This is a genomic window from Streptomyces sp. 549 (assembly GCF_030124175.1).
Taxonomy (GTDB): Bacteria; Actinomycetota; Actinomycetes; order Streptomycetales; family Streptomycetaceae; genus Streptomyces.
In genome coordinates this window covers 1-100,585 of sequence record NZ_JASKMT010000020.1, presented here as the reverse complement: position 1 = coordinate 100,585, position 100,585 = coordinate 1, and the positions used below count along the sequence as shown (strand labels likewise).

The window sequence follows — 100,585 nt, the reverse complement described above, 5'->3', positions numbered from 1 at the left end:
GGGGGGGGGGGGGGGGGGGGGGGGGGGGGGGGGGGGGGGGGGGGGGGGGGGGGGGGGGGGGGCCGGGGGGGTGCGTCGGGGCGGCGCCGGGAGGTTGAACGGGTGAGGCATCACACATCCGCGGGCGGCTGCCGCGATGAGCAGCCGGCATCGCCGGGGCGTTCTGGAGGGTGGCGGATGATGCCGGAGGTGCCCCGGGAGGGTGCTGGGAACAGTTGCCGCGCATACCCGCAGTCCGGCAGAAGTGTGATGATCCTCATCCAATACGGTCGGCGCGTCACCATTCCGGACAGGCTGCCCGGCCGGACGACCTGCGAAGACACACCTTTTGATCCGTCAAGTCGCCCCCATCGGCGGTATCCGACGGTTCTTGAACCGTGCCTCGCCGTGTGCTTAACGTCGATCCCGTTCGCCAATGCGGACACCGACGACCGTCACGCCGAATCCTGCCGGCGGCCGTCGGAAAACCGTCGCGTCAGCGCCGTAGGCAGGAGCGGGGGACCCAGGTAAGTGCCGCCTCGGCGGCTTGGGGTGAAGTCCGGCGCCACACCGGTGCCGGGCCGGGCGTCTCACCGCCCGAACCCGACAGCTCACCTCGCAGGCGTCGGTGAGGAAGAATGAAATGCTCTTCTCCAGCAAGGGTCGTCGTAGTCGTTCCACCAGCTTCGTCCAGGCAGCGGCGCTGGCCGGTGCAGCGGCTGTCGCCGTCCCGCTGATGGGTGCCACCGGCGCCCAGGCGGCGTCCGTCGACACCTGGGACCGCGTGGCCCAGTGCGAGTCCGGCGGTAACTGGTCCATCAACACCGGCAACGGCTACTACGGCGGCCTGCAGTTCTCGCAGTCCAGCTGGGAGGCCGCGGGCGGCACCAAGTACGCGTCCCGCGCCGACCTCGCCTCCAAGGGCCAGCAGATCGCCACCGCCGAGCAGCTGCTCGCCATACAGGGCCCGGGTGCCTGGGGCTGCGCCGGAGCCGGCAACCTGACCTCCGGTGGCGCCAAGCCCAACGTCGACACGGGCGCGCAGAGCAACCAGGGCAACCAGCAGAGCCAGCAGAACAACCAGCAGAGCCAGCCCGCCCAGCCGGCGCAGCCGCAGCAGTCGCAGCCGCAGCAGCCGCGCGAGGCCCAGCCGCAGCAGCCGTCCCGCTCCGGCAGCGACCGCGGCGGCAACTACACCGTCCGCTCCGGCGACACGCTCGGCACGATCGCCGCCGCGCACGGCACCCAGTGGGACAAGGTCTACGCCGAGAACAAGGACGTCGTCGGCGGCGACCCGAACCTGATCTTCCCCGGTCAGAAGCTCAACGTCTGACCTCCGCCACAGGCGGCGCAGCAGCGGCACCCGGCTTGACCCGGGTGCCCGGCGCGGTTCCGGCGGGAACCGTCCACGCCCGGCCCCACGGTCCTGCCGACCGTCGGGGCCGGGCGTGCGCCGTCTCGCCGCCGTCCCGTCGGCCGCCCCCTCGGGAGAGAGCGGCCCGCCGCTTTTTCTTCAACACCGGAACAAAAGTTTCTCCTGCCGGTGATCACCTCTGAGCTGCGGATTCATCGGTCGTTCGGGTCCACGACACGGACCGGAGCCCCCGTCCGGGCCGCGAGACCGTTAGGCTCTCGCATCAGTAGTCGGACACACCCCAAGGAGATGCTCGTGCCGTCCATCGACGTCGTCGTAGCTCGCGAGATCCTCGACTCGCGAGGCAACCCCACGGTCGAGGTCGAGGTCGGCCTCGACGACAGCAGCACCGGCCGTGCCGCTGTCCCCTCCGGCGCCTCCACCGGCGCCTTCGAAGCCATCGAGCTGCGTGACGGCGACAAGAGCCGCTACGGCGGCAAGGGCGTCGAGAAGGCCGTGCTCGCCGTCATCGAGCAGATCGGCCCTGAGCTGGTCGGCTACGACGCCACCGAGCAGCGGCTGATCGACCAGGCGATGTTCGACCTGGACGCCACCGCCGACAAGTCCTCGCTCGGCGCCAACGCCATCCTCGGCGTCTCCCTCGCCGTCGCGCACGCCGCCTCCGAGGCGTCCGACCTGCCGCTGTTCCGCTACCTGGGCGGCCCCAACGCGCACCTGCTGCCGGTGCCGATGATGAACATCCTCAACGGCGGCTCGCACGCCGACTCCAACGTGGACATCCAGGAGTTCATGATCGCGCCGATCGGCGCCGAGTCGTTCTCCGAGGCGCTGCGCTGGGGCACCGAGACCTACCACGCGCTGAAGGCGGTGCTCAAGGAGCGCGGCCTCGCCACCGGTCTCGGCGACGAGGGCGGCTTCGCCCCGAACCTCGGCTCCAACCGCGAGGCGCTCGACCTCATCCTGGAGGCCATCCAGAAGGCCGGCTACACCCCGGGCCGCGACATCGCGCTCGCCCTGGACGTCGCCGCGTCGGAGTTCTACAAGGACGGCTCCTACGAGTTCGAGGGCCAGACCCGCACCGCCGCGGAGATGACCGACTACTACGCCGAGCTGGTCGCGGCGTACCCGCTGGTCTCCATCGAGGACCCGCTGTACGAGGACGACTGGGACGGCTGGAAGACCATCACCTCCCGCCTGGGCGACGCCGTGCAGCTCGTCGGCGACGACCTGTTCGTCACCAACCCCGAGCGCCTCCAGCGCGGCATCGACGAGCAGTCCGCCAACGCGCTGCTGGTCAAGGTCAACCAGATCGGCTCGCTGACCGAGACCCTCGACGCCGTCGAGCTGGCCCAGCGCAGCGGCTTCAAGTGCATGATGTCCCACCGCTCCGGCGAGACCGAGGACGTCACCATCGCCGACCTGGCCGTCGCCACCAACTGCGGCCAGATCAAGACCGGCGCCCCGGCCCGCTCCGAGCGCGTCGCCAAGTACAACCAGCTGCTGCGCATCGAGGAGATCCTCGACGACGCCGCCGTGTACGCCGGCCGCAGCGCCTTCCCGCGCTTCAAGGGCTGACCCGCCCGAGGACGGATATCGGCGGTACTACCGCCCGTCGCCCCCGCGTCCCGGTTCACGGTCCCGTACCGTGAGCCGGGACGTAGACGTAGCGACTCCTGGAGGCGATGTGGCCGCGGACCGGGACCGGTTCTCCACCGCGACCAGACTCAAGGCACTCGGCGAGGAGGCCGCGGCCAAGGTCTACCGCGCCCAGGACCGCCGCCTCACGGCCCCCAGGCGCAGCCGCCTCACCGGCCGTGCCGCGCTGCTGGCCCTGGTGATCTGCTCGATGGTGGTGGCCCTGGCCTACCCGATGCGGCAGTACGTCTCCCAGCGCTCGGAGATCGCCGACCAGCGCCGGCAGGCGGCGGAGGCCCGCAGCGAGGTGGAGCGGCTGCGCAAGGAGCGGGCCCGCTGGGAGGACCCGGCCTACGTCGAGCAGCAGGCGCGCCGCCACCTGCACTACCTGCGCCCCGGCGAGACCGGCTTCATCGTCGAGGACGGCAGCGCCGACCCCCGGCGGCCCACCGACCGCCGGGCCGCCGACCGGGCCTGGTACAACAACCTGTGGGACGGCGTGGACACGGCGGACAGCCGCCGCTGACCCGGCGCGTCCCTGCCGCCCGCCCGGCTGGGCGACAATGAACGGCGAACCGCCGCACGGCCGCCGGTCCCGTGCCGCGCGCCGCTCACCCGGGCGCCGCCCGGGGGGACCGCGCCCTCGGGCCGCGCCCCGACCAGCCGACCACCCGACACAGCACAGAGAGCGAAGAGAAGCCACCCCGCATGGACACTCCGCCGCCCCCGACCCCCTCCACGCCGCCCACCGACGCGGACGTGGCCGCCTTCCGCGAGCAGCTCGGCCGCCCGCCGCGCGGCCTGCGCGCCATCGCGCACCGCTGCCCGTGCGGCCGGCCCGACGTCGTGGAGACGGCACCCCGGTTGGAGGACGGCACGCCCTTCCCCACCACGTACTACCTGAGCTGCCCGCGCGCCGCGTCGGCCATCGGCACGCTGGAGGCCGACGGGGTGATGAAGGAGATGACCGCCCGGCTCGCCGAGGACCCGGACCTCGCCGCCGCCTACCGCGCGGCCCACGAGGACTACCTCGCCCGCCGGGACGCCATCGAGGTGCTGGAGGGCTTCCCGAGCGCCGGCGGCATGCCGGACCGGGTGAAGTGCCTGCACGTGCTCGTCGCGCACTCCCTCGCCGCCGGGCCGGGCGTGAACCCGCTCGGGGACGAGGCCCTGCTGATGCTGCCCGAGTGGTGGCGCAAGGGCTCCTGCGTGACGGGCGGTCAGGACGGCTGCGCGCAGCCGCCGTCCGGGACGCCGGACGGCGGCGAGTCGGCTTCGGGGCGGCCGGACGCCGGGCAGCCGGGGGCCGTCGGATGAGCGCCGCGGCAGGCAGCGGGACGGGCGCCGGAGCGGGCGCCGGGGCGTCCGCAGCGGGCGGGCTGACGCGGGTGGCCGCGATCGACTGCGGCACCAACTCCATCCGCCTGCTGGTCGCCGACCTCGACCCGGCCACCGGCCGGTTCGAGGAGCTGGACCGTCGGATGGAGGTCGTCCGCCTGGGGCAGGGCGTGGACCGGACCGGCCGCCTGGCGCCCGAGGCGCTGGAGCGGACGTTCGCCGCGTGCCGCACCTACGCCGAGGTGATCCGCTCCCTCGGTGCGACCCGGCTCCGCTTCGTCGCGACCTCCGCGTCCCGGGACGCGGACAACCGCGACGAGTTCGTGCGGGGCGTCAAGGAGATCCTGGGCGTGGAACCGGAGGTGGTGACCGGCGACCAGGAGGCGGCCTTCTCGTTCACCGGCGCCACCCGCGAACTCGCCGGGTCCGCGCACGCCGGGCCGTGGCTGGTCGTGGACATCGGCGGCGGCTCCACCGAACTGGTCACCGGCGACAGCGCGGTCCGGGCGGCCCGCAGCGTCGACATCGGCTGCGTCCGCCTGACCGAACGTCACCTCGTCCGCGACGGCGCGGTCACCGACCCGCCCACTCCCGAGCAGGCCGCGGCCATCCGCGCGGACATCGAGGCCGCGCTCGACGAGGCCGCGGAGGCGGTGCCGCTCGGCGAAGCCGCCACCCTGGTGGGCCTGGCCGGCTCGGTGACCACTGTCGCCGCCGTCGCGCTCGGCCTGGGCACCTACGACCCGGCGGCCATCCACCACGCGCGGGTCCCGCTGGACCGGGTCCGCGAGATCAGCGACCGCCTGCTGCGGTCCACGCACGAGGAGCGCGCCGCGATCCCCGTCATGCACCCGGGCCGGGTCGACGTGATCGCTGCGGGAGCCCTCATCCTGCTCGCCGTCATGGAGCGGACCGGCGCCCGCGAGGTCGTCGTCAGCGAACACGACATCCTCGACGGCATCGCCTTCTCCGCCGCCGACCCCACCGGCTGACCGCCACCGCCCCCGCGGCCCGCCCGGAGCGGGGGTCGCAGGGGACGGCGTCAGAGTCCGCGACAGAGGTCGCGCCGGTCACCGACCTTGACCACGAGCACGACGAGTGCATCGTCCTCGATGCGGTACGCCACCCGGTGGCTGCCCACACGGAGTCGGTACAGACCGGATGGGCCGGCAAGCTTCCGGATGTCGGCGCCCTCGCGGTAGGGGTCGTCGCCGAGTGAGGTGAGAGCCGTCAGGATGCGCATGGCCACTGGGCGTTCCAACGCGCGGAGTTGCCGCTGGGGGGCGGCGGTGAACCGGAAGGCGTACTTCACGCCGCACCCCGGTCGGGCTCGGCGAACAGATCCGCCAGCAGCTCCGCCATCGTCACCGTGCCGCCGCCCTCCGCCAGCACCGCCTCGGCTTCTCTGGCCAGCAGCACATCGGCTGCCTCCTCCAGCGCCTCGTACTCCGCGATGGGCACGACGGCCGCCACCGGGAGGCCGTTCCGGGTGATCACTGTGGGCATGCCCTGCTCGGCCCGGTTGATGTGGTCGGCCAGCTGGGCACGGGCTTCTCGAACCGTCACGCTGTTCTCCGTCATGACTCCAGTGTACGCGGATCCGTGTACACAGGGGCCTGGTCAGGTAGGCGAAGGGGGCCCTGGAGGGGGTTGGACGACCCGCCTCGGAGAAAGTTCGTGAAGTTCTTCACAAGAGAAAGTGCCCTGGTGGGCCCGATTTCGACCGTTGAACCGTTGCGAGCCGCCCTCGTAGCGCGCGGCGCGCTGCGGTCACGTGTGGACCAGGTGTCGATCGGAAGTCGCGCCTGAGCCTTCGGTGGTGATTCGTGTGGCAATCAGTGCAGCTCACAACGGGTTACCCAACGGTTGGAGGTTGCCCCTGGTTCCCCGATCGCATGTGGCGCCGCTCACGGGGCGGGGGAGTGTAACAGAGGTGGGGAAGGTGCTTGTGAAGGGGCTCACGAGCGACCCCCCAGGAGGTGCTGGATACTCGAATCATGAGCACCACGGAGCGTCCTCGAATCCTCGTAGTGGGTGGCGGGTACGTCGGTCTGTACGCAGCGCGCCGCATCCTGAAGAAGATGCGCTACGGCGAGGCGACGGTCACCGTCGTCGACCCGCGGTCGTACATGACGTACCAGCCCTTCCTGCCCGAAGCCGCAGCCGGTTCCATCTCGCCTCGCCACGTCGTCGTCCCCCTGCGTCGTGTGCTGCCCAAGGCGGAGGTCCTCACCGGCCGCGTCTCGACCATCGACCAGGACCGCAAGGTCGCCACGATCACGCCGCTCGTCGGCGAGTCGTACGAGCTGCCTTTCGACTACCTGGTGATCGCGCTGGGGGCGGTCTCCCGCACCTTCCCGATCCCCGGCCTGGCCGAGCAGGGCATCGGCATGAAGGGCGTCGAGGAGGCCATCGGCCTGCGCAACCACGTGCTGGAGCAGCTGGACAAGGCCGACTCCACCACCGACGAGGAGGTCCGCCGCAAGGCGCTCACCTTCGTCTTCGTGGGCGGCGGTTTCGCCGGTGCCGAGACCATCGGTGAGGTCGAGGACCTGGCCAGGGACGCCTGCAAGTACTACCAGTCGATCAAGCGCGAGGACATGCGCTTCATCCTGGTGGACGCCGCGGACAAGATCCTCCCCGAGGTCGGCCCGCAGCTCGGCAAGTGGGGCCTGGAGCACCTCCAGAACCGCGGTGTCGAGGTGTACCTCGAGACCTCCATGGACTCCTGCGTGGACGGCCACGTGGTGCTGAAGAACGGCCTGGAGGTCGACTCCAGCACCCTCGTGTGGACGGCCGGTGTGAAGCCGAACCCGGCGCTGGCCCGCTTCGGCCTGCCGCTCGGCCCGCGCGGCCACGTCGACGTCGAGCCCACGCTCCAGGTCAAGGGCACGGACTACATCTGGGCCGCCGGCGACAACGCCCAGGTGCCGGACCTCGCCAGCCGCAACGCGGGTGTCGAGAACGCCTGGTGCCCGCCGAACGCGCAGCACGCGCTGCGCCAGGCCAAGGCGCTCGGCGACAACGTCATCTCCGGCATGCGGGGCTTCCCGCAGGGCGACTACAAGCACGCCAACAAGGGTGCGGTGGCCGGTCTGGGCCTGCACAAGGGCGTCGCGATGATCGTCCTGGGCAAGACCAAGATCAAGCTCAAGGGCCGCCTCGCCTGGTACATGCACCGCGGCTACCACGGCATGGCCGTGCCGACGTGGAACCGCAAGATCCGCGTCTTCGCCGACTGGACGCTCGGCATGTTCCTCAAGCGTGAGGTCGTCTCCCTCGGTGCGATGGAGAACCCCCGCGAGGAGTTCTACGAGGCCGCCAAGCCGGCCCCCGCCCCGGCTGCCGCCGGTGTCGGGGCGAAGTCCAAGGCCAAGGCCTCCTAGGGCCGGGCAGCCGAGCAGTACCGACGCCGAAGGGGCGTGAGCCATCCGTGGGGCTCACGCCCCTTCGGCATGCCCGTTCGCTCCTTCACCTGCCGCTGCCCGGGCGGGGGGCCGCTGCCGGGCAGCGCCCACGGGCGCGTGCGGGGGGCGCGTGAGGTGCGTGGGAGGCGGGCGTGCCGAGGGTGCGTCAGAGGGCTGCGGAGGTCGGCGCGTCGAGGTGGAATCACCCGGCGCGGGGACACGCCCGGTGCCTACTCTGACTTCGGAACCCACCGAGCGGAGGTGCGCCCCCATGACCGCAGCCGATCGCGTCCGCGCGCTCGCCGAGACGGCGCTGGGCAGTGCTCTGCCCCTGCGCGTCCGCGCCTGGGACGGAAGTGAGGCGGGACCACCTGAAGGCCCGGTGCTGGTGATCCGTCACCGCAGGGCGCTGCGGCGGCTGCTGTGGCGGCCCGGCGAGCTGGGCGCCGCCCGTGCGTGGGTGGCCGGCGACCTGGACGTGGAGGGCGACCTCTACGAGGCGCTGGAACGGGCCACCGGCCTGCTGTGGCTGGTCCCCGAAGAGCACGCGCCCCGAGGTTCCCGGCTTGCCGCCACCGCGCGGGAGATGCTGGCCCTGGCCGGCCCGATGCCGCCCCCGCCGCCGCCCCCGGAGGAGGTGCGCGGCCACTTCGGAGCCCGCCACAGCAAGCTCCGCGACCGGCGCACCATCCGCCACCACTACGACGTCGGCAACGACTTCTACCGCTGCGTCCTGGGCCCGAGCATGGTCTACTCGTGCGCCTACTGGACGGACGGCGGCACTCTGGAGCAGGCGCAGCACGACAAGCTCGACCTGGTCTGCCGCAAGCTGGCGCTGCAACCCGGCGACCGCCTGCTCGACGTCGGCTGCGGCTGGGGCTCGCTGCTGCTGCACGCCGCCGGGACCTACGGCGTGCGGGCCACCGGCGTCACGTTGTCCCGCGAGCAGGCCGCCATGGCCCGCAAGCGTGTCGCCGAGGCCGGTCTCGCCGACAAGGTGGAGATCAGGGTCCAGGACTACCGCGACGTGGACGACGGCCCCTACGACGCCATCGCCTCGCTGGGCATGGCCGAACACGTCGGCTCCGACCAGTACCGGCTCTACGCGGACCAGCTGCACGCCCTGCTGCGGCCCGGCGGCCGACTGCTCAACCACCAGATCGCCCGCCGCCCCCACGCCCGCGAGCGCGCCTACCGGCTGAACGGCTTCATCGACCGCTACGTCTTCCCCGACGGTGAACTGTCGCCCGTCGGCCACACCGTGAGCATGCTGGAGCAGGCCGGGTTCGAGGTCCGCGACCTTGAGTCCCTGCGGGAGCACTACGCGCTGACGCTCCGCGCCTGGGTGGGCAACCTGGAGGCGGCCCTGGCCCGCCCGGCCGCCCCCGGCGCGCCGGGGGCGGTCCGCCTGACGAACCCCGGCCGGGCCCGCGTCTGGCGGCTCTACATGGCGGCGTCGGCGCTGTCGTTCGAACGCAACCGGATCGGCGTCAACCAGGTGCTCGCCGTGCGCACCCCGTCCTCAGGCAGCTCCGGCCTCCCGCTGCGCACCCGCGACTGGCGGTCCTGAGCCGCCGGGGGGAGGGGCGCAAGCGGGCGCGGGCCGCCCGCTGCCACACCCGTTGTCAGGTCTGCCAGAGGAACACGGCCCGCAGGCAGGCCCGGCACACGAAGCCGTAGCCGCAACCACCGCCGCCGAAGTTCACCGCCGTCTTGTGGTCGTGGCCTTCCTCCCACTGCGCGGCGAACTCCATCGGCGCCGAGCAGCCGGGGCAGTCCGGTGTCTCGTCGCCCTGCAGCCACGACGGCTCGCCGCCGACCTTGCCGAGCGCGTCCCGCAGGCCCCGCCCCGGCGCGTCCGCCCACTGCCTGGACGCGTCGGAGTAGGTGGGCGCGTCGACCGGCGTGCGGTCCATGCCGCTGACCTCGGCCAGCAGGGTCGGCCCGCCCTCGGGGACCTCGGCGGGCCGCAGCCCGTCCCTGCCGTACAGCAGTGCCCGGTTGCCGCCCGCCCACGGGTCCCACTCCTCGCAGGCGCCCGGGTCGGACTGGCACATCCACACCGCGAGCAGCAGCTCGTCGCCCACCAGCAGGTGGGCGACGAACTGCATCGGCCCGTTGCAGGTGGCGCACTCGGGCCAGTCCACCCCGGACGGGACGAGCGGGAGACCGCCGGTCCGGTCGGCGAGCGACCGTTCGTCGGCGGGTCCGGCATAGGTCAGCAGCGTCTGCATGTCGGCACAACCTTCGCGGTTCGAGGAGGGTTCGAGGGCGGCTCTGGTTCGAGGACAGCTGTGCATGTACCGTGCCGAGCCCGGAACATGCCTCTTCTCCAGTCTTCCAACGTAGCAGCGGCGATCCGGGACCCCGCCCGATCCGGGCCCGCCCGTCCCGGCGCCTCGCGGCTCTCTCCGGCCACCGCTTCACCCACCCGGGGAACGCGTGTGCCGGTCCCGGGTTGACGGTGCCCGGACGGGTGAACGCGAGGAGGCTTCCGGGCGCTCCTAGGCGTCGTGGATGACCAGCTTCAGTTCGGCGAGCACGAGCTTCCTGGGTCCGGGGTGGTTGTGCGCGACCCGCAGGGCGAGGGGCGTTCTCGGCGAGACGAACATGGCCCACGCCTTCGTGAAGCACTGGATGCCGATCGATCTTGGCCTGTGGTCGGTGGCGGTCGTGTCCACCGGGTTGGGCCCGAAACCGAGGGGATCGCGTACGAACTGGTCGCGCAGCTCCGTGTACCTGCCGTCCTCCCAGTGCACCATCGCGTACAGCGAGCCCCACCCCTTGTGGCTGGGCCATATCAGCCCGGACCTGTCGTCCTTGTCCCATGAGCGGATGGTGTGTCCGTTCGGCTGCCGCAACTGGTGCATGCCGTGAGCGTCGTGCGGCTCCGGGCTGCCGAACGGGAAGCGCACGATCGTGTAGGACCCGCTCGGGACGATCTGCGCCGACGCGCGCTTGAGCGAGCACACCTTGACCTTGCCGGCTGTCTCTGTCACGTGGTGCCTGCCTTCTCTGGCTTCGGGGCGGGCCAGGTCGCCTCCCGCGCCGGGTCGGCGCGGGAAGCCCCGGGCGGTGAGCGAGGCCAAGGCGGTCGGCCACCGGGAAGTGGCGAAGAAACGTCAGCCGTCCGGGTGTCCGGCGCCTCGGCCCAGTTACTCAGGCTCGTACATCACCTGGTCGACGAGCTTGCTCGCCCCTTGTTTCGCGCCGGCTGGGCGCTGTCGGCCCACGTGCGACGCCGAACGGCCGAGTCCGCCGTCGACCACCGTTTGGCCGACCGCGCGCTGCTGGGCTCCGGCGCCATGCGCTCCATGGCCTCATCGCAGCCTAGGACCCCGCACGTCCTGCAGAGCCACGTGGAGACCACCGGTCCGTCCTCCCGGGCCGCCTGGGCGGTCAGGTGCAGGCCGAGCTGCGGCGTGTTGCAACCGGAGCAGCACGCGGGCGGTTCCTCCTCCGCCTCCAGGCAGGGCAGGCACACCTCGCGGTTGTAGCCGGGCCGGTGAAAGCGGGAGTTGTCTCGACGAACACGTCCCGGGTGCCCCCGCAGGAACAGCACTACATCGGCGTGCTCACTGGTCTCGGTCCTCAGCAGCCCGGACGGCGAGTAGCCCCGCGCGCACCAGGGCCGCTACGTCTCTTGGCGCACAGAGCTGAGCGGCCGAGTAGCGGCCCGGACCTGAAGGCGCTGCTCGACCTCGGCGAAGGGGGTACTCCCTGCTCGAACGCAGCGAAGCGGAGTTGAGAGCTTGGGGGCGGGGCAGCCTCGGGTCGCTGCTGTACCGGCGGGCGCTGGGCGAGGCCGTCGCCACGGCGCTGGCGGTACGCGACGGCGCGCCGTCGACCGGCCCCGCACCCACGTACGCGCAGGTGCAGGCCCTCGTCGACGGGCCCGGCGTCACGTGCCGGTGAGCTTGTCGAGGTCGGGGGCGTAGACGGTCATCCAGTGCGGGTTCAGCCGGTAGTAGACGACTTCGCGGTTCCAGTCGAAGGCGTCGTCGTCGCCGTAGAAGTCCTTCAAGTAGGCGAGGAGTTCCTGCCAGTCGGCCGTGGTCTCGGCGTCCTCGGGGTTCATCTCCTCCACCGTGCCGTGGGTGAACACGCCGAGGTCCTCGCCGCGCATGTGCGCGACGCTGGCGGCCGGACGGGCCGCGAGATGACGGGCCTTGGCGGCGTTGCGCGCCGTGCCGAAGTGCCACCGGCCGTGCAGGAAGTGCCCGTCGGCGCCGCTGATCCGCGGTTCGCCCTTTGCGGTCACCGTGGAGAGGGCGAGCGTGCACATGCCGGTGAGGGCCCCGGTGAGCTGCGCCGCCGTGATGGTGCGGCCCTCGACGATCGAGCGGAGGTGTGCGGTCGAGCCGGAGAGGGAGGAGTCGAGGAGGGACTGGAGCTTGTCGAGTTCTTCTGGGGTTTCGCGCATACGTCCATCGTCAGCCGTAAACCCGACACCCTCTGTCGTCATTGACGAAGCAGCGGTGAGGTTGCTCCGCGCGGGTTGCGCTCGGTGCTGCGTGGATGGCGACAGGTGGGGGACGAACGCCGGGACATGTTCATGTATTCGCGGTTGATTGACGAGCTGTGATGCCGTTGGTCCTGCTGTCAGGCCGCACGACGCGGTGTTCCCTTGAACTGATTGAGCAGCCATGATGTGCCGCCGTGACGGATTTCGTGGTTCCTCTCGCCATCGCAGTGATCGGGTTAGTGGCAACCGGCTTGGGAGCGGTTGTCGGGGCGCGGGCAGCTAAGTCAGGGAGCACGCGGTGACAGCGGATGCACGCCCCGGGCAGACACCCGCGCGTTCGACCCCCGACCCGCTACACCACTCGGCGGGACACCATCCCGAGTAGAGCGGCACGCACCAGTGGGAGCGAGCGGTCCCCGGCTCGGTACAGTCCACGGCCGGGACGCCGAGATAGGTCCGCGCGTCCAGGCACTCCGTGCCGGGGAAGTCCGTCGCCCTCCACCGCGTCGCGGAGGTAGGCGTTCAGGGCATTCGGCTCGTCGGTGCCGGCGGCGGCGTGGACCAGACCGGCCGTAATACGTACGGCGGTCATGATGCCGCCGCACGCGAGTAGCGTGATGCCGTGTTCCGACCATTCACGGCGGGCCTGCCGCCTGTCCGACGCGGCGGTGAGCAGCCACGAGGCTGCTGCGGCCTCCCGATCCACCCGGCGCACGACGTGAGCCACGGAGTCGCTGATCCCGGTCACTGGGACACCTCCCGAGACAGCGGGTGGGTGGGCACTTGGTCTCGGCGGCCCAGCGCGTCCGGTTCGTGCTCCCACGGTGTTCCAAGGCCACGAACCAGTGGGTTGGAGTTCGGTCTTTTCCCCAGCTCAGAGCCACAGTGAAGAGTGGTGCCCGGAGCCGGACTCGAACCGGCACGGCCACGTAGGCCAACGAGGTTTAAGCTCGTCGTGTCTGCATTCCACCATCCGGGCACCGGCTTCGGGACCGTGAGCGTGTGCGTTCGGTCCGTTACGGGGTGCAGGTCGAGCCTATCGGGGTCCGCGACCCGAACGGCGGTGCGAGCAAGCGAGGTTGTCTTGATTTGCGGGCAACTGATGCGGCGTCATCCGTCCCCTCCGGCCTCGCGTGCCACGCTGGGAACGGCCCGGCTCTGAGGAATGTCGCAAAACAGCCCTCTGCGGCCCCTGGGGGGACCCTCCGGGGAGAGGTCATCCCCAGGTAGGACACCGGGCGCCGGGTGTACGTCGCAGGGGTCCCCCCAAGACGGGCGCGTGGGCTGATCCCCGCAGCCGATCCCGGGGACAGGATGGAGTCGTCCACTCAGCCAGCCCGACAGGAGTCGAGTTCCGTGACCACCACCACCCAGCCAGGCGCCACCCTCACCGGCGTCGCCGCCGCCCGCGCCCAGGACCTGTCGAAGGTCTACGGCACCGGGGAGACCCAGGTGATCGCGCTGGACCAGGTCTCCGTCGACTTCCGGCAGGGCCAGTTCACCGCGATCATGGGCCCTTCCGGGTCCGGCAAGTCCACGCTCATGCACTGCATGGCCGGACTCGACTCGGTGTCCTCCGGCTCCGCCCGCATCGGCGACGTCGAGCTGACCGCGCTGAAGGACAAGAAGCTCACCCAGCTCCGCCGTGACAAGATCGGCTTCATCTTCCAGGCGTTCAACCTGCTTCCCACACTGAACGCCCTGGAGAACATCACCCTCCCGATGGACATCGCCGGCCGCAAGCCCGACAAGGAGTGGCTCGACCGGGTAGTCGAAACGGTGGGTCTCGCCGACCGCCTCAAGCACCGGCCCAGCGAGCTGTCCGGCGGCCAGCAGCAGCGGGTCGCCGTCGCCCGGGCCCTCGCCTCCCAGCCCGCGATCATCTTCGGCGACGAGCCCACGGGAAACCTGGACTCCCGCTCCGGCGCCGAGGTGCTGGGCTTCCTGCGCAACTCCGTCCGCGAACTGGGTCAGACCGTCGTCATGGTCACCCACGACCCGGTCGCCGCCGCCTACGCGGACCGGGTGATCTTCCTCGCCGACGGCCGCATCGTCGACGACATCGCCGACCCCACTGCGGACGCCTTGCTCGAACGGATGAAGGGCTTCGACGGCAAGCGCCGCACCACCTGACCCGGAAGGACCTGCCAGGACCTGCCAGGACCCGTCAGATCCGCTCTGACTCCGTCTGACCCACGGGCCTGCCAGGACCTGCCCGACCCGTCAGGAGCCACCTGACCCGCCTGCCCGACCTGCCCGGCCCGTCTGATCCGTCAGGGGCCCGGCCCGTCGGGGCCGTCCGGCGCGCCACGAGAAGCAGCGCCGGCCGGGTGAGCGGTCAGGCCGCTGCCGCTGCCATCCGACCCTGCCGCCCTCCACCTCCAGGACTCCCGCATGCTCCGTACCGCCTTGCGCAACGTGCTCGCGCACAAGGCCAGGCTGCTGATGACCGTGCTCGCCGTACTGCTCGGCGTCGCGTTCGTCTCCGGCACCCTGGTCTTCACCTCCACCGTCTCCGACGCCTTCCAGAAGAGCTCCGAGAAGGGCTTCGACCACGTCGACGTCGCCGTCCAGCCGGGTGCCGACGCCGACTCCGACGCCCGGACGCCGGTCGACCAGGAACTCCTGGACAAGGTCGCCGCGCTGCCCGGCACCGACCAGGCGACCGGCACGATCTCCGGCTTCGCCGCGCTCGCCGACAAGAAGGGCAAGCTGGTCGGCGAGGGCTGGGGCACCACCGGCGCCAACTACTACGCCGGGGCCGACGGGCAGGCCGAGGACGGCCGCTACCCGATGAAGGACGGCCGCGCCCCCCGGCAGGAGGGCGAGATCGCGCTCGACGCCAAGACCGCCGAACGCACCGGCTACCAGGTCGGCGACACCGCCCGCCTGTCGGTGGACGGTCCGGTGCGTGAGGAGAAGGTCGTCGGCGTGTTCACCACCGACGACGGCAACGTCGCGGCCGGCGGCACCCTGGTGCTCTTCGACACCGCCACCGCGCAGAAGACGTACGCCGAGCCGGGCGACTTCAGCGAGATCACCCTCTCGGCGGCCGCCGGCACCTCCCAGGCAGAGCTGCTGTCCCAGGTGGAGAAGACGCTGCCGGACGGGGCCGAGGCGGTCACGGGCAAGAAGCTCGCCGCCGACCAGTCCGCCGCCATCGAGCGGCAGATGAGCGGCATGCAGACGGGCATGCTCGTCTTCGCCGGCATCTCGCTGTTCGTGGGCGTCTTCATCATCGCCAACACCTTCACCATGCTCGTCACCCAGCGCACCAAGGAACTCGCGCTGCTGCGGGCGGTCGGTGCCAGCCGCCGCCAGGTGACCCGTTCGATCCTGGTCGAGGCGACGGCCGTCGGTGCCATCGCCGGTGTCGCCGGTCTGGCCGTCGGCATCGCCATCGGCGCGGGGCTGCGGGCGCTGATGGGCACGCTCGGCGCCACCGTGCCCGACGGACCGCTGATCGTGCCTCCGAGCGCCGTGATCGCCTCGCTCGCCGTCGGTGTGGTCATCACCGTGCTGGCGGCCTGGCTGCCGGCCCGCCGGGCCGCGAAGATCCCGCCGGTCGCCGCGATGAACAGCGTCCACGCCACCGCGTCCACCCGCTCCCTGGTCATCCGCAACACCATCGGCTCGGTCCTCGCCGCCATCGGCGTGCTGGTCGTGCTGTGGGGCACGACCCTCGACACGGACGCCGCCACCATGCCCATGGGGCTCGGCGCGGCGGTCCTGATCATCGGCGTGTTCGTACTGACGCCGCTGCTGTCCCGGCCGATGATCGCCGCCGCCGCACCCCTGCTGCGCGTCTTCGGGATCTCGGGCAAGCTCGCCCGGCAGAACGCAGTCCGCAACCCGCGCCGCACCGCCGCGACGGCCTCCGCGCTGATGATCGGCCTGACCCTGATCACCGGCATGACGGTCATCGCCGGCAGCGCCCAGGCAGCCATCGACAAGATGGCCACCGAGTCGCTGCGCGCCGACTACACGATCAGCATGGCCAACTTCTCCCGGCTCTCCCCCGACGTGGAGAAGAGCCTGGCCGACGAGGACCAGATCACCGCGATCAGCCCCCTGATCAGCTCCTCGGTGACGCTCGACGGCGACGCCGACAGCTGGGCGATGCTGACCGGGGTCAACGGCGCGGACATCGGCAAGCTCACCTCGATGGAGTTCACCGCCGGCTCGATGGACGGCCTCAGCGGCAGCAAGGTCGTCGTCGACCTGAAGACGGCCGAGGAGAACGGCTGGAAGCTCGGCTCCACCGTCCCGGTGACCTTCGAGGACGACAAGAAGGGCGAGCTGACCGTCTCCGGTGTCTACCAGGGCAACGAGATGATCAGCGGCGTCATGATGGACAACGACGCGCTCGCGCCGCACCTGAGCGAGCAGAGCGCCTCGCAGATCCTGGTGAAGACCGCGGGCGGCACCAGCGAGTCGGCCAAGGCCGACCTGGAGAAGGCCCTCGGGAACAACCCGGCGGTCCTGGTGCAGGACAAGAAGGACGTCTCGGAGTCCATCGCGCAGATGTTCACCCTGATGCTGAACATGCTCTACGGGCTGCTCGCCATGGCGGTGATCGTCGCCGTGCTCGGTGTGGTCAACACGCTCGCCATGTCGGTGTTCGAGCGGTCCCAGGAGATCGGCATGCTGCGCGCCATCGGCCTGGACCGCAGCGGGATCAAGAGCATGGTCCGGCTGGAGTCGGTGGTGATCGCGCTGTTCGGCGGTGTCATGGGCGTCGGGCTCGGCGTGTTCTTCGGCTGGGCGGCCGGAGAGGTCATCGGTTCGTCGGTGGACAGCTACGCGCTGCTGATCCCCTGGGGCCGCATCGCGATCTTCCTGGCCCTCGCTGCGATCGTCGGTGTGCTGGCCGCGGTCTGGCCGGCCCGCCGCGCCGCCAGGCTCAACATGCTCACCGCCATCAAGGCGGAGTGAGCGACGGGTGGGGGCGGCCGAAAGCCCGCCCCCACCCGCGAACCGGTGCCCGGCGCTCCCAGGGGAATCCCCGGGAGCGCCGGGCACCGGCGCGTTCGGAGCCTTCCCGGCGGGCGGGGCCGGCCCTGAGCCGGAGCCGCCGAACCGCTCAGCCGGTGCTGGTCTGCTCGGCGGGCGCCGGGTCCTCGGCGGTGAACCGCCGGCGGCGCCGGTGCCGCAGCAGCGCCCACGGCCCGCGGGCCGCGGTGACCTCGGTGCCGCCCTCCGAGACCGCCGCCGCGGCGGCCCTGGCCACCGGCAGCAGGCCCTCGCGGCGCGCGGTGTCCGGCTGGTCCTCGGCGTCCGGCCACAGGCCCAGCGCCGCGCACAGCGTCGGCAGCATGGCCATCGCGGCGGTCGCGTAGCCCTCCGCCGAAGGGTGGTAGTTGTCAGGGCCGAACAGCTCACGCGGGTTCGCCGCGAACTCAGGGCCGAGCAGGTCACCCAGCGACACCGTCCGCCCGCCCAGCTCCACCACGGCGATGGTCTGCGCCGCCGCCAGCTGCCTGCTCAGCCGCCGCGCCAGCCACCGCAGCGGCTGCCCCACCGGCTCCACCGAACCCAGGTCAGGGCAGGTGCCGACCACCACCTCGCAACCCGCGGTGCGCAGCCGCGTCACCGCGTCCGACAGGTGCCGCACCGAACGGGCCAGCGGCATGCGGCCGGTGACGTCGTTGGCGCCGATCATCACCACGCACACGTCGGGCACCTGCTCACGTTCGCCCAGCAGCACCGAAACCTGTCGTTCCAGGTCGTCGGACTGCGCACCGGGCAGCGCCACGTTGCGCAGCTCCACGGGACGCTCGCCGACCGCCGCGGCCCCGGACGCCAGCAGCGCGCCCGGCGTCTGCCGGGCCCGGTGCACGCCCTGGCCGGCCGCCGTGGAGTCGCCGAGGAACGCCAGCCGCAGCGGTGGCCCGTCCCGGTGGGCGAACGCCGCCCCGTACAGCCCGTCCGCTCTCGGCGGCACGTCGCCGGAGCCGCCCATCTTCCGCCGGGCCAGCCGCATCTCCGCCAGCAGCAACCCGATCGCGGCGCCGCTCAGCACTCCGATGCCGCCGCTCCCGTAAGCCGCGGCCGTAGCGATCCGCCGCGCAACCCTCGCCCTCGACATGTGTGTGGACCGCCTCCCTCTTGTGTGTCCTGCGGCCGGTCACGTGCCGTGTCCGGACGTGTTCGCGGCGCATCAGCTACCACTGTGTTGCCCCGCGCACCACAGCCTGCAACGCGACACTCGAGCGCGAGCAGCGCAATAGGCTTGCGGTAGGGTCCGCGACCGCGGCCACCCCCCTTAACGCGGAGACCACAGTGCAGTATCACGAGTCGATGATCGAGCTTGTCGGCAACACCCCGCTGGTCAAGCTGAACAACGTGACCTCACCCCACGGTGCCACCGTCCTGGCGAAGGTGGAGTACTTCAACCCCGGCGGGTCGGTGAAGGACCGGATCGCCGTGCGGATGATCGAGGCCGCCGAACGGTCGGGTGCGCTCCAGCCGGGAGGTGTCATCGTCGAGCCGACCTCCGGCAACACCGGAGTGGGCTTGGCGATCGTCGCCCAGCAGAAGGGCTACCGGTGCATCTTCGTCTGTCCGGACAAGGTGTCCCTGGACAAGATCAACGTGTTGCGGGCGTACGGCGCCGAGGTCGTGGTCTGCCCGACGGCCGTCGACCCCGAGCACCCCGACTCGTACTACAACGTCTCCGACCGGCTGGTGCGGGAGACTCCCGGTGCCTGGAAGCCCGACCAGTACAGCAACCCGGCCAACCCCCGCTCGCACTACGAGACGACCGGCCCCGAACTGTGGAAGCAGACGGACGGCCGGATCACCCACTTCGTCACCGGCATCGGCACCGGCGGCACGATCTCCGGCACCGGGCGGTACCTCAAGGAGGTCTCCGACGGCGCGGTGAAGATCATCGGTGCGGACCCGGAGGGCTCGGTCTACTCCGGCGGCTCGGGCCGCCCCTACCTCGTCGAGGGCGTCGGTGAGGACTTCTGGCCCAGCGCCTACGACAGCGAGGTCACCGACGAGATCATCGCCGTCTCCGACAAGGACTCCTTCCGGATGACGCGGCGCCTGGCCAAGGAGGAGGGCCTGCTAGTCGGCGGCTCCTGCGGCATGGCCGTCGTCGCCGCCCTGGAGGTGGCCGAGCGGCTGACGCCCGAGGACGTCGTCGTCGTCCTGCTCCCGGACAGCGGACGCGGCTACCTGTCGAAGATCTTCAACGACGAGTGGATGGCCGACTACGGCTTTCTGGAGGAGGGCGAGCCGACCGTCGCCCGCGTCTCCGACGTGCTGCGGCACAAGGAGGGCGCGCTGCCCTCGCTGGTGCACATGCACCCCGAGGAGACCGTCGGCGAGGCCATCGACGTGCTCCGGGAGTACGGCGTCTCGCAGATGCCGATCGTCAAGCCCGGCGCCGGCCACCCGGACGTGATGGCCGCCGAGGTCGTCGGGTCCGTGGTCGAGCGGGAACTGCTGGACGCCCTGTTCACCACCCGCGCCTCGCTCGGTGACGCGTTGGAGAAGCACATGAGCCCGCCGCTGCCGCAGGTCGGCTCCGGTGAGCCGGTCGGCGACCTGATGGCCGTCCTGGAGAGCGCCGACGCCGCCGTCGTACTCGTCGACGGCAAGCCCACCGGTGTGGTGAGCCGCCAGGACCTGCTGGCGTTCCTCGCCCGCGGCACCAAGTAGCCGCCTGCCCGGGTGGCCGCGCGGCCACCCGGGCCCCGCCCCTCGGTGGGCGGGACCCGCTGACGCATCCTCAGGCCGTGCGTGGTGCGGGGTCTTCCACGGCCCGTCGGGGCGTGCGGGGTTCGGCGTTGCCGCGGCGGGGGTGGGGGACTAGGGTCGCTCGGGTGACTGCCGGGTCGGCCATGGGCCACACACGAGTGAGGCGCCCGGCCCCGGCGTGAGCGCGGGGCGGGCCAGAGCCCCGCCTACTCCCTGTCGTTCTCCATGCGCCCAAGCGGCGCTCCACAGCGGACCACGACCTGGGGACACCTCTCACATGCCACATGACAAGCAGCGCCGATACGACGCCGGGGCGCCGGCTACCGCCGTCGAGCTGAACCACACCGTCGTCCACGCCGCGGACCGGCGACTGTCGGCAGAGTTCATCGCCGCGATCCTGGGTTTGGAGGTCGGCGCGCCCTTCGGGCCGTTCCTGCCCGTCGACCTCGGCAACGGCGTGACACTCGACTACTACGAGAAGCGCGACGAACCGATCCAGTCCCAGCATTACGCGTTCCTCGTGCCCGACGAGCACTTCGACGCCATGATCGGCCGTCTGGAGGCGGTCGGGGTCACCTACTTCGCCGACCCGAGCCACACCGAGCCCGGCCGGATCAACCGCCTGTTCGGCGGTCGCGGCGCGTACTTCGACGACCCGAGCGGCCACAACATGGAGATCATCACCCGGCCGTACGCCAGGCCCTGAGGGCTGTCCCGCCCGATCCAGCCGGTGGCGGCCACCACCTCGCCGTCGTCTTGCCGACACCGGCACGCCCTCCGATGAGCAGTACTCCCGGATCATCCATGGCAGGCAGCGTGCCAGCCCCGACCGCGTCACGCGTCCGAATTCGCTCCGCGCCCATGGCCGTAGCCCCGCCGTCCCCCAACAGCGGGATCTGCCGGGCGTACCGGCAGGGCGTCCCCGGGCCGGGGAGCAAGTGCCGCTGCCCAGAACGGGGTTCGGCCGATGGGCGCGGTCCAGCGCCGCCTCGGGACAGGGCGGGCGCACCCCGGGCGCACCCCCGCGACACCTGCCGGGTCGAAAACGCCTCGCAGGTGTCACGGTGCCGCAAAGCCGGGTTAACACCGGTCCGGCACAGTGGTGGGTGTCGGCAAGGAAGCCGGCGCGAACACGGCGCCAAGGACTACGGAGCGGCTCCCGGACCTCCCTGGCCGCCCGGACGTACCGCCCGGCCCTGACCCGGCGCTGCGTCCTTCGCGGGGACCGCCGTCGTCCCGCCCCTGGTGCTCGCACCGGGGTGCGGCGGTCCCCGCGCAACCTCGCCCCGGGCCCGCGGCCCACCCGGCCGGGCCCGCTCCTGGCCCGGCTCGCCCCTGTCCGGTCGGCTCCCGGTCCCGGCTCGCTTCCCGCCGGTTCACTCCCGCCCGTTCACTCCCGCCAGTCGGTGTCGCCCTTCGCCTGGTCGCGGCGGGCGAAGTGGAAGCGGTGCGCGGAGTGCACGGCGTTCACCCCGACGATGCCGATCCAGGCGATCACCAGGCCCGTCGTGCCCGCGTTCGCCGCGGCGAGGCCCGACAGCGGAATGGCCAGCACCAGGGAGATCGCCGCCAGGGCGAAGGCCGCCCCGATCCCGTCCAGGCTCTCGCTCACCGACCGGCGCGGGCCCTTCGACGCGACGACCATCTGCTGCTCCGCGACTTGGCGCCGCACCTGTTTGTCGAGCCTGGCCTCCAGACGCTGGTCCACCTTCTCCAGGAACGACTCGACCAGCTCGTCCTCGTACTCCGGCCCGAGCTCCTTGCGGGTCTGCAAGGTGGCGTCGAGCTCCTTCTTCAACTCAGGGTCAGATGAGCGCATGCCGACCACGCTAGGACGGGCCCCGGCATGCGGCACTGGGGTTAGCCCCCCACTTGTGCCGGCTGTATGGAGTCATGCAGAGTCAGGGTTCTCTGAATGATCCAGCGAGGGGTGAGGTGGGCGGCATGAGCGGCGCCGGGGCGCGGCTGCAGAGTCTCTTCGAGGGGCACCGGCTGACCCCCACCCAGCGCCGCATCGCGCACTGCATGGTGCGGCGGGCCGCGGACGCGCCGTTCCTGTCCAGCGTGGAACTGGCCGAACTGGCCGGGGTCAGCCAGCCGTCCGTGACCCGGTTCGCCGTCGCTCTCGGCTTCGACGGCTACCCGGCGCTCCGCCGCCACCTGCGGGAGGCGCCTGCACCTGCGGGCGGGTCCACCGACGCGGCCGGGCAGGAGCCCAACGAGTACCAGCAGGCGGTCCAGGCCGAGATCGACAACCTGCGCCTGCTCGCCGCCCAGCTCGCCGACCCCACTCCTGTGGTCACGGCCGGGCGGCTGCTGGCCGGCTCCCGGCCGCTGCCGGTGCTGGGCCTGCGGGCCGCCTCGGCCCAGGCCCGCGGCTTCGCCTACTTCGCCGCGAAGGTGCACCCCGACATCCGGCTGCTCGACGAGGGCGGCACCATGCTCACCGACCGCATCGACGCCGCCGTCCGGGCGGGGGCCACGGCCCTGCTGTGCTTCGCGCTGCCCCGGCACCCGCGTGAGGTGGCCGACGCGCTGGCCCACGCCCGCGACGCCGGGCTGCGCGTGGTCACGGTCGCCGACAGCGCCTTCGCGCCCGTCGCCGACCCGCGGGACGTGCTGCTGCCCGCCGCCGTGGGCACCGGCCTCGCCTTCGACACGGCCTGCGGCCCGATGCTGCTCGGACGGGTGCTGTTGGAGTCCATGTGCGACCACCTGCCCGACGCGCAGGCCCGCCTGGAGGAGTTCGACACCCGAGCGGCCGAACGCGCCCTCTTCCTGGAGTGACCCGCCGGCCCGGGCGCGGGGGTGCGCACGGGCGCGAGCGGGTGCCGTCAGCGCATGCGGGCGGCGGCGTCCCGCACCAGACGCAGGGCGTCGTCCAGCTCCGGTGTGCTGCCGGAGGTCCGCAGCGCCTCGGCCAGGTCATGACCCGCCACCGCCACCTGGTCGCCGACGGCGAAGGCACCGGCGTCAGGCACCTGCGGTGGCGGCTGCGGCACACCCTCCAGCCGCTGGGCTCGGGCCGCCAGAGCCCTCGCCAGCGCCAGCCCCTCAGCCGCCGCACCCCCGTTCAGGGCGCTCTGCGGCATCGCCCGCAGCCGCTCGGCGAGGCGGTCGACGGCGGTGAGCAGCGGGATCGGATCAGGCACGCGCGTCAGCCTATGCGCCTGGTACGCACTGTTGCCAACGGCCTGGCACTCGGGCACGGTGGCGGGAAGGCTCAGCGACGCGTCCGGAGGCGCCGATGTCCCAGGATTTCTCCGACGAGACCCATCAGAACCTGCTCTCCCGCATCCCGCAGTGCACCGGCCGACCCGTCAGCGACTGGCTTCAGGCGGTCGACGACGGGCCCGCCTTCTTCCGCTTCGAGGAGCGGGTCAGCTGGCTCAGGGGCGAGCACAACCTCGCCTACGGCCATGCGAAGGCCATCGTGCACGAACACGACCTGCGCCGCGGCCGGGCCGCACGCAAGTACTGAACCGTTCACCCTCCCCCCAGGCTCCCCCTCAGGGGTCGCCCGGAGGCGGGAAGCACCCGCTCAGGGCGCGCGAAGGGCCCGCGAGGCAGTGACTGCCTCGCGGGCCCTTGCGGTTGTACCGGTGAGCCTCTCCGCCGTCGGGCGGAGTTGCCGGTCCCGGGGTCAGTCCGACGCGAAGATCCAGGCCAGACGCAGGAACTCGAAGTAGATCCAGGCGAGCGTCACGGTCAGACCGAACGCGGCCAGCCAGGACTCCTCACGCGGCGCGCCGTAGGCGATGCCGTCCTCGACCTGCTTGAAGTCCAGCGCGAGGAACAGAGCACCGATGCAGACACCGGCGATGCCCATCAGGATGCCGACCCAGCCGGTGCGGAAGCCCATGCCGTCGCCCGCGCCGAAGATCGCGAAGCCCAGGTTCACCAGCGACAGGATCGCGTAGCCGATACCGGCGGCGATGGCGAACTGGGTGAAGCGGCGGTTCACCCGGATGATGCGCGTCTTGTACAGGAACAGGACGGCGGCGAACACCGCCATCGTGCCGATGACCGCCTGCATCGCGGCGCCGGGCACCCACTGGTTGATGATGTTGCTGACGGCGCCGAGGAACAGGCCCTCGAAGACGGCGTACGTCAGGATCAGACCGGGCGAGGCCTTGCGCTTGAACGACTGCCAGAACGCCAGACCCATCGCCACGAGGGCCGCGAGGATCGCGAAGCCCATCGGCAGGTTCAGGAGCCAGGCGACGGCCGCACCGGCGACCACGGTTCCAAGGGTGAGCGCGGTCCGGGAGACGACGTCGTCCATCGTCATCCGGTCGCCGGTCGGGGCGGCGGGCGGGAAGCCCGGGACGCCCTGCTGCGGCTGGGCGTAGGGGTTGTTCGCGTACGGTCCGCCCGCAGGTGCGCCCTGGGCGTAGGGGTTCCCGGCCTGCGGCTGCCCGACCTGGCCGCCCCCGTTGAACCTCCGACGCGAGAAGACCGGGTTGCTGCTCCTCATCTCACTCCTCCATGGCCGTACGGCACGGCCTTCACCACCAGAGTAATGGTTTCGCAAAGGCCGCACGCTAGTGCACTGCCTTGAACGAAGGAAAGGGCCTTTATTGTTCCGCGCCCGGCAGAGTGACGGAAGGAGCGACGCGGCCCTGCCTCCGGCCGCCGATCGGCTGCGAGCCGTGTCACACGCCGGGGGCCGTGACCTTCGCGCTACGCGCGGGTAGCTTCCCTGACAGTTGTGCACCCCCTTCTCCAGGAGCCGAGATGCCCGAAGCAGTCATCGTTTCTGCCGCCCGTTCGCCTATCGGCCGCGCGTTCAAGGGGTCCCTCAAGGACGTCAGGCCGGACGACCTGACCGCTGAGATCATCGCCGCGGCCCTGGCCAAGGTGCCGGAGCTGGACCCGCGCGACATCGACGACCTGATGCTGGGCTGCGGTCTCCCCGGTGGTGAGCAGGGCCACAACCTGGGCCGCGTGGTCGCCGTGCAGCTGGGCATGGACCACCTGCCGGGCTGCACCGTCACCCGCTACTGCTCCTCCTCGCTCCAGACCAGCCGCATGGCGCTGCACGCCATCAAGGCGGGCGAGGGCGACGTCTTCATCTCGGCCGGTGTCGAGATGGTCTCCCGCAGTGTGAAGGGCTCCTCGGACGGCATGCCCGACACCCACAACCCGCTGTTCGCCGACGCGGAGGCGCGTACCGCGGCCCGCGCGGAGAAGGGCGGCGAGGACTGGACCGACCCGCGTGAGGCGGGCCAGGTCCCGGACGTCTACATCGCGATGGGCCAGACGGCGGAGAACCTGGCCCGGCAGAAGGGCGTCACCCGTCAGGACATGGACGAGTTCGGCGTGCGCTCGCAGAACCTCGCCGAGAAGGCGCTCGCGGACGGCTTCTGGGAGCGCGAGATCACCCCGGTGACCACCCCCGACGGCACGGTCGTGTCGAAGGACGACGGTCCCCGGGCCGGCGTCACGCTGGAGGCCGTCCAGGGCCTGAAGCCGGTGTTCCGCCCGGACGGAATGGTCACGGCCGGCAACTGCTGCGCGCTGAACGACGGCGCCGCCGCACTGGTGATCATGTCGGACGTGAAGGCGCGCGAGCTGGGCCTGACGCCGCTGGCCCGCATCGTCTCCACCGGTGTCTCCGGCCTCTCCCCGGAGATCATGGGCTACGGCCCGGTCGAGGCGTCCAAGCAGGCGCTCTCCCGTGCCGGCCTGTCCATCGGCGACATCGACCTCGTGGAGATCAACGAGGCGTTCGCCGCCCAGGTGATCCCCTCCTACCGCGACCTGGGCATCGACGAGAGCCGCCTCAACGTCAACGGCGGAGCCATCGCCGTGGGTCACCCGTTCGGGATGACCGGCGCCCGCATCACCGGCACCCTGATCAACTCCCTCCAGTGGCACGACAAGCAGTTCGGCCTGGAGACCATGTGTGTCGGCGGCGGCCAGGGCATGGCGATGGTGATCGAGCGGCTCAGCTGAGCCGCAGCGGAGGGTAGGGGTTGCCCGAGGGGCGAGGGTGGCACCTGCCCGTAGCGGAGGTGGGCTGAGCGTGAGTGATGGGTGTGTGCGGCTCAGCTGAGCCGCAGCGGAGGGTAGGGGTTGCCCGAGGGACGAGGGTGGCACCTGCCCGTAGCGGAGACGTTCCTTTCCGTTACCACGCTCCCTCACCTCCACCTCTGCGTAGTGGAGTTACCCCTTAGTGTGACCGTCGGCTCGGCTGAGGAAACGGTCAACTGCCCCTTGTGTCCACCTATGTGACGTGAGTCACCGGGGATGCCGGGGTGAGACAGAAGCGCCCCCAGGATGTGATGTTTCCCCTGGGGGCGCTGCGTTTTGCCTGGTCAGAGGCATGTGGACTTTGGGGGTCCGTTTTTCGACTGCCCCATATATGGCAATTTCTGAGATGGTCGAGAGGTGCCGCCAGGAAAGCTGCGGTAGGAATTCAGGGGGCCGTTTCCGAATGGGGAGTACGTCAGTGAGCGCCATATCCCTCACCCTGCTGGTTGCTGCGGGCGTCGCGGCGACCCTCGGCGGGGCTGCACTGCACACCGCCCGCGGGCTGCGCCGCGAGGTCATAGGGCTCCGCGAGGAGTTGGCCGCCGCCGGTGCCGCCGCGGTACCCGCTGCGCGGCGTACCCCCGTGGTGGAGGACGTCCGGGCTGCGGTGGCTGATGCGCTCGCCGAAGAGCGGGAGCGCGAGCTGGCCGAGGCCAGGGCGTTCTGGGCTGCCCAGGAGGCGCGCGAGAGCGACCTCATGGACGCCGGTCCGCTGCTCGCGACCGGCGGCGCTGAGTTCGCGGAGTACGGCGACTTCGGCGAGCGCGCAGAGCGCGGCGAGGGGGTCGATCCGTCGGACGAGCACGCGGTCGGTGCCGTGGACGCCGCTCTGCTCGAAGCCCTGCTGGACGAGGCGCGCGAAGGGCAGGCGTATCTGCCGCGCCAGTCCGCCCGCGACGCGGCGGAGGCGGCGGCACCCGCCGAAGCGGGGGCGGAGGCGGCGGAACGGGCGGCGGCCCGTCGCCGGCACCCGTCCGACCCGCACTTCTCGCTCTCGGGCGAGCCCACTGCGCCCGACCGTGACGGCACGGACGCAGCGGCCGACGACGAGCGGACCATGCTGCGGCTCGCCGAGCTGGCGGAGGCGCGCACCGAACTGGCCGACGTCCGACCGGGTCCGCTTGGCACGCTCGACGTCTACGTCTTCACCGACGGCACGACCGTCTGCATGTCCCCGGGGCACCGGGAGACGGCTGAGCGCCTCGCGCAGGCCCTGCGAGCGGGTGACGCGCCGTACCTGCTCGGCGGGTCCGGGGTGTCGGGGGCGTTCGCGCTCACCTTCGCCTACGGCGACGAGTCCGTCTACGTGCTCGCGGACCGCGTGATCGCCTCGCTGTAGTCCAGTCGCATTCCCCTCTCCGGCCTCCCGGCCGCCGTCCCGTGCGGCGACCGGGAGGCCGGAGGCGTTGTGCCCGCAGCCCCGCAGCCCCGCAGCCCCGCAGCCCCGCAGCCCCGCAGCCCCGCAGCCCCGTCACTCTCGTCGCCCGATCACCCCGCCACGCCCTGTTGACTAGTTCTATTCAATCCATAGAGTGGGTGAATAGTTTGATCCGGTGCGAGTGAGAGGGAGGTACGGCCGATGTCGGGACCGCGACCGGTACGGGCGGCACGAGGCACGGAACTGAGCGCTCTGGGGTGGCAGCAGGAGGCAGCCCTGCGCATGTTGCAGAACAACCTCGACCCCGAGGTCGCCGAGCACCCCGACAAGCTGGTCGTCTACGGCGGCACCGGCAAGGCCGCCCGGGACTGGCGGTCCTTCGACGCCATGGTCCGCACGCTGCGCACGCTCAAGGCGGACGAGACGATGCTCGTCCAGTCCGGCCGTCCGGTCGGCGTCATGACGACGCACGAGTGGGCGCCGCGGGTGCTGCTGGCCAACTCGAACCTGGTCGGGGACTGGGCCAACTGGGAGGAGTTCCGCCGTCTGGAGCAGCTCGGCCTGACCATGTACGGCCAGATGACGGCCGGTTCGTGGATCTACATCGGCACCCAGGGCATCCTGCAGGGCACCTACGAGACGTTCGCCGCCGTCGCCGCCAAGCGGTTCGGCGGCTCACTGGCCGGCACGATCACCCTCACCGCGGGTCTCGGCGGCATGGGCGGCGCGCAGCCGCTCGCGGTGACGATGAACGACGGCGTCGCGCTGTGCGTCGACTGCGACCCCCGGGCCATCGAGCGCCGCATCGAGCACGGCTACCTCGACGTGCGTGCCGACTCGCTGCCGCAGGCGCTGGAACTGGTCACCGCCGCCCGCGACCAGCGCCGTCCGCTCTCCGTGGGCCTGCTGGGCAACGCCGCCGAGCTGCTGCCCGAACTGCTCGCGGCGGGCGCCCCGATCGACATCGTCACCGACCAGACCAGCGCCCACGACCCGCTCAGCTACCTGCCGGTGGGTGTGGACTTCGCCGACATGGCCGCCTACGCGGCGGAGAAGCCGGCCGACTTCACCCAGCGCGCCCGGGAGTCGATGGCCCGTCACGTGGAGGCGATGGTCGGCTTCCAGGACGCCGGCGCCGAGGTCTTCGACTACGGCAACTCCATCCGCGGTGAGGCGCAGCTCGCCGGTTACGGACGGGCCTTCGACTTCCCCGGGTTCGTGCCCGCCTACATCCGGCCGCTGTTCGCGGAGGGCCGGGGCCCGTTCCGCTGGGCCGCGCTGAGCGGCGACCCCAAGGACATCGCCGCCACCGACCGGGCCGTGCTCGACCTGTTCCCGCAGAACGAGTCGCTGGCCCGGTGGATCAAGCTGGCCGGCGAGCGCGTCAGCTACCAGGGGCTGCCGGCCCGGATCTGCTGGCTGGGCTACGGCGAACGCGACAAGGCCGGTGAGCGCTTCAACGACATGGTGGCGAGCGGTGAGCTGAGCGCGCCGCTGGCCATCGGCCGGGACCACCTGGACTGCGGCTCGGTCGCCTCGCCCTACCGCGAGACCGAGGCCATGCTCGACGGGTCGGACGCCATCGCCGACTGGCCGCTGCTCAACGCGATGGTCAACGTGGCCTCCGGCGCGTCCTGGGTGTCGGTGCACCACGGCGGCGGCGTCGGCATGGGCCGCTCGCTGCACGCCGGGCAGGTGTGCGTCGCGGACGGCACCGCGCTGGCCGGGGAGAAGCTGCGCCGGGTGCTCACCAACGACCCCGGCATGGGTGTCATCCGGCATGTGGACGCCGGGTACGAGCGGGCCGACGAGGTCGCCGCCGAGCGCGGCGTGCGCGTCCCGATGCGCGAGGAGGACCCGGCGTGAGCAGCGACCAGTCGGCACGCGGCCCCCGACCGGACGAGAACGGTGCGTCCCCCGAGCGGGGAGAGCAGACCCGGCCGGGTGCGTCCTTCCACGAGATGTGGCGCGACCTGGCGGGGATCGGCCGGGACGCCTCCACCGGCGGCTACCGCCGGCACGCGTGGACCGGGGCCGACGAGGACTGCCGGCAGTGGTTCCGTGCCCAGGCGCTGAGCCGCGGCCTGGACTACGAGACCGACCGCAACGGCAACCAGTGGGCGTGGCTGGGGGACCGCACCGCGCCGGACGCGGTCGTCACCGGTTCGCACCTGGACTCGGTGCCCGACGGCGGCGCGTTCGACGGGCCGCTCGGCGTGGTCTCCTCGTTCGCCGCACTGGACGAGCTGCACCGCCGCTCGGCGACGCCCCGCAGGCCGCTGGCCGTGGTGAACTTCGGCGACGAGGAGGGCGCCCGCTTCGGCCTGGCCTGCACCGGGTCCAGGCTGTCCGCCGGGCAGCTGACCGTGGACCGGGCGCACCGCCTGCGGGACGCCGACGGCACCACCATGGCCCGGGCCATGGAACGCGCCGGTCACGACCCGGACGCCATCGGCCCGGACCCCGAGCGCCTGAACCGCGTCGGGGCGTTCGTGGAGCTGCACATCGAGCAGGGCCGGGCCCTCGCCGACACCGCGCACGCGGTGGGTGTCGCCTCCGCCATCTGGCCGCACGGCCGCTGGCGGTTCGACTTCCACGGGGAGGCCAACCACGCCGGGACCACCCGGCTCGCGGACCGCCGCGACCCGATGCTGGCGTACGCGCAGACCGTGCTCGCCGCCCGGGAGCAGGCCGCCGCGGCGGGCGCGCTGGCCACGTTCGGCAAGGTCGCGGTCGATCCGGGCGGCGTCAACGCCATCGCCTCGCGGGTCCGCGGCTGGCTCGACTCGCGCGCACCGGACGAGGCGACGCTTGCCGCCGTCGTCGAGGGTGTCGAGCGGGCCGCCGCCGCGCGGGCCGAGGCCGACGGGGTCAAGGTGGACGTGACCCGGGAGTCCTTCACGCCGGTCGTGGAGTTCACCCACACCCTGCGCGACCGCATCACCGGCCACCTCGCGCAGCGCCTCGCCTCGCGGCCCGGCAGCCCGTCCGGACCGGTGCCCGTGCTGCCCACGGGCGCGGGGCACGACGCGGGCATCCTGTCCGCGCTGGTGCCCACCGCGATGCTGTTCGTGCGCAATCCCACGGGTGTCTCGCACTCACCCGCCGAGACCGCCGCCGAGGACGACTGCCTCGCCGGTGTGACCGCGCTCGCCGACGTACTGGAGGACCTGGCGTGCAGCTGACCGCGGAGCCCGGTAGCGGCCCGGTGTACTGGGCGGAGCACGCCTGGTTGAACGGAACCGTCGAGCCCGGCGTCACCCTGGAGACGGCCGGCGGCCGCCTCACCGCGGTGCGCGGCGGCACGCAGGCGCCGCAGGGTGCCGAGGTGCTGCGCGGACTCACCCTGCCCGGCCTGGCCAACGCCCACAGCCACGCCTTCCACCGGGCGCTGCGCGGCACGGTGCAGGTCGGCTCGGGGACCTTCTGGACGTGGCGGGAGGTGATGTACCGCGTCGCGGGCCGGCTCACCCCGGACAGCTACCTGGCGCTGGCCCGCGCGGCGTACGCCGAGATGGCGCTGGCGGGCATCACCTGCGTGGGCGAGTTCCACTACCTGCACCACACGCCCGGCGGCACGCCCTACGACGACCCCAACGCCATGGGCCGCGCGCTGGTCGAGGCGGCGGCGCAGGCCGGAATCCGGCTGACGCTGCTCGACACCTGCTACCTGTCGTCCGGGTTCGGGGCCGCGCCCGACCGGCACCAGCTGCGCTTCCACGACGGCACCGCCGAGCGTTGGGCCGAACGGGTGACGGAACTGCGCCCGGACGCCACCACCCGGATCGGCGCCGCGATCCACTCGGTGCGGGCCGTGCCCGCCGGAGCGCTGGGCATGGTCGCCGCCTGGGCCGAGGGCCACAGCGCCCCACTGCACGTGCACCTGTCCGAGCAGCCCGCCGAGAACGACGCCTGCCGGTCCGTGCACGGCTGCACCCCGACCCGCCTCCTCGCCGACAACGGCGTGCTCGGCGAGGGCACCACCGCCGTGCACGCCACCCACCTCACCGACGAGGACGTCGCGCTGCTCGGCGGCACCGGTACCGGCGTGTGCATGTGCCCCACCACCGAACGCGACCTGGCCGACGGCATCGGCCCGGCCGCCGCCGTGCAGCGCGCCGGCAGCCCGCTGTCGCTGGGCAGCGACAGCCACGCCGTCGTCGACCTCCTGGAGGAGGCGCGGGCGATGGAGCTGGACGAGCGGCTGCGCACCCGCACCCGCGGGCACTGGACGGCGTCCCAGCTCCTGCGGGCGGCCTCCGAGGACGGCCACGCCGCGCTGGGCTGGCCGGAGGCCGGGCGGCTGGAGGCGGGCTCGCTCGCCGACTTCACCACCGTCGCCCTGGACAGCGTGCGCACGGCCGGGCCGCTGCCCCGGCTGGCGGCGGAGGCGGTGGTGTTCGCGGCGACCGCCGCCGACGTGCGGCACACCGTGGTCGGCGGCCGTCACGTGGTGCGCGACGGCGTGCACCTGCTCGTCCCCGACGTGCCCGCCGCGCTCGCCGAAGCGGTGGCCGCCGTCACCCACTGACCGCGGGCCCGCCCCGCCCGCCCCCACCGCGGCCCGGGCCGCCCACCCGGGCCGCCCACCGGGGCCCGCCCACCCGGGCCGACCATCCGTCCGTCCCCTGACCCGCAGGGAGCCCCATGTCCGCGTCCACCGTCATCCACCGCATCGGCACGCTGGTCACCAACGACCCGGCGCTCGGCGACGGGCCGCTCGGCCAGGTGCCGGACGCGGCCCTGGTCATCGAGGACGGCCACGTGGTGTGGGCCGGGCCCTCCGGCCGGGCACCGGCCGCCGACACGGCCCACGACGCGGCCGGCCGGGCGGTGGTCCCCGGCTTCGTCGACTCCCACTCCCACCTGGTGTTCGCGGGCGACCGCACCGAGGAGTTCAACGCGCGCATGTCCGGGCGCGCCTACTCCGCGGGCGGTATCCGCACCACGGTGGCCGCCACCCGCGAGGCCACCGACGAGCAGCTCGCCGCGAACCTGGTGAGGTACCTCACCGAGATGCGCCTCCAGGGCACCACCACCGTGGAGACCAAGTCCGGCTACGGGCTCACCACCGAGCAGGAGGCGCGGGCGCTGCGCATCGCCGCCGCGCACACCGACGAGGTCACCTACCTGGGCGCGCACATCGTCGCCCCCGAGTACGCCGACGACCCGGCCGGCTACGTCGGGCTGCTCACCGGCGAGATGCTCGACGCCTGCGCGCCGCACGCCCGCTGGGTGGACGTGTTCTGCGAGCGGGGTGCGTTCGACGCCGACCAGGCGCGGGCCGTGCTGACCGCCGGGATGGCCCGGGGGCTGGTGCCGCGCGTGCACGCCAACCAGCTCACCGAGGGTCCGGGCGTGCAGCTCGCCGTGGAGCTGGAGGCGGCCTCCGCCGACCACTGCACGCACCTCACCGACGCCGACGTGGCCGCGCTGGCCTCGGGTCGGACGGTGGCGACGCTGCTGCCGGGCTGCGAGTTCTCCACCCGGGCCGTGTACCCGGACGCCCGGCGCCTGCTCGACGCGGGCGTCACGGTGGCGCTGTCCACCGACTGCAACCCCGGTTCCTCCTTCACCAGCTCCATGCCGTTCTGCGTCGCCGTCGCCGTCCGCGAGATGGGCATGACACCCGACGAGGCGCTGTGGTCGGCGACGGCCGGGGGCGCCGCCGCGTTGCGGCGCGACGACGTCGGCCGGCTGTCGCCGGGTGCCCGCGCCGACGTGGTGCTGCTGGACGCCCCCAGCCACGTCCACCTGGCCTACCGGCCGGGTGTGCCGCTGGTCTCCGAGGTCTGGCACCGCGGGGAGCGGGTCCGCCGCCGATGAGTTCGCGGCGCTGCCGGGGTCCGTACCACCGACAGCGGCCGACGACCCGCGGAGCGTGACGAGATGAGCGAGCTACACCCGGCCGGTAGGCCAGGTGGACGGGGCGGCTCAGCCCCAGCCCCAGCCCCAGCCCCAGCCCCAGCCCCAGCCCCAGCCCCAGCCCCTGGCCGGACCGGGCGGCGGCCGGGGCCGCGCCCGCCGGTGGACCGGCGCGCGGCCGGGTGACGGCCGGGTGACGGCCGGACCGCCGGGCGGCGGCAGCCGGCCGCAGCCCGGCCCGCAGCAGGGCGCGGAGCTGCTGGAACGGGCGGTGGCCTACGCCCTGGGCGCGGTCGCCCGGGTCAGCCCGCCTGTGCCTCATGCGCCCCTGCCTCATGCGCCCCTGCCTCACGTGCCCGTGCCGCTGTCCCGGCCGACGCCGTGCCAAGGCTGGGACCTGGGCATGCTGCTGCGGCACCTGAACGAGTCGGTCGCGGCGCTGGACGAGGGCGCCCGGCAGCTCCGGGTGGGGCTGCGGCCCGGCCCCGAGGAGGCCGCGCAGGCCGCCGACCCGGCGGCGGCGTTCCGGGCGGCTGCGGCCCGGCTGCTGGGCGCCTGGACGGCGGCCGGACCGGGGACGCCGCCGCTCGCGGTGGGCGGGTGCCCGATGGCCGCCGGGCTGGTCGCGGCGGCCGGCGCCCTGGAGATCGCGGTGCACGGCTGGGACGTGCACCGCGCCTGCGGGGTCACGGGTGCGGCGGGCGCGGTCCCGACGCGGCTCGCGGCGGAGCTGCTGGCGCTGGCCCCGGTCCTGGTCCCGCCGTCCGTCCGGCGCGGCGACCTGTTCGGGCCGCCGGTCCCGGTGCCGTCCTCGGCCGGCCCCTCGGAGCGCCTGGTCGCCCTCCTGGGCCGCGCCCCCGGCCCCTGCCGCCCCGAACCCCCGGCCTCGTCCTGCGGGCCGCCGCAGGCGCCCTGACGGCCTGCGCCGACGGCCGGCAGCAGCCGTCCCGCCACCCGCGGCGTGCACCCCCGCCGGAACGGCCGCAGGGCCGCCCCGGTACGGCGACCGGGACGGCCCTGCGGCCCGCGCGGAGCGCAGGCGTGGCACGTGGGGCGCGGGCGTGACGTGCGGAGGTCACTCCTCGACGAGCAGGCCCTTGCGGAGCTTGGTGAGCGTGCGCGAGAGCAGCCGGGAGACGTGCATCTGCGAGATGCCCAGCTCCTCGCCGATCTCGGACTGCGTCATGTTCGCCACGAAGCGCAGCGAGAGGATGTGGCGGTCGCGCTGCGGCAGCTCGGCGATGAGCGGCTTGAGCGACTCGATGTACTCGATGCCCTCCAGGCCGTGGTCCTCGTAGCCGATCCGGTCGGCGAGCGCGCCCTCGGAGTCGTCCTCCTCGGGCTGGGCGTCCAGCGAGCTGGCCGTGTAGGCGTTGCTCGCGGTCATGCCCTCGACGACCTCCTCGCGGGTGATGTCCAGCCGCTCGGCGAGTTCGGCCACGGTGGGCGCGCGGTCCAGCTGCTGCGCCAGCTCGTCACCGGCCTTCGCCAGGTCCAGCCGCAGTTCCTGCAGCCGCCGCGGCACCCGCACCGACCAGGAGGTGTCGCGGAAGAAGCGCTTGATCTCGCCCACGATGGTCGGCATCGCGAAGGTGGGGAACTCCACGCCGCGGTCCGGCTCGAACCGGTCGATGGCCTTGATCAGGCCGATCGTGCCGACCTGGACGATGTCCTCCATCGGCTCGCTGCGGGAACGGAACCGCGAGGCCGCGAACTTCACCAGGGCGAGGTTCAGCTCGACCAGGGTGTTGCGGACGTAGGAGTGGCTGTGGGTTCCCTCGTCCAGCGAGGCGAGCCGCTCGAACAGCGACTTCGACATCGCCCGGGCGTCCAGCGGCCCCACCTCGCCGAACGGCGTGCCCTCGGCCGGCTTGTCGAGGTGTGGACCCTCGACGGCCGGGGTACCGGGCGGTTCGGCGAACTCGCCGGAGTCGACAGGCTCGACGGGCTCAGCGAAGGGTGGGGTTGTCGACGACGCGGCCGATGCGGTCTCATGGGCTGCGACGGCGACTGCCGGGGCAGCATGCGGTTCGGTACGCGGCTCGTCGAGCTGGGGTGACATGGGTGTCCTCCGTGGTTCTCGGCATTCAGGCTGCCGAAGCCGTGCGTGCACTTGCGGGTGCGGCGCCTCCAGGGCCGACGCATGGGCAAACTCTTTACGTTTACTAGGCCTACCTGCTCACGACGGGGCATGGCAAGTGCGCTATGTCCGGATTATGTGCATTGGCAGAGATGTTCGGGTACCCCGGGTGACGGTCAAGGCGTAAGGTTTAGCCGCTGAACAACCGAGCGTTACCCCAGCAGAAAGGGTGCACATGGACCGCGGGATGCCCGGCAGCACGAGCCACCGGGGCCGGCTGACGGTTGACGTGCGCCGTGAGGGCGCAAGTGCAGTGCTCACCCCGGACGGCGAGCTCGACCACCACACCGCCGAGGTGCTGCGCGAGCCGCTGGAACAGGCTCTGGCCAGCGGCTGCGGCCGACTGGTCGTGGACTGCTCGCGGTTGGAGTTCTGCGACTCCACCGGGCTGAACGTGCTGCTCGGTGCCCGGCTCAAGGCGGAAGCCGCCGGCGGTGGAGTGCACCTCGCGAACATGCAGCCGGTGGTCGCGCGTGTGCTGGAGATCACCGGAGCCGGTGCGGTGTTCACACTGCACGAAACGCTGGCGGACGCCCTCGCCGGCTCGTCCGACTCGTAATCCAAGCGTTATGCGTCTTACAGAGGTCCGGACGAATCCGTGGGTGTCTTCACGGCTCGCCCGGGCAGGAGACCACTGGAATCTGTCAACTGCTCGTACCCCGCACACCTGCGGGAGTGGCGACATACGACCCGGTGAACCGGCGAGGTGAAGCATTGATGAGCACCACCCGGCCGTCCCCGGCGGGCGATCGCGGCCCGGAACCGGTTCAGGGGACGGGAGCCCCCGGCGCACCGGAAGGCCAGGTGCGCGAACTGCGCCAGGTCCGCCGCCTCCGCCTTGTCGGGGCGGGCGGCGCCGTCCAGCGTTCGCGTGACTTCGCCCGCCAGGCCCTCCACGACTGGGGATGGCTGCCCGCCTCCTCGGCCGAGCAGCGCGCGGCGGCCGAGGACGTCCTCCTGGTCGTGTCCGAGCTGGTGACCAACGCCTGCCTGCACGCGACGGCCCCCGAGGAACTGCGGGTGGGCTCCGGCCCCAAGTTGTTCCGCGTGGAGGTCGTCGACCCGGGCAGCGGCCAGCCGGCACCCCGCACCCCGCACCGCCCCGGCCGGCCCGGCGGGCACGGCATGTTCATCGTGCAGCGGCTGTGTCTGGACTGGGGCGTGGTGCCCCACCCGGACGGCAGCGGCAAGACGGTGTGGGCGGAGCTGGCCGGACCGGCCTGACCCGTCCGTCCGCCCGCGACCGGCTGCGGAGGCCGGCTGCGGGCGTCGCACCCGGGTCGCCTCAGACGTGCGGGCGGGTGAGGGGGTGCGCCGGGAGTTCTGGGGGTTCTGGGAGCCCGGGGAGCACGTCGTCCGGCCGGTGCGCAGGCTCGCCCGCCGGGCGGTCGGTTGTCGCGGTCACGGCGCCCAGCCAGGCCAGTACCGTCTCGGCGACCCCGGGGGAGTCCAGCAGCGCCACGCCGTGAGCGTCCCCCGGCAGCACCCGGACGGTGACGCCCGGCCGGACCACCGCCAGCGTGCGGGAGTGCGCCGCCGGGACGAAGTCGCCCGCCGAGTGCAGCAGCAGCATCGGCACACCGCCCGCAGCCGTCGACGGCCGGGCCACCGCGCTGTCCCGCCAGCGCTGTCGGCACGGTGGGTCGTGCGGTACGGGCCGGCAACCCAGCAGGCGCTCCGCAGCCGCCCCCAGCAGCCGCTGCCGCCGGTCCGCCCCGGGACGCCCCGCGTCCCGCCACGCCCGGTGGGGCGAGAGCACGGGGGAGAGGCCGACCACACCCCGCACCGGATGTGCGCCGCCGTCCGTCCCCAGGTCCGCCGCCAGGTGGCCGCCCGCGGAGGAGCCCACGAGGGCGATCCGGTCCGGGTCGAGGCCGATCCGGTCCGCGTGCCGCACCCCCCAGGCCAGAGCCGCCCGCACGTCGGTGCGCTGCGCCGGCCAGTGCGCCCGCCCGGACAGCGTGTAGCCGGCGTCCAGCACCACGAAGCCGCGGGCGGCGAACTGCTCGGGCCGGGTGAGCCAGCCGGTGCGGTGCGCCCAGTAGCCGCCGTGCAGCAGCAGGACCCCGGGGCGTGCCCGATCGGCGCCGGACGGCGGTCGGTGCACGGTGAGGTGCCGGTCCGGGCCGGGGCCGTAGGCGACCGTCACCGGCGGCGGCGCGGCGGCGGCCGGTGGGGCGGGGGAGCGGGGCGTGCCGGTGTGCACGGCGGCCCAGGTGGTGCCGAGCACCAGCGCCGTGCCGAGGGCCACCCCCGCCACCGCGGTACGCACCCGCTCATCGTCACCCGCGGCCCACCGCGCCGCACCCGGGCACGGGACGGGCGCGGCCCGGGCACGCGGGGCCCGGATGTGCGGGCAGCCCCGGAACCGTCCTGCGTGGTTCCGGGGCTGCTCGGTCCGGCCGGGAGCCGTCCGGGTCAGTTCACGTCGCCCATCAGACCGCGCATGCGCCGTGCGCCGGTGAGGAAGGCGAGACCCGCGGCCACCGCGACGACCGCCCACATCGAGTAGTAGGCGGCGTCGCCCAGCGGCGCGTTGAGGCGGGTCGCCCAGCCGTTGAGCGCGTTGCCGGTGGCGACGGCGAGGAACCACAGGCCCATGATCTGGCTGACGAACTGCTTGGGCGCCAGCTTGGTCGACAGCGACAGGCCGACCGGCGACAGGCACATCTCGCCGACCGTCTGCACCAGGTAGACGCCCAGCAGCCACAGCACGGTGACCTGCCCGGTGTCGCTGGCCGCCGCTGCCGCCCCGGCCAGGCCCATCAGGCCGAACGAGCCGCCGATGAGCAGCATGGCCAGGCCGAACTTCACCGGGGTGCTGGGCTCGCGCCGACGCTGGGCCAGCCTCACCCACAGCGCGGCGAACAGCGGCGCCAGGATGATCACGTAGGCCGGGTTGACCGACTGCAGCCAGGACGCGGGGAACTCCCAGCCGCCGATGCCGCGGTCGGTCTTCTCCTTGGCGAAGATGTTGAGCAGCGAGCCCGACTGGTCGTAGATCATCCAGAACAGCACGGCGGTGACGAAGAACCACATGAAGGCGACGACCTTCGGGCGCTCCTCGGCCGTCAGCTGCGGGCTGCGGAACATCATCGTGAAGTAGCCGACGGGTACGAGCACGCCCAGCACGGCCAGCACGTTGACCAGGTGTTCCATGTCGAAGGTGCCCAGCGCCACGTCGAGCAGCAGCGCCGCGGCGGCCACGCCCGTCCACAGCAGCACCCGGCGCAGCGCGGTGCGCCGCTCGGCGGGGGAGGCCGGGTCGGCGGGGCGGTTGCCCGCGTCGCCGAGGTGGCGGCTGCCCAGGACGTACTGGACGACTGCGAGGGTCATGCCGACGCCCGCCACGGCGAAGCCGAGGTGCCAGTCGACGTTCTCGCCGAGGTAGCCGACGACCAGCGGCGCGGCGAGCGCGCCGATGTTGATCGCCATGTAGAAGAGCGTGAAGCCGGCGTCGCGCCGGGCGCTGGACTGGCCCGCGTAGAGGTGGCCGACCATCGCGGAGATGTTGGGCTTCAGCAGGCCGGTGCCGACGGCGATGAGGCCCAGGCCGACGAAGAACACCGCCGGATGGGGGATCGCCAGGGTGAAGTGGCCGGCGGCGATGACGATTCCGCCGACCAGGACGGCCTTGCGGGCGCCCCACAGCCGGTCGGCGACCCAGCCGCCGGGCATGGCGGCCATGTAGACGACGGCGTTGTACACGCCGTAGATCGCCACCGCGGTGGCCTCGTCGATGCCGAGTCCGCCGTCGGTGACCGCGGTGTACAGGTAGAGGACGAGCAGGGCCCGCATCCCGTACCAGGAGAAGCGTTCCCACATCTCCGTCATGAAGAGCGTGGCCATACCGCGGGGGTGGCCGAAGAAGGTCTTGCCGCCGTGCGGGGCGGCGTCCTTCGTCGCGCTGGACGCCATGGGTTGATCCTTGCTGCTTCGCCGGCGCGCACCGACGGGTGGGGGCGGGTGCGCCCGGACGGGGGGTGGCACGGGCCCGGGGGCGGCCCGCACAGGAAAGGGACCCCTGCCGCTGGCTGCGGACCGGGACCCCATGGGCTCCCACCAAGGGAAGCCTTGCTCACCATACGTCACGTCGAGGTGCCTCAAAACAGGGAATGAGGCGTGAATCACAGGTAAAGAGGTCTTCAATCAAAGGTAATGCAGGTAAAGAACTCGATTGATCATGGTCATGCATGATCGTGTGTGACGTTGCGTAGCTGTGGCGCTGCGGTCCCCCGGTAGGCGCGGGCGGTCTACCATCGGCCCATGACCCGAGTACTGCTCGCCGAGGATGACGCGTCCATCTCGGAGCCGCTCGCCCGCGCACTGCGCCGCGAGGGGTACGAGGTCGAGGTGCGTGAGGACGGCCCGTCCGCGCTCGACGCCGGCCTGCACAAGGACATCGACCTGGTGGTGCTCGACCTCGGGCTGCCCGGCATGGACGGCCTGGAGGTGTGCCGGCGGCTCCGCAACGAGGGGTTCGGCTTCCCCGTCCTCGTCCTCACCGCCCGCGCCGACGAGGTGGACACCGTCGTCGGGCTCGACGCGGGTGCCGACGACTACGTCACCAAGCCGTTCCGGCTCGCCGAGCTGCTCGCCCGGGTCCGGGCCCTGCTGCGGCGCGGCAGCACCGAACCCGCCCAGCCGCCCGCCACCCACGGCGTGCGCATCGACGTCGAGTCGCACCGCGCCTGGATGGGCGAGGAGGAGCTACAGCTCACCGCGAAGGAGTTCGACCTGCTGCGGGTGCTCGTCCGCGACGCCGGCCGCGTCGTCACCCGCGACCAGCTGATGCGGGAGGTCTGGGACACCACCTGGTGGTCCTCCACCAAGACACTCGACATGCACATCTCCTGGCTGCGCAAGAAGCTCGGGGACGACGCCGCCAACCCCCGGTTCATCGCCACCGTGCGCGGCGTCGGCTTCCGCTTCGAGAAGAACTGACCGAACCGCCCCATGCGCCGCCGCCTGATCAACTCCACGCTGGCCGTGGTGCTCGTCGTCATCGCCGTCTTCGGCCTCTCCCTGGTCATCGTGGAGGCGCAGGCCATCGAGAAGAGCGCCCACGAGTCCACCCGGTCCGAGGCCGCCCGCATCGTCGCGGTCGTCGAGGCCCGGCTCGCCGCCGGGGAGACGGTCTCCGCCGGGACGCTGCGCAGCGCCGCGCCCGCCGACCGGTACGTCACCGTCTCGCTGCCCGGGCAGCGCACCTTCGCCCTCGGGGAGAAACCCGGTGACGGCTACATCGAGGGCCGCGCCACCGGCACCGACGGCGAACGGGTCGTCGTCCAGCAGTCCCGCAGCGTGGTCAGCGACGAGGTCGGCCGCATCCTGGTCATCATCCTCGTCCTCGCCCTGGTCACCGTGATCGCCGCCGCCGTGCTGGCCGTCCGGCAGGCCCGCAGGGTCGCCACCCCGCTCACCGACCTCGCCGAGACCGCCGAACGCCTCGGCTCCGGCGACCCCAGGCCCCGGCACCGCCGCTACGGCGTGCCCGAACTGGACCGGGTCGCCGACGTGCTCGACGCCAGCGCCGAACGCATCGCCCGCATGATCACCGCCGAGCGCCGCCTCGCCGCCGACGCCTCCCACCAGCTCCGCACCCCGCTCACCGCGCTGTCGATGCGGCTGGAGGAGATCGTGGAGACCGCCGACACCGACCCCGAGACGGTCAAGGAGGAGGCCGCCATCGCGCTGGCCCAGGTGGAACGGCTCACCGAGGTCGTCGGTCGGCTGCTCACCAACTCCCGCGACGCCCGCTCCGGCTCCGCGGTCGGCTTCGACCTGGACGAGGTCGTGCTCCAGCAGGTCGAGGAGTGGCGGCCCGCCTACCGCGGCGCGGGGCGGGCCATCGTGCACTCCGGCAAGCCGTGCCTGCGTGCCGTCGGCACACCGGGCGCCGTCGCCACCGTGCTGGCCACCCTGGTGGAGAACTCCCTGATGCACGGCGACGGCACCGTGGCCCTGCGCACCCGCGTCGCGGGCAACCAGGTCGTGGTGGAGGTCACCGACGAGGGCCAGGGCGTCTCGCCCGAGCTGGGCTCGCGGGTCTTCGAGCGGACCGTCAGCGGACGCAACTCCACGGGCCTGGGCCTCGCCGTCGCCCGCGACCTCGCCGAGGCCGACGGCGGGCGGCTGGAACTACTTCAGCTGCATCCGCCGGTGTTCGCGCTGTTCCTCAGCCGGGACGTCCAGCCGCCCGCCGACTGAGGCCTCGTCGCGGAACACCCACGTGCGGTACGACCAGAAGCGGAACACCGTGCCCAGGCCCATCCCGACCACGTTCTTCGCGATGTTGTCGGCCAGCGCCGAGGTGTGGCCGAGACCGTAGTGCGACAGGGCCAGCACTCCGTTCTCGATGACCATGCCCACGCCGCTGAACAGCAGGAACAGTGCCGCCTCCCGCCGCACCCGCTTCTTGTCGGCGTCCTGGTACGTCCAGTACCGGTTCCCGACGTAGTTGGTGCAGATCGCCACGGCCGTCGCGATCACACCCGAACGGACCGAGGCCAACTGGAAGACGTTGATGCACAGGTTGAACACGAGCACGTTGACCAGGAAGCCCACGGCCCCCACCGTGCCGAACTTGCTCGCCTCCCGCGTCAGCCGCCTCAGTCTGGAGCGCAGCGAGCGCTCTTCCCCGGTAGTGATCTCCATCGCCCCGTTCGGTCGGTCTTTCCCCCTCCCTCCAGCTAACCACGTCACTCCGCCGCGTACCCTGGGAGCGTGACGTTCCCGGTAGTCGGCATGGTCGGCGGCGGTCAGCTCGCCCGCATGACCCACGAGGCGGGCATCCCCCTCGGCCTGAAATTCAAGCTCCTCAGCGACACCCCGCAGGACTCCGCGGCCCAGGTCGTCGGTGACGTGGTCATCGGCGACTACCGCGACCTGGAGACCCTGCGGGCCTTCGCCCAGGGCTGTGACGTGATCACCTTCGACCACGAGCACGTGCCCACCGAACACCTCCGCGCCCTGGAGGCCGACGGCATCCCCGTCCGCCCCGGCCCCGACGCGCTGGTGCACGCCCAGGACAAGGGCGTGATGCGGGCCAGGCTGGACGCCATCGGCGTGCCCTGCCCCCGCCACCGCATCGTGCGCGACCCGGCCGACGTGGCCGCCTTCGCCGCCGAGGGCGGCGGGTTCCCCGTCGTGCTGAAGACCGTGCGCGGCGGCTACGACGGCAAGGGCGTGTGGGTGGTCCACGACACCGAGGGCGCGGCCGAGCCGTTCCGGGCCGGCGTGCCGGTGCTCGCCGAGGAGAAGGTCGACTTCGTCCGGGAACTGGCCGCCAACGTCGTGCGCTCCCCGCACGGCCAGGCCGTCGCCTACCCCGTCGTGGAGTCCGTGCAGGTGGACGGCGTCTGCGACACCGTCATCGCCCCGGCGCCCGGCCTCAGCCCGCAGCGCTCCGCCGACGCCCAGCAGCTCGCGCTGCGCATCGCCGACGAGCTGGGCGTGGTCGGCCACCTCGCGGTCGAGCTGTTCGAGACCCGCGACGGCCGGACCCTGGTCAACGAGCTGGCGATGCGCCCGCACAACTCCGGGCACTGGACCCAGGACGGCGCGGTCACCTCGCAGTTCGCCAACCACGTCCGGGCCGTGCTCGACCTGCCCCTGGGCGACCCCCGGCCGCGTGCGCCGTGGACGGTGATGGCCAACGTGCTCGGCGGCGACTACCCCGACATGTACGCCGCCTACCTGCACTGCATGGCGCGCGACCCGCAGCTCAAGATCCACATGTACGGCAAGGACGTGAAGCCCGGCCGCAAGGTCGGCCACGTCAACACCTTCGGCGACGACCTGGACGAGGTGCGCGCCCGCGCCCGCCACGCCGCCGACTACCTGCGAGGGACCATCACCGAATGACCGCCGCCTCCTCCAGCCCGCTCGTCGGAATCGTCATGGGCTCCGACTCCGACTGGCCCGTCATGGAGGCCGCCGCCGAGGCCCTTGACGAGTTCGACGTGCCCTACGAGGTGGACGTCGTCTCCGCCCACCGCATGCCGCACGAGATGATCGCCTACGGCGAGCAGGCGGCCTCCCGCGGGCTGCGCGCCGTCATCGCAGGCGCGGGCGGTGCCGCCCACCTGCCCGGCATGCTCGCCTCGGTGACGCCGCTGCCGGTGATCGGCGTGCCCGTCCCGCTGAAGTACCTCGACGGCATGGACTCGCTGCTGTCCATCGTCCAGATGCCGGCCGGGGTGCCCGTCGCCACCGTCTCCATCGGCGGCGCCCGCAACGCGGGCCTGCTCGCAGCCCGCATCCTCGCCGCCCACGACGGCGACCTGCAGGACCGGATGCGGCAGTTCCAGCAGGACCTCAACGACCAGGCCACCGAGAAGGGCCGGCGGCTTCGCAGCCGCACCGACGCCGGCGGCTTCGGCTTCAACAAGTGAGCGGGGGCGCGGTGAGCGGGCGCCCTGTGAGCGGCGAGCACCTGCCGTCCGGCGGCCACCTGGCGCGTGCCCGCGCGCTGCTCGCCGAGCACCCGGTCGTGGACGGCCACAACGACCTGCCATGGGCGCTGCGCGCGCAGGTGCGCTACGACCTCGACCGGCGGGACATCGCCACCGACCAGTCCGCCCACCTGCACACCGACCTGCCCCGGCTGCGGGCCGGCGGCGTCGGCGCCCAGTTCTGGTCCGTCTACGTGCGCAGCGACTACGCCGGCGACACCGCCGTCACCGCCTGCCTGGAGCAGGTCGACGCGGTACGGCAACTGCTCGCCCGCTACCCGGACGACATCCAGGCGGCCACCACCGCCGACGAGATGGAGGCCGCCCGCGACCGGGGCCGGATCGCCTCCCTGATGGGTGCCGAGGGCGGCCACTCCATCGGCAACTCCCTCGGCACGCTGCGCGCGCTCGGCAGGCTCGGCGTGCGGTACATGACACTCACCCACAACGACACCATCGACTGGGCCGACTCCGCGACGGACGACCCCCGGCACGACGGCCTCACCCGCTTCGGCGAGGAGGTCGTGCGGGAGATGAACCGCGTCGGCATGCTGGTGGACCTCTCCCACGTGGCGCCGAGCACCATGCGCGACGCGCTGCGGACCACCGAGGCGCCGGTGGTCTTCTCCCACTCCTCCTCCCGCGCGGTCTGCGACCACCCGCGCAACATCCCCGACGAGGTGCTGGCCCAGCTCCCCGCCAACGGCGGCGTCGCCATGGCCACCTTCGTGCCGAAGTTCATCCTCCCGGCCGCCGTCGAGTGGACCGCCCGGGCCGACGCCAACATGCGCGCCCACGGCCTGCACCCCCTCGACACCACCGGTGACGCCCGCAAGGTGCACGACGCCTTCGAGCGCGACAACCCGCGCCCGATCGCCACGGTCGCCACCGTCGCCGACCACCTCGACCACATGCGCGAGGTCGCCGGCATCGACCACCTGGGTATCGGCGGCGACTTCGACGGCACCGCCTTCCTGCCCGAAGGGCTCGACAGCGTCGCCGGCTACCCGCTGCTCGTCGCCGAACTCCTGCGACGCCGCTGGTCGGAGGCGGACCTGGCGAAGCTCACCTGGCACAACGCGGTCCGCGTGCTGCGCGACGCCGAAGCGGTCGCCCGCGACCTGTGCACCCGCCGCGGCCCGTCCAACGCCACGATCGAGGAACTGGACGGCCCTCTCTTGTGCTTGCCGGAGTAGAAGGGCCGGTCCGCGGCGATGCGGTCGTTTCGGTAGGAGTGTGCCGTCCGGGAGTAGGTGTGCCTCGTCGGCGCGGTGCGGACGGTGTCGGCCAGGGCGGGGCGAGGGCGCCAGGAGGTCGATGACCTCGGTGACGTAGCGGTACGCGGTCGTGGTTCCGACTCCGAACCCGGCCGCGAGCTGGGCGTAGGTGTGTCCCACCCGCAGGTGGGCGAGCGTGAGAAGGGCCTGGCGGCCGGCGCTGAGCCGCCGCCAGCGGGAGCCGAACACCCGGCGGTGCCGTCGCAACTCCTGGGCGAGGAAGCGAAGAGCAGAGCCGGACACGTCGACGCCGGACGGGTAGGCGAGCATGTGAAGCCTCTGGTGGAGACGGTTCTCTTGGTCGAAACCCCATTTACCAGGGGCTTCACCACGTTGTCAGCCCAACCGCCAAGCTGCACCCGCAGGATGGAAAGGCACCGTGTACCATCTGTTGCGCGCTGCAAGTACAACTCGACCACAGCGCGTACACATTGGGGGAAGAAGCTTTTTCAAACGAGCCGTAACAGTTGCTGCCATAGCCACGTCGGCACTCTTGATCGCCGCGCAAACCAGTTGGGCAGAGGGTAGTGAAGGGGAGGGCGTCCACATACGACCAGTATGCGGACGTCCCTCCGCCTTGCGATGCACCGCATCTGACGCCGTGCGCTCCTCCACCAGGGATTGCGGGACAGCCCTTAGTGAGGCGAGGTCGCTAAAGCAGATACCGACAGAAGTCAATGGTGACATCGGCGCCAGTGCGATCATCGACTGCCTGGTGGGTTATGTCTGCTTGTTTGATTCCACGGATTACAAGGTGCCCCGGATGCTGAAGTGGAACGCCAAGGGTGTGAAGAAGCTCGCAGATAGGTCGTTCCGCGATAAGGCTGGCTCGGCGTGCAACAATCGCTTGTCCGGTGGTGGCCGGGCAATCGACCACCGCACACGCATGCCGGATCTTCGGTGCTTTTCGCTGCGGGAAGCTGCTATAAGCTAAACAAGGTGTCGTACCCCTATGGCGGCAACTGGAATAACAAGGCCGATGAACTCAGGGTTCTTTGACATGCTGACGTTCGGTGCCGACTTCGACGGCGCCGCTGAATGAGCGTCATCGAGAAGGAGAAATCATGCGAAGCAAGTTGAGTCTGGCTTTCCTCGTCGCACTCCTGCTCACGGGATGCTCCGCGCCCTGGTCGGCTGAGCCCGAGCCGGAAGCGGTGATTGTGCCTGCCGCCGCGCCTCCGGTCGAGGACAAAGCAGAGTCCCAGCAGAACGCGCGGGAATTCCGCGACGAGGCAGGAAAGTCAGGGGACTCGGCAACGCTCGGCGACGAGGTGAAGGACGTGTACGGAGACTGGGAGAACGGAGGGGACCGGGCCTTCATCTCCACTGGGCTGAAGGACGCGGAGGCCACGAAGGCCAACGGGAAGCGGCTCGCTGACGCGTTCTCCGCGTGGCGGGACTCGGAGAGCGGCAAGGGCAGGGTCATGGTCTACGACGCCGCCGGAGACCTGCTCTACGACGGTGAGTTCTGAAGCGCACACTTCTACCGACGTGCGGTAGCCGCGAGTAGGGTTTCTGCCGCGTGCATTCCGCGGACGTCCGGAGTCCCCGGCCGGGACTCCGGACGTCCGACGTCCGCTCAGCCGTGGTCGTGGTGCCCGGCCGCCGGTGTGGAGGCTGACGCGGGGTCCGCGTCGGCGGGCGGGGTGCCGTGCGGGTGCGGGTCGTGGCCGGGCACGGTCCCGTCGGGGCGGGCGACCAGGAACATGCCGGCCATGCCCATGTCGGAGTGGCTCTGCACATGGCAGTGGTACATCCAGGCCCCGGCGCCCACGCCCTCGCCCGCGATGACCTGGAAGCCGAACGAGTCGGCCGGCCCGGTGATCTTGTTGTCGATCACCCGGCTCGGGTCGTCGGGGCCGGTCAGCAGGCCGGTCCGGTTGTCCGCCCAGCGGTGCCCGTGCATGTGGAACGTGTGGTAGTACTCACCGTGCGTGATCATGACGATCTCCACCCGCTCGCCCACGGTCGCCTTCAGGTCCGGGGCCTGGTGCGCGGGCCGGTTGTTGATGGTCATGTCGTTGAACACCACCGTGTGGGTGCGGTCCGGCAGGACGTCGCCCTCGCGGCGCACCACCAGCGGCCCGTAGAGGCCGTTGCGGATGCCGCCGGTGCCGTGGTCGGTGCCCACCACGTGGTCGTGGTAGTGCCAGTAGCCGGCGCTGCCCGGCTGCCAGGTGCCGTCCTTGCGGCGGCCCGGGGCGTGGGTGCGCCAGGTGTAGGTGCGTCTGCCGCCGGGCGGGACGTGGCTGCGGCTCTGCCGGGTGCCGTCGCTGCTGATCTCGTAGTCCACGCCGTGCACGTGCAGGCTGGCGTCGACGTCCATGGTGTTCTCGAACTCGATGTGCAGGGTGTCGCCCTCGTTGATCTCGATCAGCGGCCCCGGCACGGTCGCCTTGCCCTTCTCCAGCCCGTAGCCCATCCGGCCGCCCGGCAGTCGCTCGGCGAACATCGTGAGGCGCCGGACCCTGCCGCCGGCCGGTGCGGTGCGCACGTCGGCCACCGCTGCCGAACGAGCGGGTGCAGCCGCCGAGACGGAGGCCAGTCCGGCCGCGGCCAGTGCCGTGCCGCCGACGAACGAGCGCCGGTCGACCAGTCGCCTGCCGGTGCCGCCTGCAGCTCTGCCCATAGCCAACTCCCCTTGCTCGCAACGAGATCGACCTGCACGCACCGGACCGGCGGGCGACGGCACGCCCGGGACCGCCCACACCGTAGCGACCGGTTCCGGGTTTATCCACACTCAGGACAAAGTTCGTTCCATAACAGCCGTACCCCTTGGCGAGTTGACGAAAGAGGTCTAGCTTCAACCGCGCTGATGCTGTGACCTACGAGGGGTGGGTGACCACATGCGGCTGACCCCGCATCAACGTCCCGTGTTATCACCAGCGATGAGGCAACGCCGCACACCGCGCCCCACCGGGCACCGCAGACGCGGCACCCGCCGGGCATCGGCGGCGGTGCTGCTGTCCGCAGCGCTCGCCGCCGGCACCCTGGCCGGCACCGCCACCGCCCGGCCCTATCCAGGGCCGCCGCCACCGGCGGCAGTGCCCCTGGGTTCCCTGCCCTCACCACCGGGCAGCGACGACGTGCGGGTGCTCGTCTTCCACGGCTCGGCGGGCGAGGAGTCCCCCGTCGTGGACGCCGGCATCGAGGCGCTGGAGCGCATCGGCCTCTCCGGCCCCACCGACCAGCGGTTCCGGATCGAGGCCACCGCGGACGCCCGGGTCTTCACCGACGAGGACCGCCTCGGCCGGTTCAACAGCGTCGTCTTCCTCACCGGCGCGGGCGACGTGCTCGACGCAGGCCAGGAAGCCGGCCTGGAGCGTTACGTGAACGCCGGCGGCGGCTTCCTCGGCATCCACGACGCGGCCCGCACCGAGCCCTACTCCGACTGGTACGAAGGGCTGGTCGGCGCCCGCCCGGTCGCCGGCAGCGGAACCACGGCGCAGCGAGCCACCGTTGAGGTCGGCGACCGCAACCACCCCGCCGCCGGCGGCCTGCCACTGGAGTGGAAGCGCCTCGACAAGTGGCCCAACTGGGAGAAGAACCCCTCAGGCGACGTGCACACCGTCGCCCGCGTCCGCGAGACCACCTACCGGCCGGGCACCGGGGCCAACGGCGCCGACCACCCCGTCTCCTGGTGCCGCGACTACGACGGCGGCCGGTCCTTCTACACCGCGATGGGCGGCACCGCCGCCGCGTACGACGAGGCCGACTTCCGCGACCACCTGCGCGGCGCGCTGCTGTGGACGACCCGCCTGGTGCGCGCCGACTGCCAGGCCACACTCACCGCCAACTACCGGGCCGAACGCCTCACCCGGCCCAACCAGCCGGGCCAGAACGACCAGATCGGCGAACCGCACGGCCTGGTCACCGCACCCGACGGCCGGGTCTTCCACATCGGCCGCGGCGGCGCGGACTCCTCCCGTCCGGTCGTCACCGACTGGAACGACCCGGATGTCGGCAAGGGCGAGGGCCAGATCCACGTCTTCGACCCGGAGACCGGGCAGAACACGCTCGTCGGCTCGCTCACCGTCTTCGGCAACAGGGGTGGCGGCGGGGAACTCGTCAAGACGGAGGAAGGCCTGCTCGGCATCGAGCTGGACCCGCGCTTCCGCACCAACGGCTGGATGTACCTGCACTGGACGCCGCACTCGCAGATCAACCGGGAGACGCACATGGCCGAGCGCCGCGTCTCCCGGTTCACGCTCGACCCGCGGACCAACAGACTGGACCTGTCCTCGGAGAAGGTCCTCCTCAGGTGGCCCGTGCAGATCCACAGTTGCTGCCACGCCGGCGGGGGCATGGCCTGGGACTCGGACGACAACCTCTACATCGCCACCGGCGACACCAACTCCTCCCAGTTCAGCGGGGGATACTCCGGCAACAACCCCGAACCCGCCTTCCGCGGCGTCTCGTTCGCCGACGCCCGCCGCACCTCCGGCAACACCAACAACCTCAACGGCAAGATCCTGCGCGTCCACCCCGAGCAGGACGGCACCTACACCCTGCCCGAGGGCAACCTCTTCACCGGCGAGGAGACCGCCGAGGGCGGCGGCAAGACCCGCGGCGAGATCTACGTGATGGGCGTACGCAACCCCTCACGCATCTCCGTCGACCCGCTCACCGACACCCTGCACGTCGGCTGGGTCGGCCCCGACGCGGCCAACCCCAGCACCACCTGGGGCCCGGCGAAGTACGACACCTTCGCCGCCATCACCAAGGCAGGCAACCACGGCTGGCCGTTCTGCATGGGCAACAACCAGCCCTACCGCGACCGCAACCTGCCCGACCCGACCCGCCCACTCGGCTGGTACGACTGCGACGCGCCGAAGAACGAGTCCCCGCACAACGACGGGCTGGTCAACCTGCCGCCCGTCACGCCCAACAGCATCTGGTACTCCCCGCAGGGCGGCGGACCCGACTTCCCCCGGAACGCCGCCGGCGTGCCCTCCTACGAGCTGTCGCAGCAGACGCTGCTCCTGCCGTGGCTCAAGGGCGGCGGCCAGGCCGCGATGAACGGCCCCGTCTACCGCTTCGACAAGAACCGTGCCGGAGACGGCAGATGGCCCGCGTACTGGGACGGCAAGTGGTTCGTCGGCGACTTCTACGACGGCGACCAGCCGCGCCACGCCGTCGTCACCGACCCGCGCACGCTCGGCGAGGGCGGGCTGCCCGTGCACGCCGAGTCGCTGAAGAAGATCGTGCCCGTAGGAGCCGGCGGCATCCGCAACCTCATGGACTGGAAGTTCGGCCCGGACGGGGTGCTCTACGTGCTCGACTACGGACGCGGCTTCTTCACCTCCGACTCCGCCTCCGCGCTGTGGCGGGTCTCCTACACCGGCGGCGAGGCCACCCCGCTCGCCAAGGACCTTGCCAGGAGGGCCGGATGACCCGCACCGCACACCGGCGCGCCGCGCCACGGCTGTGGACCGCGCTGCTGGGCACGCTGCTGATGCTGGCCGGACTCACGTCCGCACCCGCGGCGGCGGCACCCGCAGCCGCGGAACCGGCCGCCGCCGCCCAGCAGGTCCTCACCTGGACCGCCGACGACGACATCAACCACTACACCTCCGCACCCACCACCGCCGTCGCCGGCCCGACCACCATCGTCTTCGAGAACAGCGCGGCCACCGGCAACACCACCGGTATGCCGCACACCCTGACCTTCGACGTCTCCGACCCGCAGTACAACAACGACGTCCCGCTCAACATCCTCGCCAACCCGTCCGACGCCAACGGCGGCAAGCACACCGCCGAGGTCACCCTCAGCCCCGGCCGGTACCGCTACTACTGCACGATTCCCGGCCACGGCCAGATGCAGGGCGTGCTGGTGGTCACCGAGGGTGGTGGCGAGGACACCACCGCACCGACCACCACCGCGACCGTGGACGGCACCCGCAACGCCGACGGCGCCTACGTCGGCCAGGCCACGGTCACCGTGACCGCGGAGGACGAGGGCTCCGGCGTGGACACCGTCGAGTTCGCCCTCGGCGCCGACGGCGAGTGGCAGCCGTACACCCAGCCCGTCGTCGTCGACCAGGTGGGCGAGCACACCCTGCGCCACCGGGCCACCGACCGCGCCGGCAACGTGTCGGAACCGGACAGCGTCGGCTTCACCGTCACCGCCCCGCCCACCGACGACCAGGACCCGTCCGAGACGTCCGCCACGGTCAGCGGCGAGAAGGACGCCGACGGCAACTACCTCAGCATGGCCACCGTCACCGTCACCGCCTCCGACACCGGCTCGGGCGTCAACACGATCGAGTACGCGCGCGGCACCGACGGCGCCTGGCAGCCCTACAACGGCCCGGTGATGATCCACCAGGTCGGCGCGCACACCGTGCGCTACCGGGCCACCGACCGGGCCGGCAACGTCTCACCCGTCGCGTCGGTGACGTTCACCGTCGTCGAGCCGCCCGCCGAGGACACCGAACCACCCCGGGTCACCGTCGAGGTCACCGGCAGCAAGGACGCCGCCGGCGCCTACCTGGACCGCGCCGAGGTCACCGTCAAGGCGACCGACACCGGCTCCGGCGTGAAGACCGTCGAGTACTCGCTCGACGCCGGCCCCTACCTGGAGTACACCGCACCCGTCGTGGTCGACCGGGTCGGCCGGCACACCGTCGCCTACCGTGCCACCGACAACGCCGGCAACACCTCGCAGGCCGGGCAGACCGCCTTCACCGTCGTACGCGGCGGCGGCGTACCGGCCCCCGGCTGCGCCGAGTTCGACGAACGCCGGACCGTGCAGGTCGGCACCGTCGACACCGGTGTGCCCAACCGGATCACCGACAACCGGTGCCGGATCAACGAACGCATCGAGGACGAGCGGGACTGGACCTCGCACGCCCTCTTCCTCAAACACGTCGACGCGGTCCTCGCCGCGCTGCGCTCCGAGGGCGTCATCGACGAACGGGAACGCGGACTCATCGCCCAGGCCGCCCGCGACTCCGGCATCGGCACGCCCGGGCAGTCCGAGGGCTACCGCAAGCTCTTCGACGGCACACGGGCGTCGTTCGAGAAGTGGCAGCAGGTCGGCGGGGGCGCGTTCACTCTCAACGACGACGGCTCGATGACCAGCAGCACCACCACGGCCGGCATGGGCATGCTCTGGTTCCCCGAACGCAGATGGGACGACTTCTCGCTGAAGTTCCAGTGGCGGGACGACGCACCTGGCACCGGCAACGCCAACGCGGGCGCCTTCGTCCGCTTCCCGCAGCCGCACGGCCACCCGGAGGAGTCCCGGCCCGAGTGGGTCGCCATCAAGTACGGGCACGAGGTGCAGATCCTCGACCGCCCCGACGGCGACATGTACAAGACCGGCTCGGTCTACGGCTTCGACCGCGTCGGCCTCGGCGGATCCGGCGTCACCCCCAAGGGGACGTGGAACGACTACGAGATCCAGGTCGTCGGCCAGCGCTACACCGTCTACCGCAACGGCGTGCTGATCAACGAGTTCGACAACGTACGCGGCCAGTCCTTCTTCCCGGCCCGCGCCGACGACCCCGGCACCGACGGCAGGCGCTACGCCTCCGGCTACGTCGGCCTCCAGGTCCACGGCACCACCGACGTCATCTCCTACCGCGACATCCGCGTCAAGCCCCTCTGACCGCTCCCTGCCCCTGCTCGCCGTTCCTGACCGGACCGCTCCCAGCCCCGCAGGCCGGACGCCCCTTCCCGGGCGCCCGGCCTGCGGGCCGTCACCCCGCCGCCGGCTCCAGCCGCCACCACTGCGCCGCGCTGTCGGCGTCCTCACCCTGCCGCACGTTGGCGCCGTCCTCGCCGGAGGCGTCCGCCACCTCGAGCAGCAGCCCGCTGATCCCGCTGACCAGGCAGTACGTGCCGGGCGACTCGACGTGCTCCTCCAGCAGCCACTCCTGCGCGCCGAAGCCGTTCGCCCGCCACTGCTGCACGTTCGCGCCCGGCGAGGTGTCGGCGTTGGCGACGTCCAGCCGCGCGCCGCCGTCCACGTTGTCGAGGTGGTGCAGCGCGCTGCCGGGATGCACCGCGGTGATCCGCCACCGCTGGCCGGGCCGCCCGTCGTCATCCCCCTGCTGCACGTTCACCCCGCTGCCGGTCCGCCCCCCGTACACCTCCAGCAGCAGCCCGCTGCCCACGTTGCGCACCCGGTACACCCCGTCCACCACCGACACCCGCACCCCGTTCACTCACACCGGCCACCCGGCCGGTCACGCCGCCCGGGCACCCCGGCCGGTCACGGTGACCGGCCACGGTGGCCGGTCACCGCCCACGGTAAGCCGCCCCACCGACAGTCGCCCGCCCGCTCACCCGGCGCCCGGTCGTTGCGGCAAGGTCCCGCATCCCGGGCCGGAAACCCGGTTGCGGTGGCGGCGCCCGAACACCAGGCTTTCCGGGTGCTGATCAGAACCGAGACTCCGGCCGACCTCAACGCGGTGCGTGAGGTCACCACCGCCGCCTTCGCGAACACCGAGGTGCCAGAGCCGGTGGAGACCACCCTGCTGGACGCGCTGCGCGACTGCCCCGACTGGCTGCCAGCCCTCTCGCTGGTCGCCATCGACCCGCAGGACGGCGGCCGGCCCGTCGGCCACGTGGTCTGCACCCGCGGCCGGGTCGCCGGGCAGCCCGCCCTCGGCCTCGGCCCGCTCAGCGTGCACCCCGACCACCAGGGCCGAGGCGTCGGCCAGGCGCTCATGCACGCCGTGCTCGGCGCCGCCGACGCCCTCGGCGAGCCCCTCGTCGCCCTGCTCGGCAGCCCCGCCTACTACGGCCGCTTCGGCTTCCAGCCGTCCACCGAGCACGGCGTCACCGCACCCGACCCGACCTGGGTCGACTTCTTCCAGGTCCGCACCCTCACCGCCCACCGCCCCACGCTCACCGGCGAGTTCCGCTACGCGGCGCCCTTCGAGAACCTGTGACAAGCCCGGACCTGTGACGAGTCCGAACCTGTGACAAGCCCGGACCTGCGACGCCCGCGGACCCGCGGCGGAAGCGGAGCAGCCGGAAAGACCGAGAGGCAGACCATGAGACCCGCGCTACGCCGGACGCTCGGAGCCGGCCTGCTGGCGCTCGCCCTTCCCCTGTCCGGCTGCGGCGGGGAAGGTGCCGCAGCACCGGACCAGGCCGAACTCCGAGCCCGCGCCAAGACGTTGGGGGTGCGCCTGGAACTGGTCCACGTGACTGAGGTGCCGGGCTACGACCTCGCCAGTCAGTCCGTCGGCCCGATCGGCCACGACGGTTTCACCGCCTCGTACGTCTCCACGTCGGGCGGCGGCGTCATCCAACTCGCTGTGGACCGCGGCCGCCCGGAGGACACGCACTGCGCCAGTGAACAGGGCGCGGCACCGCAGCAGTGCGAGCGCGACGGCAAGCACTGGTATCTGCCCGGTCCGGAGCAGCACGAGTACCAGCGCGCCGGTGACGGCTACCTCACCCGGGTGACCGCGGACCGGGCAGCCGTGGACCGTTCCACGCTGCGCAGCGCAGCCGAGAACGCCCGCCGGGCCGACGCCCGCGAACTCGACGACCTGCTGCCCGAAGCCACGGCCGCCCCCGCGCCTGGCGGACCCGGACCGGGCTCCGGTCCGGGCGAGGAGCCCACCGGGCCGGGAAGCCCGCCCACCGAGCGGGGCGACCTCCCGACGCAGGGCGACGGTGCCCCGGACAACGAGGTCGGCGTCGGCGGCTGAGCCCCTCTGTGCTGTGGTTGGGCCCGCTGCTCTAGGGGCACTTCTCCTCGAACTTCACGGCGCGCAACGTCACCGGCTGGCCGGTCAGTTCGGTGCCCGCCTTCGGTTCCTGCGAGCAGACCCGCCAGTTGGACTCGATGAGCGTGATGCGCTCCTCGCCGGTCGCGTCCTGCACCTCGATGCTCGTGGAGGAGTCCAGGGCCTGCCGGGCCGCCCGGACCGACTTGCCCTTGAACTCCGGCATGCTGCCGTTGGCCTGCTCCGGCTTCCGGTCCTCCTCCGGGCACTGCTCGTCGAGCTTGACCGTCCCCATGTCGACGGTGCCGTCAGTCGGGTGCGTCCCCGGAGCGGGATCCTGGAAGCACACCTTCCAGTTCCGGTCGAACGCCTGGGCACGCCCCCGGCCGAGCGCGTCGTGCGAGGTGAGACGGCCGAACCCGGCCTCCTGCGCGGTGTCCTGCGCCGACTGCAAGCCCATTCCGACGAGGTCGGGCAGCTCCGCCTCGGCGGCAGGCGACTTCTTGGCGTCGCCGGGGGAGCCGTCGGAAGACCCGTCCGGCTCCGCCGGTGAGGACGAGCCCGGCAGCGGACTGCCCTCCGGGTCGTCCGTGGAGACCTCGCAGGCGGCGACGGACAGGGCAAGAGCCGCCACCAGCATCGGCACGGCACAGACACGTCGGATTCCCATGCGCCGATGGTGACGCCGCCGCGCACTGCCCGCCGCCTGGGCAGCAATCTGTGACGGAGTCGTTACCGGCCCTGGACTGCAACGGCCGCGAACGCAGGCGTGCAGTCAGCCCGGCAGCCTCCTCCGGTGGCACCGGCAGGACCCCGTTCTCGGTCATCAGGGCGTTGAGCTGCTGCTGTATGCGGGATGCCGCCACCCCCGGTCAGCCCAGGGATGCCACCGCCTCCGCGATGAGGGAGCGGGCTGCTCCCGCCCGCTGATCCCCGCGTCCTTCCGGATCTCACGCAGACGGCCGGCCAGGGCTTCGCGGGCCTTCTGAACGCGTGACGGGGGGTCCGGGGGCATGGAGCTGGCTTTCGTCAGACCTTGTACTGGTGGTGCGGGATCGCTCGTTCCCAGACCGTTTCAAACGCCGCCGCGCACAGTTTCACCGCCTCCGGGGCGGCCGTGATCTCGTCCTCCACCACCACGCCGCCACCTGAGAAGTGGTGGACCCGCAGCAGCTTGTCGTCGAACAGCCAGAAGTCGTTGCCGGGCAGGGGGATGGTCGTGGCTCGCCGCCGGGGCAGCCAGCGGACTTGCTCCCCTGCCGTGACGTTGGCGTGAGTGACGTAGTGCTCCCAGCGGATGTACTCCGACACCGGCTCGGAGACCACCCGCGCTCGCCGGATCACCACGCCCCTGGCGACGGTGTCGGCGATCAACTGGTCGTAGGGATGCCACCAGGACTCGAGGTCCTCCCAGTTGATCCGCTCCCCACGCTTCCACGCCTCGAACCGGTCCGCGGCGGCGTAGGAGTCGCGCAACTCCAGGTGGACGGCGGACCGCACGCACTGGCCAAGCAGCTCAGCGAAGCTGGGCACGCTCGACGGCATCGCATGCCTCCCTGATCATCGGAATCATCCGGGCGGGAATCCTGACGATGGCCTCGCTGGCGGGCACCGGACCATTCGCTGGGCTGCTCGCCTCGCAGTTCGCCAGAGTCTCGGGGGCAGGCTTCCATCCCTGCAACAGGATCTCCTGTGCTTCTGCGTCCGCCCACACGGTGGGACAGTGGTCCCGGTCGGTGTCGGGGCCGATCCCAACGTCCCGACGCGGAGCGGCACGACGAACGTGCGCTCACGCGTACGGTGGCCGTCATCGAGCAGGCCGGGCACTCCGTGGACGGTGAACTGTGGACGGGCCCGACCAAGGCCCCGGTGCCGGTGGCGGCCAACTGCTCCCACACGCCCAAGCCCGGCGGCTGTGGGCCGATCAACCCGGGCAAGTGCGCTTCGCACTGCTCGGGTGGTGGACAGTCCTTGGGCTGGCCGCAAGCAGAGGGAAGGCGGAAGCGTGGACGCTGAGCAGGCCCGGCAAGTCGACGCCGTGCTGCGGCAGTTGGGAATCCCGGGTGTGGTCGCACCGGAGGACCTCGAGAACACAGCTGGGCCATGGCGCGTGTACGACACGGCCGACCCGGCCAGACGCCGGGACGTGACGGCTGATGCGCTGGCATCTGTGGCTGCCATGTTCCCGGAGGAGAAAACCGGTCCGGGGCCGTCGCGGGGATTCGTGATCCCACCCAAGGACGAGTGACCGCCTGCGACGCTGACCGACAACCGAACGCCCCTGCCGCGAACGGCAGGGGCGTTCTCTGGTTCATCTGTACGGCCGTGGCGCGGTCCTGCTCACGCCGGGGGTTGGCCGACCGCGACACAGAGCGAGGGGAACCGTCGACATTCTGGTCACGCTCCGCGCTGACCGGGACCCGCGAGCCATCAGGAACGGCCGTTGAGCGGCGAGACCCGTTACGGAAGGTTCCGGGCCATGACGATCCGCTGCACCTGGTTCGTGCCCTCGTAGATCTGTGTGATCTTCGCGTCGCGCATCATGCGCTCCACCGGGTAGTCACGGGTGAAGCCGTAGCCGCCGAGCAGCTGGACGGCGTCGGTCGTGATCTCCATGGCGGCGTCGGAGGCGTAGCACTTGGCTGCCGCGCCGAAGAAGGTGATGTCCTCCTTGGCGCCGCCCTGGGCGACCCGCTCGGACTTCGCCGCTGCCGCGTAGGTGAGCTGGCGGGCGGCTTCCAGCTTCATCGCCATGTCGGCGAGCATGAACTGCACGCCCTGGAAGTCGCCGATCGGCTTGCCGAACTGCTTGCGCTCGGTGACGTAGCCCTTGGCGTAGTCCAGCGCGCCCTGGGCGATGCCGATGGCCTGTGCGGCGATGGTGATGCGGGTGTGGTCCAGGGTCAGCATCGCGGTGGCGAAGCCGGTGCCCTCGGCGCCGATGATGCGGTCGGCGGGGATGCGCACGTTGTCGAGGTAGACCTCGCGGGTGGGGGAGCCCTTGATGCCGAGCTTCTTCTCCGGGGCGCCGAAGGACACACCCTCGTCGTCCTTCTCGACCACGAACGCGCTGATGCCCTTGGTGCGCTTGTCGGGGTCGGTGACGGCCATGACCGTGTAGTAGTCGGAGACGCCGGCGTTGGTGATCCAGCGCTTGACGCCGTTGAGCACCCAGAAGTCGCCGTCGCGCACCGCACGGGTCTTCATGCCGCCCGCGTCCGAGCCGGCGTCCGGCTCGCTCAGGCAGTAGGAGAACATCGAGTCGCCCTTGGCGAGCGGGCTCAGGTACTTCTTCTTCAGCTCCTCGGAGCCGGAGAGGATCACCGGCAGCGAGCCCAGCTTGTTCACGGCGGGGATCAGCGAGGACGAGGCGCAGACCCGGGCGACCTCTTCGATGACGATGCAGGTCGCCAGCGCGTCGGCACCGGCGCCGCCGTAGGCCTCGGGCACGTGCACGGCGTGCAGGTCGTTGGCGACCAGCGCGTCGAGGGCCTCCTGCGGGAAGCGGGCCTCCTCGTCCACCTCGGCGGCGTGCGGGGCGATCTTCGCCTCGGCGAGCGAGCGCACCGAGTCCCGGAGCATGTCGTGCTCTTCGGACGGCCGGTACAGGTCGAATTCTGCGGCTCCCGCCACGGTGACTCACTCCCCAGACGTTGCTAACTACCGTTAAGTAACCTGATTCTAGGCCGGAGGGGCCGCTTCCGATACGTGAGCTTGCCGACAGCCGCGCACAACCGGTGCGCGGCATGCCCGGTTATGCTGCGCGAGCAGCAACCGCTCACCTCTCAGGAGTACCCCCCATGGCCCCCAGGATCACAGTGATCGGCACCGGATACCTCGGTGCGACGCACGCGGCGGCCATGGCCGAGCTGGGCTTCGAGGTGCTGGGCCTGGACGTGGTCCCGGAGAAGGTCGAGATGCTCTCCCGCGGCCAGGTCCCGATGTACGAGCCGGGGCTGGAGGAACTGCTCGGCCGGCACGTGGCCGGGATGGAGGGCTCCAGCGGGAGGCTGCGCTTCACCACCTCCTACCCGGAGGTCGCCGAGTTCGGCGACGTGCACTTCGTCTGCGTGAACACCCCGCAGCGCCACGGCGAGTACGCCTGCGACATGTCGTACGTGGACGCCGCCTTCGAGTCGCTGGCCCCGCTGCTGAACCGCCCGGCGCTGGTCGTCGGCAAGTCCACCGTCCCGGTCGGCAGCGCCGCACGCCTCGCGAAGCGCCTCGCCGAGCTGGCCCCGGCCGGCACCGACGTGGAGCTGGCCTGGAACCCGGAGTTCCTGCGTGAGGGCTTCGCCGTGCAGGACACCCTGCACCCGGACCGGATCGTCGCGGGTGTGCGATCCGAGCACGCCGAGCGGCTGCTGCGCGAGGTCTACGCGCAGCCCCTGGCGGAGGGCTCGCCGTTCGTCGTCACCGACTTCCCGACGGCGGAACTGGTCAAGACGGCCGCGAACTCCTTCCTCGCCACCAAGATCTCCTTCATCAACGCCATGGCCGAGGTGTGCGAGGCCGCCGACGGCGACGTGGTGAAGCTGGCCGAGGCCATCGGCCACGACGACCGCATCGGCCGCAAGTTCCTGCGGGCCGGCATCGGCTTCGGCGGCGGCTGCCTGCCGAAGGACATCCGGGCCTTCATGGCCCGGGCGGGAGAGCTGGGCGCCGACCAGGCGCTGACCTTCCTGCGCGAGGTCGACTCCATCAACATGCGCCGCCGCGGCCACATGGTGGAGCTGACCCGGGACGCGGTCGGCGGGGCGCTGCTGGGCAAGCGCATCGCCGTGCTGGGCGCCACCTTCAAGCCGGACTCGGACGACGTCCGCGACTCGCCGGCGCTCAACGTCGCAGGCCAGCTCCACCTCCAGGGCGCGCAGGTCACGGTCTACGACCCCAAGGGCAACCGCAACGCCCAGACGATCTTCCCCACCCTCGCCTACGCGGACAGCGCACTGGAGGCGGTCGGCGGCGCCGACGTGGTGCTGCACCTGACGGAGTGGCGGGAGTTCCGCGAGCTGGACCCCGAGCGGCTCGGTGAGGCCGTCTCGGTGAAGCACCTCCTGGACGGCCGGAACGCGCTCGACCCCGAGCTGTGGCGTAAGGCAGGCTGGACGTTCCGAGCCCTGGGACGGCCCACGGCCTGACGGCCCCGCGCCGGACGGTCCGCGGACCGCTCGGGGCAGCCACTCCGCGAGAGGAGAACACCGTGGCGACCATCACCATGGGTGTCACCGTCCTGGACTGCCCCGACCCCCGCGCGCTGGCCGGGTTCTACGGAGCGGTCCTCGGCTGGGAGCTGGCCGAGGCGCCCTTCGGCTCCGAGCTGGACGACTGGGCGGAACTGCACGGGCCCGATGGCCGCGCCCTCGCCTTCCAACGTGCCGAGAACCACCAGCCGCCGGTCTGGCCCTCGACGGACCGCCCGCAGCAACTGCACCTCGACTTCGACGTGCCGCGCGAGCAGATGGACGAGGCTGAGCAGCACGTGCTCTCGCTAGGCGCGAAGCTGCTGGAGGGCGACGACGGCGGCAAACGGGACTTCCGCGTCTACGCCGACCCGGCCGGCCACCCCTTCTGCCTCTGCGTCGCCCCCTGACCGTCTCCTGACCGCCGCCCCTGACCCCCGGTCCCTGGCCCCGTCCCGTCCTGCCGTCCGTCCCGTCCTGCCGTCCGTCCCGTCCTGCGGTCCGTCTCCGCGCCCGGCGGCGGCGCCGGGCGCCGGACTGGGGCGGGACGCCGGGTCGCAGCTGCTCGGAGTGCCGTGCTGCTCGCAGTGGGGCGGATCAGCCAGCCGAGGACGGGCGGAGGGTCGAGCGGACGCGGGTCTCCCAGTCGCGCGCCACGCCCCAACTCGCACCCCCGTCGAGCTTCTTCCAGCGCCACGGAGGCCGGGTCTCCAGGGTGATGACCACTTCCGACCCTTCAGAGACCACGTCCATGCGGGCGGCCGCACGCGTACCTGAACCGCTGACGGACAGGCCGTTCTCGATCTCGGTGACCTGCTTGAAGCGCATTCCGTCAGCCGCTCGCAGGCAGTGCAGAGCCTCATCAGCGATGGCGGAAGCCGTCTCGTCACCCTGCCTGCGGATACGGACCTCCCGCACGCAGGGGTACTCCATCATTTCGCCGGTGGGAGCACCCCCATGGCGTCTGGCGACCCAGGACGCACTCACCGTTTCTGCTGACGAGATCAGAACGGAGAACAACACGTAACCGGCAAGAATGCCTGTGGTCGCGGACGAAGCTGCCTCGCTCCATGCGTCGCTGTCGTGCAGCAGGACGATGGTTGCAGCTGTGCCGCCGGCGAGCACGCCGAAGGCCACCGCATGCAGCGACACTCTGCGCATGACCGAGAGCCAGTATGCCGACAATTGAAGAAACTCCATCCTGAGTAAACGATCGGGACATCCCTCAGATACCCACGTGGGTGCTGACGCGACTCGGCCAGGTGAAGCAGAAAAGGGTCAGTACGGCGACGCCGCCGAGGTAGGTGACCGTCCAGTTCGAGGTGGGCACCAAAGCCGCGATGCCCCCGCCTGCGGCTCCCAGGGGGGAACTCTTCAGCGCGCCGATGGCGGCGGCAATCAGAAGAGATTCCGCGACCCAGAAGAACAGCCACGAAGCCCTGGAACCCCAGGTCGGGGAGGAGTGGAACCCCTTCGGGACGGGAAATCCGATGCGCTCTCTGCCCACGGTGATCTGCAACGCCACGAGCACGCCGAGGGCGGCGTAGACGGACCAGTGGAATCCATGGAGAAGATATGCGGGCCCGGCTCCTTCGGCGACGGCGCCGCCCATGAGAACGGAGAACGCCGCCCACGCCACCCGCACCGAAGAACCGACGTCCAGCCATGTCGATCTGGTCGAGTTTCCCATCGCCCTACGTCCCCCTTCTCGCGGGTTGCCACTCGCTTCCGCGGCTGCTGCTGGGGCGCCCATGGAATTGCGGTACGCGGTGGGCGCGCAGTTTGCGGAATCGTGGCCAGGCGAGGGGAGAGAACCGGTAGTAGAGAGCCATGAGCGCGAGAAGGCAGAAGAACAGGGGGGAGCTGACCATGGAGACGAGCGAGTCCATGCGCTCGTCGGTTGTGCGCGAGACGCCGTCCATGGGAATGAGTACACCGAGCGTACCCAGGCCAACCAGTGTCATTGTCAACGCGCCCGTGAAGGAAAGGACTCGATCGGCACGGCCGAGTCGAGACGGTGGAATCCCACCGGTGGAGGCACCTGGCACGAACCACGGAGAGAACGGGCGGAGGATCAGCAGGGCGAGAACAACCCACGTCCATGGCGGCTGCCCTACGACCACGCTCAGGCATGACCGCCCCAGTGCTACCGCGACACCCATGACCCAGGTCGCCGACGCCCACAGAATGCAGGCCACGGTACAGAAGCGCACCCCGGTCATTCCGGGCACACGCATGTTCAGAACCCCCCCCGCTCATATTCAGGACCCCCGCCCAACCCCCGGCGATGCCGAAGAACCAGCCGCCGCAGGTGTGAAGTATCCCGCGCGGTGCCGTGGCGCTGTCACCTCCCGGTCGCCTCCGGCCCCATCCCCGGCACGGCCGCCCGAGGCACGGCCCGCTGGGAAGTTCCTGCGCGTGAACGGTTGTTCTCCCTGAACACCGGCGGGCCTGCGGTTACGCTGACCCCCGCGGATCACGGACCTGTCACGGCGGAAGCCGGGCAGGTGCCGTGTGATCGCGGCCGGTGGGGGCTCGGCACAGAGCAGGGACTCAAGTGAGCCAAGGAGTACGCACCATGACAGGGACCGCACACATCGGCGTCACCGGCCTCGCGGTGATGGGCCGCAACCTGGCCCGCAACTTCGCCCGGAACGGCTACACCGTCGCCGTGCACAACCGCAGCGCCGGGAAGACCCGGGCGCTGGTGGAGGAGTTCGGGCACGAGGGCACCTTCGTCCCGGCGGAGAGCGCCGCGGACTTCGTGGCGGCTCTGGAGCGGCCCCGGCGGCTCATGGTGATGGTGAAGGCCGGCGAGCCGACCGACGCCGTCATCGAGGAGTTCGCGCCGCTGCTCGAAGCGGGCGACATGATCATCGACGGCGGCAACGCGCACTTCGCCGACACCAGGCGCCGTGAGCAGTCCCTGCGCGAGCGCGGCATCCACTTCGTGGGGGCGGGTGTCTCCGGCGGTGAGGAGGGCGCGCTGCATGGGCCGTCGATCATGCCCGGCGGCTCGGCCGAGTCGTACGCGGCGCTCGGGCCGATGCTTGAGGCGGTCAGCGCCAAGGTGGACGGGCAGCCGTGCTGCACGCACATCGGCGCGGACGGCTCCGGGCACTTCGTGAAGATGGTGCACAACGGCATCGAGTACGCCGACATGCAGCTCATCGCGGAGGCGTACGACCTGCTGCGGAACGTGGCGGGCTACGAGCCGGCCCGGATCGCCGACATCTTCCGTACCTGGAACACCGGCCGCCTCGACTCCTACCTGATCGAGATCACCGCCGAGGTGCTCGCCCACACCGACGCCGCCACCGGCCGCCCGTTCGTCGACGTCGTCGCCGACCGGGCCGAGCAGAAGGGGACGGGGCGCTGGACGGTGCAGACCGCCCTCGACCTCGGTTCACCGGTGTCGGCGATCGCCCAGGCGGTCTTCGCGCGGTCCTCGTCCGGCCAGACGGGCCTGCGCGACGCCTACCGGGGGCTGCCGGGCGGCGAGCGGCAGGCACTGGACGGGGCGGCGGCCGAGCGCTTCACCGCACAGGTCGAGCAGGCCCTGTACGCGTCGAAGGTCATCGCCTACGACCAGGGCTGGAAGATGATGATCGACGCCGCCCGCGAGTACGGCTGGGACATCGACCTGGGCGCGGTCGCCACCATCTGGCGTGGCGGCTGCATCGTGCGGGCCGCGTTCCTGGACCGCATCCGGGCGGCCTACGAGGCCACCCCCGACCTGGTGAGCCTGCTGGCCGACAAGGTGTTCGCCGAGGAGATCGGCGGCGCACAGGAGGGCTGGCGCGAGGTGGTCGCCACCGCTGCCCGCCAGGGCGTGCCCGCCCCGGCCTTCTCCGCGGCGCTGGCCGCGTACGACACGCTGCGGGCCGAGCGGCTGCCGGCCGCCCTCACCCAGGGGCAGCGCGACTACTTCGGCGCGCACACCTACCTGCGTACCGACCGCGAGGGCAGTTTCCACACCCTGTGGGCGGACGCCGGCCGCCCGGAGACCACGGCCTGACGGCTCCCTCGCGGGCCGACGGTCCTTCGACCTGACGGCCCGGCCCCGCACGGACGGCCCCGGCGACCTCATCTCCCACGAGGTCGCCGGGGCCGTCGGCCGTCCGCTGTCGGCCGTCCGCCGCCGGTACTGGCCGGCGCCGGTGCCGGTCAGTCCGGCTTGACCGTCACCTTCTCGTCGTTCTTCAGCTCGTTCATCAGCTGCGTCACCCGGGGCATGTCCCACTTGAGCGCGCTCTGGCCGCCGGGGGCGGTGAACGATCCGGTGACCGGCATGTTCATCTGCACGCCGTCGCCGCCGGAGAGGCCCTTCATCGCCCAGAACATCGACAGCAGGTTGAACAGGCTCATGTCCTCGTCGACGATGAGCGAGTCCAGGCCCGCGCCGATCGTCGGGTAGAGCTTGAAGGGGTTGAGCACCGTGCCGGGCGTGGCGCTCTCGTTGGCGAGCGCGGCGAGGAACTTCTGCTGGTTCTTGGTGCGGCCCAGGTCGCCGCCCTCGGCGTTGTACCGGTTGCGGACGAAGGCCAGCGACTGGGCGCCGTCCAGGTCGTGGCAGCCCTGGGCGAAGTCGGCGCCGGAGTTCTTGTCCTTGACCGGCTTGTCGAAGCACATCTCGACACCGCCGAGCGCGTCCACCAGGTTGGCGAATCCGCCGAAGCCGATCTCCGCGTAGTGGTCGATCTTCAGGCCGGTGTTGAACTCCACGGTGCGCACCAGAAGCTCCGGGCCCTCGATGGAGAACGCGGCGTTCAGCTTCTGCTGCTGCGCCGGGATGCGCTTGCCGGACGAGGAGCCGGTGAACTCGGGGATCGTCACCCAGGAGTCGCGCGGCAGGCTGATCATGGAGTTTCCGTTGCTGCCGACGTGCAGCAGCATCATCGAGTCGGTGCGCTTGCCGTCGGTCGAACCGGTGCGCAGCCGCTTCTGGTCCTCGCGGGTCAGCCCCTCGCGGCTGTCCGAGCCGACGATCAGGTAGTTGGTGCCCTTGCCGCCCTCGGGACGCTCCTCGACCTTGCTGAGGTCCACTTCGCGCCGCATCTTGGAGTCGGCCCAGAAGTAGGTGCCGACAGTGGTGACGAGCAGCACCAGCACGAGTGTGATCGCGCCGACCTTTATCCGCCGTCCCCAGTCCGGTGCCGTCCGCACGCCGTCCCCCCGTCCGCCGCGCCGGCCACCGCCGCCGCCGTAAACCTGCCCCTGGCTGTAGCCGTGACCGCCCGGCCCGCCGTCCGGGGCGTGACCGCCGTACGGGTCGTAGCCGCCCCGCGACTGCGGGGGGACGGACGCCTCGCCGGGGCGCACCGTGCGCATGGCGCGGGGCCCTTCCGGGCGCGCGGCGCCTGCGCCTTGTCCGTAGCGGTTGCCCTCGGGCCAGTCAGTCATGGACGGAAGTGTGCCTGGTCGAACGGCCTCGCACACAGAGAAGCCGTCACATCGCGGCATTGCTGTTGCAGAGCTGATGCATTTTGGCCCCGCTTAGGGTGGAGCTATGACCGACCTTGTCTCACCCGCCCGGGAAAGTGATCTTCCCGGCAAGCCCACGGCTGCCTCGCGCACCACGCTGAGCCACATCATGACGCACAGCGACACCAACCTCCTCGGCACCGTCCACGGCGGTGTGATCATGAAGCTGGTGGACGACGCCGCCGGCGCGGTGGCCGGCCGGCACTCCGGCGGCCCGGCCGTCACCGCGTCCATGGACGAGATGGTGTTCCTCGAACCGGTCAGGGTCGGCGACCTCGTGCACGTCAAGGCCCAGGTCAACTGGACCGGCCGGACGTCCATGGAGGTGGGCGTGCGGGTACTGGCCGAACGCTGGAACGAGTCGACGCCCGCCACCCAGGTCGGAACCGCCTACCTGGTGTTCGCCGCGGTCGACGAGGAAGGCAAGCCCCGGTCGGTGCCGCCCGTCGTGCCGGAGACCGAGCGGGACCGGCGGCGCTACCAGGAGGCGCAGATCCGCCGTACCCACCGGCTGGCCAGGCGCCGGGCCATCAAGGAACTGCGCGACCGGCGGCAGGCGGAGGGCCTCACCGACTGAGCCGTGGGCCGGGGCGGCCCGGGCCCAGGGCAGGGCCGGGCGGTGGCCGGATCAGGCGGGCCGCAGTACCGCGATCGCGGCAGGACGGGTAGAGGTGGCACTCCGTACCCGGATCGCGACAGCGAGGTACCGAAGATGCTCCGCACGTCCGCCACGCCCGCCGCTCCCACCCCCGCCACCTCCGCCAATCCCGCGAACCCCGCGAACCCCGCGAACCCCGCCACCGAGTGGCGCCACGACGACGTGTGCGACCGGCCCGACCCGCGTCCGTACTTCCACCGGCTGCACCCGCTGGGCCACCAGAGCCCCCACCACGCGCAGCAGGTCTTCCGGCGGCTGCGCAACCTGCTCGGCCAGCCGGCCGGGCTGCGGGACCGGCCGCCGACCGTGCTGGACGTCGGCTGCTCCTACGGCGTCAACGCGGCCCTGCTGCGCCACGACGTCACCCTGCACGACCTCTGCACGCGCTACACCGACCCGGCGCTGAGCGGGCTGAGCAGCCGCGAGCTGGCGGCTCGGGACCGGGCCTTCTACGCCGGGCGGCGCCTCACCGCGGCCGCGCGGACCATCGGCCTGGACACCGCCCGCAACGCGGTCGACTACGCCCGGGAGGCGTCCCTGCTCGACCTGGCCTTCGCCGAGGACCTCGAAGCCCGCGAACCGAGCCCGCAGCTGGCCAGGGCGATGGGCGGCGTCGACCTGATCACCGTCACCGACGCCGTCGGCCGGTTCACCGGCCGGACCTTCCACCGGCTGCTCGCCGCCGCTCGCCGCCCGGTCTGGGTGGCCGCGTTCGTGTCGCGCACCGTGCCCTACGGGCCGGTCGCCGACGCGCTGGCCCGGCACGGCCTCGTCACCCACCGGACCCCGGGCACCTACCCGCACCGGCGCTTCGTCGACGCGGAGGAGCAGCGGCACACGGTCGCGGCGCTCACCGACGCGGGCAGGTGCACCGCCGGGCGGGAGGCCGCCGGCTGGCTGCACACCGAACTGCACCTCTCCCGCCCGGCGGGCAGCCCGGTCGCACTGCCGCTGGCCACCGTCCTGGGCGTCGTCTGACGGCCCGCCCCGGCTCAGCCCGTCCCGTCCCGCCCCGACTCAGGCGCAGGTCACGTCGTCGCCGTTGACGGCTGCGACGCCGCCGGGGGTCGTCGGGTCCGCCTCCGGTTCGCCCTCGCGGACCGGCCTGACCTTGCGGAAGTCCTGGCCGAGCGTGACCTTCATCAGCGGCCCCTGCCCCTTGACCTCGCGCAGTTCCGCGTCGTTCAGTGCCACCGCCAGCGAGCGGGCCGAGCGGTCCCAGCGAGGGTCGTAGTCGATGACGGTCTTCTCCACGTCCTGCTCGGCGGCGTTGCCGGGGATGCCGGTGGTGCGGAAGCCGGTAGCCCGCAGCTGCTCGTCGGCGCGGTGGCCGAGCCCTGCGGTGCCGGTGCCGTTGTCCACCTGCACCCGGATGTTCTCCGGGGCGACCTCCACTCCCGTCGCGCGGCTCTTCCTGCGCTGGGGGCGCTGCGGGGCGAGCGGCCGGTCCTCGCGGAGCGCGGCGAACAGCCTCTCGGCCTTCTGCGGGTGCCACTTCACGGTCTCGCCGATGCCGGGCACCTGGTGCTTGGCCTTGCCGATGGGCACGGTGGCGAACTCCGACGAGGACGGCGAGAAGTCCCGCATGGCCTGCCCGAGTGCCAGCATCTCCTCCGAGCCGAAGCCGTGGTCGGCCCGTACCGAGCTGAGCATCGCCGAGGCGACCTCCTGGAGGCGCACCGGGTTCATCAGCACGCCGCTGCTCGTCGCGCGGTCGATGACGGACGCCACGAACCGCTGCTGCCGCTGCATCCGGCCCAGGTCGGCGGCACCGTCGACGTAGCGGGCCCGGACGTACTGCAGGGCCTCGCCGCCGTTGAGCTTGGTGGTGCCCACGGGAAGGTCCAGCCCGGAGTAGCTGTCCTTCAGGGGGCGGACCGTGCAGACCGGCACACCGCCGAGTGCGTCCACGGTCCGCATGAAGCTGGTGAAGTCCACCTCCAGGTAGTGGTGGACGTGCACGCCGGTCATCTGCTCCACGGTCCGCACGGTGAGTTTCGGCCCGCCCTGCGCGTAGGCGGCGTTGAGCTTCTGGCGGCTGGCGGGGCGGCGCTCGCCGGTGGCCTCGTGGACGTGGGCGGGCACGGTCGCGTAGGAGTCGCGGGGCAGGCTGACGATGCTCGCCCGGTCGGCGCCCTCCGAGACGTGCACCAGCATCATGGTGTCGGTGCAGCGGCAGGGCGCGCCGCCGAGCTTGTAGGTCTTCCTGTCCTCGTCGGAGATGCCGTCGCGGTTGTCGAGACCGACGACGAGGAAGTTGCGGCCCTTGCCGGTGTCGGGTCGGTCGCCGAGGTCCTTGAACGGGTCCACCCGGTCGATCTGCGCCCCGACGCCGCTGACCATGGTGTGCCCGAAGCCGCTGACGGCCAGCACGACCGCCGCGGTGACGGCCGAGACGCGCAGTCCCCAGCGGGGCGTTCGGCGGGCGGGCGGACGCGGCCGGGGCGGTGAGGGCACAACGACACCTCTGCGGCAGAAGGGGAAAGAACGGACGTTATTGGCACAATAAGTCCATACGACCGGCTGTCCCTGGTGCCGTGCGGGCGCGTCGCCCGTTAGCGGTAACGTGACCGGGTGACCTCAGCAGCAAATCCGCTCGAAAGCGTTCCCGCCGTTTCGGTGATCATGCCGGTACTCAACGAGGAGCGCTATCTGCGCACCTCGGTCCGGCACATCCTGGAGCAGGACTACGCGGGGGAGCTGGAAGTGGTGATCGCGCTCGGGCCGTCCACCGACGACACCGACCGCATCGCCGCGGAACTGGTCGCCGAGACGGCCACCGGCAGCCGCCGGGTGCAGACCGTGCCCAACCCCACCGGGCGCACGCCCGCCGGTCTCAACGCCGCGATCAAGGCCTCCCGCCATCCGGTGGTGGTCCGCGTGGACGGCCACGGCATGCTCTCGCCCGGCTACATCACCACCGCAGTCCGGCTGCTGCACGAGACGGGTGCCGCCAACGTGGGCGGCATCATGCACGCCGAGGGCGAGAACGACTGGGAGCGTGCCGTCGCCGCCGCCATGACGTCGAGGATCGGTGTCGGCAACGCCGCGTTCCACACGGGTGGTTCGGCCGGCGAGGCGGAGACGGTCTACCTGGGGGTGTTCCGCCGCGAGGTGCTGGAGCAGCAGGGCGGCTACAACGAGGAGTTCATCCGCGCCCAGGACTGGGAGCTGAACTACCGCATCCGCTCGGCCGGCGGGCGCATCTGGTTCTCACCGGAGCTACTCGTCTCCTACCGGCCCCGGCCCAGCGTCGCCGCGCTCGCCAAGCAGTACCGCAACTACGGGCGTTGGCGGCACGTCGTGGCCCGCTACCACGCCGGGTCCATCAACCTGCGCTACCTGGCGCCGCCCGCCGCCGTGCTCGCCGTCGGCGCCGGCCTGGTGGCCGGCGCCGTGTTCAGCCCCTGGGCGCTGGTGCTGCCCGGCGGCTACCTGGCCGCCATCACGGCCGGTTCGCTGCCCGCCGGGCGCGGGCTGCCGGTCGGCGCGCGGGTGCGCATCCCGGTCGCGCTGGCCACCATGCACATGTCGTGGGGCTGGGGTTACCTCACCAGCCCGCGCAAGCTGGCCCGCACGGTCATCGCCAGTCGCCGGGAGCCGGTCGCCGGCTGACCGGCCGTCAACCGCCCCTGCGGAGCAGCTGTCTGACGACGGCTCACGTGCCGGCTTCGCCGCCGGCCGGTCACCAGGTGTGGGCCGGATTGACCTTCATGCAGACGGAGTCGTCGTCCCCGGTGAGCGCGTCCAGGCTGTCGGGCGCCTTGCCGTCGTCCTCGGGCGCCGCCGCCCCCTTCTCCTGGCCGGACTGCCCTGCCTGGCCGGACTGCCCGGACTGACCGCCCCCGGAACCGGGATAGGCCGTGCCCTCCCGCCAGTCGGCGCCGACGACCAGCGTCACGCCGCTCTCGTCCCCGGCGTGCTTGACCGCGCGCTCGGGCAGGCCGAGCGCGTCGGCCACCGCCTGGGCGTCGCCGCGCAGGTCGGCCCGCGGGTAGAGGACCACCGTGTCCCACTGCGAGCGCGGCGTGCGGTCGGTGAACGCCCGGCTGAAGCCCTCGTTCTGCAGGCGGGAGCTGACGGCGCTCGCCCGGCCGCTGACCGGCGCCTGCACCGAGGTGCGGGTGCCGTTCATGACCCGCACGTCGATCTCCTCCGGGGCCGCCGCCGGGTCGCTGGGCTCGGGGGAGGCCTCGGCGGCGGGCTTCTTCGCGTCCTTGCCGTCCAGCGCGACGTCGTGGCGGATCATCGAGAAGACCTTCTCCGCGTCGCCCTCCTTTGGCAGGACGAAGCTGCCGCCCGGCGAGTACACCCACGGCATGGTGGCCATGGTGATGCGCTCGGCCGGTACGCGCCTGATGTCGTTGCCCAGGTCGTAGAGCCTCGTGACGGTGTCCAGGCCGTCGTCCACGGTCAGCGCGGCGGTGGCCTCCTCGGCCAGGGCCTGCAGCTTCCGCGGGTTGGTGAGCTTCGTCCCGGCCTTCAACTCGCGGACCATCGCGTTCATGTACATGTGCTGGGCCTTGGCGCGGCCCAGGTCGCTGCCGTCCTCGAAGCCGTGCCGGGTGCGCAGCCACTGGAGTGCCTGCTCGCCCCTGACCTTGCTCTCGCCCTCCTCCAGACGCAGCCCCGACTGCGGGTCGTGGACGTTGGCGTCCACGCACACCGGCACACCGCCGACGGCGTCCGCCATCGCCACCACGCCGGTGAAGTCGATCATCATGAAGTGGTCGACGGGTATGCCCGTCAACTCCTCCCAGGTGGCAACCGTGCAGCCCGGGCCGCCGTTCTGCAGACTGGCGTTGATCTTGTCGGTGCGCTGCTCGTACGTCTTCTTGGAGTCCGGGTCGGTGCAGCGGGGAATGGTCACCCGGGTGTCGCGCGGTATCGACAGCACCGACATGTTGCTGCGGTCCGCCGACACGTGCACCATCATCTGCACGTCGGCCAGCGGCGGCCGGTCGCGGTCGGCCTTCGCCCCGCCGAGCCGGATGTTCTCGTCGCTGTTGCGGCTGTCCGAGCCCAGCAGCAGGATGTTGAGCGGCGTCTGGCCGACGGCGTTGGGCTTGTTGCGGTCGAGCTTGTTGTCGCCCAGGTGCAGGGCGTCCTTGGTGAGGTTGCCGTTGAGGTGCTGGTAGTAGAGGAAGCCCGCTCCCGCGGTGCCGAGTATCAGCACCGCGAGCACCACCGCCGTCCAGCGCAACGCGCGTCGCTTGCGCGGATGCGGCCCGCCGCCCCCGCCGCGTCTGCCGTCCCCGCCGCCGTCACCGCTCTCCCCGGCTTCGTCCCCGGAGTCTCCGGCGCCCCCGTGCCGCGGGTCTGCCGCGCCGCGCTGGCGCGGCGGTCCGGTCCTGCCTTCGGAAGCCGGTGCGCGGCGACCGCTCTCCCCGTCGATGGTGTGCTGTCGCACCGGTCTCTCCCCGTTTTCCGTACGCGTCCGACTCACTTGGCGCACACGTTCTTGTCCCCCCCGTTGATGTTCTGCACACCTTCGGGTGTGCTGTCGGGTGCTTCCACGGGGGTCCCGGCGGCGACGAAGTCACCGCCCAGGGTCAGGACCATAGGCACCTTGCCGCCGGCGTCACCCTCGTCCGCTGCCTGCTTCTTCAACGCCGACTTGGGCAGGCCCATCAGCCGGGCCAGCGTCTTCGCCTGCCCGGCCTGGTCGGGACGGTACTGAAGGGTCGTCTCGTCCTGCTTCTGCCCGGCGTTGCCCGAGTTGGTGGACAGCGGCACGCCCTCGGAGTTCTGCAGCCAGGTGACGGTCTGCTGGGCGGCGCCCAGCGGGCCGCCGCCGTTGAAGACGTCCACCCGCACCTCGGCGGCGGGCACCGCCTCGACCTTCTCGCCGCCGGTGCTCTTCTTCTTCTCCTTCGTGCCGGCCAGGGACTTGTCGGCACGCATCATCTGGAACAGCGGCGCCGCCTTCGCCTGGTCGAGCACGACGGTGGCCTTGACCGTCTCGTTCGGGTTGTCCAACACCGGCACGGTCACGAAGGTGATGTTCTTCGGGTTGACGCGCTGGAGGTCGCGCGCCAGCTCGGCGAGGCTCTTGACCGAGCCGATCCCGGTGTCCACCGTCAGCGCGTTGGTGGCGGCCTCCGCCAGGCCCATCAGCTTCGACGGGTTGGTCAGCGTCTTGCTGTCCTTCATCTCGCGGAACATCGAGCCCAGGAACTGCTGCTGAAGCTCGATCCGGCTCAGGTCGCTGCCGAAGCCGACGGCGTCCCGGGTGCGGACGAAGGCCAGCGCCTGCTCACCCTGCACCCGGTGCGTGCCGGCGGTGAGCTTCAGGTGCGACTTCTTGTCGTCGATGTCCTTCGCCACGCACACCTCGACGCCACCCACCGCGCTGGACAGCGTCTTGACGGCGTTGAAGTCCGCCATCATGAAGTGGTTGACCTTCAGGCCGGTGAGTTCCTCGACCGTGCGCCAGGTGCAGCCCGGGTCGCGTCCGCGCTGACCGAGGCTCTCGTTGAAGCGCACGTCCTGCTCGCCGGGGATCACCTTCTCGGAGCCGTCCTCCGCCTTCACCGGGCAGTTCGGGATGTTCGTCCGCATGTCCCGGGGGATGCTCAGCACCGTCGCGTTGGAGCGGTCCTTCGACACGTGCAGCAGCAGCGTGGTGTCGGCGTGCCCGAGGCTGTCCGGGTCGCCGTACTTGGTGTTGCCCTCCCCGGTGCGGGCGTCGGTCCCGATGATGAGGATGTTCACCGGGCCGTCCGTGGTGGCCCCGTTGTTGATGCCGACGTCGACCTTGTCGATGTTGGCGTTCAGGTGCTCGACGTAGAGGTAGACGGCCGTGCCGCCGCCCACCAGCAGCAGCGCCAGCGCGCCGCCGCCCCACACCAGCAGCCGGCGCCGGCCGGCCTCCTTCGCCTTCGGCTTGCGGCGGCGGCTCGGCGGCCCGCCCGCGTCCGCCCGCCGGGAGCGCTGCCCCGGCACCCGGCCGCCGGGCTCCGCCCGCCTGCCGGGCGCGGCCGGCGCCTCGGTCGTCTCGGAGGGCCGCACGGCGGAGGCGGTGCCGCCGCCACCGGCGGCTCTGCGCGCCGCGGCGCGCGGCTCGGCAGCACCCGACGGGACGTCGGGGGAGGGGTGAAGGCGCAGCTCGTAGCTGCCGGTGTCCGGATTGAACACCCACTGATCAGCGGGATCGATGTCTCCCGCGTGCCCACGGCCCTGCGCGTTCACGTCGAGTGAGTCCTCCGTTGTGCCGGGCCGCGTCTCTCCCCTCGGAGCGCGCCGGGCAGTCGGGCGGTCGGTTGAGCGCTCACACTATCCGTCCGGATCAGCGAGAAGCCACGGACGGTGACAAAATCCACGTCAAGTGCCCAATGATTCGCCCCGACTCGTCCCTTCTCGTGCACAGCGGCCTCCCCGGTCTCACCGCGTGCCGCTCACCCGCAACTCTGCGTCACCGTGCGGGCGGCCGTTCCCGCAGCGCCGTGCTCCGCCCGGTACCGGGCCCCGTCGGGCCGGTCGTCCACCGTGTCGCCCGGCGCCGCCCGCCCCTCGCCGTCGGCCTCCCCGGCGCCGGACGTCCCGCCGCCGGGCTCCTGACCGTCCGACGCCCCGCTGGCGGAGTCATCCTCGTCCCCCTGCACCGGCTTGTCGTTGCGCAGCTGGGCGAACAGCCGGTCGGCGTCCGGCTGCACCAGTTCGTCGCGGTTGGGGTTCTGCGCGTAGGGCTGCCGGGGCACGGTCATGAACCGCACGTTCTCCTCCGGCATGTCCCTTACGCTGCGCACCAGTTCGTACAGCTCGGTCAGCGAGTTGAGGCCGGCGTCGGCGGTGATGGACGAGGTCGCCGCGTCCAGCACCGGGTACAGCTTCGCGGGGTTCATCAGCACGCCGTTGCTGCGTACCTTGCCGAACAGCGACGCCAGGAACTCCTGCTGCCGCGCCATGCGCTGGGTGTCGCTGCCGTTGCCGATGCCGTGCCGGGCGCGCACGTAGCCGAGCGCGTCCTCGCCCTTCAGGGTCTGCCGTCCCGCGGGCAGCTCCAGCTGGGCGTCCGGGTCGGACACCGGTTCGTCCAGGCACACCTCGACGCCGCCCACCGAGTCCACTATCCGCTTGAAGCCCTTGAAGTCGACCACCACGTGGTGGTCGACGCGGATGTCCGTGAGCTTCTCCACCGTGCGGATCGTGCACGCCGCCCCGCCGAACTGGAACGACCAGTTGAACTGGGCGAACTGCTCCTTGGTGCGCCCGCCCTCGGGCCGGGCGCAGTCGGGGATGGTGACCATCAGGTCGCGCGGAATGGACACCGCGGTCGCGTTGGTCCGGTCCGCCGACAGGTGCAGCAGGATCGCGGTGTCGGAACGGGCCGTGCCGCTGTCCTGGCCGTACCTGCGGTTGCCGCCCGCGCGGGTGTCGGAGCCGAGCACCAGGATGTTCTTCGCCTCGTGGGACACCGTGGCGGGGCGCTCGGCGTCGTAGCGCTCCAGCTCCTCCGCCGTGCCCACGTCGGTGGTGATGTTGCCCTCGAGCTTGCGGTACAGGGTCCAGCCGACTCCCGCGCCGACCAGTACCACCAGTGCGACGCCCACCGCCGTCCAGCGCATCCAGTGCCGGCGCAGCCCGGCGGTGAAGCGCCGGAAGGCCCCGGCCTGCCGCCCCGGGGCCTGCTTCTCGTGCGGGCCCGGCCCGTCGTGCGGGCCCCCGGAAGCGCTCTCCGGGTCGGCGTCGGCGTCGTTCACTGCTGCGTCCATCCCTCGCTTCAGGCGGCGTGCTGGTCCCGCATACGCACAGGCGTGCGGACCCGGCAGCCCATGAGACGCCCGAGACCGGCGCAGGGTTGTACAGCGGGTTCCCACCTTGGCGACCTTCAGGCAGGTCCGAACGACAAGCATGCGCCGAATGCCCGTTGCGGGCCACTGTCAGGAGGCCGTGCGGGTGACCCGTTCGCTCTCCCGGCGCGCGTCCAGCGCGGCCTCGTCCAGCCGGTCCGCGTTGCGGCACAGCACCACCGACGCGCCCGCGGCCAGCGGAGCCAGCAGGCCGTGCGAGAGCCCCGCCCAGTCGTCGTAACCGCGCAGCGACATCAGGCGCGAGCCGGCGTCCAGGCCCAGCTCGCGGGCGTCCGCCGCGGCGCGCTCGACCACCTGGGCGCCGGTCAGCTTCTCGCCGCCCACCAGCAGAGCCGGGGTGCCGGGGCCGACGGGCGTCCACGGCGTGAAGTGGTCGCCCTGGCCGGGCACCTCCACCGCGTAGTCGGTGAAGCCCTCGGGCGGCTGCGGGAACCGGCCGCCGAGCGGGCGCAGGCTCAGCGCCACCCGCTCGCCGCGGCAGGCACGGGCGGCTTCCAGGGTGTCGGGGCCGCTGACGACGACGGCGGCGTCCGCCGGGTCGCCGTGCGGGGCGGCGACCGCACCGACCGACGAGCAGGCCAGCAGCCATACGGCCGTCTGCCAGTGCGCGGGGAGCAGCAGCGAGACCTGCTCGCCGGGCTCGACGGACAGCTCGTCCTGGAGAAGGTTGGCGGTCTTCGCCACCCAATTGGCGAGGGTGGCGGCGGAAAGTTCCACCCGTTCGCCCGTCGCGTCGTCGTAGAAGGTCACCAGCGGGCGGGCCGGGTCCGTCGCGAGCGCGGATCGCAGCAGGTCGGCAGGGGTGCGGTCGGTGGCGGTCATGGTCGCCAGGGTACGTGCCGCCGGGCAGGCGAGGGCGGGACGGGTGACCCGGCGGAAGCGGCTGACGCGGGGTCAGGGCGACGCCCAGTCAGCTGGCGATTAGACAGATATGTCGCGATGTGTCCAGATTGTTGTCATGCGTGGAATCCTTGCTTCTTCGATCGGTGTCGTGTGCTCGGCCCTCCTGGCGGTACCGCTGGCGCTGCCCGCCGCCGCCAACCCCGCCGCACCGGCGGACGGGACGGCCCTCGCGTCCGACACCGGCCGCCCCGCCGGAACCCAGTCGCTCCCGCTCACCCCGCTCGACACGGGCAACCAGTCCCCGCGATCCGGAACCTCCAGCCGGGACTCCGCAGGGCAGCAGGCCGCCACCGGCCTGGCCGCCCGTGAGGTGTCGCCGTTCTCCCTGCTCGGTGTGGTGTGGGAGGACGCGACGCAGGAACTGCACGGCCAGGTGCAGGTACGCACCCGGTCCGCCGCCGACGGCGAGTGGTCCGCCTGGCAGGAACTCGAGGCGCACAGCGCCGACGCACCCGACCCCGACTCACCCGAACGCACCGAGCGGGCCGTCCGCGGTGCCACCGCCCCGATGTGGGTCGGCGACGCCGACGGCATCGAGGTGCGGGTACTGCCCGAACGGGCCCCGCACGGCGAGCACGGCGGCGCCGACGACCGGCACGCCCACGGCTCGGGCCAGGACGGCCCGGACGGCGGCGACGGCGCGGAGCTGCCCGACGGCCTGCGGGTCGAGCTGATCGACCCCGGCTCCGGCCCCGCCGATCCCGGCGACGCCGGCGCCTCGGCCGACCTGGACGCCGACGGCCGGACGACGGACTCCTCCGCCGGTGCCGACGCCTCCGCCGACGCCTCCGCCGGTGCGGACACCGACCGCGTCGCGGCGCCGCCGGACCTCACTCCGGAGGCGGAGGCCAGCAGCGCCGCCAACGCCCAACTCGCCCCGCTCGGCGCCGACCTCATCCCCCCGCTCACCAAGGAGCAGACCGAGGCCGAACTACTGGGCACCGGCGCCGCCACCGGCACCGGCAGCAGCGTCACCAACGCCGCGGCGGAGGGTGTGCAGGGCGCCCAGTCCCGGCCGTTCATCGGGCCGCGGCCCGGCATCGTCACCCGCAAGGGCTGGCAGGCCGACGAGCGGCTGCGCGAGAAGAACTTCGCGTACACCGGCGCGCTGAAGGCGGCGTTCGTCCACCACACCGCGATGAGCAACAACTACACCTGCCAGCAGGCGCCCTCGATCATCCGCGGCATCTACCAGTACCACGTCAAGAGCCTGCGCTGGCGCGACATCGGCTACAACTTCCTCGTCGACAAGTGCGGCACGATCTACGAGGGCCGTGCCGGGGGTGTGGCCAAACCCGTGATGGGGGCCCACACTTACGGCTTCAACAGCAACAGCATGGGAGTGGCGGTGCTGGGTTCCTACGGCTCCACCGCACCTCCCAGGGCGGCGGTCGACGGGGTCGCCAAGCTCACCGCCTGGAAGCTCGGACTGCACGGCGCCAACCCGGCCGGCAGCACCACGCTGACCTCCGGCGGCGGCAAGTACGCGGCAGGCACCAGGGTGACGATGCGGACGATCTCCGGTCACCGGGACGGCTTCGCCACCGAGTGCCCGGGCGCACAGCTCTACGGCAACCTCGGCACCGCCCGCGCCACCTCCGCCCGGCTCCAGGGCCGCTGAACCGGGCACCGCACCGCAGGACCGCGCGGTTCCGCGGGGGCTCGCGCACTCGGCCCCGTCGACAGACGGATGCGTCAGCACCCAACCGGTCGGTAACCTGCAGGACCGAGCAGCACCGGACAGGACCGGTCGGTAGCCGCACGGGCGCAAAACCGCAGGACAGCAGCACTGTGACAGGTACCACCACGTCGCGGGTCCCGGGCAACCACGCCCGGGGTCCGCGACGTCCACGTCTGCATACACTGGCCGCCGAGCACGACCCGGTGCGGCCCCGGCAGGAAGCAGAGACGACGGTGACAGAGGCGATCCTCCTGGTCGGAGGGCAGGGCACCCGGCTGCGCCCGCTCACGGTGAACACCCCCAAACCCATGGTCCCGGCGGCCGGCGTGCCGTTCCTCACCCACCAGCTCGCCCGCGCCAGGGCGGCCGGGGTGGAGCACATCGTGCTGGCCACGTCCTACCTCGCGGAGGTCTTCGAACCGCACTTCGGCGACGGCTCGAAGCTCGGCCTGCACCTGAAGTACGTCACCGAGGAGGAGCCGCTGGGCACCGGCGGCGCCATCCGCAACGTCGCATCCCGGCTGACCTGCGGTCCCGGCGACCCGGTGCTGATCTTCAACGGGGACATCCTCACCGGCCTGGACATCCGCGCACTCGTGGACACCCACCGCAGCACCGGGGCCGACGTGTCGCTGCACCTCACCCGCGTCGACGACCCGCGCGCCTACGGCCTCGTGCCCACCGACGCCGACGGCCGCGTCACCGCCTTCCTGGAGAAGCCGCAGACGCCGGAGGAGATCGTCACCGACCAGATCAACGCCGGTGCCTACGTCTTCAACCGCTCGGTCATCGACAGCATCCCGGCCGGCCGCCCGGTCTCGGTCGAGCGGGAGACCTTCCCCGGCCTGCTCGCGGACGGCGCACACCTGCAGGGCATGGTCGACTCCACCTACTGGCTCGACCTGGGCACCCCGCAGGCGTTCGTGCGCGGCTCCGCCGACCTGGTGCTGGGCCGCGCGCCGTCCCCGGCGGTGCCCGGCCGCTGCGGCGACCGGCTGGTGATGGCGGGCGCCGACGTCGCGCCGGACGCCAAGCTGAGCGGCGGCACCGCGATCGGCACCGACGCCCGGGTCGGCCCCGGCGCCCGCATCGACGGCAGCACGGTGCTGGCGGGCGCGGTGGTCGAGGCGGGTGCGGACGTCCGCGACTCGCTGATCGGCGCCGGCGCCCGGATAGGCGCGCGCAGCGTGCTCGACGGCGCGGTGATCGGCGACGGCGCCGACGTGGGAGCCGACAACGAGCTGCGCGCCGGTGTCCGCGTCTGGTGCGACGCCCGTATCCCGGACGCCGCCATCCGCTTCTCCGCCCCCTGACGGCCGTCGCCTCCTGACGGCCACCGCCTCCCGGGACCCTGCACGACCAGACCTCCACCACCGAACCTCCACGACCGGCTCCGCCCGTGGGGGGCCGGCCCGTGGGTCGGCGGCTGTCGGTGTCGGCGGCTAGCCTGGCGGGATGCCCGCCACCCGCACCTGGGAGCCGCCCGGTCCGTACGACCTGCGCGGCAGCCTGGGCGTGCTCCGGCGCGGCCCCCGGGACCCGGCCTACCGGGTCGCGGACGGCGCCGTCTGGCGGGCCAGCCGTACCCCGCAGGGCCCGGTCACGCTGCGCCTCGCGCCCCGCGCCGGCGGCGCGGTCGAGGCGACGGCCTGGGGCCCGGGGGCCGAGTGGGCACTCGACGGCCTGCCCGCCCTGCTCGGCGCGGACGACACCCCGCAGGCGTTCGTCGCCCACCACCCCGTCGTCCGGCAGGCGCAGCACCGGCACCCGGGGCTGCGGCTGATCCGCACCGGCCTGGTCCTGGAGTCCCTGATCCCGGCCGTGCTGGAGCAGAAGGTCACCGCGGTGGAGGCCTACCGCGCGTGGCGGCTGCTGCTGGACCGGTACGGCGAACCCGCGCCCGGCCCGGCCGAGGGCATGCGGGTGATGCCCGACCCGCACACCTGGCGGCACGTGCCGTCCTGGGAGTGGCACCGGGCCGGGGTCGACGCCAGGCGGTCGTCCGCGGTGCTGCGGGCGTGCCGGGTCGCGGAGCGGCTGGAGCAGGCCACCACGATGGAGCTGCCCGCTGCGGTGCGCCGCCTCACCGCGGTCGACGGCGTCGGCCCCTGGACGGCCGCCGAGACGCTGCAGCGCAGCAACGGCCACCCGGACGCCGTCACCGTCGGAGACCTGCACCTGCCCGGCACCGTCGGCTGGGCGCTCGCCGGCCGCCGGGGCGTCGACGACGCGGGCATGCTGGAACTGCTCGCCCCCTACGGCGGCCAGCGCCACCGGGCGACGCGGCTGATCCTCGTCTCCGGGCACACCCCGCCGCGCCGCGCCCCGCGCTTCCCCGTCGGCGACATCGCCCGCCTCTGACGCCGGGGGCAGCCTGCGGGGTCAGCGCACGACGAGGAACTCCTCGCCGGTGCGCGGCGGGCGGGGGCGCGGCGGCGCGGCCGGGTGGCCCACGGCCACGGCGCCCATCGGGTCCCAGTCGCCGGGCAGTTCCAGCACCTCGCGCACCACGTCCCGGCAGAACATCGTCGAGGACACCCAGGCCGAACCCAGTTGCTCTCCGGCGAGCGCGACCAGCAGGTTCTGCACGCCCGCGCCCGCGGCGACCACGAACATCTCCCGTTCGGCGGCGCTGCGCCGCGCGTCCGGGTAGTCGTGCGCGCCGTCGGCGACCAGGCACGGCACCACCAGGTAGGGGGCCCGCCGAAGGACGTCGCCGCGCCGCACGCGGCGGTTGACGCTCTCCTCGGTGCGTCCGTCGGCCCGCAGGTCCGCGATCCAGGCGTCACGCATGGCGTCGAGCAGCCGGACCCGGCTGCCCGGCGACTCCAGCAGTACGAAGCGCCAGGGTGTGGTGTGGTGCGGCGCGGGCGCGGTGACGGCCAGTGCGACCGCCCGGCGCACCGCGGCCGGGTCCACCGGCTCGTCGGTGAACTCGCGGACGGTGCGGCGCAGCGACACCGCCTCGCGGACCGCCTCGGAGGTGCCGAGCCGGAACATGTCCTGCTCGGCGGGCCGCACGAGCAGCCGCGCACCCTCGTCGCCCGCGGCCGGCTCACCGGGCGGGCCGGGGTGGGTACCGGCGTCCGGCGACGGGGGGTCCTCGTCGAGGCCGAGCACGTGCTGCGGCAGGCCGCGCAGCACGGCGACCGGCATGCCGTCGGCCTTGCCCTTCACCAGGTCCCCGGCCGCGGCGAGTTCGTCGGCGACGGCGGTGACGGTGACGCCCAGCGGGTTGCCGTGGCTGTCGGTGCTGCCGCGCAGGTCGTGCAGGACCCGCACTCCGGCGGCGCCGATCGCGACGTCCGTCTGCCCGACCCGCCAGGGCCGCCCGAAGGTGTCGGTGACCACCACGCCGACCTCGACGCCGAGCAGTTCGCGCACGCCGTCGCGCAGCCGGCGGGCGGAGGCGTCGGGGTCCTCTGGCAGCAGCAGGACGGTGCCCTCGGGTGTGTTGGAGGCGTCGACGCCCGCGGCGGCCATCACGAACCCGTGCCGGCTCTCCACGATGCGGGCCGGGCCGCGCCGGGCCACCGTGCGGACCGTCTCGGCGTCGATGGCCGCCTCGCGGTCGGCGGCCCGCACGGACCGGCCCTCGGCCTTGCTGACGATCTTCGACGTGACCAGCAGCACGTCACCGTGCGCGAGGCCCGGCAGGCCGCCGCCGGTGGCGGCGTCCGCGACCAGCTGCGCCAGGTCGTCGCCGGCCCGGACCTCGGGCATGCCGGGCAGCGCCCACACCTGGTAGGCCGGGGGCGTCGCGGGGCCGGTCACGCGCGCACCTCGCCGGCCAGGTCGAGTGCCGCGGCGGCCATGGCGGCGGCGGCGTCGGTGTCGGCCATCATCAGCGGCACCGCGCGGCAGCGGATGCCGGCCGCCTCGACCGCGTCCACGGCGGCGGAGTCCACGGTGTCCACCAGCCAGCCGTCGAGCAGACCGGAGCCGTAGTGCCGGGCGACGGCCTCGGCGGTGGTCTCCACGCCGATCGCGGCGAGCATCCGGTCTGCCATGCCTCGGACCGGGGCGCCGCCGACGATCGGGGAGAGCCCCACGACGGGCACGCCCGCCTCGGCGATGCCCTCGCGGATGCCGGGCACGGCCAGGATGGTGCCGATGCTCACCACCGGGTTGGACGGGGGGAAGAGGATGACGTCGGCGGCGGCGAGCGCGTCCAGCACGCCCGGCGCGGGCTTGGCCTGCTCGGCGCCGACCGGGACCACCGCGCGGGCGGCCACGGAGGCGCGCAGCCGCACCCAGTACTCCTGGAAGTGCACCGCCTTCTGGCCGCCGTCCTCGGTGTCGATCAGCACGTGCGTCTCGACCCGGTCGTCCGTCATCGGCAGCAGCCGCACGCCCGGCTCCCAGCGGCGGCACAGCGCCTCGGTGACGGCGCTGAGCGGGTAGCCCGCGGCGATCATCTGGGTGCGCACGATGTGGGTGGCGAAGTCCCGGTCGCCCAGCCCGAACCACTCGGGCCCGACCCCGTAGGCGGCCAGCTCCTCCTTCACCGTGAACGTCTCGTCGGCGCGGCCCCACCCCTGCTCGGGGTGGATGCCGCCGCCGAGCGTGTACATCACGGTGTCGAGGTCGGGGCAGACCTTCAGCCCGAAGAGGTGGATGTCGTCACCGGTGTTGCCGATGACGGTGATGTCCGCGTCGGGGGCGGCCTGTTGCAGGCCGCGCAGGAAGCGGGCACCACCGATGCCGCCGGCCAGAACCACTATGCGCTGCATGCCGCACAGTCTGTCAGCCGGCGGTGCCGCCCGGGGCGGCGGGAGAGGTCGCAGCCGTCCTCACGCGGGCGTGCGGGCGCCCTGCGCGGGGCGGGCTTCGGTGTGCATCGGCATCGCGGTCAGTCCGGGGTGGTAGACGTGCAGGCTGACGGCCGGCTCCAGCGCGTCGTTGACGATCTCGTGCACGTAGCCGGGGCCGAACACGCGCTGCGTCCCGGCGCCCAGTTCGCGGGCGCCGGCGGGGGTGCGTTCGGTCAGCCGTCCTTCCAGCACGGTCAGCACGCCGGAGGAGACGCCGTGGTCGTGCAGGCCGCTGCCCTGGCCGGGGACCCAGCTGAGCAGCCACACCTCGTAGCCGGGGCCGGTCCGCACCCGGTGGTACCAGCGGGTGGTGGCGTCGTAGCGGACGAGCGGCGCCCAGGACGCGCGGTCGGCGGCGACGTCCCGCGCCAGCCCGGCGAAGCCGGCGACGGTGGAGGGGTGTGCCGGGGCGGGCGGCAGCAGGTGGGGGATGGCGAGCAGATCGCCGGCGATCTCGACGTCGCTGTTCACAGGTGGTGTCCCTAGGGGGAGATGGGTGGCTGTGCTGGCGGAGTGAGGTGCAGTCCGGTGGTAGGCGCGTCATGGCGGGAGCGGGCGGTGAGGCGGCTTCCCTGCCGGAGACGGGCCCTCCATGGGAGGGGGGATCTCAACAGCAGCAACAGCGACAGTGGCCCTGGGCAGCGCGAACGAACCCGCGGGCGCGGGCCGGGCTGGACGCAGGAGTCACTGGCATGGGGACAAGGAGAGCGTGCCGAGCCGCCCTCTGTCAACCGGATGTCCCGTTTGGCGGCATAACGTCCCGCCATTCGGGCGCCTGGCGAGAGGGGAGGTTTGCTCCTCCCGAACCGCGGATACCTGGCGCATCAGTCGTTCCGGCGCCCGCTGTCCTGTTTCCGTGATCGTTCTGTGATCAAGGGCTCAGTGAGGTCGCCGGGTGCAACGTGAGTGACCGGTGTCGCGTCCTGTGTTCTGAAGGCGCTCGTCGACTGCCTTGTCTGGACTGAAAGGCGCGTTGTCGGGTTTTCAGGGTTTGTGGCGATTTGAACACTAACGGCGATGCCTTGGTTCCGCAGAGTGAATAACGGGCTCAATAGCAGATCTCGGCTTGACTGGCCCGTATCCGCACACTTGTAATTTCACTCGTGTCGTTCAGCACTGATCGATAACGGTGGCATCACGGGGACATAAAGACAGACGAGGGGCGCGCACATGACCGAGCTGTTCCAGCAACTGCTGGTCGAAGAGGCGGAAGAAGAGTTCGGTTGGCAGGAGCGCGCACTCTGCGCCCAGACCGACCCCGAGTCGTTCTTCCCGGAGAAGGGCGGCTCCACCCGCGAGGCCAAGAAGGTCTGCCTCGCCTGCGAGGTGCGCTCCGAGTGCCTGGAGTACGCCCTCGCCAACGACGAACGCTTCGGCATCTGGGGCGGCCTCTCCGAACGCGAGCGGCGCCGGCTGAAGAAAGCCGCCATCTGACCCGTCGTCCGACCCGCCGTCCGACTCTGAGGGTCACCCCGCGGCCGGACCGCCGGTTCGGCGGGCGCCGGGCCGCGACGGCCCCGCGACGGACCACCCCCGCAGGCGACCGAGGCCGTGGACGGCTCACCGCACACCAGGTCAAACCTGCCGAAGCGGGTCGGTAGCGGGCGGTCTGCCCGGTCCCGGGCGCGGCGGCGGCGGACCCCATTAGTGTGGGGCACCGTCCAGGACGCAGCGCGTCCTCCGCACCCACTGACCGGGGCCCGTAGCTCGATGTCCGTGCACAGCCACACGGCGGCCCAGAACGAACAGGCCGCCCCCGAGTTCCCCAAGCACGTCGTCACCGCCGTGCTCGTCTCCCACGACGGAGAGCGCTGGCTCCCCGACGCCCTGGCCGGCCTGGTCGGCCAGGTCCGCCCGGCGCAGGACGTCATCGCCGCCGACACCGGCAGCGCGGACTCCTCCGCCCAGCTCGTCACCGACACCCTCGGTGCCGACCGGGTCCTCCACCTCGCCCGCCGCACCGGCTTCGGCACCGCCGTCGCCGAGGCCGCCCGCACCGCGCCGGTGCTCGGCCCCGACGACCTGTCCTACCTGAAGCGGCCCAGCGGCTGGGACCCGGTCACCCGCAGCTGGCACGACGACGCCTACGACCTGCCCGAGCTGCCGCACGGCGAACCCGTCCACTGGCTCTGGCTGCTGCACGACGACTGCGCCCCCGAACCCGAGGCGCTGCTGGAGCTGCTGCGCGTCGCCGACGCCAGCCCCTCCGCCGTCGTCGTCGGCCCCAAGCTCCGCAGCTGGTACAACACGCGCCAACTGCTGGAGACCGGCGTCTCCATCGCCCACAGCGGCCGGCGCTGGACCGGCCTGGACCGCCGCGAACAGGACCAGGGCCAGCACGACCAGGTCCGCCAGGTCCTCTCCGTCTCCACCGCCGGCATGCTCATCCGCCGCGACGTCTTCGACGAACTCGGCGGCTTCGACCGCCGGTTGCCGCTGATGCGCGACGACGTGGACCTGTGCTGGCGCGCCCAGGCAGCCGGCCACCGGGTGCTCGTCGCCCCCGCCGCCGCCCTGCGGCACGCCGAGGCCGCCGCCCGCGAACGCCGCCCCATCGACTGCGCCGGCCGGACCGTCGTCGGCCCGCACCGCGTCGACAAGGCCGGTGCCGTCTACACGCTGCTCGCCAACACCCGTGCCCGCGCCCTGCCCTGGGTGCTGCTGCGGCTCGTCGTCGGCACCCTGGTGCGGACCGTCGCCTACCTCGTCGGCAAGGCACCCGGGCAGGCCCTCGACGAGGTCACCGGTCTGTTCAGGACCCTGCTGCGCCCCGAACTGCTGCTCAAGGCGAGGAAACGCCGCGGCAGACCCGCCGTCGAACCCGGCGAACTCCGCCCGCTCTTCCCGCCGCCCGGCGCGACCATCCGCGTCACCGTCGAGCAGGCCGCCGCCAACCTCGCCGGGCGCACCGAGACCGACCAGCCCAACCCGGGACGCCACGGCGCCGTCGAGAGCGGACCCGGCGGCGACGACGCCGACTACCTGGAGGTCGAGCAGTTCGCCCGGCTGCGGCGGCTCGCGCGCAAGCCCGCGCCCGTGCTGTTCGCCGCCCTGCTCCTCGTCTCCCTCATCGCCTGCCGCGCCCTGCTCGGCGGCGGCGCGCTCGCCGGCGGCGCCCTGCTGCCCGCACCCGGCGACGCCGCCGGACTGTGGGCCCGCTTCGCCGAGAGCTGGCACGCCGTCGGTGTCGGCTCCACCGAGGCCGCACCGCCCTACCTCGGCATGCTCGCCGGGCTGGCCACCGTACTGTTCGGCAGCCCCGGCCTCGCCATGACGCTGCTCCTGGTGTGCTCGGTGCCGCTGGCCGGACTCAGCGCCTACTTCGCCTCCCGGCCGCTGGTCACCTCCCGCGTGCTGCGCGCCTGGGGCAGCGTGGCCTACGCGCTGCTGCCCGCCGTCACCGGCGCGCTGGCCGCCGGCCGCCTGGGCACCGCGGTGCTCGCCGTACTGCTTCCGCTGATGGCCCGCGCCGCCGTCGCCGCCTCCGGCCTCGCCTCCGACGGTGAACGCCCCGGCTGGCGGGCCGTGTGGGCGTACTCGCTGCTGCTCACCGTCACCACCGCCTTCACACCCGTGGTCTGGCCGATGGCCGCCGTGCTCGCCGCCGCGCTGCTGGCGCTGCGGCTGCGCACCCGCACCCACGTCGGCGCCCACCTGCTGCGGACCTTCGTCCTGCTCGCCACGCCGATGGTGCTGCTCGCCCCCTGGTCGCTGTCGCTGCTCACCGACCCCGCCGCGTTCCTCACCGAGGCCGGACTGCCGTTCGCCACCGCCCCGGCGAGCGCACTGGACCTGCTCACCCTCAACCCCGGTGGCCCCGGCACCACCGGCGGCCTGCTGCTGGGCGGCCTGGTGCTCGCCGCGCTCGCCGCGACGCTGCGCCCCGAGCGGCGCCTCGCCGTCGGCGCGGCCTGGACGGCCGCCCTGACCGGACTGGTCTTCGCCGTCCTCGGCAACCACACCGCCTGGGCCGGGCCGGCCACCCTCGTCCAGGGCATCGCGCTGATCGCCGCCGCCGCCCTCGGCGCGGAGGGCGCCCGCACCCGGGTCGCGGCGCAGAGCTTCGGCTGGCGCCAGCCGGTCGCCGTGCTGATCGCCGGGGCCGCCGCCGCGGCGCCGCTCTTCGCCGCCTTCGGCTGGATGGTGTCCGGCGCCGACGGGCCGCTGGAGCGCCGCAGCCCCGTCCAGGTCCCGGCGTTCGTCGCCGAGGAGAGCGCCACCCGCGACCAGCCCCGCACCCTGGTGCTCAACGGCGGCACCGGCACCGAGGTCCGCTACACCCTGGTGCGCGGCTCCGGGGCCCGCCTGGGCGACGGCGACCTGGCCCGCGCGGCCGGGGACGACAGCCGCCTCGGCGGTGTGGTGGCCAACCTCATCGCCGGGTCCGGCGCGGACCAGACCGAGCAGCTCGGCGGCTACGGCGTGCGCTACGTCTTCGTGCGCGACGGCGCGCCCCGCGAGATGGTCCGGGTGCTGAACGCCACCCCCGGCCTGGAACGCCTCAGCAAGCAGGCCGGCGGTGAGCTGTGGCGCGTGGACGGCAAGATCTCCCGGGTCACCGTCGTCGCCCCGGACACCGACCCGGTGCCCGTCGCCGCCGGACCGGTCGAGGTCCGCACCGAGCTGCCCGCCGGGCCCGACGGCCGAGTGCTGCGCATGGCCGACGCCGTCTCCGACGGCTGGCAGGCGACGCTGGACGGGCGTCCGCTGAAGCCGGTCACCGTGGACGGCTGGGCGCAGGGCTTCACGCTGCCCGCCGACGGCGGATCGCTGGAGGTCGTGCACCGCACCCCTGCCCTCGCCGGTGCCTGGGTGTGGGCGCAGGGCCTGCTCACCCTGGTGGTGCTGGTCCTGGCACTGCCGGGCCGCCGCCGGGACCACGACGACGACCTGCCGGAGGCCGAGGCACCGGTCGTCCCGGCGCAGCCCGTCGCGGGTGAGGGCCGCCGGGCCCGGCGGCTGCGCGCCGCCGCGCAGGCGGAGGAGGCCGACGGACGTGAGGCCGCAGCCGGCGACGGCGAGGCCGACCGGGACGACTACGGTCCGCCGCCCCCTCCCGGCCCGCCCCCGCCGCCGGGCCCTCCCGGCCCGCCGGGGCCGCCCGCCCACGTGCCGGAGCAGCAGAGCGGCCCGCTCGCGGACAGCGGCTGGGACGACAGCCGGTACGCGTCCACGTACGACTACGGCGGCCCCTACGAGGTCCGCGGTGACGCCCGCCCGGCCCAGTACGGCACGTACGACGACGGCAGCCGCTACGACGACGGGACCCGTTACGACGGCAGCCGCCCCGACGACGGCGCCCGCTACGACGACGGCAGCCGTTACGACCACCGGAGCCAGCAGTGAGCCTCAACCGCCCCGCCCTCGGCCTGATCGCCGCCGTCACCGCGCTGGCTGCCGTGACCGGGCTCGCCCAGGTCACCGGCCCGGACCCGGACGCGGACGGCCGGGCACCCGCAGCCTCCTCCTCCCGCCTGCCGGTCGAGCAGTCCACCCTGGTCTGCCCGCAGCCCACCACCTCCGACCTGGGCGAGACGGTGCACACCGCCTTCACGCCGGCCGGGGGACGGCAGCGCGACGGCGACGGCAAGGGCAAGGCCGGGCTGCTGCCCGCCTCCCTGACCGTCGAGGGCGGCAACCGCGGCAAGAAGGAGAAGGAGCCCGATCCGGCGCTGCCGCTGACCGAGCCCGGCACACCCGTGGTGGAGAAGGCCGACAGCACCGAGACGCCGGCCCGCACCGGCAGCGCCGACGGCCCGCTCGCGCCCGGCTGGACCGTGCAGCAGACCACCATGATCAGCGCAGGGGCCGGCCGCGGCCTGTACGGGCTGAACTGCTCGGCGCCGGACACCGAGTTCTGGTTCCCCGGCGTGAGCACCGTCGCCGACCGGCACGACTACATCCACCTCACCAACCCGGACGAGGCGGCGGCGACCGTCGACCTCCAGCTCTACGGCAAGGACGGCCGGGTCGATTCCGACAGCGGCTCCGGCATCAACGTCCCCGGCCGCACGACCGTGCCGGTGCTGCTGTCGACGCTGACCACCGACCCGGCGGTGAACCTCACACTCCAGGTGGCGGTCCGCACCGGACGGGTCGGCGCCCAGGTGCAGGCACTGGACGAGAAGCTGGGCGGCGACTGGATCGCGGCCTCCGCGCCGCCCGCCGCCACCCAGGTGCTGCCGGGCATCCCGGCGGACGCCACCGCCGTGCGGCTGGTCGCCTTCGCGCCCGGCGAGCAGGACGCCGAACTGTCGGTGAAGCTGGCCGGCCCGACCGGCACCATCTCCCCGGCGGGCAACGAGACCCTGGTGGTCAAGAGCGGCATGACGGCCGCGGTGGACCTGGGCGACCTCACCCAGGGCGAGCCCGGCTCACTGGTGCTGTCCGCTTCGGATGGCTCCTCCGACGTGCCGATCGTCGCGGCGCTGCGGGTGCTGCGCGGCAAGGGCGCCAAGCAGGAGACGGCGTTCGTCCCGGCCGTCACCCCCGTCACCGAACGCACCACCGCGGCCGGCAGCGAGGCGGAGGGCAGCTCGCTTTCCCTGGTCGCCCCGGGCAAGCAGGCCGAGGTCAAGGTGACCGCGTCCCGCGGCAGCGGCGGCGGCACACCGGTGACCGAGACGCACACCCTCAAGCCGGGCACCACCACCGTGCTGGACGAGCTGCGCCCCGAAGGGCTCAAGGGCCACTACGCGCTGACCGTCGAGTGGGTGTCGGGCGGGCCGGTGCACGCCGCGCGCATGCTGGAGACCGAGGAGAAGGACATCGACATGTTCACCGTGCAGACCCTGCCCGACGACCGGGGCTCGGTGGAGGTGCCGCCCGCCGCGCAGGACCTGACCGTGCTCGGCGACTGACACCCCGGGCCCCGCCGGGTGCCGGGACCGGCCGGTCAGTCCTGGCCGTACCGGGGGTCGACCGACTCGGGGGAGAGGCCCAGCAGCTCGGCCACCTGCTCGACCACGACCTCGTGCACCAGCAGGGCCCGCTCCTCGCGGCTCTTGGCCCGCAGCTCGACCGGCCTGCGGTACACGATCACGCAGTCGGGCCGGTCGCCCAGGGCGGGCACCAGCCCGCCCAGCGGCACGGACCGGCCGTCCCAGCCGTCACCGCCGCCCGGCTCGGCGGGAGCGAGGCCCGGGACCTCCAGCACGGCGAAGTCCACGGCGGACAGCTGCGGCCACTGGCGCTCCAGCCGTTCCGCCGAGTCCCGCACTAGGTCGTCGAAGGTCTCCGCGCGGCTCGCCGACAGCGGGACCTGCGGCGGCGCGAGAGGGCCGCGCATGCCGCGGCCGTGGCGGTCGCGGTGGCGTGGCCGGGCGTCCGGCCTGCGGGGCGGTACGGCGTTGCTCATCGTCCCCCGAGCGTAGCGGCCCCCGGCCCCGGCACCGCCGGGACCGGGGGCATCCGACCGGATGTCACCGATCGACCGGTCCCGCTACGCCTTTCGGCCGAACGCCGCCGGTTTCATTTCGATACGCAATCGAAACTGCCTCAGGCAAGGCCTGCGATCGGCACTGCTCCGACCTCGCGCGACCGGCCGGGCCACCGGGCTCCGGCCGGAGTGCAGGCACGTTTCTGCGTCTTCTGCCTGGTCAATCGCGGTACGACCGGACCCGGGCCTTACCGGCGAAACCGGGACGACACGGCCGGGTGACCCACGGCGGAGACGTCGCAGCCCGCTCAGGAGTGCGGTAGCGTCCAGCATCGTGAGCCCTGTACGTCGATGTTCGCGCACCGCGTGCGGCCGTCCCGCCGTCGCCACGCTGACGTACGTCTACGCGGACTCGACAGCGGTCCTCGGTCCGCTCGCCACCTACGCCGAGCCCCACTGCTACGACCTCTGCTCGGAGCACTCCGCCCGGCTCACCGCCCCCCGCGGCTGGGACGTGGTCCGCCTCGCGGTGGACACCGGTCCCGCCCGGCCCAGCGGTGACGACCTGGAAGCGCTTGCCGACGCCGTCCGCGAGGCGGCCCGCGCCCCGCGCCGCCCGGTCGAGCCCACCGACGCGAAGCCGAGCCGCCGCAAGATCGACCCGATGGAGGTCGCCCGCCGCGGCCACCTCCGCGTACTGCGTTCCCCCGACTCCTGACACGGCCCACCACGCGGCCCCCGGCCGGGCCGATCATCGGACCGGCGGACCGCACTGCGGGTAGGTTTGACCACCTCAGGACGGACTCCAGGAGGGGTGGCTGTGCCCGACTTGTCACACATCGTTAAGGCGTACGACGTTCGCGGAGTGGTTCCCGACCAGTGGGACGAGACGCTCGCCGCACTGTTCGGTGCGGCGTTCGTCCAGGTCACCGACGCGAAGGCGATCGTCGTCGGCCACGACATGCGGCCCTCGTCCCCCGGGCTCACGCGCGCCTTCGCCGAGGGCGCCGCCGCCCGCGGCGCCGACGTCACCGAGATCGGCCTCTGCTCCACCGACCAGCTCTACTACGCCAGCGGCAGCCTCGACATGCCCGGCGCGATGTTCACCGCGAGCCACAACCCGGCCCAGTACAACGGCATCAAGATGTGCCGGGCCGGTGCCGCCCCCGTCGGCCAGGACACCGGCCTCAGCGAGATCCGCGCTCTCGTCGAGGAGTGGGCCGAGAAGGGCCTGCCCGCCTCCGGAGCCGCGACCGGCACCCTCACCCAGCGTGACGTGCTCACCGACTACGCCCAGTACCTGCGCGACCTGGTGGACCTGCGCGGCATCCGCCCGCTGCGGATCGTCGTCGACGCGGGCAACGGCATGGGCGGCCACACCGTGCCCACCGTCTTCGACGGGCTGCCCCTGGAACTCGACGCGCTGTACTTCGAGCTGGACGGCACCTTCCCCAACCACGAGGCGAACCCGCTCGACCCGGCGAACATCGTCGACCTGCAGAAGCGCGTCCGCGAGAAGGGCGCCGACCTCGGCGTGGCCTTCGACGGCGACGCCGACCGCTGCTTCGTCGTCGACGAGCGCGGCGAGCCCGTCTCCCCGTCCGCGATCACCGCCCTGGTCGCGTCCCGGGAGCTCGCCAAGCACGGCGGCGGCACCGTCATCCACAACTGCATCACCTCCTGGTCGGTGCCCGAGGTGGTCAAGGAGTCCGGCGGCACCCCGGTGCGCACCCGCGTCGGCCACTCCTTCATCAAGGCGGAGATGGCCTCCACCGGCGCCATCTTCGGCGGTGAGCACTCCGCCCACTACTACTTCCGCGACTTCTGGAACGCCGACACCGGCATGCTCGCCGCCCTGCACGTACTCGCCGCGCTCGGCGGCCAGCAGGGGCCGCTGTCGCAGCTGGTCGCCTCCTACGACCGGTACGCCGCCTCCGGCGAGATCAACAGCACCGTCGACGACCAGGCAGGGCGTGCCGCCGCCGTCCTGGCCGCCTTCAGCGACCGCGAGGGCGTGGAGCTCGACCACCTGGACGGCCTGACCGCCACCGGCGCCGACTGGTGGTTCAACCTGCGCGCCTCCAACACCGAGCCGCTGCTGCGGCTGAACGTCGAGGCCCGCGACGCCGACACCATGGCGCGAATCCGCGACGAGGTGCTCGCCCTCGTCCGCGGCTGACCCCGCCCACCGCTGAGGGGCACCCGGCCCCACCTGCCGGGTGCCCCGACCGCACGCCCCACCCCGCCCCGCCGCACCCGCGACCGAACGGGCCCGTCGCGGGCGGGGCGCTGGTCACCGGCGGTAGGCTGGCGGGCATCACCGACCCACCCCGGAGGGACACCATGCCGCTCGAAGCCGGTCTCCTGGAGATCCTCGCCTGCCCGGCGTGCCACGCGCCCCTCCGCGAGCAGCCCGCACCCGCCGGTGCAGCGGAGGCAGGCAAGCCCGCCGCCGACGAGGAGCTGGTGTGCACCGGCGACGCCGGCTGCGGCCTCGGCTACCCCGTCCGGGACGGCATTCCCGTCCTCCTCGTCGACGAGGCCCGCCGACCGGCCTGACCCAGGGAAGGGGCTCGCCATGCTGGACGATTCCTTCCTCGACGACCCGGAGGCACTGGCCCGGGCCGACCTGCACGGCCTGCTGCGCGGCGCCGCCGAGGCCGGCGCCCGGGTACGCACCGCGGCCCGGCACGCCACCGAGTCCGGGCTCGACGGGCTCCAACCCGAAGGCCGCCCCCGCGCCCTGCTGGTCGCCGGGCCCGGCCCCACCGCGAGCTGCGCCGCCGACCTGCTCGCCGCCGCCACCGGCGGCTCGGTGCCCGTCCGGCTGCTCCCGGCGACCGGACGCACCGCGGCGCCGCCCGGACTGCGCTGGACGCTGCCCGGCTGGGCGGGACCGCTCGACCTGCTGTTCGTGCTCACCCCGGACGGCACCGAGCCCGGCCTGACCGCGCTCGTGGAACAGGCCTACCGGCGCGGCTGCACGGTGGTGGCCGTCAGCCCGCCGGGAGCACCGCTCACCGAGAGCGTCACCGGGGTGCACGGCCTGCCCGTGCCGATCACCGCGTCGCCCTACGAGCACGCCGAGCCCACCCTGCGGCCGCCCGGCGCCCCCGGTGCGCTGTGGGCGCTGCTCACCCCGCTGCTGACGCTCACCGACCGCCTCGGGCTCAGCCACACCCCTCCCGAGGCCATCGCCGCCCTCGCCGACCGGCTCGACCGGGTCGCCGAACGCTGCGGCCCGGCCATCGCCACCTACAGCAACCCCGCCAAGTCCCTCGCCACCGAACTCGCCGACGCCCTGCCGCTGCTGTGGAGTGAGGGACCGGTCGCCGACGCCGCCGCCCGCCACTTCGCTACGGTGCTCGCCGCCCTGCCCGGCCGCCCCGCGCTCGCCGCCGAGCTGCCCTCGGCGCTCACCGCCCACGCCGCGCTGCTCGTCGGCGACCTGGCCGGCGGCGCCGACGAGGACGCCTTCTTCCGCGACCGCCTGGAGGAACCCCAGGGGCTGCGGGCCCGCGTGGTGCTCCTGCGCGAGGAGGAAGCCGGCCGGGACTCCGCCGCGGCAGCCGCCAGGGAACTGGCCCACGCCCACGGCGCGGCGCTCAGCGAGCTGCAGCCCGGCGAGGGCAGCACCACCGTGGAGGCCGCCGCCGAACTCATCGCCACCACCGATTTCGCCGCGGTTTACCTCACGCTCACCCCGACGCCGTAGACCTGGCCCGACCGGCTGATCGACCAGTCCGCCGACGGGCCGGCCAGCCGACCGGACAGCGGGGCCGGAAACGGGGTACCCGGCCCGTCCGGGCCCTTGCGTCCGGCCCCTGCGTCCGGGCCCACCCGACGCGGCTCCGCCTCACCGCCCCGCCCCGCACGTACCGTCGAAGGAACGCCCTCATGGACCGCCTCGCGAACACCGTGCGCCCCTACGCCTGGGGCTCCACCACCGCCATCCCCGAGCTGCTCGGCACCGAGCCCACCGGCCAGCCGCAGGCCGAGCTGTGGATGGGCGCCCACCCAGGCGCGCCCTCGCTCGTCGACCGCGGCGCCGGACGGCAGCCGCTGTCCGAGGTCATCGCCGCCGACCCGCACGGCGAACTGGGCGACGCGGCCGTCGCGGCGTTCGGCCCCCGGCTGCCGTTCCTGTTCAAGGTGCTCGCCGCGGCGTCCCCGCTCTCCCTCCAGGTGCACCCCGACAGCGTGCAGGCCGCAGCGGGCTACGCCGCCGAGGAGGCCGCCGGCGTCCCCGTGGACGACCCCCGCCGCACCTACAGGGACACCTCGCACAAGCCCGAACTGCTCTGCGCCCTCACCGACTTCGAGGGACTGTGCGGCTTCCGGCAGCCCGAGGAGTCCGCCGACCTGCTCGCCGCGCTCGACGTCGACGGCCTCAAGCCGTACGTCGACCTGCTGCGCGCCCACCCCCGGGACGCCGCGCTGCGCGAGGTGTTCACCGCGGTGCTGACCGCCGAACGGGACGCCGTCGCCGACACCGTCACCGAGGCCGTCACCGCCGCGTCCCGCCTGGCCGAACAGGACGGCCCGCACGCCGCCGCCTACCGCGCCTGCGCCGCCGCCGCCCACCACTACCCGGGCGACCCCGGGTCCATCGCCGCGCTGCTGCTCCACCACGTCACGCTCCAGCCGGGTGAGGCGCTCTACCTGGGCGCCGGCGTGCCGCACGCCTACCTCGGCGGCCTCGGCGTCGAACTCATGGCGAACTCCGACAACGTGCTGCGCTGCGGGTTCACCCCCAAGCACGTGGACGTGCCGGAACTGCTGCGCGTCGTCGCCTTCGAGCCGCGCGACCCCGGAGTGCTGCGGCCCGAACCGGACGCCGACGGCTCGGAGGTCTACCTCACCCCCGCGCCGGAGTTCCAGCTCAGCCGCCATGTGCTGGCGCCCGCCGCCGTCCCGGTCGAACCGGGCCACCACGGCCCGCAGATCCTGCTCTGCACCGCCGGGCACACCGTGCTGCACGGCGGCGACGGCACCGAACTGCCGCTGGCTCGGGGCGAGTCCGTCTACGTCCGGGCGGGAGAGGCGATCCGGATCACCGGCGAGGGTACGCTCTTCCGCGCCACCGTGGCGGCCTGACGCCGTCCGGGGCCGCCCGCGAGCAGTAGCGACCGGGCGCACCGGAAGCTCGGAAGGATCAGCACCCATGAGTGCATCAGGCGGTACGAAGGCCATTCTCGCGGCCCTCGTCGCCAACCTCGCGATCGCCGTTGCCAAGTTCGTCGCCTGGGCGTTCAGCGGCTCGTCGTCGATGCTCGCCGAGGGCGTCCACTCGCTCGCCGACTCCGGCAACCAGGGCCTGCTGCTGCTCGGCGGCAAGAAGGCCAAGCGGGAGGCCAGCGAGGAGCACCCCTTCGGCTACGGCCGGGAGCGCTACATCTACAGCTTCCTGGTGGCCATCGTGCTGTTCTCGATGGGCGGCGTCTTCGCCCTCTACGAGGGCTATCTGAAGATCAGCGACCCGCACGAACTCAAGAACTGGTACTGGCCGGTCGGTGTGCTCCTCTTCGCGATCATCGCGGAGATCTTCTCCTTCCGCACCGCGATCAGGGAGTCCAACCTGATCCGCGGCTCACTCGGCTGGGTCCAGTTCGTCCGCCGGGCCAAGGCGCCGGAACTGCCCGTGGTGCTGTTGGAGGACCTCGGCGCGCTCGTCGGCCTCGTGCTCGCCCTGGGCGGCGTCCTGATGACCATGGCCACCGGCGACGGCGTCTGGGACGGCATCGGCACGGTCTGCATCGGCGTGCTGCTGGTGGTGATCGCGCTGGTCCTCGCGGTCGAGACGAAGTCGCTGCTGCTCGGGGAGTCCGCCGACCCCGCCGAACTGGAGCACATCCGCACCGCCATGGTGGACGGCGACACCGTCACCGGCATCATCCACATGCGCACCCTCCACCTGGGCCCCGAGGAACTGCTGGTCGCCGCGAAGATCGCGGTGGCCCACGACGACAGCGCCGCCGAGGTGGCCCGCGCGATCGACGAGGCCGAGACACGCATCCGCCAGGCCGTGCCGATCGCCCGCGTCATCTACCTGGAACCGGACATCCGGCGCGGCTGATCCACGCCGTCGCCGGTGCCGGGCCACCCGCCCGGCACCGGCGACCGTGTAGATTCGAAGGGCACAGACGTCGCTGCTGATGGCGGTCGGGCGTCCCGCCGAGCGGGACCACCGAGGGAGAGAGGGCCTCCGACGGACTGCGCTGCGGCCAGGGGACCGGTGTGTCCGTAGGCTGTGTGCGGGGCGGGTTCACGCCCTCGCACCGCCCGAGCCTGCCCGCTGCCGCAGACCAGCCAGCCATTCACCCTCGACCCACCGAGGAGCAGCTCGAATGACCACCCCGGAAATTGCCCAGGACTTCAAGGTCGCGGACCTCTCCCTGGCCGCCTACGGCCGCAAGGAGATCACCCTCGCCGAGCACGAGATGCCCGGCCTGATGTCCATCCGTGCGGAGTACGCCGCGACCCAGCCGCTGGCCGGCGCCCGCGTCATGGGCTCCCTGCACATGACCGTGCAGACCGCGGTACTGATCGAGACCCTGGTCGCGCTCGGCGCCGAGGTCCGCTGGGCCTCCTGCAACATCTACTCCACCCAGGACCACGCCGCCGCGGCCGTCGCCGTCGGCCCCGACGGCACCGAGCAGGAGCCCAAGGGCGTACCCGTCTTCGCCTGGAAGGGCGAGACGCTGGAGGAGTACTGGTGGTGCACCGAGCAGGCGCTCACCTGGCCGGGCTCCCCGACCGGCGGCCCGAACATGATCCTCGACGACGGCGGTGACGCCACCATGCTCGTCCACAAGGGCGTCGAGTACGAGAAGGACGGCAAGGCCCCCTCGCCCGACACCGCGGAGAACGAGGAGCACCGCGTCGTCCTCGAACTGCTCAACCGCACCCTCGCCGAGAACCCGCAGAAGTGGACCCGGCTGTCCTCCGAGATCCGCGGAGTGACGGAGGAGACCACCACCGGTGTGCACCGCCTGTACGAGATGATGCAGGAGGGCACGCTGCTCTTCCCGGCCATCAACGTGAACGACGCCGTCACCAAGTCGAAGTTCGACAACAAGTACGGCTGCCGCCACTCCCTCATCGACGGCATCAACCGCGCCACCGACGTGCTCATCGGCGGCAAGGTCGCCGTGGTCTGCGGCTACGGCGACGTCGGCAAGGGCTGCGCCGAGTCGCTGCGCGGCCAGGGCGCCCGCGTCATCGTCACCGAGATCGACCCGATCTGCGCGCTCCAGGCCGCGATGGACGGCTACCAGGTCGCCCGCCTGGACGACGTCGTGGACACGGCCGACATCTTCATCACCACCACCGGCAACCGCGACATCATCATGGCCGGCGACATGCTGCGCATGAAGCACCAGGCCATCGTGGGCAACATCGGCCACTTCGACAACGAGATCGACATGGCCGGCCTCGCCGCGGTGCCCGGCATCGTCAAGGACGAGGTCAAGCCGCAGGTCCACACCTGGACCCGCCCCGACGGCCGGGTGCTGATCGTGCTGTCCGAGGGCCGCCTGCTCAACCTGGGCAACGCCACCGGCCACCCCTCGTTCGTGATGTCCAACTCCTTCGCGAACCAGACCATCGCGCAGATCGAGCTGTTCACCAAGCCCGAGCAGTACCCGACCGACGTCTACGTGCTGCCCAAGCACCTCGACGAGAAGGTCGCCCGCCTGCACCTGGACGCGCTCGGCGTCCGGCTCACCGAGCTGCGCCCCGAGCAGGCCTCCTACATCGGCGTCCCCGTCGAGGGCCCCTACAAGCCCGACCACTACCGCTACTGAGCGACCCCGCACCCGGCGTCGCGCCCGGCCCCCGTCCGGAACTCCGGGCGGGGGCCCCGCCGTGCCCGCGCGGCGCCCCCTTCGGAACGCCGTGGCCGCAGAACGCTATAGCCGCAGAACGCGTATACCCAGCCGCCGTACACGAGGACGCCGTACCCGAGGACGCCCATGCCACGTGGCCGCTACTCCCTCCACGACCCGCACGACCACACCCCCCTCGGCGAGGAGCACTTCCAGTGCGCCGCCGGACCCTCCGGCTGGCGCTACGTCTCCCGCACCACCGCACCCGGCGACCCGGAGGCCGAGACCGGCACGGCCGACCTGACGCTGGACGAACTGGGCCGTCCCCTGCGCCTGGAACTGCACGCCTCCGGCTGGCAGGTCCGCGGCGCCGCCCTGGACGGCGTGACCTGGGTGCGCACCGACCCGGCAGGCGTGCACGCCCAGGAGGCCAACGTGCCGGCCCACGCCTTCACCGGCTCGTCACCCGCCTTCCTCGTCGCCACCGCCCGGCTGCTGCGGCCCGCCCTCGGTGACCCGGCCGTCCGGGTGCGCCTCGTCGCGCTGACCGGCTCCGTACTGGCTCCGCGCACCCTGGACCAGGCGTGGGAACTGCTCGACCGGCAGATCCACCACACCGACAGCGGGCCGCTGACCGTCGACCACTACCGGCTGAGCGACCTGCAGACGGGGGAGCAGGCCTCGGTCCACCTGGCCGGCGACGTCGTCCTCGCCGCGCCCGGGATCGAGCTGGAGGACCTGGAGTCCCCGCCCACGTCCTTCGACTGATCCGCCTCCGCAGCCAACGACGCACCCGGCCCACGCCGCCTGCGGGCTCCCGGCCTGGGCGCTGCCTCCCGGCCCCCGGTCAGGAGGGCGGTGCGAACCCGCTCGACGGCCGCGGCGTGTCGGACGGCCCCGCAGCCTCACCGGACTGCTGCTCCTGCGGAGCCTGTCGCTCCTGCTGGGGCTGCTGGGCGTCCTGGGGATGCTGCTGGGCGTGCGAGGCCTGCCGGCCGTGCTGCTGCTCACGCGGAGGATGGTGCTCTTCGGGGGCCTGCGGCCCGCCCGCCAGGCCGGTCCCCGGCAGGTGGCCGGTCCGCCCGGCGCCCCCGAACGCCCTGCGGGAGTCCCGGGCCTGCCGCTCGGCGACCACACCCGTCAGGTAGGCCGCCGCGGGCACGCCCTCCGGCGGCGGTGCGCCGGTGCACCAGGCCACGTCGGCGCCGAGCCGCTCCGCCAGGGAACGGCTCACCTGCGGGTCCAGTTGCGGCATCCGCGTCAGGTACTGGCGGACCGCCAGCCACAGCGGGTCCGGCACCCGCGACAGGTCCAGGCCGTCGAAGTAGTGCGCCAGCCAGGGCGGCGGTGGGGGAGCGGGCACCACCCGCGGCGCCGAGTTCCGCTCACGGACGACCAGGGTGCCCGCGAACACGTCCCCCAGCCGCCGGCCCCGGCCGGAGACCAGCGAGGAGCAGCAGGCCACCACACCGAAGGTCAGCTGGATCTCGACGAACCCCACCAGACCGCGCACCAGCGCGTGCCGGAACCTGACCGGGCCTCCGTCCTCCCGGACCACTCGCAGCCCGCAGGCGGCCTTGCCCAGCGAGCGTCCGTGGCTCAGCGTCTCCACGGCCACCGGCCCGCCCATCAGCACCAGCACCAGCAGTGCTACCGCGATGGCCGCCTCCGCCGCCGGGTCCAGCCCGGCCACCGCCGTCAGCAGCAGTACGAAAAGCGCCAGGTACACCGACCAGAGCACCACCAGGTCGATGCAGACGGCCAGCGCGCGGCTCGGTACCCTCGCGGGCCGCAGCCCCAGCACCACCGCGTCGCCCGTCACGAGTTCACTCACCCGGCACATCCCCTCTCCACTGTTGTCGGACCAGTCTGACGACCGGTACCCGCAGACCGCCACGCCGGTCGTCTGCCAAGCTCTTCCCATGGATCTCGACGTCTTCGTCTCCGCCCACCGCGGACAGTGGGAACGGCTGGAGGAACTGCTGCGCCGCCGACGCCGCCTCTCGGGTTCCGAGGTGGACGAGCTGGTGGCGCTGTACCAGCACACCGCGACCCACCTGTCGCAGATCCAGTCCAGTGCGCCCGACCCCGCTCTGGTGGGACGGCTCACGACGCTGGTGGCACGCGCCCGCAGCGCCGTCACCAGCCCCCGCCGCTCGTCCTGGCGCGACGCCGCGCACTTCCTCACCGCCGGATTCCCGGCGGCCGTCTACCGGACCCGTCACTGGTGGATTCCCACCGCGGTGCTGTCCGTGCTGCTGGCCGCGGTCATCGGCTGGTGGATCGCCGCCCACCCGGAGGTGCAGTCCGCCATCGGGGCGCCGCAGGAACTGCGGGAGATGACCCGGCCCGGCGGCAACTACGAGACGTACTACTCCAGCAACCCCGCTGCCTCCTTCGCCGCCCAGGTGTGGACTAACAACGCACAGGCGGTCGCTATCTGCCTGATCTTCGGTGCACTGCTGGGCATCCCCGTGCTGTGGGTACTGCTGCTCAACATGGCCAACCTGGGAGTCGGCATCGGTCTGATGGCCTCGGCCGGCCGCCTGGACGTCTTCCTCGGCCTGGTCCTCCCGCACGGCCTGCTGGAGCTGACCGCCGTCTTCGTCGCCGCCGGGACGGGCCTGCGGCTGGGTTGGACGGTGATCGACCCGGGCCGCCGCAGCAGACGCACCGCGCTCGCCCAGGAGGGCCGGGCCGCGATCGGCATGGCGATCGGCCTGGCGGTGGTGCTGTTCGTCTCCGGCGTGATCGAGGGTTTCGTGACACCTTCAGGCCTGCCCACCTGGGCCCGGATCGGCATCGGGGTCGTCGCGGAGGTTGTCTTCCTCGCCTACGTCTACGTGCTCGGCGGCCGGGCCGCGCGGGCGGGCGAGACCGGTGACGTGGATGCCGCGGACCGTCCCGCAGATACCCCCGTGGCAGCCTGACGGCCCCGCAGCGAGCGGTCCGGCGCCCGATGTGCGCCGGACACCGGGAAGCTGCTACTGTCCTCTTCGCCCCGCAGGGATCCGTTGACACGGTGACTGTGTGGCGGTAGATTCGAACAGTTGCCTGGAGCCCGGTGGGCTCGGCAGCAACATGTGAGTATCTGA

At 72.5% G+C, this 100,585-nt stretch carries 86 protein-coding genes, 1 tRNA gene, 4 pseudogenes and 1 riboswitch; of the genes and pseudogenes, 56 read left to right on the top strand and 35 right to left on the bottom strand.

Annotated elements, in window-relative coordinates; all coding sequences use genetic code 11:
• Positions 1-469: 469 nt before the first annotated feature.
• A riboswitch (cyclic di-AMP (ydaO/yuaA leader) is annotated at positions 470-619 on the top strand.
• 3 nt (positions 620-622) lie between these two features.
• The 5 genes from QNO07_RS20665 (at position 623) to QNO07_RS20645 (ending at position 5,319) form a co-directional block, all read left to right on the top strand.
• Positions 623-1,312, top strand: a complete 690-nt coding sequence (locus tag QNO07_RS20665) for a LysM peptidoglycan-binding domain-containing protein (RefSeq protein ID WP_283993697.1) — start codon at positions 623-625, stop codon at positions 1,310-1,312.
• A 336-nt stretch (positions 1,313-1,648) separates the two neighbouring features.
• A complete protein-coding gene (gene eno / locus QNO07_RS20660) occupies positions 1,649-2,929 on the top strand; it encodes a phosphopyruvate hydratase (RefSeq protein WP_283993696.1) in 1,281 nt (426 codons plus the stop codon).
• Positions 2,930-3,038: 109 nt separating this feature from the next.
• Positions 3,039-3,515, top strand: a complete 477-nt coding sequence (locus tag QNO07_RS20655; protein ID WP_283993695.1) for an FtsB family cell division protein — start codon at positions 3,039-3,041, stop codon at positions 3,513-3,515.
• A 182-nt stretch (positions 3,516-3,697) separates the two neighbouring features.
• The gene (locus tag QNO07_RS20650) at positions 3,698-4,306 is read left to right on the top strand and encodes a DUF501 domain-containing protein (RefSeq protein ID WP_283993694.1); all 609 of its coding nucleotides are present in this window, start codon (positions 3,698-3,700) and stop codon (positions 4,304-4,306) included.
• A gap of 62 nt (positions 4,307-4,368) precedes the next feature.
• Positions 4,369-5,319 carry a Ppx/GppA phosphatase family protein gene (locus tag QNO07_RS20645; RefSeq protein WP_283993704.1) on the top strand — a complete coding sequence of 317 codons (951 nt, stop codon included), beginning with the start codon at positions 4,369-4,371 and terminating at the stop codon, positions 5,317-5,319.
• Positions 5,320-5,369: 50 nt separating this feature from the next.
• Here the strand turns inward: QNO07_RS20645 and QNO07_RS20640 are convergent, their stop codons facing one another.
• Both QNO07_RS20640 and QNO07_RS20635 read right to left on the bottom strand, forming a co-directional pair.
• Positions 5,370-5,639, bottom strand: a complete 270-nt coding sequence (locus QNO07_RS20640) for a type II toxin-antitoxin system RelE family toxin (RefSeq protein ID WP_283993693.1) — start codon at positions 5,637-5,639, stop codon at positions 5,370-5,372.
• Positions 5,636-5,908 (bottom strand): type II toxin-antitoxin system Phd/YefM family antitoxin, encoded by a 273-nt coding sequence (locus QNO07_RS20635; protein WP_283993692.1) that lies wholly within the window; start codon positions 5,906-5,908, stop codon positions 5,636-5,638. The genes QNO07_RS20640 and QNO07_RS20635 overlap by 4 nt, the downstream gene beginning before the upstream one ends.
• A gap of 416 nt (positions 5,909-6,324) precedes the next feature.
• Here QNO07_RS20635 and QNO07_RS20630 point away from each other — a divergent pair, with 416 nt between their 5' ends.
• Positions 6,325-7,713, top strand: a complete 1,389-nt coding sequence (locus QNO07_RS20630) for an NAD(P)/FAD-dependent oxidoreductase (protein ID WP_283993691.1) — start codon at positions 6,325-6,327, stop codon at positions 7,711-7,713.
• A 292-nt stretch (positions 7,714-8,005) separates the two neighbouring features.
• Entirely contained in the window at positions 8,006-9,304 is a 1,299-nt protein-coding gene (locus tag QNO07_RS20625; RefSeq protein ID WP_283993690.1) for a class I SAM-dependent methyltransferase, read from the top strand.
• Positions 9,305-9,359: 55 nt separating this feature from the next.
• Here the strand turns inward: QNO07_RS20625 and QNO07_RS20620 are convergent, their stop codons facing one another.
• Together QNO07_RS20620 and QNO07_RS20615 are read right to left on the bottom strand one after the other, a co-directional pair.
• The gene (locus QNO07_RS20620; protein WP_283993689.1) at positions 9,360-9,968 is read right to left on the bottom strand and encodes a hypothetical protein; all 609 of its coding nucleotides are present in this window, start codon (positions 9,966-9,968) and stop codon (positions 9,360-9,362) included.
• 270 nt (positions 9,969-10,238) lie between these two features.
• Complete coding sequence (locus QNO07_RS20615) at positions 10,239-10,733, bottom strand: hypothetical protein (RefSeq protein WP_283993688.1); 495 nt, start codon at positions 10,731-10,733, stop codon at positions 10,239-10,241.
• 745 nt (positions 10,734-11,478) lie between these two features.
• Here QNO07_RS20615 and QNO07_RS20610 point away from each other — a divergent pair.
• Positions 11,479-11,649, top strand: a complete 171-nt coding sequence (locus QNO07_RS20610; RefSeq protein WP_244189907.1) for a hypothetical protein — start codon at positions 11,479-11,481, stop codon at positions 11,647-11,649.
• On the opposite strand, the gene QNO07_RS20605 is transcribed toward QNO07_RS20610, so the two are convergent.
• Together QNO07_RS20605 and QNO07_RS20600 are read right to left on the bottom strand one after the other, a co-directional pair.
• Complete coding sequence (locus QNO07_RS20605) at positions 11,636-12,157, bottom strand: pyridoxamine 5'-phosphate oxidase family protein (RefSeq protein ID WP_283993687.1); 522 nt, start codon at positions 12,155-12,157, stop codon at positions 11,636-11,638. The genes QNO07_RS20610 and QNO07_RS20605 overlap by 14 nt on opposite strands.
• Before the next feature lie 935 nt (positions 12,158-13,092).
• A tRNA-Leu gene (locus QNO07_RS20600) sits at positions 13,093-13,178 on the bottom strand.
• Between the two features lie 335 nt (positions 13,179-13,513).
• Between QNO07_RS20600 and QNO07_RS20595 the strand changes: the two genes are divergently transcribed.
• Both QNO07_RS20595 and QNO07_RS20590 read left to right on the top strand, forming a co-directional pair.
• Positions 13,514-14,332, top strand: coding sequence for an ABC transporter ATP-binding protein (locus QNO07_RS20595; protein ID WP_502961895.1), 819 nt, complete (start codon positions 13,514-13,516; stop codon positions 14,330-14,332).
• A gap of 261 nt (positions 14,333-14,593) precedes the next feature.
• A complete protein-coding gene (locus QNO07_RS20590) occupies positions 14,594-17,134 on the top strand; it encodes an ABC transporter permease (RefSeq protein ID WP_283993685.1) in 2,541 nt (846 codons plus the stop codon).
• A 148-nt stretch (positions 17,135-17,282) separates the two neighbouring features.
• Here the strand turns inward: QNO07_RS20590 and QNO07_RS20585 are convergent, their stop codons facing one another.
• Positions 17,283-18,287 (bottom strand): SGNH/GDSL hydrolase family protein, encoded by a 1,005-nt coding sequence (locus QNO07_RS20585; protein WP_283993684.1) that lies wholly within the window; start codon positions 18,285-18,287, stop codon positions 17,283-17,285.
• Positions 18,288-18,481: 194 nt separating this feature from the next.
• Between QNO07_RS20585 and QNO07_RS20580 the strand changes: the two genes are divergently transcribed.
• Both QNO07_RS20580 and QNO07_RS20575 read left to right on the top strand, forming a co-directional pair.
• Complete coding sequence (locus tag QNO07_RS20580; RefSeq protein ID WP_283993683.1) at positions 18,482-19,870, top strand: cystathionine beta-synthase; 1,389 nt, start codon at positions 18,482-18,484, stop codon at positions 19,868-19,870.
• 316 nt (positions 19,871-20,186) lie between these two features.
• Entirely contained in the window at positions 20,187-20,615 is a 429-nt protein-coding gene (locus QNO07_RS20575) for a VOC family protein (protein ID WP_283993682.1), read from the top strand.
• A 684-nt stretch (positions 20,616-21,299) separates the two neighbouring features.
• Here QNO07_RS20575 and QNO07_RS20570 read toward each other — a convergent pair.
• On the bottom strand, positions 21,300-21,728 hold the full coding sequence (locus QNO07_RS20570) for a hypothetical protein (protein WP_283993681.1): 429 nt from the start codon (positions 21,726-21,728) through the stop codon (positions 21,300-21,302).
• A gap of 125 nt (positions 21,729-21,853) precedes the next feature.
• Between QNO07_RS20570 and QNO07_RS20565 the strand changes: the two genes are divergently transcribed.
• Positions 21,854-22,696: a MurR/RpiR family transcriptional regulator gene (locus QNO07_RS20565; protein ID WP_283993680.1), complete on the top strand. Its 843-nt coding sequence runs from the start codon at positions 21,854-21,856 to the stop codon at positions 22,694-22,696.
• A gap of 47 nt (positions 22,697-22,743) precedes the next feature.
• Here QNO07_RS20565 and QNO07_RS20560 read toward each other — a convergent pair whose 3' ends face one another.
• On the bottom strand, positions 22,744-23,001 hold the full coding sequence (locus tag QNO07_RS20560) for a hypothetical protein (RefSeq protein ID WP_502961896.1): 258 nt from the start codon (positions 22,999-23,001) through the stop codon (positions 22,744-22,746).
• A gap of 155 nt (positions 23,002-23,156) precedes the next feature.
• On the opposite strand from QNO07_RS20560, the gene QNO07_RS20555 reads away from it, so the two are divergent.
• The gene (locus QNO07_RS20555; protein ID WP_283993678.1) at positions 23,157-23,390 is read left to right on the top strand and encodes a DUF4287 domain-containing protein; all 234 of its coding nucleotides are present in this window, start codon (positions 23,157-23,159) and stop codon (positions 23,388-23,390) included.
• Positions 23,391-23,552: 162 nt separating this feature from the next.
• Here the strand turns inward: QNO07_RS20555 and QNO07_RS20550 are convergent, their stop codons facing one another.
• On the bottom strand, positions 23,553-24,386 hold the full coding sequence (locus QNO07_RS20550; protein WP_283993677.1) for a Bax inhibitor-1/YccA family protein: 834 nt from the start codon (positions 24,384-24,386) through the stop codon (positions 23,553-23,555).
• A gap of 260 nt (positions 24,387-24,646) precedes the next feature.
• On the opposite strand from QNO07_RS20550, the gene QNO07_RS20545 reads away from it, so the two are divergent.
• The 7 genes from QNO07_RS20545 to QNO07_RS20515 all read left to right on the top strand — a co-directional run bounded on the left by QNO07_RS20545 (position 24,647) and on the right by QNO07_RS20515 (position 34,104).
• Positions 24,647-25,867: an acetyl-CoA C-acetyltransferase gene (locus tag QNO07_RS20545; RefSeq protein WP_283993676.1), complete on the top strand. Its 1,221-nt coding sequence runs from the start codon at positions 24,647-24,649 to the stop codon at positions 25,865-25,867.
• A 496-nt stretch (positions 25,868-26,363) separates the two neighbouring features.
• Positions 26,364-27,284 (top strand): hypothetical protein, encoded by a 921-nt coding sequence (locus QNO07_RS20540; protein WP_283993675.1) that lies wholly within the window; start codon positions 26,364-26,366, stop codon positions 27,282-27,284.
• Positions 27,285-27,524: 240 nt separating this feature from the next.
• On the top strand, positions 27,525-29,189 hold the full coding sequence (gene hutU / locus QNO07_RS20535) for a urocanate hydratase (protein WP_283993674.1): 1,665 nt from the start codon (positions 27,525-27,527) through the stop codon (positions 29,187-29,189).
• Between the two features lie 95 nt (positions 29,190-29,284).
• Positions 29,285-30,508 carry an allantoate amidohydrolase gene (locus QNO07_RS20530; protein ID WP_283993703.1) on the top strand — a complete coding sequence of 408 codons (1,224 nt, stop codon included), beginning with the start codon at positions 29,285-29,287 and terminating at the stop codon, positions 30,506-30,508.
• Positions 30,505-31,854, top strand: a complete 1,350-nt coding sequence (locus QNO07_RS20525; RefSeq protein ID WP_283993702.1) for a formimidoylglutamate deiminase — start codon at positions 30,505-30,507, stop codon at positions 31,852-31,854. Before QNO07_RS20530 ends, QNO07_RS20525 begins: the two co-directional genes overlap by 4 nt.
• Positions 31,855-31,970: 116 nt before the next feature.
• The gene (gene hutI, locus QNO07_RS20520) at positions 31,971-33,149 is read left to right on the top strand and encodes an imidazolonepropionase (protein WP_283993673.1); all 1,179 of its coding nucleotides are present in this window, start codon (positions 31,971-31,973) and stop codon (positions 33,147-33,149) included.
• 232 nt (positions 33,150-33,381) lie between these two features.
• Positions 33,382-34,104 (top strand): TIGR03086 family metal-binding protein, encoded by a 723-nt coding sequence (locus QNO07_RS20515; protein ID WP_283993672.1) that lies wholly within the window; start codon positions 33,382-33,384, stop codon positions 34,102-34,104.
• Positions 34,105-34,263: 159 nt separating this feature from the next.
• Here the strand turns inward: QNO07_RS20515 and QNO07_RS20510 are convergent, their stop codons facing one another.
• Positions 34,264-35,250, bottom strand: coding sequence for an RNA polymerase sigma factor SigF (locus QNO07_RS20510; protein ID WP_283993671.1), 987 nt, complete (start codon positions 35,248-35,250; stop codon positions 34,264-34,266).
• Between the two features lie 253 nt (positions 35,251-35,503).
• On the opposite strand from QNO07_RS20510, the gene QNO07_RS20505 reads away from it, so the two are divergent.
• Both QNO07_RS20505 and QNO07_RS20500 read left to right on the top strand, forming a co-directional pair.
• Positions 35,504-35,887, top strand: coding sequence for an STAS domain-containing protein (locus tag QNO07_RS20505; RefSeq protein WP_283993670.1), 384 nt, complete (start codon positions 35,504-35,506; stop codon positions 35,885-35,887).
• 158 nt (positions 35,888-36,045) lie between these two features.
• Positions 36,046-36,552, top strand: a complete 507-nt coding sequence (locus tag QNO07_RS20500; protein ID WP_283993669.1) for an ATP-binding protein — start codon at positions 36,046-36,048, stop codon at positions 36,550-36,552.
• Positions 36,553-36,613: 61 nt separating this feature from the next.
• On the opposite strand, the gene QNO07_RS20495 is transcribed toward QNO07_RS20500, so the two are convergent.
• On the bottom strand, positions 36,614-37,600 hold the full coding sequence (locus QNO07_RS20495) for an alpha/beta hydrolase fold domain-containing protein (RefSeq protein WP_283993668.1): 987 nt from the start codon (positions 37,598-37,600) through the stop codon (positions 36,614-36,616).
• A gap of 146 nt (positions 37,601-37,746) precedes the next feature.
• Positions 37,747-39,246 carry a peptide MFS transporter gene (locus tag QNO07_RS20490; protein ID WP_283993667.1) on the bottom strand — a complete coding sequence of 500 codons (1,500 nt, stop codon included), beginning with the start codon at positions 39,244-39,246 and terminating at the stop codon, positions 37,747-37,749.
• A 348-nt stretch (positions 39,247-39,594) separates the two neighbouring features.
• Here QNO07_RS20490 and QNO07_RS20485 point away from each other — a divergent pair, with 348 nt between their 5' ends.
• The 3 genes and pseudogenes from QNO07_RS20485 to QNO07_RS20480 all read left to right on the top strand — a co-directional run.
• Positions 39,595-40,272 carry a response regulator transcription factor gene (locus tag QNO07_RS20485; protein ID WP_283993666.1) on the top strand — a complete coding sequence of 226 codons (678 nt, stop codon included), beginning with the start codon at positions 39,595-39,597 and terminating at the stop codon, positions 40,270-40,272.
• Positions 40,273-40,362: 90 nt separating this feature from the next.
• Positions 40,363-40,566: pseudogene (locus QNO07_RS27740) on the top strand (two-component sensor histidine kinase); the annotation flags it as partial.
• Positions 40,567-40,590: 24 nt separating this feature from the next.
• Positions 40,591-41,538 (top strand): annotated as a pseudogene (locus tag QNO07_RS20480) (sensor histidine kinase); the annotation flags it as partial.
• Here QNO07_RS20480 and QNO07_RS20475 read toward each other — a convergent pair.
• Positions 41,470-41,985, bottom strand: a complete 516-nt coding sequence (locus QNO07_RS20475) for a GtrA family protein (protein ID WP_283993664.1) — start codon at positions 41,983-41,985, stop codon at positions 41,470-41,472. The pseudogene QNO07_RS20480 and the gene QNO07_RS20475 overlap by 69 nt on opposite strands.
• 69 nt (positions 41,986-42,054) lie before the next feature.
• On the opposite strand from QNO07_RS20475, the gene QNO07_RS20470 reads away from it, so the two are divergent.
• Genes QNO07_RS20470 through QNO07_RS20460 form a run of 3 tightly spaced genes read left to right on the top strand, consistent with a single transcriptional unit; the run spans position 42,055 to position 44,980 of the window.
• Entirely contained in the window at positions 42,055-43,194 is a 1,140-nt protein-coding gene (locus QNO07_RS20470) for a 5-(carboxyamino)imidazole ribonucleotide synthase (protein ID WP_283993663.1), read from the top strand.
• Positions 43,191-43,724 carry a 5-(carboxyamino)imidazole ribonucleotide mutase gene (gene purE / locus QNO07_RS20465; RefSeq protein WP_283993662.1) on the top strand — a complete coding sequence of 178 codons (534 nt, stop codon included), beginning with the start codon at positions 43,191-43,193 and terminating at the stop codon, positions 43,722-43,724. Before QNO07_RS20470 ends, purE begins: the two co-directional genes overlap by 4 nt.
• A gap of 26 nt (positions 43,725-43,750) precedes the next feature.
• A complete protein-coding gene (locus tag QNO07_RS20460) occupies positions 43,751-44,980 on the top strand; it encodes a dipeptidase (protein WP_283993661.1) in 1,230 nt (409 codons plus the stop codon).
• On the opposite strand, the pseudogene QNO07_RS20455 reads toward QNO07_RS20460, so the two are convergent.
• Positions 44,955-45,331 (bottom strand): annotated as a pseudogene (locus tag QNO07_RS20455) (helix-turn-helix domain-containing protein); the annotation flags it as partial. The gene QNO07_RS20460 and the pseudogene QNO07_RS20455 overlap by 26 nt on opposite strands.
• Before the next feature lie 794 nt (positions 45,332-46,125).
• On the opposite strand from QNO07_RS20455, the gene QNO07_RS20450 reads away from it, so the two are divergent.
• Positions 46,126-46,533 (top strand): hypothetical protein, encoded by a 408-nt coding sequence (locus tag QNO07_RS20450; RefSeq protein ID WP_283993660.1) that lies wholly within the window; start codon positions 46,126-46,128, stop codon positions 46,531-46,533.
• Positions 46,534-46,640: 107 nt separating this feature from the next.
• On the opposite strand, the gene QNO07_RS20445 is transcribed toward QNO07_RS20450, so the two are convergent.
• A complete protein-coding gene (locus tag QNO07_RS20445) occupies positions 46,641-47,690 on the bottom strand; it encodes a multicopper oxidase domain-containing protein (RefSeq protein WP_283993659.1) in 1,050 nt (349 codons plus the stop codon).
• Between the two features lie 259 nt (positions 47,691-47,949).
• Between QNO07_RS20445 and QNO07_RS20440 the strand changes: the two genes are divergently transcribed.
• On the top strand, positions 47,950-50,454 hold the full coding sequence (locus tag QNO07_RS20440; RefSeq protein ID WP_283993658.1) for a ThuA domain-containing protein: 2,505 nt from the start codon (positions 47,950-47,952) through the stop codon (positions 50,452-50,454).
• On the top strand, positions 50,451-52,673 hold the full coding sequence (locus QNO07_RS20435) for an OmpL47-type beta-barrel domain-containing protein (protein ID WP_283993657.1): 2,223 nt from the start codon (positions 50,451-50,453) through the stop codon (positions 52,671-52,673). Before QNO07_RS20440 ends, QNO07_RS20435 begins: the two co-directional genes overlap by 4 nt.
• Before the next feature lie 91 nt (positions 52,674-52,764).
• Here the strand turns inward: QNO07_RS20435 and QNO07_RS20430 are convergent, their stop codons facing one another.
• Positions 52,765-53,232, bottom strand: coding sequence for an RICIN domain-containing protein (locus QNO07_RS20430; protein WP_283993656.1), 468 nt, complete (start codon positions 53,230-53,232; stop codon positions 52,765-52,767).
• A 207-nt stretch (positions 53,233-53,439) separates the two neighbouring features.
• Between QNO07_RS20430 and QNO07_RS20425 the strand changes: the two genes are divergently transcribed.
• Entirely contained in the window at positions 53,440-53,961 is a 522-nt protein-coding gene (locus QNO07_RS20425; protein ID WP_283993655.1) for a GNAT family N-acetyltransferase, read from the top strand.
• Positions 53,962-54,066: 105 nt separating this feature from the next.
• On the top strand, positions 54,067-54,732 hold the full coding sequence (locus tag QNO07_RS20420; protein ID WP_283993654.1) for a hypothetical protein: 666 nt from the start codon (positions 54,067-54,069) through the stop codon (positions 54,730-54,732).
• Positions 54,733-54,763: 31 nt separating this feature from the next.
• On the opposite strand, the gene QNO07_RS20415 is transcribed toward QNO07_RS20420, so the two are convergent.
• The 4 genes and pseudogenes from QNO07_RS20415 to QNO07_RS20405 all read right to left on the bottom strand — a co-directional run bounded on the left by QNO07_RS20415 (position 54,764) and on the right by QNO07_RS20405 (position 56,500).
• Positions 54,764-55,420 (bottom strand): PASTA domain-containing protein, encoded by a 657-nt coding sequence (locus QNO07_RS20415; RefSeq protein ID WP_283993653.1) that lies wholly within the window; start codon positions 55,418-55,420, stop codon positions 54,764-54,766.
• Between the two features lie 246 nt (positions 55,421-55,666).
• A pseudogene (locus QNO07_RS27735) lies at positions 55,667-55,765 on the bottom strand (transcriptional regulator); the annotation flags it as partial.
• Positions 55,766-55,779: 14 nt separating this feature from the next.
• Complete coding sequence (locus QNO07_RS20410; RefSeq protein ID WP_283993652.1) at positions 55,780-56,295, bottom strand: DUF6879 family protein; 516 nt, start codon at positions 56,293-56,295, stop codon at positions 55,780-55,782.
• A complete protein-coding gene (locus QNO07_RS20405) occupies positions 56,267-56,500 on the bottom strand; it encodes a hypothetical protein (protein WP_283993701.1) in 234 nt (77 codons plus the stop codon). Before QNO07_RS20405 ends, QNO07_RS20410 begins: the two co-directional genes overlap by 29 nt.
• Before the next feature lie 255 nt (positions 56,501-56,755).
• On the opposite strand from QNO07_RS20405, the gene QNO07_RS20400 reads away from it, so the two are divergent.
• Positions 56,756-56,998, top strand: a complete 243-nt coding sequence (locus QNO07_RS20400; protein ID WP_283993651.1) for a hypothetical protein — start codon at positions 56,756-56,758, stop codon at positions 56,996-56,998.
• Between the two features lie 212 nt (positions 56,999-57,210).
• On the opposite strand, the gene QNO07_RS20395 is transcribed toward QNO07_RS20400, so the two are convergent.
• Positions 57,211-58,383, bottom strand: coding sequence for an acyl-CoA dehydrogenase (locus QNO07_RS20395; protein WP_283993650.1), 1,173 nt, complete (start codon positions 58,381-58,383; stop codon positions 57,211-57,213).
• A gap of 167 nt (positions 58,384-58,550) precedes the next feature.
• Here QNO07_RS20395 and QNO07_RS20390 point away from each other — a divergent pair, with 167 nt between their 5' ends.
• Together QNO07_RS20390 and QNO07_RS20385 are read left to right on the top strand one after the other, a co-directional pair.
• Complete coding sequence (locus QNO07_RS20390; RefSeq protein ID WP_283993649.1) at positions 58,551-59,891, top strand: UDP-glucose dehydrogenase family protein; 1,341 nt, start codon at positions 58,551-58,553, stop codon at positions 59,889-59,891.
• Between the two features lie 62 nt (positions 59,892-59,953).
• Complete coding sequence (locus QNO07_RS20385) at positions 59,954-60,343, top strand: VOC family protein (RefSeq protein WP_283993648.1); 390 nt, start codon at positions 59,954-59,956, stop codon at positions 60,341-60,343.
• 187 nt (positions 60,344-60,530) lie between these two features.
• On the opposite strand, the gene QNO07_RS20380 is transcribed toward QNO07_RS20385, so the two are convergent.
• Positions 60,531-61,133 carry a hypothetical protein gene (locus QNO07_RS20380; RefSeq protein WP_283993647.1) on the bottom strand — a complete coding sequence of 201 codons (603 nt, stop codon included), beginning with the start codon at positions 61,131-61,133 and terminating at the stop codon, positions 60,531-60,533.
• 25 nt (positions 61,134-61,158) lie between these two features.
• The gene (locus tag QNO07_RS20375; protein WP_283993646.1) at positions 61,159-61,623 is read right to left on the bottom strand and encodes a hypothetical protein; all 465 of its coding nucleotides are present in this window, start codon (positions 61,621-61,623) and stop codon (positions 61,159-61,161) included.
• Positions 61,624-62,511: 888 nt separating this feature from the next.
• Between QNO07_RS20375 and gnd the strand changes: the two genes are divergently transcribed.
• Positions 62,512-63,951 carry an NADP-dependent phosphogluconate dehydrogenase gene (gene gnd / locus QNO07_RS20370; protein ID WP_283993645.1) on the top strand — a complete coding sequence of 480 codons (1,440 nt, stop codon included), beginning with the start codon at positions 62,512-62,514 and terminating at the stop codon, positions 63,949-63,951.
• Between the two features lie 149 nt (positions 63,952-64,100).
• Here the strand turns inward: gnd and QNO07_RS20365 are convergent, their stop codons facing one another.
• The gene (locus tag QNO07_RS20365; RefSeq protein ID WP_283993644.1) at positions 64,101-65,336 is read right to left on the bottom strand and encodes an LCP family protein; all 1,236 of its coding nucleotides are present in this window, start codon (positions 65,334-65,336) and stop codon (positions 64,101-64,103) included.
• Between the two features lie 106 nt (positions 65,337-65,442).
• On the opposite strand from QNO07_RS20365, the gene QNO07_RS20360 reads away from it, so the two are divergent.
• Together QNO07_RS20360 and QNO07_RS20355 are read left to right on the top strand one after the other, a co-directional pair.
• Entirely contained in the window at positions 65,443-65,994 is a 552-nt protein-coding gene (locus tag QNO07_RS20360; RefSeq protein ID WP_283993643.1) for an acyl-CoA thioesterase, read from the top strand.
• Positions 65,995-66,129: 135 nt separating this feature from the next.
• On the top strand, positions 66,130-67,053 hold the full coding sequence (locus QNO07_RS20355; protein ID WP_283993642.1) for a hypothetical protein: 924 nt from the start codon (positions 66,130-66,132) through the stop codon (positions 67,051-67,053).
• A 39-nt stretch (positions 67,054-67,092) separates the two neighbouring features.
• On the opposite strand, the gene QNO07_RS20350 is transcribed toward QNO07_RS20355, so the two are convergent.
• Complete coding sequence (locus QNO07_RS20350; RefSeq protein ID WP_283993641.1) at positions 67,093-68,532, bottom strand: LCP family protein; 1,440 nt, start codon at positions 68,530-68,532, stop codon at positions 67,093-67,095.
• Positions 68,533-68,649: 117 nt separating this feature from the next.
• On the opposite strand from QNO07_RS20350, the gene QNO07_RS20345 reads away from it, so the two are divergent.
• Positions 68,650-69,690, top strand: a complete 1,041-nt coding sequence (locus QNO07_RS20345) for a glycosyltransferase family 2 protein (RefSeq protein ID WP_502961894.1) — start codon at positions 68,650-68,652, stop codon at positions 69,688-69,690.
• 70 nt (positions 69,691-69,760) lie between these two features.
• Here the strand turns inward: QNO07_RS20345 and QNO07_RS20340 are convergent, their stop codons facing one another.
• The 4 genes from QNO07_RS20340 to QNO07_RS20325 form a co-directional block, all read right to left on the bottom strand.
• A complete protein-coding gene (locus QNO07_RS20340; RefSeq protein ID WP_283993640.1) occupies positions 69,761-71,485 on the bottom strand; it encodes an LCP family protein in 1,725 nt (574 codons plus the stop codon).
• A gap of 32 nt (positions 71,486-71,517) precedes the next feature.
• On the bottom strand, positions 71,518-73,266 hold the full coding sequence (locus tag QNO07_RS20335; protein ID WP_283993639.1) for an LCP family protein: 1,749 nt from the start codon (positions 73,264-73,266) through the stop codon (positions 71,518-71,520).
• Between the two features lie 206 nt (positions 73,267-73,472).
• On the bottom strand, positions 73,473-74,789 hold the full coding sequence (locus tag QNO07_RS20330; protein ID WP_349636858.1) for an LCP family protein: 1,317 nt from the start codon (positions 74,787-74,789) through the stop codon (positions 73,473-73,475).
• 168 nt (positions 74,790-74,957) lie between these two features.
• Complete coding sequence (locus QNO07_RS20325; RefSeq protein ID WP_283993638.1) at positions 74,958-75,710, bottom strand: TIGR03089 family protein; 753 nt, start codon at positions 75,708-75,710, stop codon at positions 74,958-74,960.
• Positions 75,711-75,846: 136 nt separating this feature from the next.
• Here QNO07_RS20325 and QNO07_RS20320 point away from each other — a divergent pair, with 136 nt between their 5' ends.
• The 3 genes from QNO07_RS20320 to QNO07_RS20310 all read left to right on the top strand — a co-directional run bounded on the left by QNO07_RS20320 (position 75,847) and on the right by QNO07_RS20310 (position 79,833).
• Positions 75,847-77,412, top strand: coding sequence for a peptidoglycan recognition protein family protein (locus QNO07_RS20320; RefSeq protein ID WP_283993637.1), 1,566 nt, complete (start codon positions 75,847-75,849; stop codon positions 77,410-77,412).
• Positions 77,413-77,705: 293 nt separating this feature from the next.
• On the top strand, positions 77,706-78,785 hold the full coding sequence (gene manB, locus QNO07_RS20315; protein ID WP_283993636.1) for a mannose-1-phosphate guanylyltransferase: 1,080 nt from the start codon (positions 77,706-77,708) through the stop codon (positions 78,783-78,785).
• Between the two features lie 142 nt (positions 78,786-78,927).
• Positions 78,928-79,833 (top strand): DNA-3-methyladenine glycosylase family protein, encoded by a 906-nt coding sequence (locus QNO07_RS20310; protein WP_283993635.1) that lies wholly within the window; start codon positions 78,928-78,930, stop codon positions 79,831-79,833.
• 21 nt (positions 79,834-79,854) lie between these two features.
• Here QNO07_RS20310 and QNO07_RS20305 read toward each other — a convergent pair whose 3' ends face one another.
• Genes QNO07_RS20305 through QNO07_RS20295 form a run of 3 tightly spaced genes read right to left on the bottom strand, consistent with a single transcriptional unit; the run spans position 79,855 to position 82,757 of the window.
• Positions 79,855-81,246 carry a coenzyme F420-0:L-glutamate ligase gene (locus tag QNO07_RS20305; protein WP_283993634.1) on the bottom strand — a complete coding sequence of 464 codons (1,392 nt, stop codon included), beginning with the start codon at positions 81,244-81,246 and terminating at the stop codon, positions 79,855-79,857.
• Positions 81,243-82,205, bottom strand: a complete 963-nt coding sequence (gene cofD / locus QNO07_RS20300; protein WP_283993633.1) for a 2-phospho-L-lactate transferase — start codon at positions 82,203-82,205, stop codon at positions 81,243-81,245. The genes QNO07_RS20305 and cofD overlap by 4 nt, the downstream gene beginning before the upstream one ends.
• A 60-nt stretch (positions 82,206-82,265) precedes the next feature.
• On the bottom strand, positions 82,266-82,757 hold the full coding sequence (locus QNO07_RS20295; RefSeq protein ID WP_283993632.1) for a cysteine dioxygenase: 492 nt from the start codon (positions 82,755-82,757) through the stop codon (positions 82,266-82,268).
• A 699-nt stretch (positions 82,758-83,456) separates the two neighbouring features.
• On the opposite strand from QNO07_RS20295, the gene QNO07_RS20290 reads away from it, so the two are divergent.
• The 3 genes from QNO07_RS20290 to QNO07_RS20280 all read left to right on the top strand — a co-directional run bounded on the left by QNO07_RS20290 (position 83,457) and on the right by QNO07_RS20280 (position 89,146).
• A complete protein-coding gene (locus QNO07_RS20290) occupies positions 83,457-83,720 on the top strand; it encodes a WhiB family transcriptional regulator (protein ID WP_283993631.1) in 264 nt (87 codons plus the stop codon).
• A 276-nt stretch (positions 83,721-83,996) separates the two neighbouring features.
• On the top strand, positions 83,997-87,632 hold the full coding sequence (locus QNO07_RS20285; RefSeq protein ID WP_283993630.1) for a glycosyltransferase: 3,636 nt from the start codon (positions 83,997-83,999) through the stop codon (positions 87,630-87,632).
• Positions 87,629-89,146: a DUF5719 family protein gene (locus tag QNO07_RS20280; protein WP_283993629.1), complete on the top strand. Its 1,518-nt coding sequence runs from the start codon at positions 87,629-87,631 to the stop codon at positions 89,144-89,146. The genes QNO07_RS20285 and QNO07_RS20280 overlap by 4 nt, the downstream gene beginning before the upstream one ends.
• Before the next feature lie 35 nt (positions 89,147-89,181).
• Here QNO07_RS20280 and QNO07_RS20275 read toward each other — a convergent pair whose 3' ends face one another.
• The gene (locus QNO07_RS20275; RefSeq protein ID WP_283993628.1) at positions 89,182-89,643 is read right to left on the bottom strand and encodes a metallopeptidase family protein; all 462 of its coding nucleotides are present in this window, start codon (positions 89,641-89,643) and stop codon (positions 89,182-89,184) included.
• 352 nt (positions 89,644-89,995) lie between these two features.
• Between QNO07_RS20275 and QNO07_RS20270 the strand changes: the two genes are divergently transcribed.
• The 8 genes from QNO07_RS20270 (at position 89,996) to QNO07_RS20235 (ending at position 98,258) form a co-directional block, all read left to right on the top strand.
• Entirely contained in the window at positions 89,996-90,382 is a 387-nt protein-coding gene (locus QNO07_RS20270; protein ID WP_283993698.1) for a DUF3499 domain-containing protein, read from the top strand.
• Between the two features lie 102 nt (positions 90,383-90,484).
• Positions 90,485-91,843: a phosphomannomutase/phosphoglucomutase gene (locus QNO07_RS20265; protein ID WP_283993627.1), complete on the top strand. Its 1,359-nt coding sequence runs from the start codon at positions 90,485-90,487 to the stop codon at positions 91,841-91,843.
• A gap of 164 nt (positions 91,844-92,007) precedes the next feature.
• Positions 92,008-92,223, top strand: a complete 216-nt coding sequence (locus QNO07_RS20260) for a Trm112 family protein (protein WP_283993626.1) — start codon at positions 92,008-92,010, stop codon at positions 92,221-92,223.
• A gap of 19 nt (positions 92,224-92,242) precedes the next feature.
• Complete coding sequence (locus QNO07_RS20255; RefSeq protein ID WP_283993625.1) at positions 92,243-93,379, top strand: SIS domain-containing protein; 1,137 nt, start codon at positions 92,243-92,245, stop codon at positions 93,377-93,379.
• Between the two features lie 182 nt (positions 93,380-93,561).
• Positions 93,562-94,761 (top strand): mannose-6-phosphate isomerase, class I, encoded by a 1,200-nt coding sequence (gene manA, locus QNO07_RS20250; RefSeq protein WP_283993624.1) that lies wholly within the window; start codon positions 93,562-93,564, stop codon positions 94,759-94,761.
• Positions 94,762-94,828: 67 nt separating this feature from the next.
• Positions 94,829-95,740 (top strand): cation diffusion facilitator family transporter, encoded by a 912-nt coding sequence (locus tag QNO07_RS20245; RefSeq protein ID WP_283993623.1) that lies wholly within the window; start codon positions 94,829-94,831, stop codon positions 95,738-95,740.
• A gap of 271 nt (positions 95,741-96,011) precedes the next feature.
• Positions 96,012-97,469, top strand: a complete 1,458-nt coding sequence (gene ahcY / locus QNO07_RS20240) for an adenosylhomocysteinase (RefSeq protein ID WP_283993622.1) — start codon at positions 96,012-96,014, stop codon at positions 97,467-97,469.
• A 168-nt stretch (positions 97,470-97,637) separates the two neighbouring features.
• On the top strand, positions 97,638-98,258 hold the full coding sequence (locus tag QNO07_RS20235) for a hypothetical protein (RefSeq protein ID WP_283993621.1): 621 nt from the start codon (positions 97,638-97,640) through the stop codon (positions 98,256-98,258).
• Between the two features lie 79 nt (positions 98,259-98,337).
• Here QNO07_RS20235 and QNO07_RS20230 read toward each other — a convergent pair whose 3' ends face one another.
• Positions 98,338-99,324, bottom strand: a complete 987-nt coding sequence (locus QNO07_RS20230) for an RDD family protein (protein ID WP_283993620.1) — start codon at positions 99,322-99,324, stop codon at positions 98,338-98,340.
• A gap of 88 nt (positions 99,325-99,412) precedes the next feature.
• On the opposite strand from QNO07_RS20230, the gene QNO07_RS20225 reads away from it, so the two are divergent.
• Positions 99,413-100,420 carry a stage II sporulation protein M gene (locus tag QNO07_RS20225; protein WP_283993619.1) on the top strand — a complete coding sequence of 336 codons (1,008 nt, stop codon included), beginning with the start codon at positions 99,413-99,415 and terminating at the stop codon, positions 100,418-100,420.
• The last annotated feature ends 165 nt before the right edge of the window (positions 100,421-100,585 follow it).

What these genes read in the sequence shown, in the direction of transcription:
- gnd (WP_283993645.1), top strand. Translation starts at nt 62,512, where the DNA reads ATGACAGGGACCGCACACATCGGCGTCACCGGCCTCGCGGTGATGGGC.
- QNO07_RS20500 (WP_283993669.1), top strand. Translation starts at nt 36,046, where the DNA reads ATGAGCACCACCCGGCCGTCCCCGGCGGGCGATCGCGGCCCGGAACCG.
- QNO07_RS20415 (WP_283993653.1), bottom strand. Translation starts at nt 55,420, where the DNA reads ATGGGAATCCGACGTGTCTGTGCCGTGCCGATGCTGGTGGCGGCTCTT.
- QNO07_RS20595 (WP_502961895.1), top strand. Translation starts at nt 13,514, where the DNA reads ATGGAGTCGTCCACTCAGCCAGCCCGACAGGAGTCGAGTTCCGTGACC.
- QNO07_RS20530 (WP_283993703.1), top strand. Translation starts at nt 29,285, where the DNA reads ATGTGGCGCGACCTGGCGGGGATCGGCCGGGACGCCTCCACCGGCGGC.
- QNO07_RS20485 (WP_283993666.1), top strand. Translation starts at nt 39,595, where the DNA reads ATGACCCGAGTACTGCTCGCCGAGGATGACGCGTCCATCTCGGAGCCG.
- hutI (WP_283993673.1), top strand. Translation starts at nt 31,971, where the DNA reads ATGTCCGCGTCCACCGTCATCCACCGCATCGGCACGCTGGTCACCAAC.
- QNO07_RS20290 (WP_283993631.1), top strand. Translation starts at nt 83,457, where the DNA reads ATGACCGAGCTGTTCCAGCAACTGCTGGTCGAAGAGGCGGAAGAAGAG.
- QNO07_RS20365 (WP_283993644.1), bottom strand. Translation starts at nt 65,336, where the DNA reads ATGACTGACTGGCCCGAGGGCAACCGCTACGGACAAGGCGCAGGCGCC.
- QNO07_RS20505 (WP_283993670.1), top strand. Translation starts at nt 35,504, where the DNA reads ATGGACCGCGGGATGCCCGGCAGCACGAGCCACCGGGGCCGGCTGACG.
- QNO07_RS20555 (WP_283993678.1), top strand. Translation starts at nt 23,157, where the DNA reads ATGTCCCAGGATTTCTCCGACGAGACCCATCAGAACCTGCTCTCCCGC.
- QNO07_RS20475 (WP_283993664.1), bottom strand. Translation starts at nt 41,985, where the DNA reads ATGGAGATCACTACCGGGGAAGAGCGCTCGCTGCGCTCCAGACTGAGG.
- QNO07_RS20585 (WP_283993684.1), bottom strand. Translation starts at nt 18,287, where the DNA reads ATGTCGAGGGCGAGGGTTGCGCGGCGGATCGCTACGGCCGCGGCTTAC.
- QNO07_RS20440 (WP_283993658.1), top strand. Translation starts at nt 47,950, where the DNA reads ATGAGGCAACGCCGCACACCGCGCCCCACCGGGCACCGCAGACGCGGC.
- QNO07_RS20620 (WP_283993689.1), bottom strand. Translation starts at nt 9,968, where the DNA reads ATGCAGACGCTGCTGACCTATGCCGGACCCGCCGACGAACGGTCGCTC.
- cofD (WP_283993633.1), bottom strand. Translation starts at nt 82,205, where the DNA reads ATGCAGCGCATAGTGGTTCTGGCCGGCGGCATCGGTGGTGCCCGCTTC.
- QNO07_RS20450 (WP_283993660.1), top strand. Translation starts at nt 46,126, where the DNA reads ATGCGAAGCAAGTTGAGTCTGGCTTTCCTCGTCGCACTCCTGCTCACG.
- QNO07_RS20605 (WP_283993687.1), bottom strand. Translation starts at nt 12,157, where the DNA reads ATGCGCGAAACCCCAGAAGAACTCGACAAGCTCCAGTCCCTCCTCGAC.
- QNO07_RS20490 (WP_283993667.1), bottom strand. Translation starts at nt 39,246, where the DNA reads ATGGCGTCCAGCGCGACGAAGGACGCCGCCCCGCACGGCGGCAAGACC.
- QNO07_RS20420 (WP_283993654.1), top strand. Translation starts at nt 54,067, where the DNA reads ATGAGACCCGCGCTACGCCGGACGCTCGGAGCCGGCCTGCTGGCGCTC.
- QNO07_RS20235 (WP_283993621.1), top strand. Translation starts at nt 97,638, where the DNA reads ATGCCACGTGGCCGCTACTCCCTCCACGACCCGCACGACCACACCCCC.
- QNO07_RS20330 (WP_349636858.1), bottom strand. Translation starts at nt 74,789, where the DNA reads ATGGACGCAGCAGTGAACGACGCCGACGCCGACCCGGAGAGCGCTTCC.
- QNO07_RS20445 (WP_283993659.1), bottom strand. Translation starts at nt 47,690, where the DNA reads ATGGGCAGAGCTGCAGGCGGCACCGGCAGGCGACTGGTCGACCGGCGC.
- QNO07_RS20590 (WP_283993685.1), top strand. Translation starts at nt 14,594, where the DNA reads ATGCTCCGTACCGCCTTGCGCAACGTGCTCGCGCACAAGGCCAGGCTG.
- QNO07_RS20545 (WP_283993676.1), top strand. Translation starts at nt 24,647, where the DNA reads ATGCCCGAAGCAGTCATCGTTTCTGCCGCCCGTTCGCCTATCGGCCGC.
- QNO07_RS20380 (WP_283993647.1), bottom strand. Translation starts at nt 61,133, where the DNA reads ATGGAGTTTCTTCAATTGTCGGCATACTGGCTCTCGGTCATGCGCAGA.
- QNO07_RS20510 (WP_283993671.1), bottom strand. Translation starts at nt 35,250, where the DNA reads ATGTCACCCCAGCTCGACGAGCCGCGTACCGAACCGCATGCTGCCCCG.
- QNO07_RS20245 (WP_283993623.1), top strand. Translation starts at nt 94,829, where the DNA reads ATGAGTGCATCAGGCGGTACGAAGGCCATTCTCGCGGCCCTCGTCGCC.
- QNO07_RS20360 (WP_283993643.1), top strand. Translation starts at nt 65,443, where the DNA reads ATGACCGACCTTGTCTCACCCGCCCGGGAAAGTGATCTTCCCGGCAAG.
- QNO07_RS20570 (WP_283993681.1), bottom strand. Translation starts at nt 21,728, where the DNA reads ATGCGCTCATCTGACCCTGAGTTGAAGAAGGAGCTCGACGCCACCTTG.
- QNO07_RS20435 (WP_283993657.1), top strand. Translation starts at nt 50,451, where the DNA reads ATGACCCGCACCGCACACCGGCGCGCCGCGCCACGGCTGTGGACCGCG.
- QNO07_RS20375 (WP_283993646.1), bottom strand. Translation starts at nt 61,623, where the DNA reads ATGGGAAACTCGACCAGATCGACATGGCTGGACGTCGGTTCTTCGGTG.
- QNO07_RS20310 (WP_283993635.1), top strand. Translation starts at nt 78,928, where the DNA reads ATGCCCGCCACCCGCACCTGGGAGCCGCCCGGTCCGTACGACCTGCGC.
- ahcY (WP_283993622.1), top strand. Translation starts at nt 96,012, where the DNA reads ATGACCACCCCGGAAATTGCCCAGGACTTCAAGGTCGCGGACCTCTCC.
- QNO07_RS20320 (WP_283993637.1), top strand. Translation starts at nt 75,847, where the DNA reads ATGCGTGGAATCCTTGCTTCTTCGATCGGTGTCGTGTGCTCGGCCCTC.
- QNO07_RS20260 (WP_283993626.1), top strand. Translation starts at nt 92,008, where the DNA reads ATGCCGCTCGAAGCCGGTCTCCTGGAGATCCTCGCCTGCCCGGCGTGC.
- manA (WP_283993624.1), top strand. Translation starts at nt 93,562, where the DNA reads ATGGACCGCCTCGCGAACACCGTGCGCCCCTACGCCTGGGGCTCCACC.
- QNO07_RS20285 (WP_283993630.1), top strand. Translation starts at nt 83,997, where the DNA reads ATGTCCGTGCACAGCCACACGGCGGCCCAGAACGAACAGGCCGCCCCC.
- QNO07_RS20410 (WP_283993652.1), bottom strand. Translation starts at nt 56,295, where the DNA reads ATGCCGTCGAGCGTGCCCAGCTTCGCTGAGCTGCTTGGCCAGTGCGTG.
- QNO07_RS20355 (WP_283993642.1), top strand. Translation starts at nt 66,130, where the DNA reads ATGCTCCGCACGTCCGCCACGCCCGCCGCTCCCACCCCCGCCACCTCC.
- QNO07_RS20575 (WP_283993682.1), top strand. Translation starts at nt 20,187, where the DNA reads ATGCCACATGACAAGCAGCGCCGATACGACGCCGGGGCGCCGGCTACC.
- QNO07_RS20225 (WP_283993619.1), top strand. Translation starts at nt 99,413, where the DNA reads ATGGATCTCGACGTCTTCGTCTCCGCCCACCGCGGACAGTGGGAACGG.
- purE (WP_283993662.1), top strand. Translation starts at nt 43,191, where the DNA reads ATGACCGCCGCCTCCTCCAGCCCGCTCGTCGGAATCGTCATGGGCTCC.
- QNO07_RS20625 (WP_283993690.1), top strand. Translation starts at nt 8,006, where the DNA reads ATGACCGCAGCCGATCGCGTCCGCGCGCTCGCCGAGACGGCGCTGGGC.
- QNO07_RS20255 (WP_283993625.1), top strand. Translation starts at nt 92,243, where the DNA reads ATGCTGGACGATTCCTTCCTCGACGACCCGGAGGCACTGGCCCGGGCC.
- QNO07_RS20325 (WP_283993638.1), bottom strand. Translation starts at nt 75,710, where the DNA reads ATGACCGCCACCGACCGCACCCCTGCCGACCTGCTGCGATCCGCGCTC.
- QNO07_RS20565 (WP_283993680.1), top strand. Translation starts at nt 21,854, where the DNA reads ATGAGCGGCGCCGGGGCGCGGCTGCAGAGTCTCTTCGAGGGGCACCGG.
- QNO07_RS20665 (WP_283993697.1), top strand. Translation starts at nt 623, where the DNA reads ATGCTCTTCTCCAGCAAGGGTCGTCGTAGTCGTTCCACCAGCTTCGTC.
- QNO07_RS20635 (WP_283993692.1), bottom strand. Translation starts at nt 5,908, where the DNA reads ATGACGGAGAACAGCGTGACGGTTCGAGAAGCCCGTGCCCAGCTGGCC.
- QNO07_RS20550 (WP_283993677.1), bottom strand. Translation starts at nt 24,386, where the DNA reads ATGAGGAGCAGCAACCCGGTCTTCTCGCGTCGGAGGTTCAACGGGGGC.
- hutU (WP_283993674.1), top strand. Translation starts at nt 27,525, where the DNA reads ATGTCGGGACCGCGACCGGTACGGGCGGCACGAGGCACGGAACTGAGC.
- QNO07_RS20560 (WP_502961896.1), bottom strand. Translation starts at nt 23,001, where the DNA reads ATGCCGCAGAGCGCCCTGAACGGGGGTGCGGCGGCTGAGGGGCTGGCG.
- QNO07_RS20275 (WP_283993628.1), bottom strand. Translation starts at nt 89,643, where the DNA reads ATGAGCAACGCCGTACCGCCCCGCAGGCCGGACGCCCGGCCACGCCAC.
- QNO07_RS20630 (WP_283993691.1), top strand. Translation starts at nt 6,325, where the DNA reads ATGAGCACCACGGAGCGTCCTCGAATCCTCGTAGTGGGTGGCGGGTAC.
- QNO07_RS20650 (WP_283993694.1), top strand. Translation starts at nt 3,698, where the DNA reads ATGGACACTCCGCCGCCCCCGACCCCCTCCACGCCGCCCACCGACGCG.
- QNO07_RS20390 (WP_283993649.1), top strand. Translation starts at nt 58,551, where the DNA reads ATGGCCCCCAGGATCACAGTGATCGGCACCGGATACCTCGGTGCGACG.